Origin of the sequence: Streptomyces sp. NPDC091287 (assembly GCF_044768525.1) — a bacterium.
In the GTDB taxonomy this organism is placed as follows: Bacteria; Actinomycetota; Actinomycetes; order Streptomycetales; family Streptomycetaceae; genus Streptomyces.
Genome location: NZ_JBIVUV010000014.1, coordinates 1 through 115,343, shown reverse-complemented (window position 1 = coordinate 115,343; position 115,343 = coordinate 1). Strand labels below are relative to the sequence as shown.

Sequence of the window (115,343 nt, the reverse complement as noted above, 5' to 3'; positions counted from 1 at the left end):
GAAGTCGAAGGGCTTCTCGGACCACACCATGGGGGCCGCCCCGTCCTCGAACACCCGCCGGAACCAGGCGCGTTCCACTTCGGTCAGGTGGCGCACCAGAGCCAGCAGGGACAAGGTGGACGGCGGCATCGACCGCTCGCGCAACGCGTCGTCGCCCAGCCCCGCGCACTTCATGGCGAGGGTCTCCCGCTGGTAGTCGAGAAAGGCCCTCAGCGTCTCGCGCTCGCTCCCCAGCAGCGGAGGCGCGATCCGGTCGTCGTCCGTCATGATGATGTTCCCCTGTCCGTGTTCCGGCCGACAGTATGACCGGCCGACGTCCCGGCCTGATCCGAACGGCAGGCCGTGGGGGAGTGTCCGCAAAGCCCCCCGCCGACGCGGTTCAGGACAGCCGTACCTTGACCGTCTGCGTCGCCCCGCGCGTCCCGGAGAGGTCGCCGAAGACGAGGCGCAGCGACGCCCCCGCGGTCGCCGATGTCACCGTCGCCGGCTTCGATACGACCGAGGCGACGGCCCGGTTCCACGTGAGCGTCAGGCTCGTCCGCATCCGCATGGGGTCACTCACGCAGACCGTCGCCGTTCCGTCGGCGTGCTCGGTGACCATCACCGAGCACGGGGCGTCCGCCACCAGCGGCCCGACGCTCCCGCCGAACCAGAAGTTGACGGCGGTCAGCCCGAGCCGGTCAACCGCCACCCCCTGCTGATCGTCCGTGTTGGCGAGCACCCGCAGCCAGCCGCTGTCCGCCGCCCGTGCCGCCGTGCGCTGTTCGGACGCGCCGGGCAGGAGCTGGTACGCGTACGTGGCGTCCGACGGGTCCTGGCCGTGGTCGAACCAGAGGGTGAGGTATTTCCGGGAGACCGGATCCGTGGAGCCCGCCGTGTTGATGTCGCGCCAGCGGCCCGTCCGGTCCTCCCGCAGCGCCTTCACGGTGCCCCCGCCCGGGAAGACGTAGCCGCCATGCCCGGCGAGATGCGCCCAGGACGCCCCGGTCAGGGTCGCCGACCAGGGGAACGTGAGGGGTTTCACCGAGCCGTCGACGGTGAACGGGGCGTTGCCCGTCGGGCCGAGATTGCGGTTGTCGACGGTCGTCTCCACGGCCGCGCCATCGCGGCCGTGGATGCCCGCGCCCAGGCACACGACGGTGTCGTCGAGGAAGAACCACGACTTCTTCGCCATCAGCGTGCTGGAGAGTCCCTTGAGGTACTGGCCCACGGCAGCGCGCTTCCCGTCGGTGACCCCGCCGACCCAGTTCACATCGGGGAGCGAGGTGCCCCAGTCGCCGCCCGCCCCGTCGGCGAGCACCTTGCGCGAGGCCGTGGTGCCGGGCAGCCGGTACGGGTCGACGGTGGGCCAGAAGGCGTCGCTGTACTGGCCGTTGGCGAAGGTGTCGCCCCACCAGTAGAGCATCCCCGACCCGGTGTGCCAGCCGCGCAGGTTCTCGCCGTTGCCGGTCTCGTAATAGGTGATCCGCCGGTCGGCCATGCTCAGCGACGCTGCCCAGCCCGGACGGCGGTGGGTGGCCCGCGCCATGTCGGGGAAGAGCCGGTGGCCCTGCGGCTCGGGGACCGGAGTGAGCGAGGTGTCGTCCAGGACGTCCTTGATCCGGGCCAGCGCGGTGAGCCCGAGGGAGGGGCTGCTCAGCGGCGGGCTGTAGTAGTCGCGCTGCGCCCAGCCCTTGACGAGCCCCCGCCACCGGTTGTTCTCCGCGTCCGACGCGCCCCGGCCCAGCAGCACGACGGAGGCGAGGATCGGGTGTCCACGCCGGTGGTCGTCGACCTCGCCCCGGCTGATGGCACGCCCCGCGACGGCGTCCATGACGAGGCCGTTGAAGAGGAACGGGGCCCAGGCGTTCTCCACCGCGTCGAACACCACCTGCCGCTTCGGGTCGGTGACCTCCCAGGTGGTCCCCTTGAGCAGCGCGAACAGCAGGCCGAGTCCGCCGAGCATCACCGATCCGTAGCTGCCGGTGTACGGCACGGTGGTGTGCTGGATGAACGAGCCGTCCGCGTACAGGCCGTCGCCCCTGGTCACCAGGGGGAAGACGGGGGAGAGGGCGTCCCGGGCCAGTGCGATCTTCGCCGCGTTCCCTCCGACGACCCCGCGCAGGGCCAGGACCCGGCACAGGTCGACCCGGTTCGCCCCGGTGCTGGTCCCGGTGTACGAGGCGACCGCCGAGTCCGGTACGAAATGGTCGACGGCGGCGCAGTACCGCGTGAGCCGTTCCGGGGCGATGGCGTCGTACATCAGCACGCACACGTCCAGCAGGGCCTGCGGCGCGCCGATCTGCCAGCTGTACCAGTTTCCGTACCGGGCCCGGCCGTCGTTGTAGACCTGGGTGTTGAGGTGCTCCAGGCCGGTGAGCACCGCATCGCGCAGCCCGGTGTTCCCGGTCAGGCCGGTGCCCTGCTGGCGGTAGGCCTGCGCCAGGGTGTTCAGGCGGATGAAGCTGTCGGCCATCCGTCCCGAGAAGACGTACGACTCGGCGTCCGTGTCCGGGTCCGGATCCGCGAACACCGCGTCGGGCCAGAGCGAACCCTCCGCCGGCGCCATGGTCTCCAGCAGGCGCGAGGCCTTCGCGCCGAGATCGGCCAGCCGGCTCTTGAAGGGTTCGGCGGTCGGGCTGAACCCCTCGCCGAGGATCAGCGCGCTCCAGGTGGTGCGGAGCGCTGCGTACGGATCATCCTCAGGGGCGGCGGTGGCGGCGCCGGGCGTGGCGAGCATCAGCGCTCCGCCGCCCGCGGCGGTGAGCGCCGCTGAGGTGGCCAGGAAGGTACGGCGGGACCAGGCAGAAGTCATGGGGGAGCTCCGGGTCGGTGACGTGTCTCCGCCGGGAACCCGGCGCGCGGGGCGCTGAACTGTTCCCGGGATCCGACTGTTCTGAGCGGGCGGGCACTTTCTAGCAGCCGCCAGACGACTCGCTCAATGACTTTGGCCGAATTGATCGTATCGATCGTTTCTCGGGGAGTGTATGGCCGCTCCGGTCGTGAACCGGCGTGCGCCCGTCGCGCCGGGGCAAAACCCCGCTCGGATCGTTTCGAGCGGATGTGATCGATATGGTTGAGGCAATGCCGGACGGGTCCCGGGAGGCAGCCGTGCGGGAACAGGAGCCCGAGCGGTTCCCGTCGCCCGGGCGGCGGCCGATCGGCCGCCGGAACACCGTCAGGCCCGAGCCCAGCCGTCTCCGAGCCCAGGGGGATCCATGCGACTGCACGTCGACCAGCGCCACGAGCGGGTGCTGGAGCTCGTCCGCGAGCGCGGCAGCCTGCGCGTCGCCGAACTCGCCGAGGAACTCGGCATGTCCGCCGTCACCCTGCGCCGGGACGTCGAGGCGCTGGCCGCGCAGGGCCTGGTGGAGCGGCTGCACGGCGCGGTGGTGTGGCCCACCGGGCAGTCCCGGCCCGGCCCCGCCGCCGCGCCCCCCGCCGAAGGGCTGGTGGTGGGCATGGTGGTGCCGACCACCGAGTACTACTACGCGGACGTCGTGCGCGGCGCCCGGCAGACCGTCGAGGCCGCCGGCGCCCGCCTGACGATCGGGCTCTCCCGCTACCTCCCCGACGAGGACGCGGCCCAGGCCCGCCGACTGCTGTCCACCGGTGCCGACGGACTCCTGCTGACGCCCAGCTGGGAGCGCGGCTGTCCGGAGCAGGGCGAGGGGCTGTGGGCGGTGGAGCAGGAGGTCCCGGTCGTCCTGGTGGAACGCTCGGCACCCCTCGGTCATCCGGCGGCGGGCCTGGACCGGGTGCGCTCGGACCATGCGCACGGCGCCGCCGAAGCGGTGGCGCACCTGGCCGGGCTCGGGCACCGGGCGATCGCGCTCGCCGTGCAGGACAGCCCGACCGCTCCCCGGCTCCGGGTCGGATACCGGGCCGCCGTGGAGGCGCTGGGGCTGACCCCGGTGTCGACCGCTCCGCTGGACGATGCTCCGTCGCGGTCGGAGGCGAAGCGTTTCGAGCGGACCCTGGAGTACCTGTGCGAGGCCGTGGCGAGCGGCAACGTGACCGCCGCGATCGTGCACAGCGACGCGGACGCGATCGTCCTCATCCCGCGGCTCCAGGCCCGGGGCGTGCGGGTGCCCGAGGACCTCGCGGTGATCGCGTACGACGACGAGGTCGCCGGCCTCGCCGATCTGCCGCTCACCGCCGTGGCCCCGGACAAGCATGCCGTGGGGGCCGCCGCCGCCCGGCTCCTGCTGGACCGCCTGGGTGTGACGGAGCCCGGCGCGACGGACCCGAGGGCGGGGGAGGCGGGCCGGAGTTCCGCCGCCCGCAGGCACCTGGACATCCTGCCCAGCCTGCGGATCCGGGTCTCCTGCGGGGCGGTCGCCGCCGCCCCCTGACGGAAGAAGTGCCGCGCGAGGAGCCGTGCCCGGGCCAACAGGCCCTGCGGGTACGGCTCTTCGCGTGTCCAGGGGGCGATGGCTCGGAGCAGGGCCTCCGACTCGTAGATGATCGATTCGATTGAATTGGTCATTTGCTCTTGACGGCGATCACTTCCGCGCAAAATGATGTGTGCCGTTCACCTCATCTCCCGCAGTTCGAGGTCCCGTAGGAGTCGGCCCATGCCCTGTAACGCCCGCACGTCCCGCCTCGCCCTCGCGGCGTCCGCCGCCTCACTCGCCCTGCTCGTCACCGCCTGCGGCGGTGGATCGGGGTCGGACGCCTCGGGTTCCGGCGGCGGCAAGCCCGTCACCCTCACCTTCTGGTCGTCCGCCTTGGGCGCCAAGGAGACGGCCGAGGCGTTCAACAAGACGCAGGCCGGCATCAAGGTCAAGTTCTCCTTGGTGCCCGCGGGGCCCGAGGGCGTCACCAAGCTGTCCAACGCGGTCAAGGGCGGCAACGCCCCCGACGTGGCCACCATGGACTACTCCGCCCTGCCCGAGTACGCCAGCGAGGGCAACCTGGTGGACCTCACCCCCACCTCCGGAGAGCTGGTGAAGAAGGAGTTCCCCCAAGCGGTCCAGTCCCTGGTCAACCTCGGCGGCTCCACCTGGGCGGTCCCGTTCGACGTCACGCCCATCCAGCTCTTCTACCGCAAGGACCTGTTCAAGAAGCACGGCGTCGAGGTGCCGACGACCTGGGCCGCATACCGCACGGCCGCCGAGAAGATCCAGCGGGCCGACCCCGACGTCGCCATCACCAACTTCGGCGGCGGCGACCCCGCCCTGCTCTCCGGCCTCGCCTGGCAGGCCGGCGCCCAGTGGTACGGCACCAACGGCGACGCCTGGAAGGTGAACATCGACGACCCGGCCTCCCGCAAGGTCGCCGCCTACTGGGACGACCTCCTCGCGGACGGCCTCGCCTCCAAGACCCCCCTCTGGGGCGAGGGTGAGGCCAAGGAGCGCTCCACCGGCAAGGTCGCCACCGTGATCGGCGCCGCCTGGAGCGCCGGGACCTTCCCCGTCAGCTACCCCGACAACAAAGGCAAGTGGGGCATAGCCCCCCTGCCCACCTGGGACGGCAAGCCCAGCACCGGCATGTACGGCGGAACCTCCTACATCGTGCCCAAGGGCAGCGAACACACCGAGGCGGCCGCCGAGTTCATCAAGTGGGTCACCACCGACCCCGCGGCCATGACCGCCCGCCTCAGCTCCCTCAAGGCCCCCAGCAGCGCCCTGCCCGCCAACGAGGGCATGCGCGCCGCGGCGGCGAAGGAGTTCGACACCTCCTACTTCGCCGGCCAGGACGTCTACGCCGTGGCCGGCGAGGCCGCCGACACCATCGTGCCCGGCTGGACCTGGGGTCCGGTGCAGCAGCAGGTCGTCTCGGCGCAGATGGCCGCGGGCAGCGACCACACGAAGATGCTCAGCTCCGGTCAGGCCAAGGGTGAGACCGCGGTCACCGACCGCGGTCTGAAGCTCGACAAGTAGCCGCACGGCTGCCCGGACACACCGTGCCGGGCAGCCCGCCCCCCTCTCCCCGCCCACCCCCCATCCAGCCGAAGGAGCATCAGGTGGCAGCCCCACTCGCCCGGCCGGCCAAGACCCCGGCGCCCCAGGCCGCGCCGCCGCCCGCGGGGCCCGCGGTTCCCGCCGGCCCGGCCGGTTCCGCCGGACCGGGAAAGCCGGGCGGCCCCGGCACCCGACGCGGACAGCGCCGGGCGGTCGCCCTGTTCACGATCCCGTTCTTCGCACTGTTCACCGCCGTCACGGTCCTGCCGATGATCTACGCGGCCTGGATGAGCCTCTACCGCGAGGAGTCCTCCGGCCTGGGATTCGGCGGCACCGAGCGGGTATTCGCCGGATTCGGCAACTTCACCGAAGCCCTGGGCAACGAGGCGTTCCTCCGCTCGTTCGGGAACATCGCGCTCTACTGCGCGCTCTACATCCCCGCCATGGTCGGCGGAGCGCTCATCCTGGCCCTGCTCGTCGACTCGACCATGGCCCGGGCCCGGCGCTTCTTCCAGATCGCCTACTTCCTGCCGCACGCGGTACCCGGCCTGATCGCCTCGCTGATCTGGCTCTACCTCTACACACCGGGGCTCAGCCCGATCACCGACGCCCTCGACGCGCTCGGCGCCCAGTGGAACTTCTTCGGCCAGGACGAGGCGATCTTCTCGGTCGTCAACATCTCCGCCTGGCAGTGGACCGGCTACAACATGATCATCTTTTACGCGGGTCTCCAGGCCGTTCCCCGCGAGGTCCTGGAAGCGGCGACCGTCGACGGAGCCGGAGCCCTGCGCACCGCCCTCCAGGTCAAGATCCCCATGATCCGGCCCACCGTCGTCCTGACCCTGCTGTTCACGTGCGTCGGCGCCATCCAGCTCTTCGACGCCCCCAAACTCGTACAGCTGCGCGCCAACACCATGGGCGAGGACTGGTCGCCGACCATGTCCATCTACACCGCGGCCTTCAAGGGCCACGACTACGGCCTGGCCGCCGCGAGCTCCCTCCTGCTCGCCCTCGTCGCCGGCCTGCTGTCCTTCGTCGTCACCAAGCTCGGCAACCGGTGGAAGGCCTCATGAGCACCCAGACAGCCACCCCCGACGCACCGCCCGCGCCGACACCGCCCCGCCGCGCCGGACGCCGTTCCACCCCGCCGCCCGACCGCCGGGGGCGGGGGATCACCTCCCGCGTCATGGTCAACGGAGTCCTCGCCGTCGTCGCCGTCTACACCCTGATGCCGCTGACCTGGCTCCTCATCGCCTCCACCAAGAGCTACCGGGACCTGTTCGCCACCAACCCGTTCAGCCTCGGCGACTTCCAGTTCCTGGCCAATCTGAACGCCCTCCTCGACTACAACGACGGTGTCTTCGTCCGCTGGCTGCTCAACAGCCTCCTGTACACCGTCGTCGCCTCCGGACTCTCCACCCTCATCTCGGTGGCCTGCGGCTACGCCTTCGACAAGTACGCCTTCCGCGGCCGGGAGCGGTGGTTCGGAGTCGTCCTCGTCGGCGTCCTCATCCCCTCGACCGTCGTCCAGCTCCCGCTCTACCTGATGGCCTCCGAACTGGGCCTCGTCAACACCTACTGGGCCGTCCTGATCCCCAGCCTGGTGAACCCGTTCGGCGTCTACCTGGCCCGTGTCTTCTCCGAGGGGTACGTACCGGGCGAGGTCCTGGAAGCGGCCCGGATGGACGGCGCGGGAGAGGTGCGGACCTTCAGAGAGGTAGCCCTGCCGATGCTGGCGCCCGGCTTCGTGACCATCTTCCTGTTCTCCTTCACCGCGAACTGGAACAACTTCTACGGCGCGCTCATGATGCTCAACGACGACCGGCTCTACCCGGTCAACCTGGGCCTCTACATGTGGAACCAGAACGTCTACCAGCAGCCGGAGCTCTACCCGCTGGTCATCATCGGCTCGCTCGTCGCCGTCGTCCCCCTGATCGTCGCCTTCCTCTGCCTCCAGCGCTTCTGGCGCTCGGGCCTCACCGCAGGAGCCGTCAAGTGAGCCACTCCGCCGCGCCCCAGCGGACCCGCCCCCGCACCGTCCTGGCGATGAGCGGCGAGACCCGCGCGGCGATCCTGGCCCCGGAGGCCCTGGACCGGCTCACCCGCGTCGCCGACCTCGTCCCCGGCCTCCTCGTCACCGACTTCGGCGCCGACGACCCCGCCCAGCGCATCGGGCTCCACGAGGCCGAGGTCCTGTTCACCGGCTGGGGCTGCCCGCCGCTCGGCCCGGCGGCCCTGAGCGCCATGCCCCGGCTGCGCGCGGTCGTCCACGCCGCCGGCTCCGTCAAGCACCACATCACCCAGGACGTCTGGGACCGGGGCATCGCCGTCAGCACCGCCGCCACGGCCAACGCCTTCCCGGTCGCCGAATACACGGTCGCGGCGATCCTCTTCGCCAACAAGCGGATCCTGGAGAGCGCCCGGGTCTACCGCGAGGACCGCTCCCGGGTGAACCTCCTGAGGCGCTTCCCCGCCGTCGGCAACTACCGCCGCACCGTGGGCATCGTCGGCGCCTCCCGCATCGGACGCCGCGTCGTCGAACTGCTGCGCCCCTACGATCTGCGCGTCCTGGTCCACGATCCGTACCTGGACGAGGACGGGGCCCGGACCCTGGGCGTGGAGCGCGCCGCCCTCGACGCCCTGGCGGCACAGAGCGACGTCGTCAGCATCCACGCCCCCGAACTCCCGGCGACCCGGCATCTGTTCGACGCCGGGCGCCTCGCCCTCATGCGGGACGGGGCGACCCTCGTCAACACCGCACGCGGCTCCCTGGTGGACACCGACGCGCTCGTGAAGGAACTGGTCGCCGGGCGTCTGAACGCCGTGCTCGACCACACGGAGCCGGAAGTCCTGCCCGCCGACTCACCCCTCTACGACCTGCCGAACGTCCTTCTCACCCCGCACATCGCCGGGTCCCAGGGCGGCGAACTCCACCGACTCGCGGACGCCGCCGTCGACGAGCTCGAACGTTACGCGCGCGGTCTGCCGTTCGCCCACGCGGTGGACCCCCGCACCCTGCACCAGCAGGCCTGACCCGTACCCGTACCCGTACCCCATTCCTGCCCGCCGGGAGCACCCGCCGGGGGACGCCCCGTCGGGTGTGCCCCCGGCACAGCGTCACGCGGCGTACGCCCGCCCCGAAGGCAGCACCGCGATCATCCGGGCCACGGTGCGGGCCATCGCGTCCCGGCCGTCCGCCAGATAGCGGCGCGGGTCCACGACCCGGTCGTCCCGGGCCAGTCGCTCCCTTATCGCTCCGGTCATCGCGATGTTGAGCGCGGTACCGATGTTGACCTTGCGGATCCCGCCCGCCACGGCGCGGGCCAGTTCCTCGTCGGAGGCCCCGGACGAACCGTGCAGCACCAGGGGGACCGGCACGGCCTCCCGCAGTCTGTCCAGCAGACCGTGATCGATGACGGCGTCCCGCGAGGTCATGGCGTGCGAGGTGCCGACCGCCACGGCCAGCGCGTCGACCCCGGTGGCCACGACGAACGACCGTGCCTCGTCGGGATCCGTGCGGGCCCCGGGCGCATGGGCGTCGAGCGCCGGCTCCCCGTTCTTCCCGCCGACCTGCCCCAGCTCGGCCTCCAGCCACAGGTCCCGCTCGTGCGCCCACATGACGGCGGCGCGGGTGGCCGCCAGGTTCTCCGTGTACGGCAGCCGGGCGGCGTCGAACATCGCCGAACTGAAACCGCAGTCCGCCGCCCGGTGCAGCAGCTCGGTCGACTGCACGTGATCGAGGTGCAGGGAGACGGGTACGGCGGCCTGGTCGGCCACCTCCGCCGCGGCGCGCGCGAGCGGCCGCGGCCGGCCCCGGTGGTAGGCGACGGCGTTCTCGCTGATCTGCAGGATCACCGGCGATCCAGCGGCCTCCGCGCCCTCGGCGATGGCTTCCGCGTGTTCCAGGGTGATGACGTTGAACGCGGCGACCGCACGGTGCTGTGCGGCGGCCTCGGCGATCAGATCGCCGGTGGCGGCGATGGGCATGGCGACTCCGGGGTGAGGGACCGTCGGGCGGAGGGTGCGGCCGGGGCCGTCAGACCGTGCTGCTGAGGATGACCGAGCGGGTGAGGTGGCGCGGCCGGTCCGGGTCGAGACCGCGGGCGTTCGCGATGGCCAGGGCCAGACGCTGCACCCGGACCAGCTCCGCCAGCGGGTCGAGGCCGCCGGCCACCCAACGGGCACCGGTCGCGTGCACCTCGTCCATCAGCCCGGACGGCGCCTCGCCGAGCATCCAGGTCGCGGTGGAGCGGGTGGAGATGCTGATCGGGCCGTGCCGGTACTCCATCGCCGGGTACGCCTCGGTCCAGGCCAGCGCTGCCTCGCGCATCTTCAGCGCGGCCTCGTTGGCGAGCCCCACGCTCCACCCCTGCCCGAGGAAGGTGAACTGGCTGCACTCTACAAGACCGCTGGGCAGCGGCTCGGCGAGCGCGACCTGGGCGTCCTCGACGACCGCGTCGGTGTGCAGGCCCAGATGGGCGCGGAGCAGGGTCAGCGCCGAGGTGGCGAAGCGGGTCTGGACGACGGACTTCTCGTCGGCGAACTCGAGCACGATCGTGTCGTCGGCCATCGCAGCCATCGGGGTGTCGGGGTCGCCGATGACCACCGTGCGGCGGGTCGTGTCACCGATCTTCCCGAGAAGTCCGAGCACCTCGGTCGTGGTGCCGGAGCGGCTCAGCGCCACGACCCGGTCGTACGGGCGCCCGGTCGGGAACTCCGAAGCGGCGAAGGCGTCGGTCTCGCCCTGCCCGCTGCCCTCCCGGAGGGCCGCGTAGGCCTGGGCCATGAAGTACGACGTACCGCAGCCGACCACGGCGATGCGCTCGCCGGCCGCCGGAAGCCGGTGGGCGAGCCCGTCCGCCATGCCGGCGGCCACCTGCCAGCAGTCGGGCTGACTGGCCAGCTCCTGAGCCACGTGCGTCATCTGTGCTCCCTGTTCCCGGGCGGTCGATGCTCGAAGCTGCATATTAGGCAAGCATTTCAAGCAATATCAAGCAGACGGCTGTGCAAGCCGCCTGCGATGCCCGGCCGATGGAGCGGCCTGGGGTGCCGAGAGACCGAAGGGGCGCGGCGCCGGGGCGAGGTCGTCCTCCCCGGCGTCGCGCACAGCCCTCACGCGCCCGTGAGAAGCGACTCCCATGCGGTCGCGGTGTCCGGATGACGGGCTATCAGCGCGGTGCCGCCCGGACCCGCCGGACCCTCGCCGGGCGCGGCCCACGTGCCGTCGCAGCCGAGCAGCCCCGCGACCGCGTCAAGTGTCCCCGGGTGGGTGAAGAGCAGCGCGGCGCCACGACTCCCGCCGCCGGCCGCCTTCGCACCGCCGGCGGCCGGCGCACCGGCTTCCGGCACCTCGCGCCACGGCGGCACCCATGCGTCCAGCGCCGTGAGGCGGGCCGGGAAGATCCGCCCCGCCTCACGGATCAACAGCGGAGCCAGGTCCGCCGCTCCGGCGCGCAGCGTCGTGATCAGGGTCGGCAGCCACGGCAGCAGCACCGGATCCGGCAGCCGCGCGAACGCGTTCGACACGGCCTCCACCACCACGTCCGCAAGCCCCGGCACCGGCACCAGCGCGTGCACGAAGCCGCTGAGATAACGCGGGTAGGCGGGCACCACCATCGGGTTCGCCAGCAGCTCGCCGCAGCGCTCCCGCAGCTCGGCCCGGGACAGGGAGCCGAGCTGCACCTGCGCCGCCCACAGGAGCGCCGTCCGCTCCGGGTCCGTGGGACGCGACTGGGCGACGGCCAGCTCCAACTGGGCCCGGTCGCAGCCCAGGGACAGCGCAAGGCCCTCCATGCTGAACAGGAAGCCCAGCATCGCCGCCACCTGCCCGGCGGTGACGTCCTCGTCGGTGAACGCCGTCGGCAGCAAGGTGCAGTAGTGCGCGTAACCAGTCTTGACGAACGACTCCACCCACGGCGGCAGGACCGGCTCGCCGGTCCGGTAGTAGGCCAGCAGCCCCCGCACCCGGCGCAGCACCTCCGGGGCCCCGTCCACGGTGCGTTCGGCGCTGAGGACCTCCAGGGCGCGGATGCCCAGCTCGTCGGCGAGGCGGCGGCTGCGGAGATACAGGGTCGCGTCCTCGACGGCGGCGAGGAGAGCCGCCGTCGTCGCCCTCGGCCCGTACGCGTCGCGGCGCAGCCGCTGCTCCAGGACCTGCTCGATGCTCACGCCCTCGTAACCGAGCTCGATCAGCGCGCGCTGGTGGGTGCCCAGCGCCAGGTCCCACGACTCCTGGATCGAACGCTCGCCGAGCTTCCGCTCACCCATGATCGGCCGGGCCGCGCCGTGCGGCATCAGACGGCGGAGCATCCACAGCACGTCGGAGCACGCCCCGAGCTCCGGGTGGGAGCCCATGTCCAGCAGGGCACGCTGCACACCACGCTGCTGGAGCTTCAGCTCCAGCGGCGCGAGCCGGTCGTGCACATCGCGGGCCAGCGGCGGCAGCGCGTCGTAGCCCACCCGCCCGATCCGGTCGCCGCCCATCATGATCTCGACGAGCCGGCGCACGTCCCGCCGACCGGGCACCGAGTCCTTCTCGATGCAGGTGATCGCCGCGTCCTGGAAGTCGTACGGAGTGGGCTTGGCCCGATCCCGCATACCGGCGAGCAGGATCGACGTCTCGAACACCGCGATGGCGTCGGCGGTGGACGCCAGATAGCCGCTGCGCCGCGCCGCGCGCACGATGTCCACCGACCAGCCGAGCAGCTCGGCCTCGTCCAGGGTGTCGAGGACCGGCGGCCGACGCAGGAACCCGGAGAGCCGGTCCGTGGCGGCCGGCTCCGGGGGTGCGGGGACGGCCGCCACGGCCTTCTTCGACGCCCGGGGCTTCTTCGCACCGTCCTGACCGGCCAGCCGGTACGGCTGCACCCGAGTGCGCTTGAGGTTCTTCGCCCACTGGGTCGCGGCGATCGACACCGACCCGGAGGCCAGCCCGAACTGCGCCTCGATCGCCGCATGGCTGGACGGGATCAGCCCGTGCTGCCAAGTGGTGGCGGAGCGCGGGGAGATCAGAAACGACCCGCCGCCCGCCACCCCGAACTCCTCGACCCGGCTGGCCGCGTGGAAGGCGCCGCACACATACAGGCAGTCCTCCGGGTCCACCCCGCTCGACGCCAGGTGCTCGCGCATCCGGGTCCACATGTACCGCTCGCGGTCCTCGTCCACCCGGAGCCGTTCCCCGTCGCCGGGGGCGAGTCGCCGGAACAGGCTGCCGACGAGGAACATGACCTGGCGGTAGGCGGCGTGGTCGCTGTCGCCGAGCGGGATCTCGACGTACTGGTGCCACCACTCCGACCAGTGCCGGACCTTGCCGTGGCGCAGCAGATGCTCCTCCAGCTCCGCGAAGCGGGGCCGCAGGTCACCGATCTCCACGCCGACCGCCTCACCGTGCAGCGCCGCTTCGGGCTCCGGAGACCCGTCCGCAGGACCGGTCGCCCCCTCGGGGGCGCGCTCGCCGTGCCGGCTGTCCCACTGGAAGACGTGGTCGGAGGACCGGTCGACGAGGACCAGCTCGACGCCCGGGGTGTCGAGGGCGTACGCGATGGCCTGGTACTCGGCGGAGGCCTCGGTGATCGGGGCGACGACCGACAGCGGGGCCCACTCGGCGGGGAACCCGTCGATATCGCTCGCGAACGCCTGGACCGCCACCGGCAGGCGGCAGTTGCGCAGCTCGTCGAGGAGCGGCGCCATGTCCTCGCACAGCTCCAGATAGACGACCTTGGGCTGTTTCTCGCGCAGCCGGCGGGCCATGGCGAGGGCGGAGGCGGGCGAGTGGTGGCAGACCGGGAAGATCTCCAGCGGCTCGCGCACCGCCCGGTCGACGTCGTCGACCATGCCGAGGAGGATGCCCTCCAGCGCGTCCGGCCCGTCCGCGAAGGCGGTGGCGGCCTCGTGCAACTGCCCGCGCAACGCGGTAAACGACGTCTCCCCGGGGCCGTTCTCCCCGGGGCCGTTCGTGGGGGACCCGCTCATGACAGCGTGGCGATCGTGTCACGGCCGCCGTCCAGGAACTCCGGCCACGAGCCGCCCTCCTCCTTGCTGCGCGGTTCGACGACGCCGTGCAGATACTTGTTGAAGATGGCCAGGTCCTCCGGGTCCCGCCGGGCGAGCGAGCCGACCAGCGAGGAGGCGAGGGTCCGGGCGGTCAGTGTGCTCTCGCCGAAGAAGTTGCTGTGCAGGACGGCGTCCTCCAGGACGCCGATCTGCTCCGCCGTCGACAGCGCGGACTCCAGCTTCTCGTCGTCGCTGCCCGCCGCGGCGGCCGAGGCCCGCAGATCGGCGAAGCTCTGGAGGAGGATGTCGAGCAGCGTCGGCGGCACGTCCAGGTCGATCGCGTGGCGGCGCAGCAGCTCCTCCGTGCGGAAGCGGACGATCTCCGCCTCGCTCTTCCTGTTCGTCACGACCGGAATGCGGACGAAGTTGAAGCGGCGCTTCAACGCGGACGACAAGTCGTTGACGCCCCGGTCGCGGCTGTTGGCGGTCGCGATGATCGAGAAGCCCGGCTTGGCGAAGACGATGTTGTCGCCCGCGTCCGTGCCGTCACTCTGCAGCTCGGGAACGGAGATGTACTTCTCCGAGAGAATCGAGATCAGCGCGTCCTGCACGTCGCTGGTGGAACGGGTCAGTTCCTCGAAGCGGCCGATGGCGCCCGTCTCCATCGCGGTCATGATCGGCGACGGGATCATCGACTCACGCGACTGCCCCTTGGCGATGACCATGGAAACGTTCCACGAGTACTTGATGTGGTCCTCGGTCGTGCCGGCCGTACCCTGCACCACCAACGTGGAGTTGCGGGAGATCGCGGCGGAGAGCAGCTCCGCCAGCCAGCTCTTGCCGGTGCCGGGGTCACCTATCAGCAGCAGACCGCGGTCCGAGGCGAGAGTGACGATCGAGCGCTCGACGAAGCTCCGGTCGCCGAACCACTTCTGTGAGATCTCGCGGTCCAGGCCGTCGGCGCGCTCGGACCCGAGGACGAACAGCCGGACCATCTTCGGGGACAGCCGCCAGGAGAACGGCTTGGGACTGTCGTCGATCGACTCCAGCCAGTCGAGCTCCTCCGCGTACCTGGTCTCGGCGGGGGCGCGCAACACGTCGGACATCAGAAGGCCTTTCTGAACAGGCGGGAAAGTGCGGAAGGAGAAGGGGGGCGAGGAGAGGCGGCGTGCGGCGGGCGGGAGGGCTGCCCCGCCCCGCAGGGCCTCAGGTCAGGAACGTCTTCAGTTCGTGCACGAGCTTGTTCACATGCCCGGAGACCACGGGCGTGCCCAGGGCCTTGAACCGCTCCCGGAACCAGGAATTGACCTCCTGCCGTCCGGAGCTGGTCACCGAGCCGACGGGGATGAACTTCACCCCGGAACGGTGAACGGCCTCGATGCCTTCGAACAGCGGCTGGGAGCGGTCGAACTCGTAGAAGTCCGAGATCCACACCATGACGGTGTTCTTCGGCTCGGCAATCTTCGGGCGGGCCATCGCCATCGCGACGGGGCCGTCGTTCCCACCGCCGAGATTCGTGCGCAGCAGTACGTCGAACGGGTCGTGCACCCACGGCGTGAGGTCGATCGAGCGGGTGTCGTAGGCGATGAGATGGACGTCCACCTTCGGCAGCCCGGCGAAGATGGAGGCCAGGACGGTGCAGTTCACCATCGAGTCGACCATGGAGCCGGACTGGTCCACCACGACGATCAGCCGCTGCGGCGTCGTCCTGCGGACGGTGTGCCGGTAGTAGAGGCGATCGACGTAGAGCCGCTCCTCCTCCGGGCTCCAGTTGGTGAGGTTCTTCCAGATCGTGCGGTCCAGGTCGAGATTGCGGAAGACGCGCTTGGGCGGCACCGAACGGTCCAGCTCGCCGACAGTGGCCTTCTCCACCTGCGTACGCAGTACCTCGGCCACCTCGTCGACATACCGGCGGATGAGCGACTTGGCGTTGGTGAGGGCCACACCCGACAGATTGCCCTTGTCCCGCAGCAACTGCTCGATCAGCGACATGCTGGGCGTCAGCCGCGCGGCCAGCGCCGGGTCGGCCAGCACCTCCCGCAGCCGCATGCGCCCCACGAGATCCGCCTCGATCGCCGCCAGTTCGGGCCCGAGGCCGCCGGCGTCCAGGCCCGTGCCCGCCGCCCGCCCGCCGCGAAGCCCGCCGGGCGGGCCGCCCAGCGCCCGCTCCAGCCAGCCCGCGTCGGACTGCCAGCGCGCCAGCTGCTCGGCGGTCACCGTGCTCGAACCGGTCGCGAAGACATTGAGCAGCACCTTCGAAACCAGTGCGGCACGCCGTACCTCCGCCGCCCGGTCGCGGTCGCCGGCCGCGTCGTCGTCCGGTGTCATCAGACCGTCGAACTCGGCGGCCAGCTCCGGATGGCGCTGCACGACCGAGTCGAGCGACGTCCCGGGATCCAGCAGCGCGGACGGCAGCCCGATGTCCTCGACCACCCCCAGGCTCGCCGACTCCAGCGCGGGCTGCTCCTCCCCGTCGAAAAGACGGGCCAGGAGCCGCCAGTACAGCACCTGACGGCGGTTGTCGTACGGGTCGGGTCCGGCCGGGGACGGGCCGGATCCGGCGGGACCGGGCGGCTGCCCGGTGAGCTCCTCGGTCATTTCCGCAACAGCCTTCCGGCGCGCTCGCGCAGCACGGCGACGGCGTCGGTGGCGGCCTTCTCCGCCCGGACACCGGCCTTGTCGGTGGTACCGCCCGCCCACGCCCCGGCGTGGGCGCCGACGGCCTTCTTCCGCACGGTCGCCTCGACCGCGAGCGGCTGGAGCAGGAACTCCCCGGCGTCCCAGCGCAGCAGTCCGACACAGGAGTGGGAGGCCGCGACCGCCTCGGGTGTCAGCGGACCGGCGGCGGGCGCCCGGTCGGTGTCGACGGCCAGAAGCCGCCCCGCCAGATCGAACACGAGCCGGTCCTCCTCGCTCCGGGCGGTATACCCCTCCAGCAGCACCGGCACGGCGATCCGGACAGGATGCCGGTCCAGCGGTGCGACGCGGGCGGCGATCGCGGTGGACAGCATCACGCGCGCGGTGGCGAAGGCGTCGGCGGGCTCACCCGGGCGGGCGCGCTCGTCGTCCCAGAGCAGATCCCCCTCGGCGGTCACCTGCATGGCGTCCAGCTCCATCGAGCGGCCCTCGCTCACGGCGCCGAGCAAGGACATGCGGGGACGCAGCAGCTGCCACAGACCCGCCCCGACGACCGTGTCGGGCTTGGGCGCCGAAACCGCGGCGCGCACCAGACGGGCCGCGCCTCCGTCCGCCGGTTCGAACACGGCGTGGATCTGGGCCTGTACGGCCGTCGCGTGCTCCTGCACATCGACGCCGAGCGGCAACAGGCGGCCGGTCACCGGCGTGACGGAACGTTCCCCGGCGGAGCCGGGCACCGTCAACAGCAGGGCGCGTGACCACAGGTCGGCCCAGCGGCGCACCGGCACGCGCTCCAGGGTCGCCCCCGGGCAGGACGCCGCGAGCTCGGCGGCGAACCCGTCGAGCAGCGTCGCCCGACGACGCAGGCCCGGATCGGGCAGCATCGCGGAGACCACCGGCGCGGCCCCGGCGACCAGCTCGTGGTCGATGCCCCGCCAGCCGCCGCGCGCGAGGTCGCACAGCCAACTACGGGCCGCCGCGAGGAGGTTCGTCCCGGGGTCCGCCACGGCGGACCCCGGTCCGGACCCCTCCGCCTCGTCCTCGGCGGTGGGCCGGCCGACGGCCTCGTCGATCCGCTGCGTCAGGGCGTCGTGCACGGAGCCGAGCAGCGCGCAGCGGGCGGCGGCGAGCGCCACGAAGTGTTCCTCACCGGCGGCGCCGGCCGTCGCCCGGTCGGCCGCCTCCGCGACCCGCGCCGCCAGCGGGGTCCCGGCGACGGCGTCGGCGAGCCCGACAACCGCTGCGGCCTGGGCGGGCCCCGGCCGCAGCAGACCGGCCACCAGCGCCTCGTCGAAGGCGTCCACGGCGGCGAGCGCCTCGTCGAGCCCCTCGACCGGATCGGACAACAGGTCGCCACGCATCAGGCCACCGCCCGCGTCGGCGGGAACCACTGCATCTCGGGCAACGGCGCGGTGACCGCGTCCAGTTCGAGATAGGACAGCTGCCGCAGGAACCGGCTGAACACCTGGGCGGCCGCCGAGGAGTCGCCCTGCACCGGCCGCGCCGCGGTCATGGCGGCGGTGAGGGACCGCGCGTCGGGCTCCCCGTCCGGGGTCTCCACCGATAGGTAGCGGGCGACGCGCTCCGCTCCGTACTGCAGCACCGCCTCGCCGACGAGCGCCTGGATGTGCTTGCAGAACATGCCGCGCGCGCCGCCGCAGGGCCGGTTGTTGTTGGTGCTGCAGGCGAACGCGTACGTCCGGGCCGCCACGGACGACACGTACACCCGACCGATGTCCGATCCGCTGGAGACGACTCCCTGCAACCGCCCGTCGGCCAGTTCGACGAACGGCACCCTGGCCAGCTTCCGCGGGCGCGCGGGCGGCATCACCCGCGCCGTACTCGACTTCTCCCAGACCGACAACGCGCCAACTCCCATGCATGCGAAAGGGGACGTCCACACCATCGCGGCGGGACATGAACGAACTTAATCCCGACCACTGACAACGCGGCCGACGGCCCGCGACGCCCCTACGCCCGACATCCGGCACGGGAAAGGGTCATGAACTCCAAGGGCGCCGCGTGAACATGCCCGGGTCGATGGTGCGGGTGAGCAGGTGAAGGGGTGCGGCGTGGATGCCGGTCGCCTCCGCCGCTTCCCAGAAGGCCAGTCCGGTGGCCGCGTCGACCGGACCGCGGACGAGCGGCACTTCGGCACCCGAGGCGTGGAGCAAGGACTCCAGTCGGCAGGACGCGATGGTGTCCGGCACCATCGGCTGCGCGAGGTATCCGGCCACCGCGGCGGCCGGGAGGCCCTCGGCCACCTGCCGTTCCGCGGGGCCGGCGCTCAGCAGCCCGCCGCCCACGACCAGGACGTCCTTCGCCCGTTCCATCCGGCCGATGGCACGGGACGTGTCGAAGCAGTGCGGGAACGAGTCGTCGACCACGGTCGTACCCGGTGCCAGACGGTCGATGTCCAGGAGTGCGCCGCCCCCGCTGACCGCCGCGACGATCAGGCGGGCGTCGTACACGGCGTCGGGCAGACCGCGATCCGACTCGACCACCTCGACGATCTCGACGAGACGGCGTTCCAGGAGGCTCTCGGCCAGCTCCTTCAGCCGTGGCCCGCTGCCCGGTACGTCACAGAGCAGCAGCCGGGCGGGCGGCTGCTGGGCCCGGGTGAGCAGCAACTCCAGCGAGGAGGAGCCGATCGAGCCGAGCCCCACGAACGCGACGGTGAGAGAGCCCAGTCGCTGCCCCGTCGCGTCGAGAGCCGCGTGTACGGTCCGGACGACGGACACGACGGTCGCCGCGTGACCGGTGGTGACGGCGGGGCCGGCGGCGGTCGTGGTGACGGCTCCGGTCGTGCCGGCGCCGGTAGTGGTGACAGCGCCGGTCGTGCCGACGGCCCGCAGGACGTCGAAGCCGTAGCCCGTGAGCGAGGGGATCATGCCCGCGAGGGACACGGCCCGCGCACCGAGCGACGAGGCGAGCTCCACCCCCCGCGTGGTGTGCCCGAGCAGGTCGTCGCCGGGGGCGAGTTCGTCCGCGAACAGGGGGACGCACACGAAGCCCGAACGGCCCAGCGGCGTATTCAGCGTCTCCAGAAGCCGTGGCAGCCCGTCCGGAAACAGCAGGGTCCGCAGTTGCTCGCGCGGCAGCGCCGCCGCTGGCAGACCCGCCAGCCGGGCGAGGTCGGCAGGGGACGGCAGATAGCCGATGAGTGCGGCATCCATCCGCGCGTCCCGGCCGGGACCGCCCGGGTCGTCGAGGCGACCGGCGTCGCGCACGGTCGAGGCCGCCGCATGCGCCAGACCGTCGCGCACCGAGTCCGTGAACGCGGCCAGCGCCTCCGGGGTGAACGCCGTCGCCGCCGCCCGGACGGTGATCCGCAGCCGCCCACCGTCCGGACCGGCCGCCAGGAACACATCCGTACCGGCCGGCGGCGGCGTGTACACGCTGTCGCCGCCCTCCCGGGTGACCGTCAGCGTCCTGCCGCTCTCCGGACCCAGGGCGGAGAAGTCCAGATAGGTGAAGAAGAACTGCGAGGCCATGGGCAGGCCGTTGGACAGCGGCGGCACGGCCCTCTCGTACGTTCGCGCCTCGGCGGCCTCGGCGGCGACCCGCCGCAGATCGTCCTCGAAATCCGCGCTGTCGGACCGCCCCGGCCCCGACGCCGGACCCGCCGGCCGCAGGGGAACAGCCGTGGCGAAGGGCCCGAACACCCGGTGTGCGTCGGGCAGGGAGTGGTCCCGGCCGCTCACCGCCATACCGAGCACCAGATCCGCCCGGCCCGTGACGGACACGAGGGCCCGGTAGTAGGCGGTGAGCACCGTGGCGTGGAGGGTCGACCCGGTGCGCGCGGCGAGCCCGCGCAGCGCCTCCACCCGGCCGGCGTCGACCGTGAACCCGCAGGTGTGGAAGAGCGGGCCGGCGGCGTTGCCCGGGGGCGGGCCGGTGGTGGTCGCACCGGCGGCGAGCAGGGGCGGCCGGTAGGGCGCGCTCAGCCGCTCCCACCGGTCCTCGCCGGTCGGGACGCCCGGCCGCAGTGACGCGGCCGGGGTGACGGAGTCTCTCCCGACGGTGGTACCGGGGGCCGTTGCCGGGGGTGTTGCGGCGTCCGTGCGCGACGCGAGCTGGAGGGCGTGGTCGCGGAAGGTGCTGCGCGGCGGGACCGGCGCCGCTTCTTCGCCGCTGGACAGGGCGTCGTACACCGCCGTCAGCTCCCGTACCAGGAGTGCGGCGCTGTAGCCGTCGCCGATGATGTGGTGGGCGTGGGCGACCAGGACGTGCTCGTCGGGAGCGACGGTGAGCACCCGCAGGCGCAACAGGGGCCAGGCCCAGGGTTCGAAACGGCGCGCCCGTTCGGCGGTGACCCGCTCCTCCACCTGACCCGGGTCGGTGAGGACCGCGAAGTCGACCGGCAGTCGCAGTGAGGACGGAAGCTCCTGCTGGACGGCCGGGCGCGCCCCGGCGGGGAAGACGGTACGGAGCATCGGGTGGCGCCCGACGAGCGTGTCCACCGCGCTCTGGAAGCGAGCGGTGTCGAGGCGGCCGTGCAGACGCAACCGTGTGAGCCACGCCGATGTGGTGCCCGGCGCGAGGGCTTCGGCCAGCAGGAAGCCCCGCTGGGTGGGTGTCAGCGGGAAGGGCGGGGGAGCGACGGCCGGATCGGGCGCCCCCGGGCGGTCGCCCCGTGCACGGCGTTCCCGGAGCGACGGGTCCGCCGCGGTGCGGACGGCCTTGACGGTGACGTCGGCAGGGGCGGTTCCGGCGCCCGCCGCGGCATCGACGGGGAGGTCGATGGCGATGTCCGCTGCGGCGTCCACTCCCGGGGCGGCGGCGGTGTCCGCTGCGGCGTCCACTCCCGGGGCGGCGGCGGTGTCCGCTGCGGCGTCCACCGCGGAGGCGAGGGCCGCGAGTGTGCGGTTGCGGTAGATGACGGTCGGCCGGGGGAGCGGACCGCCCTGCTTCTCCAGCCTGGCGAACACTTCCAGCACGAGCAGGGAGTCGCCGCCCAGGACGAAGAAGTCGTCCTCACGGGACACGTCCTCGGCCTGGAGCAGAGCGGTCCAGATGGCGGCCAGCCGGACTTCGGTGGGAGTGCGGGGCGGCGTACGGACGTCGCCCGTAAGCGCGCCGATGCCGGTGTCCGTGTCCGCCCCGAGCCGTTCGGTCGCTTCCTGGAGTGCCGGAAGCCCACGCCGGTCGATCTTGCCCGTGCTGGTGAGCGGCATCCTGCCGACGCGGGTGATCCGGGAGGGAAGCATGTACGCGGGCAGTGACTCCGCGAGATGGAGCCGGAGCGCCACGGCATCCGCTCCGGCAGATCCGGGCCCCGGTGTCACGAAGGCGGTAAGGCGTCCGTCCTCGGCGAGGACGACGGCGTGGGTGACGTCCGGGTGGGCCTGGAGCACCGCCTCGATCTCGCCCGGCTCGACCCGGTTGCCACGGATCTTCACCTGGTCGTCCAGCCGCCCGAGGAATTCCAGGACGCCGTCCTCGGTCCACCGCACCCGGTCGCCACTGCGGTACCAGCGGCGACCGCGCCGGGCCGTGAACGCGGCCTCGGTGAGGGCCGGTTCGCCGAGGTAGCCCGGGGTGAGGCCGACTCCGGAGATGAGGAGCTCACCGGCCTCGCCGGGCCGCACGGGCTCCCCGTCGGGGCCGACGACCTCCACCTCCGTGCCCGAAACGGGGCGGCCGATGGGAAGCCGCCGCACCTGGTCGCCGGGCCGGGCCCGGATGATGTGGCAGCTCGTGTTGATCGTGGCCTCGGTCGGGCCGTACAGGTTGGCGATGTGCTGGCCGTCGCCGAAGAGGTCGAACCAGCGGCGTACATGGGCGGGCGACAGGGCCTCGCCGCCGACATGGATCCACCGGAGCGCGGACAGGTCCGGCGGCGCGCCGTTGCGTACGCGTTCCTCGGACGCGCTGAGGAGCTGTTCCCAGAGCGTGGGAACGGAGCTCCATACGGTGATGCGACTGCGTACGACGTGGGTCAGCAGCCGGTCGGGATCGCGCAGCAGGTCCCAGGCCACCGTGACCACGGTGGCGCCGACGAGCAGCGGGGCGAGGAGTTGGCGGACGGACGCGTCGAAGCAGGGCGACGCGGTCTGGGCGAGCCGGTCGTGCTCGTCGTATCCGAAGGCGCCGATCGCCCAGTCGAGGTAGTTCTCCATCGACCGGTGGGTGATGGGCACGGCCTTGGGCCGGGCGGTGGAGCCGGAAGTGAAGATCACGTAGGCGATGTCGTCGGCGTCGACCGGGCCGTCGGGTGCGGGGAGTCCGTCCGGTGACAGGAAGGGGCCTGCGACACGGTCCGGGCTTGCTGCGGGTCCGGGCACCGCCGCACCCCGGTACGGCGGTGCCGAAGCGTCGACGTGCACCAGGGCGACGTCGCCGAGCGCTTCCCCCACCGCCCGGGTGGCGGTGTGGCAGAGCACGGTACGGGCGCCCGAGCGCGTGAGCTGATCCGTCAGCCGCGCGGTCGGGTGGCCGGCGTCCAGCGGAACCCAGCCCGCCCCGGCGCGCAGGGCCGCGACGACCGAGACGACGGTGTCGGCGCCGGGTTCGGTGAGGAGCCCGACGAGGCTTCCGGGGGTGACGCCGCGGGCCAGGAGAGAGGTCGCGAGGGCGTGGGAGGCACGGTCGAGTTCGGCGTACGTCAGGGTGGCGCCGCCGGTGTCGACGGCGATCGCGTCCGGGGCGGCCCGGAACCGCTCGACCAGCCGACGCACGAGCGTGGCGGATCCGGATCCGGTGCCGGTGCTGTGGACTGGCAGGGGCTCCCTGACCGCCGGGAGGTCGGGCCGAGGCTCGACGAGGGCGGCCAACTCGTCGTGGAAGTCCCGGTCCAGGCGTGCCACCGTCGCCGGGTGGAAGAGCCGGACGGGGAAGTTCCACGAGAAGCGCAGGACCGCCTCGTCCTGCCAGCACAGCAGGCTCAGGCGGGTCGCGGCGGTGGCGGTGCCGGCCGCCGTCGGCCGCACGCTCACCGGACAGCGCCCGTCGAGAGCGGCGGGGAAGCGCGAGAAGCTGAAACCGGCCGGGCTCACCGTCCGGAGCCCGGCCCCGGACGGGTCCGCCGGCAGCAGCCGAGCCAGGTCCAGGCCGGTGAGGCTCGCGTGCTGCTCGCTCTCCAGCCAGATCCCCGCCAGCCGCTCGGCCAGGGCCCCCACCGACTCGTCCGGGTCCGTCACGCACAGCAGGGGCAGGGTGTCGGCGAGAGGCCCCACGAGCCGGTCCAGGCCCGCCATGCGGTCGTCCCGCCGGGCGCGGGCGACGTTCACCGCGATCTCCCGCTGCCCGCTCCACCGGGCCAGACAGCGCACGTGCACGGCGAGCAGCAGATGGAAGAGGCTCACCCCATGAGCGGCGGCCCGCTGCTCCAACGCGGCGGTCGGCACCGGGGCGAGGGCGCTCTGGTGCGTGGTCATCGGCGCCGTGGGCAGGGCGCACGGATCACCGTCGTACGGCAGTCGCAGCGGTTCGCCCCGGGAGGCAAGCCGCCCCGACCAGTACAGCCGGTCGGCGGTGAGGGCCCTCATGCCGTCCGTGGAGGACCGCCCATCGGTGGTGGCGGCCGCATACCGCGCGAAGTCGGTGCCGAGTGCGGGCAGTGTCGGTACGTGCCCGTCGGCGAGGACGGTGTAGAGCGACCAGAGTTCTCCGGCGAGGACGTTGAGGCTGTACCCGTCACCGGCCGCGTGGTGGATCACCAGCACCAGATGGGAGAGCTCAGGGCTTTCCCGGGCGAGGAGCGCGCGCACGGGAGGCTCGGCAGAGAGGTCGAACGGCCGGTTGCACAAAGCCGTTTCGAGCTCTTCGATTCGGCCGGTCAGCTCGCGGACCTCGTACCAGGCGGACAGCGCGGCGGGCGGCGCGACGTACTGCCCCGGTGTCGCCGAGCCGATCCCGCCGCCGATCCCGTCGTCGGTGCTTCCGGTGCTTTCGATGCGGATCCGGAGCATGGTGTGCCGGTCGGCGAGCGCGGCGAGCGCCCGGCCCAGGAGCCTGGTGTCCAGGGGCCCCCGGACGGTCTGGCGGACGTAACCGTGAGCCGGGACGTCCGGGTGGAGCCGACTGCTGGTGTGCAGGGCCAGTTGGACGGGGGTGAGCGGGAAGGCGACCCCGTCCGGCACGGGAGCCGGGGTCGGCGAGGGGGAGACGGAGCGGGAGGAGTCGGTCGGCGGTTCGGGGGAGGGCGTGGTGTCGAGGTGGGCGGCCAGTTCGGCGACCGTGCGGTACTCGAAGAAGAGCGTGGCGGGCAGCGGCCTGCCCAGCTCCCGTTCGAGCTGCCTGACGAGGTCGACGGCGGCGAGCGAGTCGAGGCCGAGAGCGAGAAACGGCTCGTCGTCAGGAACCCCGGCGGCAGGCAGACGCAGAGCCGAGGCCAACAGCCGCCGGAGCAACGCCGCGGTGCCGCTGCCGGTGTCGGTACGGGGCCCGGTTCCCGCCCGCGTACTGCTGTTCACACGGGAGCTGGGTGCCCGGCCCGAGGTGGGCGGTTCCGTGCCGGAGGCCGTGGAGGGGCCTGTTCCGGTGGCTGCCGCCGCAGCGGTCGGGTCCGCCATGACCGTGGGCCCCGGGGGCGGCGTCAGGTCGGCGAGCAGCAGCTGTGCCGCGTCGACGCCGCATGCCGTACGGAGCGCCGCCAGCGCGCGATGGAGGGCGACGGGCCGGCCCCCGGCGCTCGGTACGGGGGCGGAGCCACCTCCTGGCGCGGTTCCGAGGGCCGCCGCCATGCCCGTACCGGTGAGTGCCGCGAGGTTCACCGACTGCCAGGGCCTGCCCGCGTGCCGTTCCGACGCGGCGAACGCGTCGAGGAAGGCGTTGGCGCCGGCGTAGTCGCCCAGCGCTCCCGCGAGGCCGGGCAGCACGGCGCTGACGGAGGAGAACGCGACCCGGACCGCCGGGTCGAGCCCGTGCCGGCGCAGGGCCAGCGAGAGCAGCAGACTGCCCCGGGTCTTGGCGGCCAGGGCCTCCGCCGTCTCCTCCGCACGGCGGTCGCGCAGGGTGCCGGGTCGCACAGTCCCCGCGGCGTGGAAGAGGCCGTCGAGGTGGGGGAGTCCGGCGAGGAGCGCGTCGACGTCCTGCTCCACCGAGACGTCGGCCACGCGGTAGTGGACGGTGGCGCCCAGCGAGCGGAGTTCCTCGGCCAACCCCACGGGCGGACGGGGGGAGCGCCCGGCGAGCACGAGGGTCGGGCGCCCCCGGCCGGCGAGGTCCCGGGCGAGCGCGGCGCCGATCCCGCCGCCGCCCCCGGTGATGAGGTAGGTGCCGTCGGGCGGCAGCGGTGACCGCGTCGCCCCGGCCGGTGCGGCGGCGCCTCTCGGCAGCGGTGCGAAACGGCGGGTGAGCCTGCGCCCGGCGCGCCAGGCGACGGTGGCGACCCTGCCCGGGGCGCTGCCGCCCGCCGACTTCAGTTCGGCGAGTTCGGCCAGCACGGCGGTCAGCCGCTGGGACGCGGTGTCCAGCGAGCAGAGGTCGAGGGCGGTGGCCGAAGCGCCCGGAGTCTCCTGCGGCAGCGCCAGCAGCAGCCCGCCGAGGACGGCATGGGCAGGCCGCGGCCTTTCCCGTACGGCCCCCGTGGCGTGGACGTCCTCGGTCAGCACCAGCAGCCGGTCCGCGCCTGCCTCGTCGAACCGGGCGAGGGCCTCACCGAAGGCGGCCAGCGCGGCGTCCTGGGCCCGGCCGAGCGCGTCGGCGGTGTCCTGGCCGGGAGCGGGACCCGCCACCAGGACCACGGCGTCCGGCGGCCCGTCGCCCGTTTCGTAAATCCGGACGCCCTCGGCTGAGAGCTGCGAGGCGAGCCCGGCGACGTACGCGGAGTCGGGACCTGTCAGCAGCACCGAAGGCACGGCTGCCGCCGCCTGCCCAAGCAGCGCGGAGTCCTCCCACAGGACTCGGTGCAGCAGCGGGTTCGCGGGCGGATCGGCCCAGTACCGGCGGCGCTGGAAGGGATAGGTGGGCAGGGGAATCCCTTGGTGCTCCGCGTCGAGCGCCGTACGATCCAGCGGCACGCCGTGCGACCACAGGCGGCCGATGGTTCCCAGCAGGGCCCTGCGCCCGCCGTGCCTGTCATCGGGGAGCTGTTGGTCCGTATCTGTGCGGCCGTCGGAACGTCCCGGCAGGGCGCACATCACCGTCGTCGTGCCACCGGAAGCGCCGGGGGCGTCAGTGGTTCCGGACGTTCCGGACGGTCCGGAAGCCCCGGGTCCTCCCGCGCGTGCCGCCGGTCCGTCGGCCGCGTACACCTCCGTCGCCGCGCGGACCGCACCCGACAGCGTCGCGCCGTGGCCGACCTCCACGAACGTGTCGTACCCCTCCCGGGCCAGGCGTTCCACGGCCGCCCCGAACAGCACGGGACGCTCGGCGTGCTCACGCAGGTACTCGGGGCCGAGGACCGGCTGCCACTCGGCGGTGACGGTGCTCATGAGGGGGACGGACGGGACCTGCGGGGTCAACGCACGGGCCGCGTCGGCGATCCGGTCCGCCACCGGCCGCATCAGCGGCGAGTGGAAGGCACGGGAGACCCGCAGGCGACGGGTGGGGACGCCCAGGGCTTCGAGGCCGGCTGCGGCGCGCTCCACGGTACGGACGTCCCCGGAGAGGACCTGGAGCCCGGGACCGTTGTACGCGGCCACGGCGAGCGCCCCGTCGGACTCCGCCACCGTCGCGGCGACGGCCTCCGCACCCCCGCGGACGGCGATCATGGCCCCGGGCTCGGTGAACGCGCCCATGAGACGGCCGCGTTCGGCCGCGAACCGCACCGCCTCCCGGAGGGTCAGCATCCCGCTGACGCAGGCGGCGGTGATCTCCCCGACGCTGTGTCCGGCGACCGCGTCGGGCTCCACGCCCCAGGCCCGCAACTGGCGGGCGAGCGCCACCCCGGAGGCGACGAGGAGCGGCTGCGCCTGCTCCGTCGCGGCCTGGGCGGCGGGCTCCACCTCCGGATCGAGTGCCCAGTCCAGCAGTGGCCGCCCGCCCACGGGCCCCAGGAGAGCGGACGCCTCGTCGAACGTGTCCCGGAACACCTGCGCCGTCCGGTACAGCCCCCGGTCCTGGCCGGGGAACGGCGAGCCCTGCCCGGGGAAGAGGAAGACCACACGCGGCCGGGAACGGACGAGGCTCCCGACCTGCCCGCCCGCTTCTCCCGTCGCGGCGGCGGCGATGGCGGCGAGCCGCTCCCGCAGATCACCGTCGGCGACGACGGCGAGCCGGTGGGGCCCCTCGTCCCGGGATGTGCTCGCGGTGCGGCAGACATCGCCCTCGCGCAGCCGCGGACGGCTTTCCAGATGCGTGGCGAGCCGGGTCACCGCGTCCCGCAGCGCGCCCGGACTGCGCGCCGACAGGGTCAGCAAGTGAGGCCCCTCGACCGCGACTTCACGCGCGACACCCGGAAGAGGCGAGCCCGGGGCAGTGGGGGACGGCGGGGGCGGGGCCTGTTCGAGAACGGCATGGGCGTTGGTGCCGCCGAAACCGAACGCGTTGATCCCCGCGACGAGGGGCCCGGCGGACGTCCAGTCCCGGGCCTCGGTCACCACGGAGAAGCCCGCGGGGGCGAGGCCCGGCGAGGCCGGGGCGTGGTGCAGCGACGGAGGGAGCCTGCGGTGGCCCAGGGCCAGTACGACCTTCACCAGCGCGGGAAGTGCGGCGGCGTTCAGCAGATGCCCGATGTTGGTCTTCACCGAGCCGACCAACCGCGGTTCGCCGTCGGCGCGTTCGGGGAACGCGTGGGCCAGCGAACGCAGCTCGATCGGATCCCCCACGGCCGTGCCGGTGCCGTGGGCCTCCACGTAGGTCACCGAGGCGGGATCGACCCCTGCCGCCTCGTACGCCCGGGTGATGACCTCGCGCTGCCGCAGCGGGTTGGGTGCCATGAGGCTCATCGACCGGCCGTCGTTGTTGACGGCCGTGCCCCGGACCACCGCGAGCACCTGATCGTCCGCGAGGCGGGCGGCGTCGAGCCGCGTCAGGACGATGGCCGCGCCGCCCTCGCCCGGCACGAAGCCGTCGGCGTCGGCGCTGAAGGCGCGGCTGCGTCCGGTGGGGGACAGGGCCCCCGCCTCTTCCAGCAGCCGGTGCGGGGTCGAGGTCAGGTGGAGGTTGACCCCGCCGACGACGGCGAGGTCGCACTCGCCGTCCAGGAGGCTGCGCCGGGCCAGGTGCAGGGCCACCAGCCCCGACGAGCAGGCGGTGTCCACGGCGAGTGCGGGACCGTCGAGGTCGAGGCTCTGCGAGAACCGGGCGGCGATGAGGGCGGGCAGGTTCCCGGTGAGCGCGGCGGGCAGCGGGGAGCCGTTGGCCGTGGCCCGCTCCAGGACCTCCCGGTAGCCGCTGTCCCCGACCGCCGTGAACACACCGATCCTGCGACCGCGCCGACGGGGCCCCGCGTATCCGGCACGTTCGAGTGCCTCGTGCGCGAGTTCAAGGAAGAGCCGGGCCTGCGGGTCGAGTGTCCTCGCCTCGTCCTCGCCGATGCCGAAGTAGCCGGCGTCGAACGCGGCCGGGTCCTCCAGCAGCGCGGCCCACCGCTTCCGGGGAGCTGTCGGAGCTGCGGGACCTGCTGGAGCCGCCGACGTCGTCGGCCGAGGCCCCGGACGGTCCTCCTCGCCGTCGTCCCATCGTCCACGCGGTACGGGGGCGACGGCGTCGTGCCCCTCGACGAGCAGGTCCCAGAAGGCCTCGGGGGTGTCGGCGCCGGGGAACCGGCACGCCAACCCGATGACCGCCGCAGCGGTGGCGGCAGCGTCGGTGGGGAGGGGGAGCGCCGGGGCCGGCCCGGCGGCAGTTCCTCCGGTCCGCTGTGTGGCGCTCCCCGCGGCGTCCGCGTCGGACGGCCCCGGACGGGGCGCCACCGTCAGAAGGTGACCGGCCAGCGCGGCCACCGTGCCGTGGTCACGGATGACCGCCGGCGGCAGCGTCACACCGAAGGCGTCCTCCAGCGCCACCAGCACCTCCATGGCCTTGAGCGATGTCCCTCCGAGGCTCCCGAACGGCTCGTGCGCCCCGATCGAATCGGCGGGCCGGCCCAGTACCCGCGCCCACGCCTCCCGCACGACCTCGACGGTCTCCGCACGGGCGCGGGGCGCCTTCGTGAGAGGGCGCGCGGCGTCCGCCGGCCCGCGTACTCCGGACGCAACACCACCACCGTCACCGGTCCCGAACGCGCCCTCCTCGAAACGCTCCCGCAGCCGCCGACGTTGCAGCTTGCCGCTCGTCGTACGGGGAAACGCCCCCGGCGGCAGGGCCAGCACCCGCACATCGTCATGGAGCAGGGCCTCCCGCACCCGGGCCGCGACGCGTTCGAGTACGTCCGCCGCCTCGCGCGCGGGCCGTGCCCAGGGGACGAACACCACGACGCGCTCCGCACCGGTGACCGGGTCGGTCGACCCGACCACCGCCGGGGCGCCCGGAGGCAGCCCGGGTGTCGCGGCCGCGACCTCCTCCAGGTCCGTCGCGTGGAAGGTGCGGCCGTTGAGGAACAGCACGTCCTTGTGCCGGCCCGTGACGCACAGCCGGCCGTCCCGCAGGAACCCGAGATCACCGGTGCGGAGCCATCCCCCGGCGAACACCTCCGCGCTCACGTCGGGAAGGCCGTGGTAGCCACGGGCGAGCTGGGGGCCGCTCACCATGATGTGCCCGGCCCGCCGCTCCCCGAGGACGGTGCCCGCGTCGTCGACGATGCGCACGGCGCACCCCGCCACCGGCAGCCCGACGTCCATCAACTCGACGGCCCCTTCGCCCGGTTCGGCGTCCACCGCCACTCCACGGCTCAACGACGCCCGGTCCAGGACCAGTGGCCCGGCCACTTCCCCCGGCGGCGGGAAGGTCACCGCCAGCGTCGCCTCCGCCAGGCCGTAGACGGGCTGGGCCGCCGCCGGATCCAGCCCCGACGGCCGGGTCCTGTCGGCGAAGGCACGCCACACCGCGGGCGCGATCGGCTCCGCCCCGACCAGGATCAGCCGCACGGCCGAGAGGTCCAGCCGGGCCAGGACCTCCTCGGGAACACGGCGTACGGCCAGCGCCAGGGCGAAGTTGGCCGCGGACAGCACCGTGGCCCGGTGCCGGGCCGCCACCTCGAACCACAGGCGGGGCCGCTTGGCGAACGACAGCGGACCGATCTTGACCTGCCTGGCCCGGGCGGCCAGCGGAGCGAGGTGGGTGCCGATGAGCCCCATGTCGTGGAAGTACGGCATCCAGCTGACCACCACGTCGTCGGGGCCCAGCGCCGAGGCGGCCCGTATCTGCTCCAGATTGGCCAGCACCGCGCCATGCGTCACCTCCACCCCCTTGGGGGCACCGGTGCTTCCCGAGGAGAACTGCACGAACGCGACGTCGTCGCGCCCTGCGGTGGAGGTCTCCCGCAGTACCGGTCCTTTCCGGAGCACATCGAGGGTCAGGGCGCGAACGGTGTCGGGGAGTTCACCGGACAGCGACGCGGTCGAGGCGTCCACGACGACGGGCGGCCGCCCCAGGTGCTCCCAGACCGGGAGCACCCGACGGGCGTCCGGCGCCAGCGGAACCGGAACGAGACCGGCTGCCACCGCACCCCAGAACATCGGCTGGAAGTCCTCGCTGCGGTCGGCGAGCAACGGCACACAGGTCCCTGGCGCCACCCCCGCCTCCCGGAAGCCCCCCGCCACCCGGAGGGATTCGTCCAGGAGCTCGCGCAGGCTGACCGTCAGCTCGCCGCCGTCGCCGCGGACATGCACGACGACCTGCCCGGGAGCCTCACGCACCGCGTCCAGTAGTACATCCAGCAGTGTCATGTCGTGCCCCACCGGTCCGTCGGTCCGTTACCTCAGAGAATGATCTTAAAAACGCGCGGGTCGCGGGGAATCAGCCGCCGGGAGGAGAGCGCATGCACCCTGGGAGTGACCTGACGGGAAGGGCCTCGGCTGAGGACCGGGGCCGGGCCCGGCAGCGGCTAGCCTGTCCACCGTGAACGTGGGGACCGAGGAGACCCGGCTGATCGTCCTGCGCGGCAACAGCGCGTCGGGGAAGTCGAGTGTGGCGGCCGGTCTCCGCGACAGCTTCGGCCGCGGACTGGCCGTGGTCGGCCAGGACAACCTCCGCCGCACCGTGCTGCGCGAACGCGACCGGCCCGGGGCGGCGAACATCGGTCTGATCGACCTGACCGCACGCTACGCGCTGGACGCCGGCTACCACGTGGTGGTCGAGGGCATTCTCTACGCCGACCACTACGGCGACATGCTCGCCAGGCTGCGCACCGACCACCGGGGCCCGACCCACGGGTACTACCTGGACGTCCCCTTCGCCGAGACCGTGGCCCGGCACGCCACCAAGCCGATCGCCGACGAGGTCGACGAGAACCGACTGCGGGACTGGTACCGCCCCCGCGATGTGCTGCCCGACGGTGTCGAGACCGTGATCGGTCCCGACAGCGTTCTGGCCGGGACCGTCGACCGCATCATGCGTGACACCGGCCTGGCCCGACTGCCGGCGGTCGACCGCTGACCTGCCCGGGCCCGGCAGCCGGCAGTGACCTGCCCGGCCGGTCATGGGCCGGACCGGGCAGGCCACACAGCTGCGCCCGCTCGGCTACGCGCCGGTCGGGGCGGCCTGCTGCACGACCTCGAAGGACCACACCGTGGACCCGCTGGCCGCCGGCTTGGGGCGCTCACCACTCCCGGCGCCGCCGCCCTGATGGGCCGCCTTCATCGGTCCTTCCATCCACGCCTGGAAGGAGGCCTCGTCACGCCAGCGGGTGTAGACGAGGTAGTCGTCCGTGCCCTCGACGGGCCGGAGCAGCTCGAACCACTCGAATCCGTCGGAGCCCTCCACGGCATGGGCCCGGGAAGCGAAGCGCTTCTCCAGCGTCTCGCGTTGTTCCTGGGGGACGGTCAGCACATTGATCTTGACTACGCTCATGGCTCCATCCTGCCGTACGGCATCCGGACTCCGTCGGCGGGCGGGGCTGTCGCGGGGAGTTCCACCGTGACCGCGGGGAGTTCCACCGTGATGCGCAGCCCGCCGTCCGGGCGCGGGGTGAGGGTGAGCGTTCCGTCGTGCGCGCGGGTGATGGTCTTGACGATGGCCAGGCCGAGCCCGACACCCGCGTGGTGGGTGTGCAACCGTTCGGCGCCGCGCCGGAAAGGTTCGGTGAGCGTCGCGGCCAGCTGGGGGGTGACCTTCGCACCGGTGTTCTCGACCGTGAGCACCACGGTCTCGCGGCGTGCGCCGGTAGTGACCCGGACGGTGCCCCGGTCGGGCAGATTGTGGACGATCGCGTTGTGCACGAGGTTCGTGGTCAGTTGCAGCAGGAGCGCCGGCGATCCGATCGCGGGGGCGATCTCGCCGCGTGTCTCGACCGTGACGCCATGCTCTTCGGCGAGGGGGAGGAGGGTCTCGGTGGCCTCCTCCGCCAGCAGGGACAGGTCGACGGATTCCCGGGCGAAGGAACGCCGGTCGGCGCGGCTGAGCACGAGCAGCGCCTCGGTGAGGTCGATCGCCCTGCCGTTGACGGCGTACAGGCGGTCGATGATCTCGTCGGTGTCGCGGTTCGGATCGGTGCGGGCCACATCGAGAAGCGTCTTCGAGATCGCCAGCGGGGTGCGCAGCTCATGGGAGGCGTTGGCCGCGAACCTCTCCTGTTCGGCGACGTGTGCTTCGAGCCGGGCGAGCATCGTGTCGAAGGCGTCGGCGAGTTCCCGGAACTCGTCCCTGCGGCCCGGCAGCCGGATCCGGTGGGAGAGCGAGCCGTGCGTGACCGCGCGGGTGGCTTCGGTGATCCGGGTCAAAGGGGCGAGCATGCGGCCGGCGAGGACCCAGCCTCCCAGGAGGCCGAAGACGAGGAGGACCGCCAGTACGGTGGCCGCAGCCGGGGCGAAGGTGTACGCGAGGAGCTGACGGTTGGGATTCTCGTGAAGCATGCGCTTGTCCCAGTCGTCGGGAACGTACTCCAGGAGGAACACCCACACCGCTGTGAGCAGCAGGACGCCGGCGACCATGAGGAATCCGGCGTAGCTGAGGGTGAGCTTGAGGCGGACGCTCAACCCGGGCCGCCTAGCCACGGTCTCCTCCGTCGCCGCGACCGGTGCCGGACGCCGCGTCGATGCGGTAGCCGACGCCCGGCACGGTGGCGATGATCCACGGTTCGCCGAGGCGCTTGCGCAGGGCCGAGACGGTGATGCGTACGGCGTTGGTGAACGGGTCGGCGTTCTCGTCCCACGCCCGTTCCAGGAGCTCTTCGGCGCTGACGACACCGCCGTCGGCGGCGACGAGGACGTCGAGTACCGCGAACTGTTTCCTGGTCAGCGCGACGTAGCGGCCGTCCCGGTAGACCTCTCTGCGGAACGTGTCCAGCCGCAGGCCCGCGATCTCCCGCACGGGCGGTCTGCTGTGGGCGCGTCTGCGGTCGAGCGCTCTGAGCCTGAGCACGAGCTCCCGGAGATCGAAGGGTTTCGTGAGGTAGTCGTCGGCGCCGAGCCCGAACCCGGAGGCCTTGTCGTCGAGGCGGTCGGCCGCCGTGAGCATGAGGATCGGCATGCCACTGCCGGAGGCGACGATGTGTTCGGCGATCTCGTCGCCGGACGGCCCGGGGACGTCGCGGTCCAGGACGGCGATGTCGTAGGTGTTGACGCTCAGCAGCTCCAGAGCGGTGTCCCCGTCACCCGCGATGTCCGCCGCGATCGCTTCGAGACGCAGGCCGTCGCGGACGGCCTCCGCCAGATAGGGTTCGTCCTCGACGATCAGCACGCGCATGGGCCGATGCTACGAGTCGGCACTTATCGTCGGCGTATCGAAAACCGCATACGGGTCGGCAACACCTCGCTGCCTTGAATCGCGGTATGACTCGACCACCGCCGTCAGTGCGAACAACATCCCGCCGGACACGCGGGCCCCTTGTCGTCGGCGCGGTAGCCGTCGTGGCAGCGATCGCGGCAGCCCTCGGCCACGCCCTGCTGAACCCGACGCACGCCCCGTCGACCCCGGCCTCACCGCGCTCCCCGTCCGCCGCCGCCTCCTCGGCGCCGGCAGCCCTGCCTCCTCCACCGCACCGCGAGCTCCGTGGAGCGCTGGGAGCGGCCGACGGGGCCGTCCCCGACGGCGTGACGGTGCTCGACGACGGGGTCCCGGCCGTCGCCAACCTCGACACGGATCTGCTCGCGGCCCTCCGCCGGGCGGCACGGGAGGCGGCGCGTGACGGCGTCGAGTTCGCCGTCAACAGCGGCTGGCGATCACCGGAGTATCAGGATCAGCTGCTCCGCAAGGCGATCGCGCGGTACGGGTCCGAGGCCGAGGCCGCCCGATGGGTGGCCACCGCGAAGACGTCGCCGCACGTGTCGGGGGACGCGGTCGACATCGGACCGGCCGACGCGTCGGAGTGGCTGTCCGAGCACGGCGCCGCGTACGGACTGTGCCAGACCTACCGGAACGAACCCTGGCACTACGAGCTGCGCACCGAAGCGATCGACCGGGGTTGCCCGCGCATGTACGCCGACCCCACCCAGGACCCGAGGATGCGACAGTGACCGGCAGCGAGCGAGGACAGACGATGACGCAGGTGGACGCGGCCGGTGCCGCACAGGGCGACGTGGACACGGCCGGGACGGCGCAGAGAGACGTGGCCCCCTCCGGTTCCGGGCGCGGCGATGCCGATCTCGGGGACGCGGGCCCCCGGGACACCGACCCCCGGCACACCGGCGCGAGGACAGGTCCCCGGAAGCGCGGCCGGGTGCTCGCGGCGGCGGCTCTGCTGCTGGGCCTGTTCCTGCTGCTGCACGCGAGCATCCCGAACCGGGTCGGAAACCTCGGCAGCCTGGTGGAGACCTTCCTCCCGTGGTTCGGCCTGTTCATCCCGGTGCTGCTGGCCGGGGCACTGCTGCGCCGCTCCGTCCCCGCACTCGTCGCGCTGCTGCTGCCGGCCGTCGTGTGGCTGAACCTCTTCGGCGGGCTGCTCACCGACAAGTCTCGCCCGGGCGGCGACCTCACCGTGGTCAGCCACAACGTCGGCGCCGACAACCCCGACACGGCGGGCACCGCCCGCGCCCTGGCCGCCTCAGGTGCGGACGTGCTGGCACTGGAAGAGCTGGACCCGGCGGCCCGGAGGACGCACGAGATGGAGCTGGCGACGACGTACCCCCACCACACGGTGCTGGGCACGGTCGGCGTGTGGAGCAGGCTGCCGCTGTCGGACACCCGGCCGGTCGACGTCGCGATGGACGCGGGGCCGCTGGGGGACGCGAAGCCCGCCGACGTCAAGCTGGAGTACAACCGGGGACTGCGCACCACGGTGGCCACGGACCACGGGCCCCTGGCGGTGTACGTGGCGCACCTCGGATCCGTACGCGTGAATCCCCGGGCGGGCCTCTCGTCGGGCCAACGGGACGCCGGCGCGCAGTCGCTCGGCCGGGCGGTCGCCGCCGAGCGGAACGAGCGGGTGGTGCTGCTCGGCGATCTGAACGGAACCCTGGACGACCGGGCGTACGCGGGCATCACCTCGCGGATGCGATCGGCGCAGGAGACGGCGGGTGACGGGTTCGGCTTCAGCTGGCCCGCCGCCTTCCCGGTGGTGCGGATCGACCAGATCCTGGTCCGGGGCGTGGAGCCGGAAAGCTCGTGGCTGCTGCCCGCGACCGGCAGCGACCACCTCCCGGTGGCCGCCCGCATCAGTTGGTGAACACCGCGGAGGCCTCCGGACACGTCGGGGCCTCCCTCCCACCTCGGGGCGGGTGACCGGACCTTCCGCGTGCCGCTGCCGTTCACCCTCCACCGGGGGAGGGCGAACGCACGCGCTAGGCTGCGTTCCGCCACGGGGGAAGTCCGGTCGAAATCCGGCGCTGACCCGCAACGGTAGACGGAGCCCCCGGTTCCGTGAGCCCGATCACCCGCGGCGGAGAAGGCTCCTGACGATTCGCCGTGGACTGCGAATGGGCGCTGCGCGGGGCGGCCGCCGTCCGGGGCCGCTCCTCATCGCGCGACGCACGGCCCGAGGCGAAAGCGACCGGCCTGTGGCCACGTCTTCCGACCGCATACCCTCCAAGCCGTCGCGCCCCGCGCCCGTCGGCAACGGACCGGCGCCACCCCGGCGCGTGCCCCTGCCGTTCCTCCTGGCCGGCCTGTGCGCGGCCCTGCCCCTCTCCCTCGTCTGCGGGGCGGCGCTCGGGGCGTCGGGGCTCTCCTGGGCGGAGGTGACGCGCTACCTGTGGGCAGGGCTGACCGGCGGGGCCATCGGCCCCGACGAGGTCCCGGCCTACACCATCGTCTGGGAACTGCGCCTGCCACGAGCCGTGCTGGCGGCCGTCGTCGGGGCCGGCCTGTCCGCCATCGGCGTCGCCGTCCAGGCCATGGTGCGCAACGCGCTGGCCGACCCGTTCGTCCTCGGCATCTCCTCGGGCGCGGCGGTCGGCGCCAACGCCGTACTCATCTTCGGGGCCCTGGGAGCGCTGGGCATCTGGGCCCTGTCCACGGCGGCGTTCCTCTCCGCGCTCCTCGCCATGCTGCTCGTGTACGCGGTCGCCCGCACCGAACGCGGACTGACCCCGCTCCGGCTGGTCCTGACGGGAACCGCGATGTACTACGGGTTCTCCGCCGTCACCACGTTCATGGTGTTCGCGGCCGAGCGCGGGGAAGCGGCCCGCTCCGCGATGATGTGGCTGCTCGGCAGCCTGAGCGGGGCCAACTGGGCCGCTGTGCCGATCGCCGCCGGCGCGGTGCTCGCCGGCCTCGCGCACCTCGGCTGGTCGGCACGGCGCCTGAACGCACTCGCCATGGGGGACGAGACCGCCGCCGCACTCGGGGTCGATCCCGGGAGACTGCGCAAGGAGCTCTTCCTCGTCTCCGCGGCCGTCACCGGGGCGGTCGTCGCGGTGAGCGGAGCGATCGGCTTCGTCGGCCTGATGGTCCCGCACGCCGCACGGATGCTGGTCGGCGCGGACCACCGCCGGCTCCTGGCCGTCGCCCCCCTGGCGGGAGCCGTCCTGCTGATCTGGGTGGACATCCTCTCGCGCGTGGTGCTGGCGCCGGCCGAGCTGCCGGTGGGCGTCCTCACCGCGGTCATCGGCGTTCCCTGCTTCATCCTCCTCATGCGCCGGCGCTCCTACTCCTTCGGAGGCATCTGATGCGGATCGACATCGACGCGCTGACCGTCGAGATCGCCGGTGCACGGCTGGTGGACCAGGTCAACCTGGGCGCGGCCGAGGGGCAGCTCGTCGGCCTGGTCGGTCCCAACGGCAGCGGGAAGTCGACCCTGTTGCGCTGTGTCTACCGGGCCCTGCGCCCCACGGCCGGCGCCGTGAGGATCGGCGGTGAGGACCTTCACGCCCTGAGCGCGCGGGAAGGCGCCCGACGACTGGCGGCCCTTCCCCAGGACGCGGCCGCCGACTTCGACTTCACCGTCGCCGAGATCGTCGCCATGGGGCGGCTGCCGCACCAGGGGCCGGTGGCCCGGGCATCCGACGAGGACCGCCGCCTCTGCGAAGAGGCGCTGGCGGGGGTCGGCGCGGGACACCTGGCCGAACGCGGCTTCCTCACCCTCTCCGGCGGCGAGCGGCAGCGTGTCCTGATCGCCCGCGCCCTCGCCCAGCAGCCGCGGGTCCTGGTGCTCGACGAACCCACCAACCACCTGGACATCGCCCACCAGTTGGAAGTCCTCGCCCTGGTCCGCGGCAGCGGCCTGACCGTGCTCACCGCCCTGCACGACCTGAATCTGGCGGCCCTGCACTGCGACCTGGTCCATGTCATCGACAGCGGCCGGATCGTCGCCTCCGGGGCCCCGCACGCGGTCCTGACCACCGAGCTGCTGGCCGACGTCTTCGGCGTACGGGCGCACCGTGTCGCACATCCGGAGACCGGCGCGCTCCAACTGCTCTTCGACCTTCCCCCTGCCGACCCCACCTCCTGAAGGAGCCTCGACCACCATGCCTAACCTTCTGCGTCCCGCGGCCCTCGTGCTCGCGGCCGCCCTGGCCCTCACCGGCTGCGGAGCGGACGTCACCTCACAGGCCGACGGGAAGACCGGCGAGTCCGGGGCCGGCCGCCACTACCCGGTGACCGTCGAGAACTGCGGGGAGAAGAAGACGTACGACAAGGCCCCGCAACGCGTCGTCACCAACGACACCGGCATCACCGAGATCATGTTCTCGCTCGGACTCGAGGACCACATGGCCGGGTACGTGATGCCCGACGACAAGGGCGACATGACGTCCGTCCCCTGGAAGGACGGCTACAAGAAGACCAAGTGGCTCTCCAAGGAGCGGATCAACAAGGAACTGGTCCTCGACGCCCGCGCCGACCTGGTCTTCGCCGGCTGGAACTACGGATTCAACGAGGGTGAGGGTTTCACCCCCGCCGAACTGGAGCGGGTGGGCATCGACTCGTACCTGCTCAGCGAGTCGTGCCGCAACGGGCAGGGCAAGGCCCGCGGAGTCATGCCCCCGCTCGAAGCGCTCTACACCGACCTGCGGAACCTCGGAAAGATCTTCGACGTGGAGGACCGGGCGGACACCCTCATCACGTCGTTCCGCGAGGAGGTCGCCGGGGCACGGGCGAAGGCGGCCGAGGGCGGCGACCGCCTCCGCGTCTTCCTGTACGACGACGGGAAGGACAAGCCGCTGACCTCGGGCGCGTACGCCGGACCGCACGACATCATCACCAAGGCCGGCGGCGACCACATCATGAAGGACCTCAAGGACAGCTGGACGACGGTGGGCTGGGAGACCGTGGTCGACCGCGACCCCGAGGTCATCGTCATCAACGACTACGGCGACACCGGAGCGGACGAGAAGCGGAGGTTCCTGAAGTCCTACAAGCCGCTCGCCGGCGTATCCGCGATTCTGAACGACCGGATCGTCGTGCTCGACTACGTGGACCTGGTCGAGAGCCCTCGTAATCCCGCGGCCATCAGCTCGCTGGCGGAGGACCTGAGGGAGTTCGCCCGGTAGGGCCCAAAGACGCCCCGTCACCTCGTCCGGTCCCCGTCGTCCCGTCGTCGACGGGAACGCCCAGCCGGCCGGCCGCGGTGGTGAGGGCGTCGCCCAGCGGGAGTGCGATACGGGTCGGGGCGTGCCGGTCACCCCGGGTCGGGTCCCTGTTGACGATCAGTACCGGTACCCCCGCCCGTTCGGCCTGGCGGACGAACCGGAGCCCGGACATCACCGTCAGCGAGGAGCCCAGGACCAGCAGGGCGCTCGCCCCGCGGACCAGCGCGCGGCAGCGCTCGACCCGCTGCGGGGGCACGGACTCGCCGAAGAACACCACGTCCGGTTTGAGTACGCCGCCGCAGACCGAACATGGCACCACCCGGAAGTCCCCGACCTGCTCGTCCGTGAGATCGGCGTCCCCGTCCGGGTTCATCGAGGCGGCCACCGGGGCGAAGCCCTCGTTGGCCTCCTCCAGCCGGCGCGCCAGCTCGGTGCGCGGGCTGGAGGCGCCGCAGGACAGACAGACGACCCGGTCCAGACGGCCATGGAGGTCCACGACGTCCGCGCTGCCGGCGGCCTGGTGCAGGCCGTCGACGTTCTGGGTGATCACACCCGAGAGCAGCCCCTGCCGCCCGAACGCGGCCACGGCCCGGTGCCCGGCGTTGGGCCGGGCGCGACCGAACGTACGCCAGCCGAGATGGCTGCGCGCCCAGTACCGGCGACGGGCCCCGGCGTCGGCGGTGAAGTCCTGGTAGGTCATCGGGGTGTGGCGGCTCAGGCTCCCGCCCTCGCCCCGGTAGTCGGGGATGCCCGACTCCGTGGAGATGCCCGCGCCGCTCAGGACCAGCACACCGCCCCCGCGCAGCGCCTCGACGACCGGCTCCAGGTCCGTGCTGCCCGGCAGCGGCTCCTCGGCGGAGGTCCAGCTCAGGGTGGGTCGCATGCGCATGCCCTCAGGGTACGGAACATGCCCCCGGGGGGCGACGATGCCGGGCGACGGGGCCGCCGCGGCGACCCGATGGGACGAAGGGCCCGGAACCCAGATCCCGGCAGGGTGCGTTTCCGGCCTCATTTCGTGACAGGTGCATGATCAAGGCGCGATCGCGGCATAGGTCCTGCGGCCCCGGGAGGATCGGCAACCGGCCCCTGTGTTCCTACGGTTCGCGGGGACCGTCCTCCCACTCCCTCGGCTCCACGCGGAGCCGAGCCCCCCATGAGAGTGAAGGGACAGCAATGCTGGAATCCAGATGGTTCAAGGCAGTCGGTGTCGCCGCGGCGATCACCCTGGCCACAGCCACGGCGGCGCAGGCCGCTCCCGCGTCGGCCCCGGCGGCGGAGAACGCGTCCGCCGTGGTGACGCTCCGGTACGACGACAGCCGGGCAGGCGGCTGGGAGGCGGCGATCGCGGCAGGGGTCGCCTCGTGGAACTCCAACGTCGACAACGTCAAGCTGGTCGAGGCCGCACCCGGCACGCGTGCCGAGATACAGATCGTGGCCACCAGCGGCTGGCCGCAGGCCACGCTCGGCCCGGTCCGGCCCGGCGGCCAGGTCAGGGTGGAGCTGGGCAGTCAGGCAGTCGCCCAGGGTCACGACAAGACCCGCATCGCCGCTCACGAGATCGGCCACAGCCTGGGGCTGCCGGACACCAAGCCCGGCCCCTGCTCCCAGCTGATGTCGGGATCCAGCGCCGGCGTCAGCTGCAAGAACGCCGTACCGAACGCGGCCGAGCAGTCCCGCGTCGAGTCCGCCTACGCGGGCGGCCTCGCCCCGCGCGTGCCGGCTGACGGACGCGTCCTGGTGGACGCCTCGTAACCGGTCGTACGAGGACACACGAGGCGCCGGCTCGGTCTGAACCGGCGCCCGCTCACCCCGTTCCCGGCCGCGGGCCGCCGCCGGAACCCGGGAACGGGGTGACACGCAGGATCCGCACCGGCGTCAGCGGTTCTTCGGCGTGAACGGACCGTCGTGGCCGAAGGCGAGGCGGGCGAAGCGTTCGGCGATGCGCCGGTGGGCGGCCGGGTCCGGGTGCAGGTCGTCGGGGAGCGGGAGTTCGGCGTGGTCGCTCTCGCCGTAGAGGTCGAGGCCGTCGAGGTAGTGCAGATGGGGGTCGGTGGCGGCGCGTTCGGCGGCGATCCGGGCGAGCTCGTCGCGGATGACGGTGAGGGTCAGCTTCCCGGCGGCGCTCTCCGCGGGGTCGCCGATGGCCACGAACCGGAGCCGTCCCTCGCTCATCGCGCTGTAGTCCGGGGCGCAGGGGCCCGGAGTGGTCTCGTGGATGGGGCAGCAGATCGGCGAGACCACCAGGAGCGGTGCGGTGGGGTGGCCTTCGCGGATGGTGTCGAGGAAGCCGTGGACCGCCGGGCCGAACGCGCGCAACCGCATCAGGTCGGCGTTGACGAGGTTGATGCCGATCTTGACGCTGATCAGGTCGGCGGGGGTGTCGCGCATGGCGCGGGCGGTGAACGGGTCGAGCAGGGCGCTGCCGCTGAACCCCAGGTTGATCAGCTCGGCTCCGCCGAGGCTCGCGGCCAGAGCGGGCCAGGTGCCGGTCGGGGTGGTGGCGTTGGACCCGTGGCTGATGGAACTGCCGTGGTGCAGCCAGACCGGCCGGCCGGTCGGTCCGGGGCTCCTGAGTGGCGCGTCGGTGCGCAGGGCGACCAGGAGCGTGGTCTCGTCGTGGGGCAGCCAGATCTCGACGTCCTTCTCCTGGTCCGGCAGTCCGGTGAACCGGAGCGTTTCCACGGGGCCCGGCCGGGTCCGCGAGGTCATCGAAGCCAGATCGACGGTGAGCGTGTCGCCGTCGGGGGCACTGGCCCGGGCGGCGGGGCGGCCGTCCACGAGGAGCTCGTACACGCCGTCGGGGCGCGGCGGCGCACCGGGATAGACCCGCTTGGTGGCCACCACGTCCAGCTCGACGGCGGTGGCCCGGGTGCGGAACGCCAGCCGGACCCCGGAGGGCTGTGATTCGGCCATGGCCAGCTGGCCGTCGGGAATCTGCCGCCGTGCCCGCGCGGGCAGCCGGTGCGGCAGCATGCCGCGCCCGGTCCGCTCCAGGTCGAGCGCGCCCCGCAGGATGTCGGTGCTGATGGGGGTCGTCGTCCAGTCGTGCCGGGTGGTCATGTTCTCGGTCTCTTCGTCCGTCGAGGGGTGGGAGGCGGGGTCACGAGGGGCGGGGTCAGAAGGGGGCGGGGTCAGGAGGGGGCGGGGTCAGGAGGGGCGGGCCAGCTGCGCAGCAGGGAGTCGAGCGCGTCGAGGATCTCCGTCCAGCTCTCCTGGGAGTCGGGGGAGCTGTGGCGGAAACCGCCGGCCGTCTCCAGTCCCACGTAGCCGCTGAAGACGCTGCCCAGGAGCCGCACCGCGTGGGTCTGCTGGAGCTCGGTCAGGTCGTAGCCGCGCAGGATCGCCCGCATCATCCGGGAGTGCCGGACGCCGGCGCTCGCGGCCGCCGCGTCCGCGTCGAGCCGGAACCCGGCCGCGGCGAAGCGCCCCGGGTGCTGGAGGGCGTAGTCGCGGTAGGCGTTGGCGAAGGCGCCGAGCGCGTCCCGGCCCGCCCGCCCGGCGAGTGCCGCCGACGCCTGGTCGGCGAGTTCTTCCAGGGCCAGCAGGGCGATCTTCGTCTTGAGGTCATGGGCGTTCTTGACGTGCGAGTACAGGCTCGCGGTCCTGATGCCCAGCTTCCGGGCGAGCTCCGACGGGGTCACCTGCTCGAAGCCGATCTCGTCCGCCAGCTCGGCCCCCGCCCGTACGACGCGTTCCGCGGCCAGTCCTGCTCGTGCCATGCGACCCTCCGAGCGCTCACCTGCGATTGCCTACGAAAATATATGTTTGCCTAATGAGATTAGGCAAATTAGCGTGAGTTCCATGAAGCCCCTGACCGAGCAAGAGATCCGTGCCGCCTTCGTGAACTGCACCAAAGGCGAGGCCAAGCGCCTGTCCGTTCCCCGCGACCTCGCCGACCGGCCCTGGGGCGACCTGGACTTCCTGGGCTGGCGCGACCCGCAGGCCCCCGACCGGGCCTACCTCGTGCTCGCATCGGGCGAGGGGTCCGTCGGCATCCAACTGCGCTCCTCGGACGCCGGGTCCTGGCAGACCCGCCGCAGTATGTGTTCGCTGTGCGTGACCGTCCACACTGGAGGCGTCTCCCTGCTCGTGGCCCCCAGGGCCGGGAAGGCGGGCCAGCAGGGCAACTCGGTCGGCGCCTACATGTGCAGCGATCTCGCCTGCTCGCTCTACGTACGCGGGAAGAAGGACGCGGGCGTCGGGTCACGGCTCCGCGAGTCCCTCACCCTGGAGCAGCAGATCGAGCGAACCGTGGTGAACGTCGAGGCGTTCATCGCCAGAGTGACGGGGTGACCCGACACGTCCGGCGGAGGCATCGCCGTCCGGCACGGAAAGCACGCGCGGGCCTCCGCCCATCGTGGACGACATGGCCGACGGCAAGGTTCCGGACGCCGCGGTGAACGGTTCCGGCCGCGGAAGGGGCGGTGCTCGCTCCGATGCCGCTCCGCCGCACCCGCTGGACCTGAGCGGATGCGAAACCGTTCGACCGTGTGCGAAAGGCACCGGCCAGATTCGCCATCCCGCGATCTGGCCGGTCCGAACGTCGACCCAATAGGTGCCTGGGGCATCCAATTGGAGGGGAGGAGCGGAGCGACCCGCTCCGCACCTATTCACCGAGCACTGCGAGGGGACCGCTCCCATGACGGAATCCACGACGGAACCGGCCCGCCAGGACCCCGCTCTCACCGGCCCTTCGACGCAACCGACCTCCGCGACACCGTTCCCGCAGGACCGCGAGTGCCCCTACCACCCGCCCACCGGGTACGAACCGCTGCGCGCGGGCCGGCCGTTGAGCCGGGTCACCCTCTTCGACGGACGTCCGGTCTGGGCGGTCACCGGCCACGCCCTGGCCCGTCGGCTGCTCGCGGATCCGCGACTGTCCACCGATCGCACCCGTCCCGACTTCCCCGTTCCGGCCGAGCGGTTCGCGATGGTGCAGCGGCGGCGCGTGGCTCTGCTCGGCGTCGACGACCCCGAGCACAACGCCCAGCGCAGGATGCTCATCCCGAGCTTCTCGGTGAAGCGGATCGCCGCGCTGCGCCCTCGCATCCAGGAAACGGTGGACAGACTGCTGGACGCGATGGAGCGGCAGGGGCCGCCGTCCGAGCTGGTCGCCGACTTCGCACTGCCGGTGCCGTCGATGGTGATCTGCGCGCTCCTCGGTGTGCCGTACGCCGACCACGAGTTCTTCGAGGGCTGCTCGCGGCGGCTGCTGCGGGGGCCCGGCGCGGCCGATGTGGACAAGGCCCGGATCGAGCTGGAGGGGTATCTGGGCGCCCTGATCGACCGCAAACGGGTGGAGCCGGGGGAGGGGCTCCTGGACGAGCTGATCCACCGGGACCATCCCGACGGGCCCGTCGACCGCGACGACCTCGTCTCGTTCGCGGTGATCCTGCTCGTCGCGGGGCACGAGACGACGGCGAACATGATCTCGCTCGGCACGTTCACGCTGCTGAGGCACCCGGGACAACTGGCGGCGCTGCGGTCCGGAGAGACGACGACGGCCGCGGTGGTCGAGGAGCTGCTGCGGTTCCTGTCCATCGCCGAGGGTCTGCAGCGGCTGGCCACCGAGGACATCGAGGTGGCCGGGACGACGATCCGCGAGGGAGAGGGCGTGTTCTTCTCGACCTCGCTCATCAACCGCGACACCGAGGTGTACGAGAATCCGGAGACGCTCGACTGGGACCGGACTTCCCGCCACCACCTCGCCTTCGGCTTCGGCGTCCACCAGTGCCTGGGCCAGAACCTGGCCCGCACCGAGCTCGACATCGCTCTGCGTACGCTGTTCGAGCGGCTGCCGGCACTCAGGCTGGCCGTGCCCGCGCACGAGATCCAGCACAAACCCGGGGACACGATCCAGGGTCTTCTGGAACTGCCCGTGGCCTGGTGAGCGGCATGGGCGTCCAGGTCGACAAGGAACGCTGCGTGGGGGCCGGCATGTGCGCGCTGACCGCGCCGGGTGTGTTCACGCAGGACGACGACGGGTTCAGCGAGATGCTTCCCGGCCGCACGGCGGGGGCGGGGGACCACCCGCTGGTGCGGGAGGCCGTACGGGCCTGCCCGGTCGGGGCGGTGTCCCTGACCGACGACTGACGGGCCGGCCCGGGCCCGGCGGGACGCGACACGGTCGCGCCCGCCGGGTTCCCGCCGCTACGGAGAACGCACCGGCCGGATCAGAGGCCGAACTCCTGCGGGGACACCCCGAGCGCCATGCACGCTTCCCGCAGAACCTGCGCCTCCGCCGGGGCGATGTACCCGTCCGCACCGGCGATCACGAAGCCGGTCTGGACGACCGCCTTGGCCTCCACAGGCTTCTTCGCGGCCTTGGCGATCTCCTGCATGGCCTCGGTCTTGCCCTGCTGGAAGTTGAACATCATCTGATCGACATGCTTGTTGAACCTCTGCCGCAACTGCTCCGGAGGGAAGTTCTGCAGGACGTCGTTCTGCAGGATCAGCGTCTCCACGTGGTGCCGCTCGGCGGGGTCGACAGACCCGTCGGCGGCCGCGACCAGAGCACACATCGCCATACTGGCGTCCCGGTATGCCCCGCTCTTGAGCTCCGTCTTGAGGGAGCCGAGCTGCGACTTGAGCAGCCCCACCAACTTCTCCTTCGAGCCGCCCGCGGCCCCCGTACCCGCCTGCCGCTGGCCGGCAGGGCCCCTCGTGCCCTGCGACTGCTGCTGCTGCTGCAGCCCCTTGGCCTGGTCCTTGATGCGGTCCCACATAGCCATGCGTGCCACCTTGTCGATCGGATCTATGGTCCGCGCGATGTGCGCGGCCGCTTGCAACCATTCTTCGTGGACCACTCGTCGGCGGCCCTCGCCCGGTGACCGGTGAGCCTCCCGGAGCAGGCGGCACCGGGTGGTTCGGCGAACCGGTCACACGTGGTCCTTCTGCCGATCACGTCGACGGGAACGCAGCCTGCGACCGACCGCCACGGCCAGCGCCACGACCACCAGTACCAGAACAACCTTCGAGAGCACCCCGACGTAACTCTCCACGAGCTCCCACTGATCACCCAGCAGATATCCGGCCATGACGAGGATGAAGTTCCATATGAAGCTGCCCAGAGCGGTGAGGAGTACGAAGATCGGCAGAGGCATCCGCTCAAGGCCTGCCGGGACGCTGATCAGGCTGCGAAAGATCGGAATCATCCGGCCGAAGAAGATGGCCTTCATGCCGTGCTTGACGAACCAATCTTCGGTCTTCTTGAGGTCGGAGACCTTCACCAGGGGAAGCCGCTCCCACAGGGCGTACATGCGGTCCCGGCCGAAGAGGGCGCCGATCTGATAGAGGGCGACAGCCCCCACCACCGACCCCAGCGTCGTCCAGAACAGGGCGGAGAACAGGCTGATCACTCCCTGCCCCGCGGCAAAACCCGTCAGCGGCAGAATGATTTCGCTCGGCAACGGCGGAAAGAGATTCTCCAAGGCGATCGCCAGCCCGGCCCCGGGGCCGCCCATGGTTTCGACAAGGCTGGTCGCCCACCCTGCGATGCCACTCGCCGGCTCCGAGGCGAGAGGGAAATGCTGCATGTGCGTCTGCTCCAGGACTGAGTAGGGGGCCGAGGTCGGAGTGCTGACCAACTCGGCGTCATATCTTTTCGGGGCCGGAAATTCCACAGGATCCGGACGAATTCCGAGAGAGGTATCCGAGCCCCATCACGAGCGAATCGGGGCGGAATTCCGCATGGCGCGGGACGTGATGGCACGTATCCGCGAGCGGAAGATTCACTGCCCGGGGGCCACCGGGGGCCTGCTCACCGAAGGGGGCGAGCATGGTGCAAGTCACCGGGGCGAACGCCGAGCCACCGCAGGGCGTCGGGCTGCGCGGGACCCGGAGGGTGCCGCAGGGTGATCGGAGGCTCCGCTCAGCAGCGAAGGATCTGGATACGGACAGGGCTTCGCGATCCTGAGTGCGAAGAATGCTGCCGGGCGACATCCGTCGCGCAGTCGTGGAGATCCGGTGATGAGGAGGGAATGCCTGCCTGCACGGGGGGTGAGGCCGTCGTGCTTCCCGCTTTGTGGCGGTGCTGGAGCGTGACGTCACCGTCGACGCCGTCCAGCGGAGCGCTCGGCCCTGACCCGTCGAATACGGACACGGAGGGAGAATGAGCTGCCGTGTCGATGGTCTGCAGGGTCTGGGCGGAGGCGCCGAGAGCGAACGCGGAAATCATCAGGAGCACGGCGATACCGGCGTAGAAGGCCAGCATCTCCCTGCAGCGCATTCCTACGCTCCCTGTCCCGGTCGATTCGGCTCGTAGGGCGAAGTGCCAAAGCCGCTCGGCGAATTGCCGCCGCAGGACTGCACTCTAACAGCCCGAACTGAAGCGAACCTGAAGCTCATTTCGCCGTACGGCTCACGCGCTGCGACGGCCGTACGTCCACCGGTCCGGCCGGGCGGCGGGGTCGCTCGGCCGCAGCGGCAGGACGGGCCCGGCGTGCGCCCCGCGCCGGCCGTGGACGGTGGCCGGCGCCGGGCGCACGCCGCCTTAAGGCTTCCCGCCGAAGGGGCCCTGGCGTGGTCAGGCCGCGCCCTGAACGCGGCCCAGGAAACCGAGGATGAGCGCGGCAACCGTGTCGCCGGCGCTTTCCAGCAGGAAGTGCCCGCCGTCGAGGAGGTGGATCTCGGCGTCCGGAACGTCATCGGCGAAGGCGCGGGCGCCGTCGGGGCCGAAGATCGGGTCGTTCCTGCCCCATACCGCGAGAACCGGCGGCCGGTGCGCGCGAAGGTACGTGTGCAGCGCCGGGTACAGCGGCGAGTTGCTGGCGTAGTCACGGAACAGCGACAGCTGGACCTCGTCGTTGCCGGGGCGGGAGACGAGGGCGAAATCGTGGTGCCAGGTGTCGGGGCTGACGACGCTCTCGTCCGGAGCGCCGGTGACGTACTGCCACTTGATGCCGTCCAGGGTCAGCGCGCCGCGCGCGTGCGCCTCGTTCTCGGGTGTCTGCTCGCGCTGGTAGTCCCGGATCGGCTTCCAGAAGCTCTCGACGAAGCCCGCGTCGTAGCCGTTGCCGTTCTGCGTGATGATCGCCGTGATGGCCCCGGGGTCGGCAAGCGCGAGCCGCCAGCCGATCGGCGCTCCGTAGTCCTGGACATAGATGGCGTAGTGGCGCACCCCCAGCTGTTCGAGCAGTCGCGCGGTCAGCTCGGCCAGTGCGTCGAAGGTGTAGGTGAACGCGTCGACCGAGGGGGCGGCGGAAAGGCCGAAACCCAGGTGGTCGGGCGCGATCACGTGGAAGCGCTCGGCCAGCGCGGGAATCAGCTCGCGGAACATGAACGAACTGGTGGGGAAGCCGTGCAGCAGCACGACGGCGGGTGCGTCGGCGTCGCCGGCCTCCCGGTAGAAGATCCGCTGTCCCTGTACGTCCGCGTAGCGGTGGTGGACCGCAGTCATGGCTAACCCTTCTGGATTGATTTACTGGTTAGGTCCATCATGCCGCTCCGATATGACCTGTCAACAGGATTTGAGGGGTTAGATCGAAAGCCGTGCCCCTCCTCACCGACCAGGGCGATGCGATCGGCCGGCTGACGGACCGGCTCGCCGGGAAACCGTCCACCTCCAACTGCTGGTCCATGCCGGTCCAGCCCTGACCTCAGGACCCGCGCGCACCCACCCGGTTCGCACCGATCGGCCCCGGGCGCGGCGAGCCTCGGCCGAGCGGACGACCGCAGATGGAGGATGGCCGGGGGCGGCCCCGGCCGGGACCGCCCCCGCACCGCCCCGTCGCGTGGAGAGGCCCGGCCATGAAACCGCTCGACGATCCGCTGATCCCCCCTACCGACGGCCGAGGGCCGCGGCGGAACACGGACGCCCGATTCGACGTCGTACCGGTGACGGCGTGAACGCCCCTCCGCCCGGGAGCGCGCCGGGAGACGGCCGTTACGGCGAGACCTTCTTCCGCCCCGACAGGGCGGGGGAGGAGGAACGCGTCGACTTCGGTGCCGTCGCCTACGACGACTTCACGATGGCCCGGCTGAGGGCTCTCGGAGCCGGCCCGGGATGGCGCTGCCTAGACATCGGCGCCGGAACCGGCACGGTCTCCCGCCGGCTGCTGGGAGAGGCCGGGGTGGCGAGCGTGCTTGCCGTGGACCGCGACGTACGGTTCCTGAACGCACGCCCCGTCCCCGGCCTTCAGGTGCTGCAGGCCGACATCACCCGACCCGGCTTCGCGCCCGGCGGCTTCCAGCTCGTTCACGCGCGCTTCGTGCTGATGCACCTGCCCGAGCGGAACCGCCTGATCGGACACCTGGCCGAACTCCTCACGCCCGGCGGCGTCCTGGTGCTCAGCGACGCGATCGACCTGACGAGCGACCGGACGCCGCCCACCCCGTACACCACGGCGATGCGGGCGATGTGGCAGGGGCTGCGGACCACCATCGGCACCGATGTCTCCTGGGTTCCGTCGTACCCGAACCTCCTGCGCGGGGCGGGGTTCGAGCACGTGGCGGCGGAGATCCACGTGCCGCCGCTGGGACCCGGCAGCGCCATCAGCCGCTTCTGGGCCGACACATGGCAGCGCAGCAGGGAGGCGATGCTCTCCACCGGCCTGGTCGACGACGCGGCCGTCGACGCGGCGGTGCGGTACCTGGAGAGCGACGAGTGCGCCGCGCTGTCGGCCGGCATGCTCACGGCCTGGGGGCGGAAGCCCGAGGGACCCACGGGCTGACCGGCACGGGCCGTCGGCCGGAACCCCCGCGGGCGCGTCGCCGTACCGGACGAGTCCGCCACCGTGGGTTCCGCCCCCCACGGAATCCAGTCCTCGGCGGAACGGAGGCCACCGTCACCTCGTGCAGCCGGCGGACCGCCTCCGCGATGTGCCGGGTGGCGTCCGCGGCGCGGAAGACTGAGGCCCCCGATGCGCCCGCGGTGACAACATCCAGTCGCCCCCCACGTCGAACAGCACCGGCGAGACGGCCCCGGGCTCGCAGTGATCCTCATGGCGGAAACTCCAGCCGGCCCGGCCTACCGGGCCGACCCGGAGCCACCCGAACCGGACTCCGTGTGACAGGCTCGCTTATGCTCCCGCTGGGGGCTGACCGGAAGGCAAGCTGAACATGACTGGGCAACGCGACCGTTGGGCGGAACTGACCGGTGGACAGGCTGGGGAGGAATACGCCCAGCGGTTCGCACGGCTCGCCGAGTCGGGCCACGACATCCACGGCGAGGCCTCCTTCTGCGCCGCGTTGCTGCGACCGGCCGCCCGAGTACTCGACGCGGGCTGCGGCACCGGCCGGATCGCGATCCGCCTCGCCGAACTGGGCCACCATTGCACCGGCGTGGACGTCGACTCCTCGATGCTCGCCGTCGCGCGCCGCGAAGCACCCACACAGGACTGGCTCCTCGGCGACCTGGCCCGGCTGGACGCCCTCGGCCTCGATCCCGGCTTCGACCTGGTGCTCGCCGCCGGAAACGTCATCCCCCTGCTGGCCCCCGGCACCGGAGCGAGCGTCGTCGGGCACCTGGCCGCCGCCCTGCGCCCCGGCGGTCTGCTGGTCACCGGCATGGGACTGGACGCGGCCCACCTGCCGCTCGACGAAGCTCCGGTGACCATCACCGAGTTCGACCGGTGGTGCGCCCGGGCCGGACTGACCCTGCGGCAGCGCTACGCGACCTGGAGCGGCGACCCGTACGACGACGGCGGCGGCTACGCGGTCAGCGTGCACACCCGACCCGCCACGTGAACCCGCGGCCTCTCCGGGAGCCCGCTCCCAGCCGCTCGCTCACCGACAGCCCCCTTTCGCGATCCTTCCTGTCCCAGGACCTGGAGATACCGGCATGCCACGCGTCGTCCTCGTCGAAGATGATCCGTCCGTACGCGACGGCGTCGAGATGGGGCTGCGCCGCCGCGGGCACGAGGTCCTCGCCACCGCGACCGGAGAGGCCGGCCTGGAGGCGCTGGAGGCGTTCCGCCCCGACCTCCTGCTGCTCGATCTGATGCTGCCCGTGATGGACGGTGTCGAGGTGTGCCGCCGCGTACGCGCGAACAGCCAGCTGCCGATCATCATGCTCACCGCGCGCGGCGATGACGTGGACATCATCGTCGGCCTGGAGGCCGGTGCGGACGACTACGTCGTCAAGCCCGCCCGTACCGAGGTCATCGAAGCCCGTATCCGCGCTGTGCTGCGCCGTATCGAAGCCCCGGCCGGTGCCCGGCCCGCCGTCGAACACCACGGCGACCTGGACATCGACCGTGCCGGTCACACCGTCCTGAAGTCGGGCCGGCCGGTCCCTCTCGCACCTTCCGAGCTGAAGCTGTTGCTGTTGCTGTCCGCGGCGCCGGGAAAGGTCTTCAGCAGGCAGCGGCTCCTGGAAGAAGTCTGGGACCACAGTTACCACAGCGATGTGCGCCTGGTGGACGCCTGCGTGCGCCGCCTCCGCGTCAAGGTCGAAGACCTGTCCGAGAGCCCTCGGTACATTCAGACCCTGCGGGGATTCGGCTACCGCTTCGGCCCGCTGTGAAGATACCCGGAGCGGCCGCCGCGTTCGGGGTGCGCACCCGGCTGGTGCTCGCGTTCCTTCTGGTGGCCGCGGTCAGCGCGGTCACGACGGCCGCGTTGACCTACCGGGAGGCGCGCAGCGCGGTCCTCGAACGCGCACAGGACACGGCCGTCGCCTCCTTCCGCGAGGAGGTCGAGCGGTTCGTCCCCGGCCTGCCCCTGGACCTGGAATCGGTCCGGTGGGAGCTGTACGACATCGCGGCCCGCTCCAAACCCCATCCGTGGATCGTGTTCGCCGAGTACGGCTCGGTGCGTGTCTCCTCGGGCGACCGGCCCGTCTCCGGTGTGCTGACCGGGGAGCTGCGCCGTGCCGCGCGGACCGCGCCGCACGGCAGCTTCCAGCGGGTCGTCAAGGACGGGAACGCGTATCTGACGATCGGGATGCCGGTGATGACACGGGTCGTCGCGGGCGGCGGCGCGGTGCCCAGCGGTCTGGTCCTCTTCGCCGTGATGCCCATGGCGAACGAGGAGACGGACATCGACGCACTGGTGACCGCCGCCCGCGACGGTGCGCTTCCGGGGCTGGTCGTGGCGCTGGTGCCCGCCCTGTTCGCGGCGCGCAGCGTACTGCGCCCCGTGCGTGAACTGCGGCGTGCCGCGGACTCCATGGGCGGCGGGCGGCTCGACGCGCGGATCACCGTACGCGGCAGGGACGAAATGGCCGACCTCGCCCGGACGTTCAACAGTTCGGCGGCCCGCCTCGAACACTCCGTACAGGAACTCCGGGACGCCGGGGCGCGGGCCCGGCGTTTCGCCTCGGACGTCTCGCACGAACTGCGCACCCCCCTCGCGGGGATGCTCGCCGTCACGGACGTGCTGGACGAGGAGGCCGGGACGCTCGACCCGGACACCGCCCGGGCGGTGCGCCTGATCAGCGCCGAGACCGGCAAACTGGCCGTGCTGGTGGAGGACCTGATGGAGATGTCCCGCTTCGACGCCCGCGCGGCCGGACTCAACACCGACGAGGTGGACGCGGCGGAGGCCGTACGGAGAACCCTGTCCGGCAGGCAGTGGCAGGACCGGGTCCGTGCGGAGCTGCCCGAGGGCGTCCGCATCCGCCTCGACCCGCGCCGCTTCGACGTCATCGTGGCCAACCTCGTCGGCAACGCCCTGCACCACGGGGCCGAACCCGTCACCGTCCGGCTGTCGGCCCGCCCGGGTGCGCTGATCACCGAGGTGCACGACAGCGGCCCCGGGATCGCCCCCGAAGCGCTGCCGAACATCTTCGACCGCTTCTACAAGGCGGACGCCGCACGTTCCCGCTCGCCGGGCAGCGGCCTCGGACTAGCGATCACCCAGGAGAACGTGCGCCTCCACGGCGGCACGATCCGGGCGGAGAACACGCCCGGCGGCGGCGCGCTGTTCACGGTGCAACTGCCCTTCGACGGGCCCGCCTCGGGCCACGGAGCGCCGGACGGTCAGGCTGCCGCACACGGCGAAGGGCCGGGGACCGGCCCTGGCAACAGCACGGAGGCCCACGAGTGAGGAAGCGGGCGTTCCGCGCGGTCGGGCTGACCACGCTGCTGGTGCTCGCCGGGGCGCCGCTCTCCGGCTGCGGTATCCAGGAGACGGGCGTGGTCGGGGCCGGGAGGCCGCCGGTCGGCGACCTGCTGCCCCCGCGTGACTCACGGGTGCTGCTGTTCTTCTTCTCTCCCGACGACGAACTGCTGCCCGTTCCACGGATCGTCGACGTCCCCTGGCAGGGCGGCCCCGGGAGTTCGCCCTCGGAGGGCGAGGAGGCGAGCGGGGCACTGTCGCCGCTGACGGCCGTCACCGCCCTGCTCGACGGCCCGAACAAGGCCGAACGGCGGGCCGGGCTCCGCAACGCCCCCTCGCTGCCCCGTGAGGCGTCCGCCGCGGACCGGGTCGTGACGGGTGATTCCACCGTCGAGGTCAGGCTGGACCTGCGGGTGAGGCGGCTGTCCGCCCCCGCCCGTGACCAACTCGTCTGCACGGCCGCCTTCGCCGCACACACGCAGGGGGCCCTGCCCGTCACCCTGGTCGGACGGGACGGTCGCCTCGCTCCGGCCGACTGCTCCCTCCGCCCGGTCCCCGCCCCGGCACGCTGAGCGTGCGGAGGGGGAAGCGGGAACGGCAGACGGCCCCCGGCCACCACATCGACGGCATGACAGCGGCCCGCCGGAACGTCCGTTCCGGCGGGCCGCTTCGCCCGGGATCACCCCGGGCGGTGTTCCGCCCGGGGGCGCCTCACCTTCCGAAGAAGGCGTTGTGGATCGTGACCGTCGACTCGTTGCCGCTCTTGTCGGTGACGACGGCCTTCAACGAGATCGCCTTGCCCTTCGCCGGGGCGCTCACGGTGACCTTGCCCGCGGTGACCTTGGCGGGCAGCCACTTCTCGTTGTCGTACGACACCGTCACCCGCAGCGACTTCAGACCGGCTCCGGCCGCCGCGCCCTGCACCACGACGGGGAACGTCTGCTGGGAGCCTGCCGGAACGGTGGAGTCCAGTGCGAGCTGTGGCTGGAAACGGACCGTGGAGACCGGCAGCGTCGCGGGAGCCTCGGTGCGGGCAGAGGTGAAGGTCCACGAGGCGTCGATCCGGTTCCCGGCGCGGTAGACCGCCGGGTTCCGGTTGATCGTGGTCGCCACTTTGTACGTGGCGGACTCCGGAGGCAGTGCGAAGAACCGCTCGTCGATGGCCGCGTCCTCCTTCGCGTACAGCACGCCGTCGCGGTGGATGGTGGTGGTCGCACCGGCGTAGCGGGCGAACCCGGGATGTCCCGGCCCGTCACTGACCAGTGCCAGCGAGCCGTAGAGGTTGTCGCCGTCGCGCACGAGACCGTCGCCGTCCTTGATCTGCGGCCCCATCACACCGGTGTGGAAGGTCTCGGTGTGCGTCGTCCCCGGTTCGAACCTCCGGGAGGCGTCCAAGGAGTAGGCCGCTTCGATCTGCCGGTCGCCCGCCGGGTCCTTCTTCCCCAGGACGCCCGCCGAGATGTTCCAGACGGCGTCGTCGTCCGTGGACAGGTACACCTTCCGGGTCCCCGTCAGGGGGTGCACGGTGAAGGCCGGGTCGACACCCCCGTTGCCCAGTTCGCCGTAGGCCTTGACGACGCCGTCGAGGCCGGGCACCGACGCCCCGATCCGCACCTTCACCAGAGCCATGTTCTTGGTCGTGTACGTCTTGCTGTAACCGGTGGCCAGCTCCGGGACCAGACTGCCGGCGAGCGCGTTGTACTCGGTGGCCCCCTGCTTCCAGTGGGCGGACCACTGCTGGTAGAGGGAGGAGTCGCCGGTCACCGGGGAGCCCTGGAACGCGGTGCGGACGTTGTCGAAACTCGTGAAGTCGCTCCACAGCGTGATGCCCGCCTCGGGCGTGCTGAGGGAGTACATCATTCCCGCGCGCGTCGGAGTGGCCGCCGGGTCAGGCACCTTGAACGTCACCGGCCGGGTGGACCGGGCGTCGAGTTCGACCGTGGTCGGGCCGGTCACCGAGAACCGGGGGTTGTTGATCAGATCGGCGCCCTTGCCCGGAACCGCGGGGTCGACGAGCATGTCGGCCGACAGGTTGTAGGTGCCGCGAGGCAGCCGGACAGTGACCGAACCGGACGACAGGTCAGGGAAGAACCGCCGACCCGAGGCATGGCCGTCGTAACCCTTGAGGTCGGCCTGCCAGCCGGTGCTTCGTGCACCGTCCCGTCCGGTGGCGTTGAAGGTGACCTCGTACGACTCGGCCTCACGCTCCACCGCTGCCGCCGTGCGCACGCTCTGGCCGCCCCCGGACGCCACGACCGTGGCCGAGTAGGAGCCGTCGACCGTACCGCCCAGGCGGGTGTCGGCCGTCAGGTCCACGGAGGCGGTGCCGCCCGCCGGGACCGTGACCCGCTGGGCCCCCAGGGTGAAGAAGCCGGCCGGGGCGGGCTGCCCGTCCCCGCCGGTCGGCGCGGACAGCGACAGGTCCAGCGTCACGTCGGCGCTGCCGTTGTTGCGGTACGTCACCTGCTTGGTGACGGGGGTGTCGTCGGTGTGGGGCCAGGTCTGGGTGCCCAGGTTCACGGAGACCGGCTCGGCGACGACCGTCTGGTCGATCGCCTTGTCGACGGTGAGCCGGCCCGCGCCCTGCTGGAAGACCGAGTGGGCGCCGTCCTTGGCAGAGCCCGTCAGGGCGGCCTTGATCTGTGCGCCCGTCCAGGTGGGGTTCTTCTGCTTGAGGATCGCCGCGGCCCCCGCGACGTGCGGAGTCGCCATCGACGTGCCGTTCAGGCTGTGGTAGCCGGGCGGGTTCTGCCCCGCCACGCCCTCCGCCGCGGCCGCCGTGATCGACACGCCCGGTGCGGTGATGTCGGGCTTGACGGCCTTGTCACCGGTACGGGGACCGACGCTGGAGAAGTCGGCGATCATGTCGTTGTCGTCGACGGCGCCGACGGTCAGGGCCGCGTCGGCGCTGCCCGGCGATGCGACCGTGCCCTGGTCCGGTCCGTTGTTGCCCGCGGCTATCGCGAACAGGACGCCCTTCTCCGCGGAGACCTTGTTGACCTGGGCCTCCAGCGGGTCGATTCCGGGGGTGTCCAGGCCGCCCAGGCTCATGTTGATGACGTCGGCGCCCTGGGCGACGGCCCAGTCGACCCCCGCGATGATGCTGGAGTCGTCACCGAAGCCCTGGTCGTCCAGCACCTTCGCGTTGATCAGCCGGGCTCCGGGAGCCACGCCCTTGAACCGGGCGTCCTTCGCTCCGGTGCCGGCCGCCGTCGAGGCCACATGCGTGCCGTGCCCGTCACGGTCCTTGGCGTCCGGGGAGCCGCTGAAGTTGCGCTCCGCGGCCACCCGGCCCGCCAGGTCCGGATGGGTGGCGTCGATGCCGGTGTCCACGACGGCGATCTTCACCCCGGTGCCGTCGAACGACCGGGCCCAGGCCGCCGGGGCGCCGATCTGACCGGTGCTGCGGTCGAGCGAGGCCTTGCGCACACCGTCGAGCCAGATCCGGGCGATGCCGGACGCGGTGGCCGCCGAACCGTCCGCCCGCTGACGCGTCAGGGCATCCCACAGCGCGCCCTCGCTGTCGGTGGCCGCGGCACTGGTGACGGCATCGGCGTCGAGGGCCGACAGGGTCCGGCGAACGGTGGTGCCGTCGGCGGACCGCACCTCGGCACGGGCGGACCCGGCCGACGCGCCCCGGTAACCGACGATCACCTTGAGCCCGGCCCGGTGGGCCTCGATGCTTTCCGGCCGGGCCAGTGCGGTGACGTCGAACAGCCGCCGGTCCAGCCTGCCGTCGGCGATCAGCGGCCGGGCGTCACGCGGTACCACATGGGTGCGGCCGTCGTGGATCTCGGTGAAGAACGGGATGTCCTCCCGGCCCTTGGCCCGCTCGATGCCACCGACCCGGCCCTTGGCGTCCACGAGGACCCGGTCGCCGGTGATCAGGGTGACGGTGTCGACGGTCCGGCCGTCCGGCTCTAAGGCCTTGACGATGGACGGGGATGCCGGATCCGGGCCGCCGGTCTTCCCCGACGCCGGACCGGTCATGCCCGCGGTCAGGGCGACCGAGGCCGCGGCGACGAGCGCGTACGCCCTCGTTGATCTTTTTCGCAAGATTGTCCCTGCTCAGGAGTGGTTCGGGCGGGCGAAGGCCCGGCCGCACGGGGCGCGTTCGGATACGCGTTCGGCCCCGGATTCCTGAAGTATGCCGAGGCCGTTCGGACGCACTCAATGATCGTTGTGTAACAGCCGAGCACCCTGATCCGGCCCACGCGCGAGGTTGTACGGGCCCTGGATCAACCGGCCGGTGCGACCGGACTCCACACGCCCGACCACTGCTCGGCGCCGTACTCCTCGAACCGTGTCACCTCGGTGAACCCCAGCTTCCGGGCGAGGCGCAGGGAGGGGCTGTTGGCGGTTCGGGTGCAGAGCACCACCGGTTCGCCGGGACACGAGGCGGCGAACCAGCCGAGCACGGCGGCGCACGCCTCGGCGGCGTACCCGGAGCCCCACGCCCGGGGCAGGAACATGTAGCCGAGCTCGGCGCGGTCGCCGTCCGGACGGAGGCCGCCCGGACGCTCGGCGGCCCGGCGTTCGAGCGTGACCGTGCCGACCATCGCCCCGCCGAGTTCCACGACGAAGAGGCCTCGGCGCCGTCCCGGCACCGCGGGAACGGCCCGCTCCAGCTCATCACGCGGACGGGCGCCACCGAGGTGGGCGCCCACCTCCGGCGACGCGAACAACTCGATGAACGCCGCACGGTCCCGGGCCTCGGACGCGCGGAGCACGAGCCGCGCCGTGTCGATCGGGTCAGGTGGCCAGGCGACGCATCCGAGTTCAGTCATGGCGGGCAACCTATCGCGGCTGTGCCCAAGGGCCGGTCAGGCGTCCGGGCAGTCCAACAGGGCCCGGTGTCACGCCGGTTGAGCGGGTGCGGTTGACACCGCGCCAGATCGCCCGGCTGTTCGCGGGAACGATGGGGCCCCTACCGGTCCTACGATCTTCACGAGAGCGTGGGGTTCCAGCGGTGGAAAAGGAGTACGTCCGCCGACGCGAGCCGCTCGCACGACCGGCGCCGTCGGCCGACCATCCACAGCTCTCGGCCCCGCCGACCGCGCGACGACCTCCTGGAGTGACCGGCATGCCCACCCGTGTCCACGCTCTCGCCCGTCGGCCGCTGACGCCCGCGGCGGTCGCGGAGTTCGTCGCGCTGCCGACGGGCCCGCCGGTGGGCGACGACTTCGAAGCTCTCGACGCGGAACTGGCGCGCCGCGGATGGGACTGGGAACACGAACTGGTCCCTGACTCCTTCCGCACGGGGCACGGGCACGTGCTCTGCTCCGACGGCAGGAACCCCTTCGGGCAGCCCGACGTCCGCAGCTTTCTCGTGTTCGGAGAGCTGTACCCCTTCGACGAGCACGACGAGGGCATGACCAACGAGCCCTGGCTGAGCGAACACATGGACCTCTGGGGGCAGGCGGCGGGCTGGGAGAGCGACGAGCCGTCCACCGAGCAGGACTGCGAAGCAACCCTCGCGCAAGCCGCCCGGGCCGTGACCGAACACCTGGGCGCGGCACCCGAGCGGACCTGCCTGTCGGACGCCGCGGTGGTCACCGGGCCGGCGATGACGCACCGCGTCTGGCGGACCTCCACCCACGCCTTGGTCCTCGGCCCAGCCGCCGACAACGGCCCCTACGGCCTTCTCACCCACCTCCAGCTGTCCCTCACTCCTCTCACCTGTGCGCCCGAACTGCCGCCCGCGGCCGACGAGAACGCGCTCGACGCGTGGATCAGCGCGCACATCGACTGGTGACCGTCACCACGGGCCGGTCACCACGGGGTCACCACGCGTCGATGACCGGTACGCCGGGTTCGTGGTGCTGCCACGCCTCGTCGAGGCGCGCGAGCCGGTCCGTGGCGGCGATGCCGTACAGGGACGCGACCTTGCCGTCGCTGACCTCGAACGCCACGGCGCCCACGACCCGGCCCCCGACCACGGCGACGACGGCCAGGGTGCCGTTGACCCGCGCGAGATGCATCGCGAGCGAGCCGCCGGCCAGCCGCCGCTTCGCCGGCGTCGGCTTGAAACCCGCCCGTACGAAGGAGGCGACCCGTTCGCGCGACCTGTACCGCAACAGCCGCCTGGCCAGACCGGCGCCGTCCGATACCGCCGTCACGTCGTCGGTGAGCAGCGCCACCAGCCGATCGGTGCGCCCCGACGTGGCGGCGGCGAGGAACTCCTCGACGACCCGGCGCGCGGACGCGGGGTCGGCCGCGCCGCCGCGGCGGCGCTCGGCGGCGACCCGGGTACGGGCCCGATGGGCATGCTGCTGGCTCGCCGACTCGGTGATGTCGAGAATCGCGGCGATCTCGGCGTGGCTGTACGAGAAGGCCTCACGCAGGACGTAGACGGCGCGCTCGGCCGGCGAGAGGCGCTCCAGGAGGGTCAGTACCGCCAGGGTCACCGATTCACGCTGCTCGAAGGTGTCGGCGGGGCCGAGCATCGGGTCGCCGTCGAGGAGCGGTTCGGGCAGCCACGCGCCGGCCGTTCGCTCGTGGCGCGCCTGTGCCGAGCGGAGCCGGTCGAGGCAGAGGTTGGTGGCGACCTTGGTCAGCCACGCCTGCGGTACCTCGATCCGCTCACGGTCCGCGGCCTGCCAGCGCAGGAACGTGTCCTGCACGGCATCCTCGGCGTCGGCCGCCGAGCCGAGCAGACGGTACGCGAGCGAGGCCAGCCTGTTCCGGCCGGCCTCGAACTGATCGACGGCTGCGCTGTCCATGCGCAACAGCCTAGGCGGCGACCCGCGCACCGGCCCGGCCGGGCGCGGGGGCCAGCCGGTGCCTGCGCTTCGGCAGGCCGAAGGTCGGATGGGCGATGCCCCACCCGGCCCCCTTGAGCACACCCGACTTGAGCCGTGCGGCGGTTCGGCCGCCCAGGTACCAGGCCTTCGACCGGACATCCGCGTCCACCATCTGGAAGATGGCGTCCCGCCGTCCGAGGCTGATGTGGTTGCCGAAGTACTTCAGCCCGGTGGCCGGCACCTCGCGGCCCGTCAGACGCGCGATGATCGCGGCGGTCGCCCGCATGTTGGTGAGACCGGCCGAGGCACAGGACATCGGCAGCGGCCGGCCGTTCTCGCCGATCGCGTAGGCGCAGTCGCCCGCGGCGTAGACGTCCGGGTGAGAGACCGAACGCATGGTGCGGTCGACGACGATCTGGCCCGTCCCGGCGACCTCCAGGCCGGCGGCGGCCGCCATGGGGTGCACGGCGAACCCGGCCGACCAGACGGTCACATCGGCCGCGATGGACCTGCCGTCGGCGGTGAGCACCCGTGTCGGCTCGACGGCGTCGACGACGGTGTGTTCGTGCACGGTGACGCCGAGCCGGTCGAAGGCGCCGCGCAGATGACGACGCGCCTTCGGGGAGAGCCAGGCGCCCAGCTCGCCGCGGGCCGCGAGCGCGACCGAGAGCCCGGGACGCGACTCGGCGAGCTCGGTCGCGGTCTCGATGCCGGTCAGCCCCTCGCCGACGACCACGACGGCGCCGCCCCCGCCCAGGCCGGCCAGGCGCTCGCGCAGACGCAGCGCCGAGGACCGGCCGGCCACATCGAAGGCGTACTCGGCCGCGCCGGGGACGTCATGGTGGGCGACGGAGCTGCCGAGCGCGTAGAGAAGGGTGTCGTAGGCGAGTTCACCGGCGCCGTCCTCGCCGGCCACGGCGACGGTCCTGTGCTCGGGGTCGATACCGGTGACACGCGCCAGACGCAGCCGCACCCCGGTGCCCGCGAATACGTCGGTGAGCTTGCGGGACGCGAGATCCTGGCCACTGGCGAGCTGGTGGAGACGCATCCGCTCGACGAAGTCGGGCGCGGCGTTGACGACGGTGATCTCGGTGTCGGCGGGGGAGAGCCTGCGGGCCAGGTTGCCGGCGGCGAAAGCCCCGGCGTAGCCGGCGCCGAGTACGACGATGCGGTGCTTCATGACATGGCTCCTGTCTCGTTCGTGTGCCCTCTGAACGAGATGGCGCCCCGATTGCTGACAGGGGCCATGTGTGAGGCGGGTCACCCAGCGGTCCAATCCCTTCGGCGCCCGGCTCCGAATCACTGGTGAGGGCGGGCCCGGACTTCTTCCGAAGGAGCAGGTGGGATCGATGACCCCGACACGATCACTCCTCACCCCTGATCTTCCGCCCCGTTTCGAGACGCCGGACCTTCCGGGGGCGCGGACCGGCGACGTCGGCCGGTCACAACCGAGCCCCGCGCGGCACCAGGGTGGACCGGGCGAGACAGCACCACCGGAACCTTCCGGTCGGCCCGCTCCGACGCGCTGATTCCCGTAGTCGCCCGACCGAATTTTGTACGTTTTGCCCGTATGTAGTGGGTCGTAACCACAAAAAGGGACTTTTTGCCGTGCGCAGGAATTTGCCACGCCGCGAAGAGAAGAGCTATAAGAGGCATGTGGTTCAGGCGCCGCCGGGAATTCCGGGGAGGCCGCCATGGAGGTTTCCCATGTTTCTGACTCCGTCCGACACGGAGAAATTGCTACTGAGTGTTGCCGGAATGATCGCCCGTGATCGGCGGGCCCGCGGCGTCCGCCTCAACTACCCGGAGACCGTCGCCCTGCTCGCGTGCTGGGCGATGGAGCGGGCCCGTGAGGGAGTCCCGGTCAGCGAGCTGATGACAGCGGGGAGGGCCGTGCTCACCCGTGCTGAAGTGCTGGAAGGCGTCCCCGAGATGCTGCACGACGTCCAGGTCGAGGCGACCTTCCCGGATGGGCGCAAGCTCGTCACGATCACCTCGCCGATCCCGTGATCCCGGGCGAGATCCGGACCGGCTCCGGAGTACTGCACATCAATGCCAAAAGCGCGGTATTGCCTCTCACCGTGGTGAACGACGGTGACCGGCCCATTCAGGTCGGATCGCATCTGCATTTCTCCGACGCAAATCCGGCGCTTTCTTTTGACCGGGCCGCGGCCCGGGGATTTCGGCTCGATATTCCCTCGGGCACGTCGCTGCGCTTCGAACCGGGGGTCGGGGTCGACGTCAGCCTCGTCGAACTCCGCGGCCGCCGCCGCGTTCTCGGCATCGTGCTGCCCGAGGCCCGGACGCCCGCCCCCGCCCCCGCACCTCGAACGGAGGACCTGGTGACATGGCCCAGCTGACCCGCGCCGCCTACGCCTCGCTCTACGGCCCCACCACCGGGGACCGGATCCGCCTCGCCGACACCGATCTCTGGATCGAGGTCGAGGAGGACCGGTGCTTCGGCGGCGACGAAGCCGTCTTCGGGGGCGGCAAGTCCATCCGCGAGTCGATGGCCCAGGCCACCGCGTCCCGCGCCGAGGGCGCACCCGACCTGGTCATCACCAACGCGGTCGTCCTGGACCACTGGGGCGTCGTCAAGACCGACATCGGTGTCCGCGACGGGCGGATCGTCGCCCTCGGCCGCTCCGGCAACCCCGACATCAGCGACGGCGTGCACCCGGATCTGGTGATCGGCCCGGGCACCGACGTGATCTCCGGCGAGGGGCGCGTCCTCACGGCCGGAGCCGTCGACACCCATGTCCACTTCCTGATGCCGGAGACCCTCCACGAGGCGCTCGCCACCGGCACCACCACCGTCATCGGGGGCGGCACCGGCGCCACCGAGGGCTCCAAGGCCACCACCGTCACCCCCGGCGCCTGGAACCTCGCCATGATGCACCGGTCCCTGGACCGCGTCCCGCTCAACGTCATGCTGTTCGGCAAGGGCTCCACCGTCGGCGAGGAAGCCCTGCGCGAGGCGGCCCTCAGCGGCGCCGGCGGCTACAAGGTCCACGAGGACTGGGGCGCCACCCCGGCCGCGATCGACGCCGCGCTGCGGGCGGCCGACGCGTACGGCCTCCAGGTGGCGCTGCACGCGGACAGCCTCAACGAGGTCGGCTACGTCGAAGGCACCCTCGACGCCATCGCCGGACGCGGTATCCATGTCTTCCACGCGGAGGGCGCGGGCGGCGGCCACGCTCCCGACATCATCACCGTGGCCTCCCACCCGAACATCCTCCCGGCGTCCACCAATCCGACGCTCCCGCACACCGTCAACACCGTCGCCGAGCATCTCGACATGCTGATGGTGTGCCACCACCTCAACCCCCGGGTGCCCGAGGACCTCGCGTTCGCCGAGTCCCGGATCCGGGCCACCACCATCGCCGCCGAGGACGTGCTGCACGACATCGGCGCTCTCTCCATCACCTCCTCCGACGCCCAGGCGATGGGCCGCATCGGAGAGGTCGTCTGCCGCACCTGGCAGGTCGCCCACGTCATGAAGCAGCGCTTCGGTGACCGCGGCAGCGAACTGCCCGCCGACAACGAGCGGGCACGCCGCTACGTCGCCAAGTACACGATCTGCCCGGCCGTCGCCCACGGCATCGACCACGTCGTCGGCTCCGTGGAGCCCGGAAAGCTCGCCGACCTCGTGCTCTGGGACCCCGCCTTCTTCGGGATCCGGCCCGCCGCCGTCATCAAGGGAGGCATGGCCGTGTACGCGCCCCTGGGCGACGCGGGCGCGGCGATCCCCACCACCCAGCCGGTCCTCCTGCGCGCCACCTCCGCCGCCGAGGCCGCGCCGCACCTCTCGGTCAGCTTCGTCTCCCCGCTGGCACTGGCCGACGGACTGGCCGAACGGCTGGGTCTCGTACGGGAGTTGGTCGCCGTACGACCCACCAGACACCTCACCAAGGCGGACCTGCCGAACAACACGGCGCTCCCGGCCATCGACGTGGACCCGGAGACCTTCGCCATCCGCATCGACGGGGAGCTCGTCGAGCCCGCCCCCGCCGCCGAACTGCCGCTGGCCCAGCGGTACAGCATGTTCTGATGGCGCTGCTCGCCCCCTACCTCCTCGCCGACGGGCGGCTCCCGGTCGGCGCCCACACCTACAGCGCGGGCCTCGAACCGGCCGTCGCGGCGGGCCTCACACGCGCGCAGATCCCCGCCCTGCTGAGGGCCCGACTGCACACCACCGTCGTCACCGAAGCGGCCGCCGCCGTACTCGCCCTGCGCGCTGCCCTGCGCGATCCGGTGGACAACACGCCCGTACAGGAGGCGCTCGCCGCCCGGACGCCGACGGCGCCACTGCGCGAGGCGTCCGCCGCACTGGGCCGAGGCGTGCACCGCCTCGCCCGCCGGCTGGCCCCCGACCATCCCGCGGTCACCGCCCTGACACGGCTCCACCCGCGCCCCCTGCGGCCGGTGACCCTCGGGGCGCTCGGGGCCGTCCTGGGGGTGGGGGAGGAGGCGCTGGCTCACGGCGTCGTCTACGACGAACTGCAGACCATCGTCTCCGCCGCGCTCAAGCTGCTGCCCGGCGATCCCCTCGACTCGGTCGTGTGGATCATCGCCGCCGAGGCGGACGCCGCGAGAACCGTCACCGAAGCACTGGCCGTGCGCACCCCCGCCGAACTCCCCGCCCGTACACCACCGCTCACCGAGCAGTGGGCACTCGAACACGACCGACGCGAACGGAGACTCTTCCTTGCCTGACAACGCATCCGCCCAGCAGCCCGGACAGCCCGCCCAGGGCCCCAACGAGCACTACCACCAGCCGCTCAACCAGCCGCGAGCCCTGCGCATCGGCGTCGCCGGCCCCGTCGGCACCGGCAAGAGCTCCATCCTCGCCACCCTCTGCCGCGAACTGGCCGGCGAGCTCTCCATGGCCGTCGTCACCAACGACATCTACACCGACGAGGACGCCCGCTTCCTCCGCTCGGCAGGCGTCCTGCCCACCGAACGCATCCGCGCCGTCGAGACCGGCGCCTGCCCGCACACCGCGATCCGCGACGACGTGAGCGCCAACCTCGACGCGGTCGAGGACCTGGAGGAGGCCTACGGGCCGCTGGACCTGGTGCTCATCGAAAGCGGGGGCGACAACCTCACCGCCACGTTCAGCCCCGCCCTCGCCGACGCCCAGCTCTTCAGCATCGACGTCGCGGGCGGCGGGGACGTCGCCCGCAAGGGCGGCCCGGGCATCACCGGCGCGGACCTCCTGGTCATCAACAAGACCGACCTGGCCCCCCACGTGGAGGTCGACGTGGCCGCGATGGTCGCCGACGCCGAACGGGCCCGCGACGGTCTGCCCGTCCTCGCGCTGTCCAAGCACGATCCGGAGTCGATCGCCCAACTGGCCGACTGGGTGCGGGCCGTGCTGGTACGCCACCGCTCCGGCACCCATGTGCCGACCGACCCCGGCCCGATGGCGCCCCACAGCCACAGCCACGACGGCTCGTGACCGGCCCGCCCGCGCCCGCCGACCGCCCGGCCGAGCCCGACGACCCCACGGTCGTCGCCGTCGAGCGTGACGCCTCCGGCCGGCACCTCGCCCGCGAGCTGTCTCCCGGGGCGTTCCTCGCCCCCCGCCCCCTGCTGCCGTGCGCGGACCGCCTGCGGATCGCCCTCGTCGGCACCCGGGCGGGTCTGCTGGCCGGCGACGATCTCCGGCTGCACGTCTCGGTCGGCCCGGGAGCCCGCCTGGAACTGGTCGAACCCTCCGGTCTGGTGGCGTACGACCACCGGGGAGGCAGATCGGCGTGGCGGGCCAGGATCGACATCGCGGCAGGAGGCCGACTGGACTGGGACGGGAAGCCGTTCGTGGTCGCGCACGGGGCGTGGGTCGACCGCACGATGGAGGTGACGCTCGCGCCCGGCGCCCGGATGCTGTGGCGCGACACCCTCGTCCTGGGCCGCTCCGGTGAACGCGGCGGCCGCGTCCGGGCCAGGACCCGGGCCGTGTACGACGGCCGGGAACTGCTGGTCGAGGACCTCGACCTGACCGACCCGGAGATACGGGAACTTCCCGGCGTCCTCGGCCCGAACCGGATCATCGGCTCCGTCACCGCCCTCGGCGCCCACCCGCCCGGGCCGCCCCACCCGTACCGGACGGACCTAGCGGGCCCTGGGGCCCAGGTCCGGCTGCTGGACACCGAGGCACCGGCGATGGAAGCGGAGCTGACGGCACTGTGCGAGCACTGGCGGAACGAGATCGAACGCGAATGACGCTCGTCAAGGGCGTCCCAGCACCGTGAAGGGGTTGGGTACCGCCCCCGTCCAGCGGTGCAGCACCGCGCGGCCGGTCTGCAGCGTGGTTCCTCCGGAGTCGACCGTCCCCGCCTCGGCCACGTAGTAGCGGCCGTCGTCGAGCGAGACCAGACCGTACTGGCCGCCCGACTCGTACCCGTACACACCGGACGGCTCGTGGTGCAGCCCGCGCGGGAGGAGGGAGAGGATACGGCCGGACTCGGGGCGCGGCTGCCCCTTCACCTCTCCCCGGCGGGCCGGCTCCGACCCGTCCACCACGTAGAGCGAGTAGTTGGGGAAGGCCGTCTTCCTGCCCTTGTACACGGCCATCAGCCAGTTCCCCCTGTGCCGGTCGTACTCCAGGTTTTGGACGCCGTACGTGGTGTTGCCGGTGTAGGCGAAGAACTTGCCGTCGGGGGAAGCGGGGCCGCTCGTGTGATGAGCGCCTTCGACGAGCGGCCTCTCGTACCTTCGCCAGTCGCGCACGTCGTACTGGAGCAGCACCTGGTGGTCGTTGTCGGTGCGGGCGGTGTTGGAGTAGACGCCGTACGCGACAGTGAGCCGGCCGCCGCCGCCCATGCGGTTCAGGTCGGGTCCGAACGCGACGCCGTCGATGCCGCTGCAGCCGTAGCGGTGGTCGGGGGTATCGCCGGTGTTGCCGTCGAAGACCCCGTCGCCGTTCATATCGGCGGTGTAGTCCCGCACGACCTCGCGGAGATGGACGGTGGAGACCACATCGGTGGTTCGGGCGTCCATGTTCATCCGGGTGATGCGGGCCCCGTCGAAGATCGCGACGTAGAACGCTTCGGCGGCCTTGTACTCCAAGGAGCCGTAGACCCGGCCGTCACCGGTGTTGAAGTCCAGATCACCCAGGTGCCCGGTGAAGCCGGTGACCGAGCCGATCGGTCTGCCCGACAGGTCGGTCTTCACCAGCAGATCGGTGAAGGAGAAGTACATGTGGCCCTTGCGGCGGTCGATGGCCGTGCCCTGGAGGTGCCCGGACGACCAGGCCCCGCCGTCGACGGAAGCGGGCAGCGGGGGAGACGGGGACGGCGACGGTGTGCCGGCGTGGGCCGCGCCCCCGCCCACCGCCAGGAGGGCCGACGCGAGAACGGCGGACAGGAAGAGGGCGGCAAGGTGCGTGGGTGCCCGGCTTGGCATGGTTCCTCCGAGATCGTGGTCCTCAAGGTGTGCGGTGCCGACGGATCCGGGGCGGTGCTGCCTCAGGCCCTGCCGTGGGAGACCCGCGAACGCCGGGCCACGGCATCCAACGACACCGCCAGCAGCAGTACCCCGCCGGTCACCATGAAGCGGTACGCGGAGTCGAGATTCAGCAGCGTGAGCCCACTGGAGATGGACTGGATCACGAGAACGCCGAGCAGCGCGGCGAACGCGGTGCCCCGGCCGCCGAACAGACTGGTGCCGCCGATGACGGCCGCCGCGATGGCGTTGAGGTTGACGTCGCCGCCGCCGCTGCTCTGGTTGGCCGCCGCGAGCCGTGAGGCGGAGAGGACGCCGCCGACGCACGCGAGTGTCGCGCACAGCACGAACGCGGTGGTGAGGACGGCCTTCACGTTCACGCCCGCACGCCGGGCGGCCTCCATGTTGCCGCCGACCGCGTACATCGACTTGCCGAACGAGGTGCGGGACAGGACGTAGTGCAGCGCCAGCACCAGGGCGAGGAAGAACACGAACATCCAGCCCACCCCCCGGTCCCGGTTGAGATACCAGACCGCCGCGCCGAGGCCGGCCAGCAGCGCCAGACTCCGTCCGGCGAGCAGGCGCCGGGAGGCGGCGGTGAGCCCCGCCCGGCGGCGCTCCGACGCACGGGCGGCACCGGTCGCGTACAGCACCGCCGCGCCCGCGACGACCAGCGCGTACGCCAACCAGGGCGGCAGGAACTGGAGTTGGGCGAAGGCCACCAGGCCCGAGTCGAAGGGCAGGTTGATCGATCCCTTGGGCCCGAGTATCCACAGCTGCACGCCGAGGAAGCCGAGGAGGCCGCCGAGGGTGATGACGAAGCTGGGTACCCCGATCCGGTTGTGGACCTGGGCGTAGAACCAGCCGATCAGACCCGCGAGGGCCAGCGAGACGACGACGGCGAGCCAGGCAGGCAGCCCCCGGTCCACGAAGAGGACCGCCAGTACGGCAGCGCCGAGGCCGCTGACCGAGCCGACCGACAGATCGATCTGGCCGACGAGGAGGACACAGACGACTCCCAGGGCGATGATGCCGACCGGCACGCTTTCGAGGGCGAGGTTCGTGAGATTCGCGCTCGACAGGAAGATGGGGTTGAGGATCTGCATCACGACCCAGATCACGACCAGCCCGGCTAGGACGGGCAGGAGGCCGAGGTCGCCGCCGCGCAGCCGGACGCAAACCGCTCGCAGGCGGTCGCGCGCACCGGCGGACCGGGGCGTCGGTTCGAGGGGCTCGCCGGGGGAGAGCTCCGGGCTCGTGACAGCGGCCGGTTCCGTCATGATGCTTCCCCCTGGTGCGCCGCTCCGGTCCGATACGCCGGCTCCGTGCCGTCGCCCGTGGCCCGGTCGCGGCCGGCGCGGCGGCTGACCACGTTGTCGGTGGCTCCGGTGATGGCCGCCACCAGCTCCGACGCCGTCGTCCCGGCCGCGTCGAAGACTCCGTTGTTGCGGCCGAGCCGCAGGACGGCCACGGTGTCGGCGACGGCCCGCACGTCGGCCATGTTGTGGCTGACCATGAGGACGCCCAGGCCACGCTCCCTCAGACGCTCGATCAGATTGAGGACTTCCGCCGTCTGCGCCACGCCCAGGGCGGCCGTCGGCTCGTCCAGGATGATCACCTTGGGGTCGCCCAGGAGCGTCCGCGCGATGGCCACCGTCTGCCGCTGGCCGCCGGACAGGGCCGCGACCGGGACGCGTACCGAGGGGACCTTCGCCGACAGCTCCCCGAGCAGAGCACGGGAGCGGACCTCCATGCCCACCTCGTCCAGGCGCAGCCCACGCCACTCGCGCCCGAGGAAGAGGTTCTCCACCACGTTCAGGTTCTCGCACAGGGCGAGGTCCTGGAACACGGTCGCGATGCCGAGGCGCTGTGCGGTGGCCGGGGAGGTGATCGCCACGGTCCCGGTGCCGAAGCCGACGGTTCCGGCGTCCGGCTGATGCACCCCGGAGAGGACCTTGACCAGGGTGGACTTCCCCGCGCCGTTGTCGCCCACCAGAGCCACGACCTCCCCGGCGGCAACATCGAGGTCGACATCGGTGAGTGCGGCGACGGCGCCGAAGGATTTGCTGATTCCGCGCAGGGAGAGCAGCGAGCCGCCCGGCGCCTCGTGAGGGGAGGGTAAGGAGTCAGCGGACATGGACCGACCTTCCGGGGCGGGCGGGCGGGGGAGTGGTGGCCCTGGCGGGCCGGGTGGGCGTCCCACCCGCCGCGGACGGTCGTGGGCACCGCGGGCGGGCCGGCGGGACTACGTGAGGCCCACCTCGGCACAGGCGGCGGCGTACGTCGTCGTGCACACATCGGCGGTCTTCAGCGGTTTGCCGTCGCCCACCAGAACCTCCGCGATGTTCTCCCGGGTGACCACGGTGGGGGTGAAGAGTTCCGAAGGGGTGCCGAAGAGCGTGGTGTCACCCCGTGGCTTCTCTCCCCGGGCGAAGGCGAACGCCGCGGTGGCGGCGGCTTCCGCGACGGTCTTGATGGGCTTGGAGATGGTGTTGTACTGGTCGCCCTTGACGATCCGCTGGGCGGCGGCGAGTTCGGCGTCGTTCCCGGTCACCGGTGGCACGGCCGCTCCGGCCGCTTTGAACGCGGCGATGGAACCGCCGCCCGTGCCGTCGTTGGCGGCGACCACTCCGGCGATCCTTCCCGGGAACTTGGCTATCTGGCCGCTGACCCAGCTCTGCGCCTTACCCGGTTCCCAGGCAGGGGTGTCGTACTCGGCGAGGAGATCGAATCCGCTGGAGTCGACCGCGCTGTGTATGCCCTTCTTGATCAGGCCCGCCGCCGCGTCGGTCGGTGAACCGTTGACCTGGAGGAGGCCGCCCTCGGCCGAGGTGGCCTTGAGGTGCTCCACCAGGGACGCGCCGATCATGGAGCCGATCTTCTCGTTGTCGAAGGAGACGTAGTAGTCGGCCTTGACCGCCGGGATCGGCCGGTCGTACGCGATCACCGGGACCCCTCGTCCCTGGGCCGTACGGACGGTGCTGGCCGCCGCGGCGGAGTCGACCGGATCGATGACGATGACGTCGGCGCCCTGCGCGAGAGCGGAGTCGGCCTGCTGCTGTTGCTTCGCGGCGTCGCCGCCCGCGTTCTGGTACAGGACCTCGCAACCACCGCAGAGATCCTTCACCTTGGCCCTGAAGAGGGGGGCGTCGTACAGCTCGTACCGGGTGGAGGCGATGTCGGGCATCAGGAACGCGATCTTCGCGTCCTCCGGTGACCTGCCGTCCGTACCGCTCGGCGCTTTCGTCGTACAGGCGGCGGCGGAGACGATCACCGCCAACGCGGACAGGACAGCGGCGAACGATCTGACAGAGCGTTGCTTCACTGGAATCTCCTGGGTCTTCAGGCGGAGAGCCCTCCTTCGCGTCAAATTAACAGCGCACGTGTTAGTAGTGTCAATGGGCATGTCATAAATAACAGGGCGGTGGGCTCGTTCAGAGACGTCGGGGTACCCGTGCGCGAGCCCCCCATTCGGCCCGGGCCGTCGCCAACTCCGCCCGGTACCGCTCGTATCCGTCCTCGTGCAGCGCCCGTACGTCCGCACGCGGCTCGACGACCTGGTGGCGTCCCGGCGGTGCCTCGTACCCGGGGGACAGGGAGGCCCGGGCGACGGACACCACGCCGAGCGCCCCGACCTGCTCCTCCAGCGGAACGCGGACGGGCCGGCCGAGGACGTCGGCGATCAGCCGGGCCCACATCACGGACCGGGTGCCGCCGCCGCACAGGGCGAGAGTGCCGCTCAGCCCCGCCGTGTCCAGGCAGTGCCGGGCGGCGTAGCCGATTGCCTCGCAGACGGCCCGCACGGCGTCCTCCCGGCCCGTCGCCAGGCTGAGCCCGTCGAGTCTGCCCTGGGCCGACGGCTCGACGAACGGGGCCCGTTCGCCCGCTTCGGACAGGAAGGGGAAAGCATGGACGCCCCGTGCGCCGGGCGGGCTGTCGGTGAGCAGGGCGTCCACGTCGGCCGTGGTCGCGCCGACGAGGGCGAGCACCCACTCCAGCGCCGCCGTTCCCACCATGGCGGGCATGGCGCGCAGCCATCGGCCGGGGGTGGGCGTGCACAGCCACATGCCGGCGGGTTCGGCGAGCGGATCGAGATCGACGCGGTCGGTCAGCACCTGGCTCGCGAGGGTCGTGCCGAGGATGAGAACGCCGTCCCCCACCTCGCGCACCCCGCTGCCGATCGCGCAGGCCGGCAGGTCGTACGGCCCCGCCACGACCGGCAGCCCCTCGGGCAGCCCCAGGAGTCCGGCGCCGCGACCGTCCAGCCCGAGCACCGTGCCCGGAGCGGCGGGAGGAGGCAGCAGCCCGGATCGCTCCCCGACACCGCAGGCGGCCAGCGCCTGGGGCGCGTAGCGGCGGGTACGCGGGTCGAGGAACGGCAGCGTCGCGTCGGACGCGTCGAGGCACACCCGGCCGGTGAGGCGCTGGGCGACCGCGTCGACGCAGTACCCCGCGACGGCTGCCCGGTCCAGCGAGTCCGGTTCGTGCTCCTGGAGCCAGTTCAACAGCGGGCCGTGGCACCCCGGGAACATGCCGGAGCCGGTGTGCGCGAAAGCGGTGCTGATCGTGCCGTCCACCAGCCAGCGGGTCACCAGCTCCGAGGCCCGCGCGTCCATCCAGGAGATGGCGGGCCGCACCGGGCGGCCCTCGGAGTCCCGCAGCCACAGACCGTCCCCCTGCCCGGTGAGCGCCACGGCGTTCGGCGGCCGGCCGACGGCGGCGGCGACCTCGCGCACGACGTCGCCGACACCGGCCACGACGTCGTCGAGATCCTGCTCGACCCGTCCGCCCGGCAGCATGTCCAGACGCGAGCGCCGGCTCGCGGAGGCCAGGGCACCGCCCGTCTGGTCGAACGCCACGGCCTTGGTGACCGACGTCCCGATGTCCACACCGATGATGGTGCTCACGCCTGGTGCCTCCTGTGCGAGCCGATAGCGGCCGATACGAGCCGATGGGTTCCTGGGCGACGGGTCACGGCGACGGCGACGGCGGCCGTCAGGGCCGACCGGCCGTCAGGACGTCGGGGTTCGCGAGATGGGACAGCTTCTCCCCGCGCAGGAAACGGCCGACCTCGGCGGCGGTGATGGCCGCCGCCCGGTGCGCCGTCTGCCGGGTCGCGCCCGCGAGATGGGGTGTGGTGATCACGTTCGGCACGTCGCGCAGCGCCCAGTCGGCGGGGATCGGCTCGATGTCGTACACGTCGAGGGCCAGCGCCCCGAGAGCGCCGCCCCGCAGCAGCTCGGGCAGCGGCGCGTGGTCGAGCAGTCCGCCGCGGGCGGAGTTCACCAGGACCGCGCCGTGCGGCAGCAGCCCGAGGCGGCGGGCGTCGATCAGGTGGCGGGTCTCCTCCGTCAGGCGGGCATGCAGGCTCACCACCGAACTCCGGCTCAGCAGGGCGTCCAGCTCGACCGGTTCGACCCCGTCCGCCTCGGCCGCCGCACGGTCGGCGTACGGGTCGGCCGCCAGCACATGGGCCCCGAAGGCGCGCAGCACCCGTGCCACGATCCGGCCGATGGCGCCGTAGCCCACGAGTCCGACCGTGGCACCGCCGAGCTCACCGCCGCTCTCCTCGTACGCGTACAGATCGCCCCGCCAGACGCCCCGCTTGAGCTCCGCGTCGGCGGCGGTGACGCGGCGCATCGCGGCGAGCATCAGCCCCACGGCGAACTCCGCGGCGGCCTGGGCGTTGCGGCCGGGGGCGAAGCTGATCCTCACTCCGTGGCGGGTGGCCGCGGCCAGGTCCACATTGACCGGCCCGCCCCGGGAGACGGCGACGAGACGCAGCGCGGGCGACGCGGCGAACACCCGCTCGGTGAACGGGGCCATCTGCGTCACACAGACCGAGGCCCCGGCCAGCGCCTCGACGAGCTCGTCCTCCGTACCGCTCGCCTCGCGGACCTCCGCGACCGGACCGAAGGGCTCGTGGGGCCAGGGGAGGGTCAGCTCCGTGAACTCCGGGAGCTCCCGGCCCGTGCGGGACAGCTCCTGGCTCACCGCCGTGCGGATCAACGAGGGACGGACGAAGTGGTCGCCTGCGGCGAGGATGCGCATGACGTCGGATTCCTTCTGCGAGGAGAGCCGGTGGGGTGGCGGGGCGAGCAGGCCGGAGCGTGATCCGGGCCGCGACAGGCCGGTCCTGGGCTGTGGAATTTCTGTTAAATTTAACAGCGCTCACGTGAACCGGCAATGCGCCCGGCGCGTACGGCCTGTTACTGATCCTTCGATGCGCCTCGACCTCGAAAGGGCCTCTCCATGACCTCTCGTCTCCTGCTGGTACGCCACGGCGAGACCGAGTGGCACGCGGAGAACCGGTATGCCGGTGTCACCGACGTCGCCCTGACGCCCAAGGGCGTGACCCAGGGAGCCGACCTCGGATCCTGGGCCGCCCGCGGCGGCGTGGACGCGGTCGCCTGCTCCCCGCTCGGCCGCGCCCGCCTGACCGCGGCGCCCGCGGCGGCGGCGCTGGGCTTGGCGGCGGACGTCCAGGAGGGGCTGCGGGAAGTGGACTTCGGATGGGGCGAGGGCAGGACCATCGAGGAGATGGCCGAGGAGGACCCCGAAGCCGTACGGCGGTTCCGCGAGGACGCCGACTCCGGCGCCTTCCCCGGCTCCGAACCCGTCGCCCTGGCCGCGGCGCGGGCGACCGGCTCCCTGCGCGACCTCGCACACCGTCACCCTGGGGGAAAGGTGCTCGTCGTCGCTCACAACACCCTGCTGCGCATCGCCCTGTGCGAGCTCCTCGGACTTCCCCTCGGGCGCTACCGGCGGATCTTCCCGCGACTCGACAACGGGGCCGTCACGGAGATCGAGATCCGCGGCACGGAGACAGCGCTGCGCTCGCTCAACGTACCCACCGCCGCTCCCCCCGCCCCCGCGCCCGGCCCGAGCCCTGCGGGAGACTGACCCCCATGACCAAGAGATCCGCCGAAGAACGGCGACGGCTCATCGCCGACCATGTCGTGGAGCAGGGCACCGCCACGGGCGCCGCCCTCGCCCAGCTCACGGGCGTGAGCCTGATGACCGTCCACCGCGACCTCGACGACCTCGCGCGGCAAGGGGTGCTGCGCCGTTTCCGCGGCGGTGCGTCCGCCCTGCCGTCCACCGTGTTCGAGTCGAGCCTCGACTACCGGCTCGGCGTCAACACGGCGGAGAAGAGGGCCGTCGCGCGCGCCGCCGCCGCGTTGGTGGAGCCCGGAATGTCGGTGATGCTCGACGATTCCACCACGGTCCTGGTCATGGCCGGCCTGCTGGTCGACCTCGCCCCCCTCACCGTCGTCACCAACGCCCGCCGGGTGCTCGACGTCTTCGCCGGGTGCGAGGGCATCCGCCTGATCGCCCTGGGCGGCGAGTACTCGCGCACCCATGACTCCTTCCTCGGGATGCCCTGCGTCGAGGCGGTGGAGGCGCTCTCCGTCGACCTGGTAGCGGTCTCCACCTCGGCCCTCGACGCCAGGACGGCCTACCACCAGGAACAGGACGTGGTGCTGGTGAAACGGGCGATGCTCACGTCTGCGGCCACGAAGGTGATGCTCATGGACCACACCAAGCTCGCCCGGACCGCGCTGCACCGGGTGGGGCCCGTCGGCGACCTGGACCATCTCGTCGTGGACGACGGGGCGGACGCCGAACTGCTCGGCAAACTCCGCGAGCGGACCCGGGTGACGGTGGCGGCCGTCGCACCATGAAACCGTTCCTCCCGCCATGATGGAACGCCTGTTAACTGCACACGCACGTAGCCACCGCGAAGGACCGCCCACCCAACAGGTGGACATCTGAGGCCCGTTCCGCCGGGGAAGGACGCTTTTCACCATGAGCAGTGCAACCCGTCGCCCAACTCCCCACGCTCCGGCCGTGATCGGCATCGACGTGGCGACCGCGTCCGTCCGCGTGGTGTGCGTGGACGGGCAGGGGCGCGTACTCGCCGAGGCGCGGGGCGAACTGCCGCCGCCCGTACGGACCGCCGCGGGGACGAGCGAGCAGGACGCCCGGTCGTGGTGGCCCGCCGTACGCTCGGCGCTGCGCCGCACCACCGGCGCGCTGCCCCGGGGCGGCCGTGAGGTGATCGCGGTGGCCGTGTCCGCCACGTCCGGAACCATCGTGCCCACCGGGGCCGACGGCGTCCCGCTCGGCCCGGCCCTCATGTACGACGACCGGCGGGCCGCCGACGTCAATGCCGAGGCGCAGCGGGTGGGCAGCACCCGGTGGGACGCGCTCGGCCTGTCGGTGGGGCCCACCGCGGCGCTGGGCCGGGCCGTCTGGTGCCTGCGGACGTACGGCTCGGGCCTGCGCCATGTCCTGCACGCACCGGAAATCGTCGGGCGCGAGCTGACGGGTCATCCCGTCGCCACGGACTGGAGCCACGCGCTCAAGTCCGGTTACGACGCCCGCGCTTCGGAGTGGGCGCACGAGGTCTTCGACGCCTTCGCCTTCCCGCTCGCGCTGCTCCCCTCCGTACGCGCCCCCGCCACGGAGGCCGGAGTCGTCGGCCCGGAGGCGGCCGAGGCCACGGGCTTGCCCGAAGGGTGCTCCGTACGCCTCGGGATGACGGACGGCTGCGCGGGCCAGATCGCCACGGGGGCGGTCGAGCCGGGCCGCTTCGTGGGCGTGCTGGGCACCACGTACGTCCTCAAGGGAGTCTCCGCCGACCTCGTTCGCGACGCGACCGGAGCGTTCTACAGCCACCGCCACCCCGACGGCTGGTGGCTCCCCGGCGGGGCGTCCAACACCGGAGGGGAGTGCCTGGCCGACGTCGACCCGGCCCACCTGCCCGCGCTGGACGCCGCCGCGGCGGCCCGGGGCCCCGCTTCGTACGTGCGCTACCCGCTGCGCCGCGACGGCGAACGGTTCCCGTTCGTCGCCGGCGTGGCGCGCGGATTCGAGCTGGGACGCCCCCGCGACGAGGCGGACGCCCACCGGGCCGCACTCGAAGGAGTCGCCTTCGTCGAACGCCTGGCCCTGGACCGGGTCGAGCGTCTCGGCGTTCCGGTGCTCGGCCCCCTGCATGCGGCCGGCGGGGGCAGCCGCAGCACTGTGTGGACGACGATCAGGGCCACCGTCCTGGACCGCCCGGTCCGGGTGGTCGAGCGCGCGGAGACGGCATTCGGTGCCGCACTCCTCGCCGCGACCGGCACGCTCCACGAGGACCTCGCGGCGAGCGCGGCGGCCATGGTGCGCGGCGGCGCCCTCGTCGAGCCGGTGCCGGAGGAACGCCCCGCCCTGGACGACGCGCACGGCCGCTTCGTCGCGGCGCTGCGCGAGCGGGGCTGGCTCCCCGACGAGTGACGCGTCGTGCCTCGCGCGTACGCGACGGCTCACCGACGCCCCGAGCCGCACCACCGGCGGCGCCATCGGTGCGCGCTGAGCCGGGTGTTGGCCCCGGGGGCGGCCCGCACGGGCCCGGGAGTCAGGGCACTTCGACGCGAGAGCGGTCTCGGGGAAAGCCGCTGCCGCATGCACCTTGCCATGCTGGTCGGACCCCTCTACGTTCACTGTAGAAAGCGCTTGCTGTCCTGTCGCTCCCGGCATGGAGCCCGGGACGCGGGGGCGCTGCCGCATGTCCCCCTGGTGGATCGAGCCGCTTCTGTGCGGCTGCGTGCGGGAGCGCTCCCATATGTCATGAGCACGTCACCGTTGTGTTCTGGCATCCATCACCGACCAACCGAAGACACCTGGGAGACGAACATGGGACGACCAGTCGCACGGCGGCTGCAGGCCGCCGTGGCAGCCCTGGCCCTCGCGGCCGCGACCGGAGCGGTGCTGTCGGCGCCCGAGGCGGCGGCGGCAACCGGGAGCGCCACCGGCTACGCCACCCAGAACGGCGGGACCACCGGCGGTGCGGGCGGGCAGACCGTCCGCGCCACCACCGGGACCCAGATCCACGAGGCACTGTGCGGGCGGGCCGACAGCGGCACCCCGATCGTGATCGAGGTCGAAGGCACGATCAACCACGGCAACACGACCAAGGTGTCCGGCGACAGTTGCAGCACCGCCGCCGGCGTGATCGAGCTCAAGCAGATCAGCAACGTCACGATCGTCGGCGTCGGCAGCGGGGCCGTCTTCGACCAGCTGGGCATCCACCTGCGCGAGGCCAGCAACATCATCATCCAGAACGTGACCGTCCGGAACGTCAAGAAGTCCGGCTCGCCCACCTCCAACGGCGGCGACGCCATCGGCATGGAGTCCGGCGTCCGCAACGTCTGGGTCGATCACACGACCCTGGAGGCGTCGGGCGGGGAGTCGGAGGGGTACGACGGCCTCTTCGACATGAAGGCCAACACGCAGTACGTGACCCTCTCGTACAGCATCCTGCGCAACTCCGGCCGCGGCGGCCTGGTGGGGTCCAGCGAGAGCGACCGCTCCAACGGCTTCGTCACCTACCACCACAACCTGTACGAGAACATCGACTCCCGCGCGCCCCTGCTGCGCGGCGGCATCGCCCACATCTACAACAACCACTACGTGAAGCTCAACGAGTCCGGCATCAACTCCCGGGCCGGGGCCCGCGCCAAGGTGGAGAACAACTACTTCGAGGACTCCAAGGACGTCCTCGGCACCTTCTACACCGACGAGGCCGGCTACTGGCAGGTCAGCGGCAACACCCTCGACAACGTCACCTGGTCCAGCCCCGGCGGCACGACCAACCCCGCCGGGCCCGACATGAAGTCCACCACCACGGTCGACATCCCCTACACCTACCGTGCTGACACGGCCAGTTGCGTGCCGGACGTCGTGAGCCGCACGGCGGGCGCCGACAAGGGTCTGAAGGTATCGGACGGCAACTGCACACCGCAGACGCCCACGCCGACCGACCCGACGCCCACGCCGACCGACCCGACGCCGGGACCGACGGACCCGACTCCCGGACCGACCGACCCCACTCCGCCCACCGGGACCAACCTCAGCATCGGAGCGGGCTCCGACGGATCCAGCAAGGCCGCCGGAACAAGCTACGGTGATCTGCGCGACGGCGACCCGAGCACCTACTGGTCGCCCGCCGGCCCCACCGGCTCCGCCTCGATCAAGTGGGCCTCCGCCACCTCCGTCTCCTCGGTCGTCATCCACGAGGCGGCGGGTTCCACCGGCGCCATCAAGGCCTGGCGACTCCTCGACGGCGACACCGGCGCCGTCCTGACCTCCGGAGAAGGAGCAGGGGCCATCAGCTTCCCCCGCACCTCCCTGCGCAAGATCACCTTCGAGATCACCGGCTCGACCGGCACCCCGAGGATCGCCGAGTTCGAGACCTACGCGGGCTGACCACGCAGTCCGCGCGCATCGTCCGCGACCCGCATCTCCCACGTATCCGGGAGGTGCGGGTTCCGGGCGTCCAGCCAGCGGGCCGGCGTGTGGGCGCGGGCCTCGGCCGCGCTGAGCCGCGGCCGGTTCGCGGGGACGGTGACGCGGGCCCCGGGGCCGGTGTTGCGGTACTCGGCGAAGCGCTGGTCCTGCCACGGGAAACCCGCGGACATGGTGGCGTACGGCGTCCTCGCGTCGATCCCCGGGCCGAGCCGGCTGTCGCGGACGGTCAGCATGGGGTGCGCGGTGAGGTCCGAGGAAGGCACCCAGGGGCGGGCGAGCTTGTAGTACGCGTCGGGGGCGGTGCTCGTGACCCGGGAGCGCAGGACCAGGAAGCCGTACGGATTGGCTCCGGCGGTGCTCGGCGCGAAGACATAGCCGTACGGGGCCGAGGCCAGGTCGGTGCGGGTGAGTGCGCGGAAGTGGCAGTGGTCGAAGACGGCGGTGGCGCGGCCGAAGACGAAGTCGACGTCCCCCTCCGCGTAGCAGTCGCGGTAGTACTGGCGGGCGAACGCGTTGACGGCGAGGGAGTCGGCGTACAGGGTGTCCTGGTGGCCGAGGAACCGGCAGCCGTAGAACGCCGACCGGTCCCCCTGGACCTTGATGGCGACGGCCTGTGTGCCGGTGTACTCGGGGTTGTCGGAGCGCAGCCAGTCGTTGGCGAAGGTCAGGTCGCGGGCGGTGAATCCGGCCGCCCGGACGGTGACCGTGGCCGATCCGCTGGTGCCCAGGGTTCCGGAGCCGTCGGGCTTGGGTGTGCCCGCCGCGTTGGCGTACACGAGCACGGTGTCCCGGGCGTCGCCGTTCGCGCCGATCAGGGTGAGCCCTTCGTGGGCGGGGCCGATGAGCACCGTCGCGCGGTACACACCGGGGGCGATCACGAGCGTGCGTCCGGTGCCGGTCGCCGCGTCGACGGCGGACTGTACGTCGGTGTGGTCGCCGCGGCCGTACGCGTCGACGTACAGCGTGCGGGGGTCCAGGCGCCGTGCCGGTGAGCCGTAGCGGCCGAAGGGGCGGGGGAACGCGGTCCCGGCGTGGGCGGCGGTCGCGCCGAGTGCGAGGGCGGCACCCGTTCCGGCGAGCAGGGACAGGGCGGTGCGTCTGCCGGCCAGGGAAGGTCCGCTGGGCAGAGTAGGTCCACTGGGCATGGTGGGGCTCCTCGGGGTGAGCGGCGAGAGGCCGGAGCGGCGCTCTCCGGGGTGGTGGAAAGCATGCGGTGCCGCTCCGGCCGGTTCGGGGTGGTCGGGTCGAGGGGTGATGAGGCGCGGGGACGTTCGCGCCCGCGGTGGCGAGGCCGGGGCGGTTACGGCCGTGCGATGCGGTCCGGGGGCGGTTGCCTCCGGGCGCGTGCGGTCGGGGACGAGCTCTCAGCGACCGCTCGCGCTCGCCCTGCCCGCTCCCGCCTTGAGCGCCACGAGCACCGGCACGACGAGTGGGTGGTGGACCGCGGTCCGCAGGCGGGGCGTCCAGCCGGCGCCCTCGGTGAGGTGCTCGCCCGGCACCCCCGCGTTGTGCACGGCGACCAGGTCGGTCTTCCGCCCGTCGACGTAGTTGTTCCCCGCCGTGAGGGACGACTCCGACCACTTCTTCAGGATCGTCGCCCGGTCCACGTCCCGCGTGAGGGTGAACGCGTTGTGTTCGGCGACCAGTCGGGACTCCGCGCCGATACCGAACGTGTATCCGTAGGCGCTGCCCTTCGTCGCCACGAAGTGGTTGTTGTACGCGTCGACCTGGCCGAACCGCACGCGCGGGGCCCGCTCCTTGACGTCCTTGAAGAGGTTGTGATGGAGCGTGACACGGAGCTTGCCCCGGTCGGTGGCGCCGGCGCCGTCACTGTTGCCGATGAGCATGGTCTTGTCGTGGTCCTTGAGGACGTTCCACGATACGGTGACCAGGTCGGCGCCGCGCACGATGTCGAAGAGGCCGTCGTGCTGCTGGTAGACCTGGCCGAAGTAGTGGGGCTGGTCCGCGTCGGGCCGGTCGCCGTCGCTGAAGGTGTTGTGGTCGACCCAGACATGGCGGGATCCGTACACGACGAGGTTGTCGTACTCGGAGTTCCAGGCGCCTTCGGCCCCGTCCGTGGGGTCCCACTGGGGGAAGCAGTCGTAGGTGTCCTCGAAGCCGATGTTGCGGATGATGACGTTGGAGACGTCCCGCACCTGGAGCGAGGCCCCGATGACCTTCGGGTTCTTCCCCACCCCGACCAGGGTGGTGTTGGAGGGGACCTTGATATTGACGGAGGCTGCCTGGAGCTTCGCGGAGGCGACGCGGGCCTCCTCCAGCGGACCCGAGGGGACCGCGTCCCGGCCCCAGACCTCGGGATCGTAGGCGGCGAGGTACTTCTCCAGCGTGTAACCGCCGGTCTGATACTGCTCGCAGCCGATCGGCGTGCCGTTGACGTCGGAGTTGCCGTGCAAGGTCCCGGAGATTCTGATGATCTTCGGTGCGTCGCCCGCCTCCGCGAAGGCGGCGATGAGCTCGGCCCGGTCGGTCACCGTGTAGACGTGGTCGGGGGCGGCGTTCGCACCACCCGTGGTGGAGCCCTCGGCGGCGGCCCAGCCGTCTCCGGCGGGCAGTACGGCGCGCTCGACGCCGGGGCCGGCGTGGCTCGGTTGCCCGGTGGCCAGGGCCGGGGTGCTGAGGGCGAGGGCCAGAGAGGTGCAGCCCAGGGTCACGGCGATGGCGCGGGTATGACGCTTGCGTGCGGGCATGGCGAATCCTTCTGTGTCGTCGGAAAGAGGAAGAAGGGATGAAGAGGAAGAGAGGGGAGAGGAGAGGAGGGGGAGTGCCTCAGACCTGCCCGGGCCAGGTGATCCACTCCGCCGGGACCCGGTCGTCCAGGCGGCGGAGATCGCGCGGGGCGAGCACGTCCTCGCCCAGCAGCGCCCGTGCGGTCAGCCGGGCCACCTCGATGGCGCCCGCCGGCCTGAAGTGGGTGTTGTCGCGGGCGCCGTCGGGATGGTTGGGCGAGTCGCCGGGGTCCAGCCACAGGAAGCAGGCCTCGGTGCCGTCCGGACCCAGCTCCTGCCAGCGGGCGAGGGAGAGCGCCTGGACGTCGACCAGGGGGACCCCCTCCTCGGCCGCCAGGGCGCGCATCGCCGCCGGATACTCGCCGAGCGTGGGCCGGGCGGTGCCGTCTGCGGTGAACCGGCGGCGCTCGACCGACGTGACCAGTACCGGCCGCGCCCGTCGTGCGCGGGCGCCCTTCACGTACTGGCGCAGATACTCCTGGTAGGTGGTGTACGGGTCCGTGCCGCGGGCCGGGTCCTCGGTCTTCTGGTCGTTGTGGCCGAACTGGACGAGGACGAGATCGCCGGGGCGGACACCGGCCAGGAGCTCGGTGAGGCGGCCCTCGTCGAGGAAGCTCTTCGAGCTGCGGCCGTTCACCGCGTGGTTGGCGACCCGGAGCCGACCGGCGAGGAAGAAGGGGAGCGCCGTACCCCAACCCGTCTCGGGCGCGGCGTCGGCGTGTTTCACGGCGGCCGTGGAGTCCCCGGCGATGTGGATCGTACGGGGCCGGGGTCTGCCGCCCTCGCCCCCGCCCCCGCCGCCGTGTGCGAGCGCGGGGGTGGCGGTGAGGGCGAGGACCGGGCCGAGGGGCACGGTGAGCAGTGCGGCGGCGGTCTGTCTGCGGGTGAGTGACACGGAGGGCTGCCTCTCTTGTGTGCGCGCTTGCACGGCAGAGGGACCGGCGGCGGAGCGCGACCCGGACCGCCGCCGGCCCCCGTCATCGGGGGAGGGACAGAAGAGGAGGCCGGATCAGCCGTTTCCGATCTCCTTCCACTCCTTGTTGGCGGCGTTCAACTGCTCGGCCATGTCGTCCAGGAACGCCTTGGCCGTGATCTTGCCGAGCAACACCTTCTGGAACTCCGGCTCGTTGTCCGCCTTGCTGATGTTGTTCCAGTCGGGCAGGTAGTAGGGCAGGTCGACGACCTTCGTGGAGCCGTCGGTCAGGGTTTTCGCGGCCAGCGCGGTCGACTCGGTCTCCTTGATCCAGGGGTCCTTCGCCGCTTCGGTGTTGGCCGGGATGGCGCCCGCCGACTCGTTCCACTTGCTGTTGGACGCGTGGGAGGCCGCGAACTCGATGAACTTCCACGCCGCGGTCTTGTTCTGGCTCGACCGGAAGAGGCCGAGGCCGTCGACGGGGTTGGAGACCTGCACCCGGGTGCCGCCGTCCCCGATGGGCGCGGGTATGCCCGCGAACTTGTCCTCCCCGAGGGCCTTGAGGTGGTCCTGGTAGGAGCCCAGATTGTGGCTCAGCATGCCGATCGTGCCGGTGTCCCACTGGGCCACCATCTTGGTGAAGTCGTTGTTGACGTCGGCCGCGGGCGTGGTCTTCTTGAAGAGCCCGGAGTACTTCTCCAGGGCGGCGACGTTCTTCGGGTCGTTGAGCGTCGTCTTGTCGCCGTCCCAGAACTCGGTGATGCCGGACTGGCCGTAGACGGCGTCCAGCGCCTGCGCGATGGAGCCGGCGCCGCCGCGGATCGTGTAGCCGAACTCGTTGTTCTTGGCGTCGGTCAGCTTCTCGGCCGCCGTGTAGAAATTCGCCCAGGTGTCGGGCGCCTTGAGACCGGCCTGCTCGAACAGGTCGGTGCGGTACCAGAGCACACCGTTGTTCGCGGAGGTCGGTACGGAGTAGACGTCGTCGCCCCGGCCGGCCGCCGCGCGGACGCTCTCGACCATGGACTCGACCAGTTTGCCTTTCAGCGCGGACTTCTCCAGCCGGTCGTTGACCGGCTCCAGGGCCTCCTGGGAGACCATGTTGGCCAGATAGGCGGTGCCGACGCCGCCGACGTCGGGCAGCCCGCCGCCCGCGATCGCGGTGTCGTACTTGGACTGGACGTCGGCGATCGGGATCGGGACGTACTTGACCTTGATGTCCGGGTACTGCTTCTCGAAGTCCTTGATGATCTCGGTCCAGACGGCGGTGCGCGGACCGCCGTTGTTGTCCCAGAAGGTGATCTCGCCCTTTCCGCTGCCCTCCGTGCCGGAGCCGCTGCCGTCGTCGCCGCACGCGGTGGCCGTCAGCGCGAGCACCGCCGTGATGGAGACCGCGGCCGCGGTACGTCCCCGCTGTGTCTTCGAAATGGTCATCGTCGGCTCTTCTCTGTCTGGTGATGCGGGTGTGATGGATCCGTACACGTGCACTTCTGCGGGGGGTTGGGGCCGGTGACGCGGAATGCGGTGAAGCGGGCCGTTCCGGCGGGGCCCGTCCCGGCCGGTGCGGTGGCGAAGAGCCCGAGGAGGGCCCCGACCCAGCGCCAGGGGGTGGCGGCGAAGACCTGGCCCGAGGGCCGGAACCCGTCGCCGGTGTCGGCGGAGAAGCGGCAGCGGGCCCCCGCCGTGACCTCGACGCGCAGGCTGGCCCGTCCCTCGGGGGACGCACGGGACCCGGCCGCGTCCCGTTCGTGTACGGCGACGCCCTCGGCGAATCGGTGGACGAGCCGCGGTATGCCGTCCGCGGTGACCGCGAGGCCGATCCAGCTGAAGGCGTCCCCCAACACGGCGAGTCCGGCCTTGGCGCCCGGTTCGCCGCCGTCCAGCGCGAGGTCCACTTCGACGGTGAACTCCTCCGCCGGCAGCCGCTGGACCAGGATGCTGGGCAGCAGCCGCAGGTCGTGCTCGTACCCGGTCCGTACGCAGGTGAGCCGCAGCCCGTCCCCGCCGTGCCGGGTGGTCCAGCCGGGTCGCGGGTTGGCCGTCCACTGCCACTGTGTGCCGGGCCGGCCGCCGGGGAAGTCGTCGTCCACGGCGGGCGCTGTCACCGGCTGGGCGGGAGCGACGGGTTTGGTGTGCCGGGGGACGGGTTCGCCCTCGTCGCCGATGACGGGCCAGCCCTCGGCGTCCCAGCGCATCGGCTGGAGGTGGACGACCCGCCCGTACGCTCCCCGGGCCTGGAAGTGGAGGAACCAGTCCTCGCCCGCGGAGGTGTGCACCCAGCCGCCCTGATGGGGGCCGTTGACGTCGGTGCGGCCCTGGGCGAGGACGACGCGTTCCTCGTACGGGCCGAAGAATTCCCGGGAACGGAAGGCGCCCTGCCAGCCGGTCTCCACGCCGCCGGCCGGCGCGAAGATCCAGAAATAGCCGTCGCGCCGGTAGAGCTTGGGGCCTTCGAGGGTGAACCAGCCCGGAATCCGGTCGGCGTCCACCAACGTCGATCCCTCGTCGAGGAGTTCGCGGCCGTCGGGGCTCATCCGGTGGCCGGTAAGGCGGTTCTTGACACCGGAGCGGGACTTGGCCCACGCGTGGACGAGATAGGCCTCGCCGGTCTCCTCGTCCCACAGCGGGCAGGCGTCGATGAACCCCTTGCCCGCCTTGAGTAGATGCGGGGCGCTCCAAGGGCCCTCGACGCGGGGCGAATTGATTTGCTGGATTCCGTGGTCGGGGTCGCCCCAGAAGATCCAGAAGCGTCCGCCGTGGTGGCGCAGCGAGGGGGCCCAGACCCCGCGGTCGTGGCGGGGAGCGGCGAACTCGGCGGCGGGTTCGAGGCGGCCCAGCGCGTGCCCGACGGCGGTCCAGTTGACCAGGTCGCGGGAGTGCAGGAGCGGCAGCCCGGGGGACCGGCCGAAGCTGGACGCGGTGAGGTAGTAGTCGTCACCGACGCGGACGACGTCGGGGTCGGACCAGTCGGCGTTGAGGACCGGGTTGCGGTACGTCCCGTCACCGAGATCGGAGCTCCAGGGCCGGCTCACCTGGCCACCGCCTCGCGCGCGTACCGGGCGGCGGCCTCCCGGTCCGGCCTGCCGTCCACGACGACGGTGATGATCCGGCGCACGACCGACGCCCCGGCGGGTACGGGCAGCCGCTCGTGCGCCGCGAGGCTGGAGCCGACGCCCGGGTACTCGGAGGTCCTCACGAACCACGGGTCGCGCCGGGTCTCCTCGGTCGCCCCCACGAACACGAGCGTCCAGCCGTCCCCGGCGAGGGCCAGCCAGTCGGCGGTGCGGCCGTGGACCTCGCTCTCGCCCTCGTGCGTGGCGCTGAAAACGGTGGGCGGTGCGGCCTCCTTGGGGGCCCGCCAGAAGAAGCCGCCGTACCCGGCTCCCGGGCGGCCGTTGGTCGCGGGGCTGCCGATGGAGAGGTCCGTGCCGCCGGGGTTGGTGAGCACGAAGGAGAAGTCCAGCTCCCAGGTGGTGCCGGAGGTCCGGGTGGCCGACAGGGTGCGGTGCTCACGCAGGAGCTCGACGCCGGCCGCTTCCCAGCCCAGCTCCTGGGTGAAGCCGTTCGGGCTGCGGTGCGGCCGGGCCAGGTGGCGCTGGACGCCGTGGTTGTCGAGTGCGGTGGGCCCCCGGCCCCGTACGAAGGTGCGCCCGCCCCAGAAGTTGTACCCGGCGACGTCGGGGACGGCGACGGAGACGCCCAGGTGGTGGCGGTGGTCGGCGGGGCGCTCCTCGGTGACGGCGATCCCGCCGAGCGTGGTGACGGGGTGGAGGCGGGGGCGGCCGTCCGCCCCCGGCGCGTAGCCGTAGTGGGCGACGGTGTCGTCGCCGCAGGCAAGGGTGGCCGGGAGGTCGGGGAACGGGTCCGTGGCGTGCTGGGTCATGAGGCGGCCGCCTCGCCCACCCGGGCCCAGGGGGCGCCCAGTTCGGAGAAGAGGCTGAGGGACTCGGCCCCGGCGGCGACCAGCGAGTCGATGCCCGGCACGACCCGCCGAGCCCCGCCGTCCGGCCCGTCGTACCGGGTCTCCCAGGCACGGTCGGGCAGCGGGGCGGGCTCGGGGGCGCTGCGTACGGCCTCGACGACGCGCATGAACGCCCCCGTGGACGCGGGCGGAACCAGCAGCGGTGTGCCGTGCTCCAGGTGGTCGAGGAGGTTCTCCAGGAGATCGGTCCGCCCGTGGACGGTCTCCTCGGGGCCCCGTCCGGCGCGCTGCACCAGGACGCGGTCCTGCTTGTACCAGAAGGTGATCCGGCCCTTCTCGCCGTGCACGATGACGTACGGCTCCCCGGGGCGTTCGGCGCACAGCGTGACGGCGACGGTGACACACGGCCCGCCGGCGGTGGTGACGCGGAGGCTGCTGGTGTCGTCCGCCTCGATGGCGTGCGCCCGGTACAGCTCCGTCTCGATGGCGGTGACCTCCTCGGACCGGCCCCGGCAGGCCAGTTCGAGCGCGGTGGCCACGGCGTGCGCCAGGGGATTGGTGAGGACACCGTCGACCACATCGGTGGTCCCGATCCTCCGCCGCCCGGCCCAGGGCGCCCGCCGGAAGTAGGCGTCGTCCCGGACCCACGCCCCGGCGGCCCCGAAGCCGGTGACGGTCCCGATGGCTCCGGCGGCCACCAGCTCGCGGATGGCGGGCAGGGCGTGCGACCCGAAGGACTGGAACCCCACCTGGCAGGCGATGCCCGCTCGTTCGACGCCTTCGGCCATCCGCGCGTAGTCGTCCCAGCCGGCGGCGGGCGGCTTCTCTAGCAGCAGGTGGACGCCCCGGGCGGCGGCGGCGAGGGCCAGCTCGGTGTGGGTCTGGATGGGGGTACAGATGACGGCCGCTCGCGCTCCGGTGACGTCCAGGAGCGCCCCGAAGTCGTCGGACTGCTCGGGCGACTCGCCGGGGCCGAAGCCGGAGGCGGCGAGTTCACCGGCGGTCAGCGGCTCCAGCTCGCAGATGCCGGCCAGCCTGACCCGGCCCTGGTGCTGGAGCCGGCGCACATTGGCGAGATGCCACCGGCCGTGGCCCCGGGCGCCGGCCAGGACGACGGGCACGGGGGAGGTCGGGACGACGGGCACGCGGGCGGCCGGGGCGGTTACTTTCCTCATCCCTTCACCGCGCCGGCGCTGAAGCCCGTGATGAGCCACTTCTGGATGAAGGCGAAGACGATCACCACGGGGACGGCCGCGATGACTCCGCCCGCCGCGAGCGCGCCCAGGTCGACGCTGTCCGCGCCGATCAGCGTGTTGAGTCCGACCGGGATCGTCTGCTTGTCCTGCTCGCTCAGGAACATCAGGGCGAAGAGGAAGTGGTTCCAGCTGTGCACGAACGCGAAGGAGCCGACGGCGATCAGCCCGGGGCGCAGGAGCGGCAGGACGACGGTGCGGAAGGCGGTGAAGCGCGAGCAGCCGTCGACCCAGGCGGCCTCCTCCAGGGAGACGGGGACGTTCTTGATGAAGCCGCTGATCAGGATGATCGACAGCGGGAGCTGGAACACCGTCTCCGCGATGACGACGCTCCCCAGCGAGTTGATCATCTGGAGGTTCCGGAAGATCTCGAAGAGCGGTACGAGCATCAGGGCGCCCGGGATGAACTGCGAGCAGAGCAGCGCGAGCATGAACGCGCCCTTGATCCTGAAGTCGAACCTGGCCAGGGCGTAGCCGCCGGCCAGGGCGACCAGGGTCGTGGCGACGAGCGTCGCGACACCGACGATCATGCTGTTCTGGAAGAAGACGGCGAAGCTCCGCTCGTTCCAGACCTTGGAGAAGTGCGCTCCGGTCATCGGCCAGGGCACCAGCGATGTGGAACCGGCGGGCCGTACGGCGAAGAGCAGCATCCAGTAGAACGGGATGAGCGTGAAGAGCAGGTAGAGGCCGAGCGGCAGATAGATCTGCCAGCGCGGCACGTCGTCGAAGGCGCGCTCCCGCCCGGGGCGGCGGCGCGGGGAGGACGGTGGGGAGCCGGGAGCGGAGGACCGCCGAGCGGTTCCGTTCTTCTCGGTGAGCAGGGCGGTCACGTGCGGTCGCCTCCGAACTTGCTCAGGCGCAGATAGACGATCGAGCAGAAGAGGAGGATCACGAAGGCGACGGTGGTGAGCGCGGAGGCGTACCCGAAGTCGTGGCCCTCGATGCCGGTGTTGGCCACGTAGAGCGGCAGGGTGGTGGTCTCACCCGCGGGCCCGCCGCCGGTGAGGGTGTAGAGCAGGTCGACGTTGTTGAACTCCCAGACCCCGCGCAGCAGGGTGGCGAGGATGATCGCGTCCCGCAGGTGGGGCAGCGTGATGTGGAAGAACTGCCGCAGTCGGCCCGCGCCGTCGACCGACGCCGCCTCGTACAACTCCTTCGAGACGGACTGGAGGTCGGCGAGGATGAGAATCGCGAAGAAGGGGACCCCGCGCCAGAGTTCGGTGACGGTGGCCGCCCAGAAGACGGTTCCGGTGTCCGACAGCACCGACGTGCCGTACTCGCCGATCCCGGCGTCCGCGAGGTAGCGGCTGAACCCCGTCGAGGAGTTGTAGAGCAGGATCCAGATCGTGCTGGTCAGCACACCGGAGACGGCCCAGGGGGAGAAGACCATGGCCCGGGAGATGCCGCGCCCGATGAACGTCTGGTTGACGATCAGGGCGAGCGCCAGGCCGAGGAGCAGCTGGAGCGTGACCTGGGTGAAGACCCACTGGGCGCTGAACCCGAGCGTCGGCCAGAACTGGTCGTCCTCGGTGAAGACGCGCCGGAAGTTGTCGAGCCCGGCGAAGCCGTTCCGCCACGGCTTGGTGACGTTGTAGTTCCGCAGGCTGTAGTAGAAGACGCTGAGCACCGGGTAGGCGATGAAGCCCAGCATCAGGAGGCCTGCCGGCGCGATCAGCAGATACGGCAGGCGGCGGGGGCTCGCCCGGCGGCGCCGGGACTCTTTGGGCGGCGGTGTGGCCACGGCTGCGGTTGGGGCCATGACGCGTCTCCGATCTCTGGGAGGTGCTGGATGCGCTGGACGTTCGGGCCTGTCGGCCACTGACTGTGAAAGCGCTTGCTACGAAGAGCTGGAGCGACCCGGGGGGAGCGAGGTGCAGAGGGGGCCCCGGCTCCGCCCGCGTACGGTCACGGGACCCGCGTCCGGTCATGGGACCCGCGTACGGTCACGGGGCCCGGTTCATCCCGCGTACGGGTCGGGCACCTCTCCCTGCCGGGCCAGGAACGCGAAGTCGCATCCGGTGTCGGCCTGGGTGATCTGGTCCTGGTACAGCGCCCCGTAGCCCCGTCCGTAGCGGGCGGGCGGCGGGGACCAGGCGGCCCTGCGCCGCTCCAGCTCCTCGTCGTCGACATCGAGCCGCAGGAGCCGGGCCTCGACGTCCAAGGTGATGAGGTCGCCGGTGTGGACCAGGGCGAGCGGCCCGCCGACGAAGGACTCGGGTGCGATGTGCAGGACACACGCCCCGTAACTGGTGCCGCTCATCCGCGCGTCGGAGATCCGCACCATGTCCCGCACACCTTGCTTCAGCAGGTAGTCGGGGATCGGCAGCATGCCGTACTCGGGCATGCCGGGGCCGCCCTGGGGCCCGGCGTTGCGCAGCACGAGCACATGGTCCGGAGTGAGGGCCAGGGCCGGGTCGTTGATCGTGCGCTGGAGCTCCCGGTAGTCGTCGAAGACGACGGCGGGCCCGGTGTGGCGCAGCAGGCGCGGCTCGGCGGCGATGTGCTTGATGACGGCCCCGTCGGGGCAGAGGTTGCCGCGCAGCACCGCCACCCCGCCTTCCCCGGCCAGCGGGTCGGAGCGTTCGCGGATGACGTCGCTGTTGTGGACGGGGGCCCCGTCGAGCTGCTCGCGCAGGGTGGTGTGCGCGACCGTGGGCCGGTCCAGATGCAGTACGTCGGTGAGCCGCCCCAGAAAGCCGGGCAGGCCGCCGGCGAAGTGGAAGTCCTCCATCAGGTACCGCCCGCCGGGACGGAGGTCGGCGAGGACGGGCACCGTACGGGCGATCCGGTCGAAGTCGTCCAGGGTGAGCTTCACGCCGGACCGGCCGGCCATCGCGATCAGATGGATCACGGCGTTGGTGGAGCCGCCGAGCGCGAGAACCGTGGCGACGGCGTCCTCGTACGCCTCCGGCGTCAGGATCTGTGACAACGTCACCTGCCGCATGACGAGGTCGACGATCCGCAGCCCCGAAGCCGCGGCCATCCGCTCGTGCCCCGAGTCGACGGCCGGTATGGACGAGGCACCCGGCAGGGTGACCCCCAGTACCTCGGCGGCGGCCGTCAGGGTGGAGGCGGTGCCCATCGTCATGCAGTGGCCGGGGGAGCGGGCCAGACCGTTCTCCAGCTCGGCCATCTCGCAGTCGCCGATGGTCCCGGCCCGCCGCTCGTCCCAGTACTTCCACATGTCCGTGCCGGAGCCGAGGACCTCGTTGCGCCAGTGCCCGGGCAGCATCGGCCCGGCGGGCACGAAGACGGTCGGCAGGTTCACGGACGCGGCGCCCATCAGCAGTGCGGGCGTCGACTTGTCGCAGCCGCCCAGCAGCACCGCCCCGTCGACGGGGTAGGAGCGCAGCAGCTCCTCGGTCTCCATCGCCAGCAGGTTGCGATAGAGCATCGGGGTCGGCTTCTGGAAGGTCTCCGAGAGGGTGGAGACGGGGAACTCCAGCGGGAACCCGCCCGCCTGCCAGACCCCCCGCTTGACCGCCTGCGCCCGGTCGCGCAGGTGGGTGTGGCACGGGTTGATGTCGGACCAGGTGTTGAGCACCGCGATGACCGGCTTGCCGAGGTGTTCCTCGGGGAGGTAGCCGAGTTGACGAGTACGGGCCCGGTGGCTGAAGGACCGCAGTCCGTCGGTGCCGAACCACCGGTGGCTGCGCAGCTCCTCGGGCGCGATACGGCCGGTTCCCGGGCCCCGGGTGGACGTGTCGGTCACAGGGACCACTCGGCTGTCAGCCCGGCGACCTCGGCACGCCGGGCCTCGGGCAGGACCCGGCTCGGAGCGCGTACATCGCGGCGGCAGAGCCCCAGCGCGGACAGGGCTTCCTTCACGACGGTGACGTTGTCGGCGGACTGCTCCGCGGCGCGGAGCTCCTCGAAGCGGCGGATACGCTCCCAGACCTTCATCGCCGCCACGTAGTCCCCGGCCCGCAGCGCCTCCAGCATCTCGAGGGAGACGGCCGGGGCGACGTTGACGAGACCGGAGGTGAAACCGGTGGCGCCGGAGGCGAAGTAGGAGGGGGCGTACAGCTCCGCGAGGCCGGCGATCCAGACGAACCGTTCCAGGCCGGCGTCCCGGGCGAAGGCGCCGAAGCGGGCCGCGTCGGGGACCGCGTACTTCACGCCGACGATGTTGGGGCAGGCGTCGGCGAGTTCGGCGAGCCGCTCGCCGGCCAGCCGCGGGCTGCGGATGTAGGGGACGACACCGAGCTGCGGCACGGCCTCGGCGATCGACCGGTGGTAGTCGACCCACCCCTCCTGCGCGATGTACGGGTGCACCGGCTGGTGCACCATCACCATCGCCGCACCGGCCTCGGCGGCGTGCTCGGCGGCGGCCACCGCGGTCGGCACGTCGTGACCGACGCCCACCAGGACGGTGGCGCGCCCCGCGGCCTCCTCGACGGTCAGCTCGGTGACGAGGCGCCGCTCGTCGGGGGTGAGGGCGTAGAACTCCCCGGTGTTGCCGTTCGGGGTGACGGTGCGGACGCCCCCGTCGAGCAGCCTGCGCATCAGGACGCGGTGGGTCGCGGTGTCGATGCTCCCGTCCTCGGCGAACGGCGTCACCGGGATCGCGACAACGTCTGCGAGGGCCGCCTTCAGCGGTGAGTGGTCCATGCGGACTGGCCTTTCGTCGAGGTGCTGGTGGAGCGTGTCCAGCGGGCGGTTCACGCGGCGCCGCCCCCGTCTTCGTCGTCGGGGAAGGCGCGGCGTACGAACGAGGCGATGTGGTGGTGCAGAGCGCCGGCGGCGGCCTCCGCGTCATCGGCGAGGGCGAGCCGCAGGATCTCGCGGTGCTCGGCCGCCTCGCGCTCCCAGGACGGGACGGCCGACCAGGCCACGGTCGACACGAGCGCCGCCTGGTCGCGGACCTCGTCGAGCATCCGGGAGAGCAGCGGGTTGCCGCAGGGCAGGTACAGGGCCCGGTGGAAGTCCCGGTTGGCCAGTGACCTGTCCGCCGTGTCGGCCGCCGAGTCGGCCCGTTCCAGGGCCTCTTGGGCCGCCTCCAGCGAGGCGCCCCGGGTGATGGAGCGGCGCAGCGCCTCCGGTTCCAGCAGAAGGCGCACGTCGTACACCTCCCTGGCCATGGTCGCGTCGACGAGCCGCACGGTGACGCCCTTGTACTGGCTCATCACCACGAGTCCGGTGCCCGCGAGCGTCTTGAGCGCCTCGCGGACGGGAGTCTTCGACACCCCGAACTGCGCGGCGAGTTCGGTCTCCACCAGGGCCTGTCCCGGTCTCAACTGCGCGGTGAGGATGGCGTGCTTGATGGCCTCCAGCACGTACTGGGTCCGGGAGGGGATCGGGGCAGGGGCGAAGGTCATGGGTGACGGGCTCTCACATCTCGCGTATCGCGTCTCATATATGACGTACGAAGTACGACGCGATGAAGCTAGGGCCACGTGGAATGTTTCGTCAACGCTTCCGACCGAAGAACTTCTCGGGCCCGGGCGCCACTTGACGATGCCGGTGGGCGTGCTGCCCGTCCGGGTGGGCCCCGTCGGCGGAGCAGGGCTCTGCCGTGCGGCGCCGACCCGGCCCGCCCGGCCTCCGCCGCCCGGACGCGCGCGGCCTCCCATTTGTCGAACTGTGCCGTAACGTCACGGGTTTCGCCTGGAATCGACGAGGTAAACGCCCTTTGATACCCAAGCCCTGGCGTCGGTCGACGGAAACGAGATGACGTGGGGAAAAGAGATTGCATTCGATTTCAGGGCGGTCCTGGAACCGACTACCCAGGAGAACTCCATGACTTTTCTGGACAGTGACCGCAGCACTCCTCAGGAGCCCGCCGCACCCTTGGCATCCGCGCCGAGTCCTGATCCGAAACCGACCATGCTCGAATCGATGGGAGGCCCGGCGGGATTCGTCTACTCCACCATTCCGGTCGTCGTCTTCGTGGTGGGGAATTCCCTGGGGACCACAGCGGTGGCCATCTCCGTTGCGATGGCCACCGGCGTGGTGCTCACCGTGGTGCGCCTGCTGCGCGGCGAGCGCTTCGCCTCGGCGGTCGGCGGGCTCGTCGGCGTGGCGTTCGCCGCGGGCATCGTCGCGCTGACCGGGTCGGCCAAGGACTTCTTCCTGCTCGGGATCTGGGCGGCCCTCGCCGGATTCATCGCCGCTCTCGGCTCGCTCCTGGTCCGTCGGCCGCTGACCGGCGCCGCCTGGAACCTCCTCCACGGCGGCAAGCACGCCTGGCGGGAGGACCCGGTGGTGCTGCGGGCGCACGACATCGCCACCCTGGCCGCGGCGATCGTTTTCGGCGGCCGATTCGTCGTCAAGCAGTGGCTCTACGTCCACGACTTCACCGGCTGGCTGGCGTTCGCGAAGATCGCCATGGGCACCCCACTGACGATTGCGGCCGCGCTTGTCGCCGCCTGGGCTTTCCGGCGGAGCAGTAAACGGCTGATCCGTGAACCCTGACCAGCCCAAGCACACACGGCGCCCAAGCACACACGGCGACATCATTCGAAAAGGGCGGGAAAGTGACGATCAGCATCAGCCGGGGAACCGCATTGCGCGCGCTCGGCGCATTCGAGAAAACCATCGATCTCTATATGCACAGAAACCCTGTCCAGTTCTCTCTGGTGGCCCGCATCGACCGGCAGGTATCGGCGGTGACGCTGGCACGGGCGCTGGCGCGCCTCCAGGAGCGGCATCCCCTGCTCGCGGCCTCGGTCGACCGTAATGCGGTGGAAGCCCTGTACCGCTCGGCGGAGGACGCCGTCGACGTCGCGACACGTCCCGCGGGCACCCCGTGGCAGGCGGTCGTGGCCACCGAACAGACCCGCCCCATTCCGCCGGAGCCGGGCCCCCTGCTGCGAGCCGTCCTGATCCCCGGAGACACGGACTGCTCCGTCGTGCTGACCTTCGCCCACCAGATCACCGACGGAGTCGGCGGCCTAAGGGTGCTGCTGGAGCTGATCGAGGCTCTCGACGGCGGCGAACGCGAAGGGGCCGACGGCGTACCGCGGGCCCAGGAGGACCTCCTCGCCGGCCTCGACGTACGGGCGGACACCGGCGACGCCGCGGCTCCCGTGGTCTCACCGGCGGAGGACGAGCGTATGAGCGCACCCGGAGAGCTGGTCCCGTTCTCCGCGCTGTTGCCGCACGTGTCCGCCCTTGCCCTGGACCGTGAGTTGACCACGAGGCTCGTCGGCCGCTGCCGTGCGGAGGGCATGTCGGTGCACGCGGCCCTCTGCTCGGCCGCCTCCACGGTGCTCCACCGGCGGGGCCGCGACTTCGTGCGGGTGTTGAGCCCGGTGGATCTGCGCCGCGCGGCCGGCCTGCCCGACGATGTCGCCAACCGCTTCGCCGGGGCTCGGACGGCGAGTGAGGCGACGCAGCCGGACGACTTCTGGGCCCTCGCCCTGCGGCACCATGAGTCGCTCGCGCGGCAACGCGCACCGCACGCGCTCCGGGCCGGTTCCGCGGCTCTCTCCGAGAGCCCACCGCAGACCCCCGAGGACGCCGAGGCGATGATGGCCGCCGTCACAGCGGCTGACATCCAGATCACCAATCTCGGTGCGGCGGAAGGCTATGGATCGATCCCGCCCTCCGTCACGGCTCTCTGGGGCCCCGCGCAGATCACCCAGGTGCGAGGGGAGCACGTCCTCGGTGTCGTCACCGTCGGCGGGCGCCTGCGGATGACCGAACTCACCCACGACCCCGTGGCCGGCCTGCTTCCGGAGATGGCCGCTGTTCTCGCCCAGGCCTGTGCGGCCTCGGACCGGGACGCCGGCCCCGCGTGACGGTTCCCCCGCGCCGCGGGCCCGCCGGGAGCAGGTCCGCCGCGCACGACCGTACGCCCTTCCCTCTGTCACCACAGCCCCCACGAGGAGCGACGTTGTCCTACCTGCCGACCCGACTCCGCCCGACGATGATCGCGGCGGCCGTGCCGCTGCTGCTCCTGGCCGGAGCTTGCAGCCCGAGCACGTCCGACGCTTCGCAGTCGGCGAAAGCGTCGACGAAACCACCCGCTGAGCTGGACCGCTTCTACGACCAGGACCTCGCGTTCGGCTCGTGCGAGGGGTACGGCACCACTCCGGCGGACGAAAAGGCCTTCGCCGCCCCCCGTCTTCAGTGCGCCCGGCTGGATGTGCCGCTGGACTACAGCGAACCCGACGGCAGGACGGGGCAGATCGCGGTGCTCCGGGTTCCCGCACGAGGCAAGTCGAAGGGGCCCTTGCTCCTCAACTCGGGCGGCCCCGGCGGCACCGGCCAGAACTTCGCGGCGCAGACCGGCACGGCGCTGGCGAAGAGCCCCGTGACCGAGAGCTTCGACCTCGTGGGATTCGACCCTCGTGGCGTCGGAGCGTCCAAACCGGCGATCAGCTGCTTCAGCGAGGAGGACTACCTCGCCGGTGACGTTCGGACCGAACTCGTACTGACGGCCGGTCGCTTCACCGAGGAAGACACCGAGCGACTCGTCGCCAAGTGCGCGCGGGGCTCCGGCGGTGAACAGAACCTGGGCAGCGTCAGCACCCGCGACACGGTCCGCGACATGGACCTCCTGCGATCCGCCCTCGGCGGGAAGAAGCTGAACTTCCTGGGCCAGAGCTACGGGACCCGTATCGGAGCGCTGTACGCCGAGCAGTACCCCGGCAACGTACGCAGCATGGTCCTCGACGGCGCCGTCGACCCCCACCTCGGCAGCGAACGGCGACTGTCCCAGTACAGCGGCTTCCAACGCTCCTTCGACAAGATGGCCGAGGCCTGCGCCGCCGGCCAGGACTGCCCCCTGGGCACCGATCCGAAGCAAGCGACCGAGGAGTTCCAGAAGATCGCCCGCCCGCTGCTCGACAAGCCCCTCACCTACGGGCAGGGGATGCGGTTCACGTACAACGACCTCATGGACGCCGTGATCTCCGGCCTCTACTACCAAGCGGTCTGGCCGAAGATCATCAAGGGCATCGCCGAGGTGCGATCGGGCAACCCCGAACAACTCCTGGCCATCTCCGCGGCCTTCAGCGGGCGCGGCCCGGACGGGAGCGGCAGCAACTTCGACGTGGCCAACTACGCCATCACCTGCATGGACGAAGCGCGTATGACCCCCGCGCAGGCAGTCGAGATGCGCGGCAGGACCTACAGGGCGGCACCGTTCGTCGACCCGGGCACCGGCACCGAAGGGGCCAGGGACACCTGCGAGTTCTGGCCGGCCGCGCCGAAGACCACGTACCCCTTCCCCGACCGCGTCGACGGGCTGCCCGCCACCTTGACGATCTCGATCACCGGTGACCCGAGTACCCCGCATCAGGCGGGTGTCAACTTGGCCGAGACCCTCGACGGCAGCCTGCTCACCGTGAAGGGGGAGCAGCACACCATCGCCGCATCAGGGGGCAATGCCTGTGTCAACAAGGCCGTGGCCGACTATCTGATCCACCTGCGAACCCCGTCCGAAAGCACCACCTGCACCCTCTGACACACCCCGCCGAGGCCCGCCGACGAGCGTCTGCGCCCGCTCCGTGTCCTTCTCCCCCGCCGAACAGAGGGGAGAAGGACACCGCGGTTCCGTCGGGAGGGACACCTGCGCTTCCCGGCGCGACCTGCCCGTACGCTGCCGGGGCCAGGTGCGCCCATCCCGCACCCCCGCGCTTGACCATGCCGCTGCGGCATGGTTTCCACTGGACCCCTTCGGCGCGACCGCGCCGACATCACCGGCTGCCGAGGGAGAAACCCATCATGGCGTGGAGCACCCGCGAGATCGCGGAGCTCGCCGGCACCAGCCTGAGGACGGTGCGGCACTACCACGACATCGGGCTGCTCGACGAGCCGGAGCGGCGCTCCAACGGCTACAAGCAGTACGGCGTCACCCACCTCGTCCGGCTGCTGCGGGTCAAGCGCCTCACGGCCCTCGGATTCTCCCTGGCCCAGATCGCCGCCCTGCGCGACCACGAACACCCCCGGGACGCTCTGCAAGCCCTCGACGCCGAACTGGCCGCCACCATCGAACGCCTCCAACATGCCCGGGTCGAGGTCGCGGCACTGCTGAAGAAGACCGCCGCGACCGATCTGCCACTCCGGTTCGCCGAGGCGGACGGCCCCGCCGAACTGCCCGACCCGGACCGCTCGTTCGTCACCGTACTGGGCACGATCCTCGGACCGAGCGGCATGGACGCCTACGCGGACATGCTGCGCCAGGACCCCGAAGCGGTCGCCCTGGAACTCGACGACCTCCCCGCCGACGCCGACGAACCGACGCGCCGGGACCTCGCGGAACGCCTCGTGCCCTACGTCCGGGCACTGCATGTGAAGCACCCCGGACTGGACGACCTCTCCTCGGACGCCCCACGCGGGCCGGAGCACACCGCGCAGACCATCGGCAGGGCGATCACCGACCTCTACAACCCCGCCCAGATCGACGTGATGCGCCGCCTCAGGACCCTTCTCGCGCGGCCGGAGGGAAACACGGCCGTCTGAACCGGTGACCCCGGCGGGTCCCTTGTCCACCGGTCGGTGGACAACAGGTTCAGTCGGCAGGACGTGTCGGGCGCCGCACCTCTGCGGCCAGGATTTCCGGCATGAGACACCTACCTGTACGTATGGCCCGATGGAGCGCCCGGCACGCCGGGCGGGCGATCGCCGGCTGGTTCGCGTTCGTCGTCCTGTGCCTCGTGGCCGGCATCGCGCTGGGCACCAACGAGGCCACCACCAAGGACTTCTGGGTCGGCGAGGCGGGACGCGCCGAGGCGACGGCGACCGAGGGCGGCCTGGAGCGTTCCCCCACCGAGCGGATCATGATCCGGGCCAGATCGGGGGAGCTGGACATGGCAGCGGCCGACGCGGCGGCCCGGGACGTGACCGTGCGGATGCGGGAGCTGCCCGAGGTGGAGAGCGTGGCCGCTCCCGTCCGCTCGAAGGACGGCGAGGTCCTGCTGGTCACGGTGGTCCTGAACGGCCCGGAGCTGGAAGGCAAGAAGAACGTCGTGCCGCTCCTGGAGCAGACGGCGGCGGTGGGCGCCGACCACCCGGACCTGGTGGTGGAGGAGACCGGATCCCCAGCCATCAGCAAGGGCGTCAACGACCAGCGCGATGAGGATCTCGCGCTCTCCGAACGCATCAGCCTGCCGGTCACCGTCATCACCCTGCTGGTCGTGTTCGGCTCGGTGATCATGGCGGGTGTGCCGCTGCTGCTGGCGCTCTCCTCGATCGCCGCGGCGATCGGACTGTCCATGGTCGCCTCGCACGTCATGCCCGACGCGGGGGTCGGTACGAACCTCATCCTGCTCATCGGTCTGGCGGTCGGCGTCGACTACACCCTCTTCTATCTGAAGCGCGAACGGGAGGAACGGGCGCGCGCCGACGGGCGGCTCGGCCCGGAAGCCCTCGTGGAGCTGGCGGCGGCGACAGCGGGCCGGGCCATCGTGGTCTCCGGTCTGGCCGTGATCGTCTCCACCGCCACCCTGTATCTGGCCACGGACGTCATCTTCTCCTCACTGGCGACCGGGACCATTCTCGTCGTGGCCGTCGCCGTGGCCAGTTCGCTCACCGTGCTCCCCGCGCTGCTGGTCGTCATCGGCCGCCGAGCCGACCGCCTCGCTCCCCGCAGGGCCGCCCGTCGGGCGAAGCGCGGCAAGCCGGCCCGGGCCGGGAAGCCGGAGACGGGACGGGTGTTCGCCGCTCTGCTGCGCCCGGCCCGGACCCGCCCCGCCCTCACCCTGTGCCTGTCGGTCCTCGTCATGCTCGGTCTGGCCGTGCCCGCGCTCGGCCTGAAACTGATCGACCCGGGAAGGGACACCTTCTCCCGCGACATCCCGGCCATGCGGGTCTACGACCGACTGACCGAGAGCTTCCCCGAACTCCTCGTCACCCACGAGGTCGTCACCCGCTCCACGCCGGAACAGGCGGCACAGGTGAAGCAGGCCCTGGAGGATCTCGGCCGACGGGCCCAGGGGGACCCCCTGTTCGCGCAGACCCCGGAGGGCGCGGAGAGCCCCACGGACCCGAAGACCCCGGCGAGATCCGAGGCGGCGGTCCGCACGTCGGCCGACGGCCGGATCAGCGTGCTGGAACTCTCGGTCCCCCATCCGGCGCCCTCCGCAGAGGCGATCGCGTCGCTCACCCGCCTCCGTCAGGACCACATCCCCGCGACCGTCGGCCGACTGTCCGGCGTGGAGACGGCGGTGAGCGGCGACGTCGCACGGGGCCGCGACTACGTGAGTCACGAGAGCGACAAGCTGCCGCTGGTCCTGGGCTTCCTGCTGCTGATGACCTTCCTGATGACCGTGTGGGCGTTCCGCTCCGTGGCGATCGGCGTGATCGGCGTCGTACTGAATCTGCTCTCCGCCGGGGCCTCGCTCGGCATGCTGGTCCTGGTCTTCCAGGGGACGTGGGCGGAAGGACTGCTGGACTTCGACTCCCTCGGGGCGATCGCGTCCAGGGTTCCGTTGTTCCTCGTGGTGATCCTCTTCGGCCTGTCGATGGACTACCAGGTGTTCGTGGTCAGCCGGATCCAGGAGGCCAGGCAGAACGGCATGTCCGCCCGTGAGGCGGTCCTGGAGGGCATCAACCGGTCGGCCAAGGTGGTGACCAGCGCGGCGATCGTCATGGTGACGGTGTTCGGCGCGTTTGTGGCCCTGCACCTCACCGAGATGAAGCAGATGGGATTCTGCCTGGCCGTGGCCGTCCTCCTGGACGCCGTGGTCATCCGGCTCATGGTCCTGCCGTCGGTGCTGTTGCTCCTCGGTGAGCGTGCCTGGTGGCCGGCCCGGCGCCCCGGCCGGGGTGGGCGGGCGCAGGAACCCGCCGCCGGACCCCTGGCGGAAGTAGGCTGACGCGGTGAATCAACGGCCGCAGCCCGACACCGCGTTGACCGTACCGTCGCTGCACCGGTGGAACGCCGTCCTCTGGGTGCTGCTGGGCGTGGTCCCGCCGGCCCTCGCGGTCGCCGACGCACCCGGGACGACGCGCTTCCCGGTGCTGGGGCTGCTGGCCGTGCTCGCCCTGTCGTACGGCGCGGTGGGGCTGTTCCCCGGCAACCCCGCCCTGCGCCCCCGCCCCTACCTGTACGTGCTCGGCGTGGGCCTCGGAGCCATGTCGTACCTGCTCGACGGCAGCGCGGCGCTCTTCGTGGTGACACTGCCGCACTTCTGGATCTACACCGCGAGCGCGCGTGCCGCGATCGCCCTGAGCGGTCTCGCCGCGGCGGGCGTCGTGGCCGGCAACGTCGTACGGCAGGGCTGGAGCGGGGAGTTCTTCACCGGCAACGTGATCTTCACGATCATCGGGTACGCGGCAGGGGTGCTCATCGGGTTGGGGGTGCGCCACATCACCGAGGACGCCGATGAGCGGGCCCGTCGGCTGAGCGCCGAACTGGAGGAGGCACGGCTCCGGCTGATCGAGGCACACCACCGTCAGGGGGCGGCGGACGAGCGCGAACGGCTCGCACGGGAGATCCACGACACGCTCGCCCAGGGATTCGCGTCCATCATCGTGCTCGCGGAAGCGGCCAGATCCGGTCTGGCGACCGACCCGGGCAGGAGTGGGAGACACCTGCTCGCGATCGAGAACACCGCGCGCGAGAACCTCGCCGAGGCGCGCGTCCTCGTCGGCTCGGCCCCGGAGAGCGGCGTCGCCGCCGGCTCGGTGGCGGACACCCTGCGACGGACCCTGCGGCGGTTCACCGAGGACACCGGGACCTGCGTCACCTCCGAACTGCCGGACGTCACCTGCGACCAGCAGACCCGTATCGCTCTCCTGCGCTGCACCCAGGAGTCCCTCGCCAACATCCGCAAGCACGCGGCGGCCTCCACCGTGGAGGTGGTCCTCACCGCGCAGCCGTACGGCATCGAACTGGAGATCACCGACGACGGCGCGGGCTTCGTGACGGAGGACTCCCACGGCTTCGGGCTGCACGGAATGCGCAAGCGCCTGGCCGAGTTGGGCGGCGAGCTCACCGTCACCAGCTCGGTCGGCGACGGTACCCGCGTCCTGGCCATGATTCCCACCGACGGACAGGGCTGAGATGACACACGGGCCGACAGCGGAGAAGAAGCTCCGGATCCTTGTGGCGGACGACCACACGGTGATGCGTGCCGGGGTCGTCGCCCTGCTGGCGAACGAACCCACCATCGAGATCGTCGGCGAGGCCGAGGACGGCCGGGCGGCCGTCGGTCTCGTCGAACGGCTGGAGCCCGACGTGGTGCTGATGGACCTGCGGATGCCCGTCCTCGACGGGACGAGCGCCACTACGGAGATCGTCGCCGGGCCCGCCCGGACCCGCGTGCTGATCCTGACCACGTACGAGACCGACGCGGAGATCGAGCGCGCCGTCGAGGCAGGCGCCATCGGCTACCTGCTGAAGGACGCCACCCGCGAGCAACTGGTGGAGGCCGTCCACTCCGCGTCCCGGGGCGAGACCGTGCTGGCTCCGCGCGTCGCGGCGCGGCTGGTGGCCCGGCTGCGACGGCCGACGCCGGTGACGCTGACGCCGCGGGAGGTGGATGTGCTGGGGGCGGTGGCGGACGGGCTGTCCAACGTGGAGATAGGCCGCCGGCTGGTCATCGCGGAAGCGACCGTGAAGACGCACCTGCTGAGGGTCTTCGCCAAACTCGACGTCGCCGACCGTACGCACGCGGTGGTCAAGGCACTGGAGCTCGGTCTGCTGGAAGGACCCCGGGGGAGAGCGGAAGGCGCCTGACTTCTTTCCCGGTCGGTGCGTACACCTGCTCGTAGCGCGTCATCCGCGCGGGCCCGCGACGGGGCGGTCCTCGTGGTAGAGGCCGGCGGCGAGGGCGATCGCGGTGTGCGTGGCGGGGTGGGTGGTGTGGGCGCGCCAGATGAGGTGGACGGTGACCGGGTCGGCACCCCGGAGAGGGCGGTAGGTGATGCCGTCACGGCGGTACTGGGCTGCGGTGGCCCGAGGCGTGAGCCCGACGCAGCGGCCGGTGGCGATGGCGGCCAGCCAGTCGTCGATGTCCCGGGTGAACTCGACCCTCGGCCGGTCCTGCTCCGGCCACAGATCCAGGGCGGTGGTGCCCGTGCGGCGGTCGATGGCCAGGACACGGGTCGGGATCTCGTCCAGGCGGATACCGCGGCGGCGGGCCCAGGGGTCGTCGGACGCCATGGCCACGTAGCGCTCCTCGGTGCCGATCCGGGCGTGGGACCACGGCTTGAGGTCGATCGGAGCACGGATGACGGCGAGGTCGCACAGCCCTTCGGCGAGGCCGCCGGTGGGGGTGTTGTGACGGATGAGGCGCAGGTCGGTGCCGGGGTGCTGTTCGTGCCAGCGGCGCTGGAACTCGGTGGTGTGCCGGCCGAACGCGGACCAGGCGTGACCGATGTGCAGACGGGTGTGCCCGGTGGTGGCCTCGCGGACGAACTCTTCGGTGCCGGCGAGCACGATGCGGGCGCGGGCCAGCGCCCGAACTCCCGCGGCGGTGGGGGCGACGCTGCGACTGGTGCGGATCAGCAGCCGTACCCCGAGGAGGCTTTCGAGGCCGGCGAGGGTCCGGGAGACGGCGGCCTGCGACATACCCAGTGCGTGGCCGGCGTCGGTGAAACTGCCGGTGTCCACGATGGCGACCAGACACCGGAGCTGCTTCAGCTCCAGCGCACGCGCCGTGGTCCCCGACTCATCCATACGCCCATCGTATAGATGCGTGCGCGGATGCATTTTGCGCAGGGACGATGCCTCTCCCATCGTCGGTGGCATGAAGACCGATACTTCTCCGCCCTCGACGCCCCGCCCGACCGGAACCGACGGGGCGACGCCGCCACGGGGTACGGGGCGTGGAGCCGGTGTGGCCCTGATGCTGGGCAGTGGCCTGTCCAACCAGACGGGTGCCTCCGTCGCGGCGCTGGCCTTCCCGGTGATCGGGCCCGCAGGAGTGGTGGCGGTACGCCAGTGGGTGGCCGCCGTGATCCTCGGCGCCGTCGGCCGGCCACGGCTGCGGCACTTCACCGCCGCTCAGTGGCGTCCCGTCCTGGGCCTCGCCCTGGTGTTCGCCGGGATGAACCTCTCCCTGTACCTGGCGATCGACAGGATCGGCCTCGGACTGGCCGTCACGCTGGAGTTCCTCGGCCCGCTGACCGTCGCCCTGGCCGGCTCCCGCCGCCGGATCGACCTGGCCGCCGCCGGGGCAGCCGCGGGCGCGGTGGCCGTCCTCATGCGCCCCACGCCCTCCACCGACTACCTGGGCATCGGCCTGGCCCTCCTGGCGGCGGCCTGCTGGGCCGGCTACATCCTGCTCAACCGGACGGTCGGAACCCGCCTGCCCGGCCTGGAGGGCTCGGCCGCCGCGGCGATTCTCTCCGCCGTGCTCTACCTGCCCATCGGCGCCTGGGTGCTGTGGCATCACCCGCCCACGCCCACCGCGCTGGGCTGCGCCCTCGTCGCCGGGGTGCTCTCCTCGGCGGTGCCGTTCCTGGCCGACCTGCTGGCGCTGCGCCGTGTCCCGGCGCACTTCTTCGGCGTGTTCATGAGCGTCAACCCGGTCTTCGCCGCCTTGGTCGGCCTCGCCGTTCTCGGGCAGCGGCTCGATGTCCTCGCCTGGCTGGCCATCGCGGTGATCGTCGCCGCGAACACCGCTGCCGTATCCACCGCACGCCGGAAAACCCCATGAAGATCACGTCAACGCCCACCGCGCGCCCGGCCCGTTCCTACCGCTGCGTGACGGTGGTGAGGAAGTCCAGGACGAGCGGACTCGCGACGGCGCGGAACTCCTCGAAGTAGGCGTGCCGCGCTCCGGGGATCATGTGCAGGCGGGCGCCGGGGATACGGTCCGCGAGCAGGGGAGCGTTGGCGGCGGGGTTGAGCAGGTCGTCGCTGCCGTGCACGACCAGCGTGGGTGCGCCGATGCCCGGCAGGAGCTGCCACGCGTCGTGCTCATTGCTCGCCACCAGGTGGCGGCGCTGGGCGTGGACGGGCATGCCCGGGTCGCCGAGCGTCCGGTACGGGCCGGGGTTCGCCGCCAGCCAGGCCGGGGTGTACATCAGCTCCAGCAGGGCCTGCCGCGCCGCACCCGGTCGCGTCTGCACCAGGGACCTGCGCACGTCGTTGGTGCGTTCGACGGCGTGCGGGCCGCCGGGCGATGTGCACCCGAGCACCAGGGCGCGTACGCGATCGGGATGGCGCGCCGCGAGCTGCTGGGCGACCCGTCCGCCCATGGACGTCCCGTAGACATCGGCCCGCTCGATACCGAGGTCGTCGAGCACCGCGATCACGTCCAGGGCGAACAGCTCGGTGCTGTAGGGCAGATCGGGTTTGTCGCTCTGCCCCGTACCGCGGTAGTCGAGCGTGATGGTGCTGCGGGCGCCGTGGGAGTCATCGCGCACCGCGTCCCACCAGTGGTGGTTGTTGGCCTGCCCGGCCAGGAGGAGCAGGGGAGCAGCCCCGTCGCCCTGGACCTGATGGGCGATATCGACCCCGTCGGGCGTCGTCGTGTGCGGCATGCGCATCCTCACTCCTCCTAGGCCGGTGGCCGGGGGAGCACCGACCTGTTCGAGCGCGCCGGCCAGGTTGTAGTTGAACCAGCTCTCGGCGATCCGGCCGCGCTGCGCCTGCTTGCTTCAGTGGCCTCTCCGACGCGGCGCTCCAGCACCGGAGGGCGCGTCGCACCGATCAGCGCACCGACGGCGCACGCTGCGGAACCGGGGCCCACGACTATCGACTCCGCTCCCGGTCCTCCTCCGGCAGCAGCGCGAGCACCGCGACGACGGCTCGGTGATCGGTTCCCGGCACGGTTCGCTCGCCCACCGAGACCCCGGCCAGACCGGGACCGTGCAGGACGTGATCCAACTGGACCACGGGTGGGACGAGGGCACGGCCGACGGGCCACGTGGGAGCCCACCCGTGGCCGAGCTCGGCGTGCGTGTCCGTGAGGCCGGCCGCGAGCAGGTCCCGCATCGGGGCGTGGTCGAGGGAAGCGTTGAAGTCACCCAGGAACACGGTGTCCGGGCCCGCGCGCCGTGCCAGGGAGGTGAGCGCGGCCATGTCCCGGGTCCACCGCTCCGGGCTCCCGAGGGGGTAGTAGGTGTGAACCGCCACGAACTGCACGCTACGTCCGCCGACCGCGACCTCGGCGACGGTCTGGGGCCAGGCGGTGTCGGCATGAGTCGTACCGGCTTCGCCGAGCGGGAGCCGTGAGTAGACCGAGGAGTCGTACTCGGGGTGGAGTTCCTGGTGCGGCAGCAACGCGCCCAGGCCCGCCCTGTCGAGGGCTTCCACGCCGCCCGTCGGCATCTGCTGCACCGCCAGAACATCGATCCGCTCCGTACGGACCAGCCGCACCACTGCTTGGGCGTCGGCGGAGCCTCCGTTGGTGTTGATGGTGGCCACACGCAGCTCAACCGCGCCTTCTGGCACCCGCGGGCCATCGGATACGAACCGCGGGGCCAGCAACACCGCGTGAGCGGTCACCAGGGCTGCGGTGCCGGCCAGGGCCCATCGGGACCGCAGCGCAGGAACAGCGGCGATCAGCAACAACACCAGTACACCGATGACGGTCGTCCAGGGAAAGAGCACCATCGGCATCGCCAGCGGTGTTCCGGCGTCGAGTCCTGTCAGCCGGACGACGAGCAGAGCGGCGGGCGCGACGAGCGCGACCCCGCAGCCCAGCAGCCCCCATCGCCCTCCGCGACCACGGGCCCGCCGCCGTCTCTCGGCGGGCGGGGCTTCTGTAGCCGTGTGTGTCACGTGTTCCCATCCTGGAGTTGTGCCCGGCGGACCGAAGGCGATGGCCGGATCCCGGACGGAGACGTCTGTGCATGCTGCATGGTTCCGCCGCGGCTCCGTCGGTTCCGTTGTGGTGCCGGGGAGGCCGATAGTCGGTACGAGTTGGTATCGCTGGAGGAGAAGCCGGCCAGGGCCAGGATGTTCGGTCGATTTGGGCCGCAGGTCTGCGGGGCTCGATACCGAAGCACATGATTCTCCAGGCGATTCGATCAGCCGTCAGGTGCGCGGGACGAGATGGACAGGGAGAGCGGCACGACGGCATCACCCCACGGTGGTACGCCCGGTTTCAGGGCCGCGGTGGGCGCGAAGCGGTTTCTGCATTGCCGGTCGGGACCGCTGTCGTGAATGGCTGTGGCAAGGCCTGTGTTTGTGCAGGGGAATCTTTTTTGGTGGGAGGTCCCGGGCGTCAGCGTCCGGTGGCGGTGGCGGGTGCCAGCCAGGCGGCGATTTTATCGGTCACCGCTGGGGCGTGGGTGTTGAGGTAGAAGTGGCCGCCGGGGTAGACGGTCATCTCGAATGGTCCGGTGGTGTGGTCGGCCCATGTGCGTACCTCGTCGGTCGTGGCCTTGGGGTCGGTGTCTCCGGTCAGGGCGTAGACGGGTGCCGACAGGGGTGGGCCGGGCTCGTGGCGGTAGGTTTCAGCGGCTTTGTAGTCGGCGCGGATCGAGGGCATGACCATGAGCTTGATCTCGTCGTCCTCTAGGAGTTGGGACTGGGTGCCGTCCAGGCGCCTGATCTCTTTCAGCAGTCCGTCGTCGTCGAGCAGATGGAATCGTTCGTCCCGGGGCGCGCTCGGTGCACGCCGCCCGGACGCGATGAGCGCGACGGGCAGGGTGCCCCGTGCTTCCATGCGCAGAGCCACCTCGAAGGCGACCGAGGCGCCCAGACTGTGTCCGAACAGCGCCAGCGGTTTGTCCTGCCACGGGTCGATGACCTCGACGATCTGGTCGGCCAGTTCCTGCACCGTCTCCAGGCACGGTTCGTTCCTACGGTCCTGCCTGCCCGGGTACTGCACGGCCAGGGTCTCGACGCGCGGGGCGAGACGTTGGGAGACCGGGTGGAAGTAGCTCGCGGAGCCTCCCGCGTGCGGGAGGCAGAGCAGCCGGACCGGTGCCTGGGGTGCGGGGTGGAAGCGGCGCACCCACAGGTCGCCCGAGTTGCTCGTCGCCATCGCGTTCGTCGTCCTTTCCGACCGGTGTCGTTCGCCCCTCGGGGTGAGGGAACGCCCTCGGCGTCCGCCGCTCGCGCCGCCACCGACGCGCGGCCACATCGGCCCAGGCCCTAACGATCTCAGCGCCACCGGCTGCCGACAACCCCCAACGATCGCGGACGGCTGCTCCGGCCTAGCTGTACGCCGACTGCTATCCCCGCCCCGCCGACTGGCGCGCCCTGGCCGCGCGCCTCGGCCTGGAGAAGAAGCTCGACACCCGTTTCGCGCAGCTGTCCGGCGGTCAGAAGCAGCGGCTGGCCATCGCGCTCGCCCTGATCGGCAACCCCCGGGTCGTCGTCCTGGACGAGCTGACGACCGGCCTGGACCCGGCGGCGCGACGCGAGGTGTGGTCGCTGATCGAGGAAGTCCGGGCAAGCGGCGTCACCATCCTCCTCGTCACGCACTTCATGGAAGAAGCACAGCGGCTGTGCGACCGGGTCGCGATCTTCGACCGGGGGCGGGTCGCCGCACTGGACACCCCGTCCGGTCTGGTGGCGCAGACCGCGAGCGGCACCGTCATCTCCTTCACCCCCTCCAGCCCGCTGGAGGAAGACGTCCTCGCCGCCCTGCCCGGCCTCGCCGCCGTCACGACCCGTGAGGGAAGGGTCACCCTCGCCGGAACCGACGAGACCGTCAACGCGGTGATCACCCTCCTCGCCCGCAGCCGAGTGAGCGCCCACCAGTTGCGCGTCACGGACTCCACCCTCGATGACGCCTTCCTCAACCTGACGGGAGCCGACGCATGAGCGCCGCCACCGCACCCCCGACGCCTTCCACCACCACCGCACCCCGTCCCGGGCGGGCCGTGCTGCGCGCCGAACTGCTCCTGTTCTTCCGGGAGCCCGGCTCCGTGTTCTGGGTCATGGCCTTCCCCACGCTGCTGCTGGTGGTCCTCGGCTTCATCCCGTCCATGACCGAGCCCATGGACGAGCTCGGCGGCCTTTCCACCGTCGAGGCCTACGTGCCCGTCGCCGTGCTCCTCTCGATGATCATGGCTGGTCTGATGGCCATGCCTCCGGTGATCACCGGCTACCGCGAGCGCGGCATCCTGCGCCGGATGTCCACCACCCCCGTGCGCCCCACCGCCGTTCTCGGCGCCCAGGTGGGACTGCACGCCGTCGCTTCGCTGATCTCCGCTGTGGCCGCCCTGGCAGTGGGGCGCTTCGTATCGGATGTCGCCCTGCCGACGCAGCTCGCGGGCTACTCGGTGACCCTGCTGCTGGCGGTGGTGTGCCTGCTGGCGCTAGGCGCGTTGATCTCCGCGCTGTCCCCCGACGTGAAGATCGCCCAGGCGGTCAGCCTGTCGGTGTTCTTCCCCGCGATGCTCGCGGCCGGCGTCTACATGCCCATCCAGCAGATGCCCGAACTGATGGCCGACATCGTGGAGGCACTGCCTTTCGGCGCCGCTGCCCAGGCCCTCAACCAGGCCACCGCCGGCGACTGGCCGGACTGGATCCACCTCGGCGTACTGGCCGTCTGGACGCTGGTGCTGTCGGCGGCCGCCACGCGCTGGTTCCGCTGGGAGTGACGCACGTGTCACGCGGGCCGGGCGCCATGGCCGACACTGAGGGCGTGGCACCCGACGCATCCTCCCCGGTCACCGAGGCGCACGCCGCGCCCGACTCGCAGCCGCGCCTACTCCTCCGCTTCAGCCCTCCGGCCCTCCTGGGCATCGGACTGGCGCTTGCCGCGGCGACCTCCTCCCTGGTCGGCATGGACGGCGCCGAGTGGGTGGCGGCGGGGGTACTCGCCGCAGCGGCGCTCGTCCTGCAGTTGTGGTGGGACCGGGTGGCACGCAGTCGGCCCGGCCCCAGTGCGGCCGGCGCCGCGTACTACACGTTGCGCTCGGTCCTGGCGTTCGGCCTGGCTTGGATCAACCCGTTCTGCGCCTTCTACGCCCGGATGCTTCGACACCGAGCGTCTGCCCCGCCGCTGGGTTCCCCTCGGCCTGCTGGCCACCGCCGCGACGATCGCCGGCGCGCAGATCGGGGGTCTGCCGCCCGACGCCATGGCGAGCTGGGCGTTCTACGGCATGTTGGTCGCCGTCAATGTGGGCATCTTCCTGACCGTCCAGCAAGACGCGGGCAAGGAGGAGGACCGCGCCCGGAAGCGGGTGGCGACCATCCGCGAGCTGGAGCACGCCAACGTCGCGTTGGAGCGGGCCTTGGCGGAGAACGCCGCCCTGCACGACCAGCTCATGCTCCAGGCAAGGGAGGCCGGGATCGCCGACGAACGCCGACGGCTGGCGGCCGAGATCCACGACACCGTCGCCCAGGACCTGACCGGCGTCATCACTCAGCTCCAGATCGTCACCGACACCCAGGAACAGGACATGGCCCGCCTCCATGCCGAACGAGCCCTGCACCTGGCCCGCCACAGCCTCGGCGAAGCACGCCGGGCCGTCGCCAACCTCGCACCCGTCGCGCTGGCCGAGGACGACCTGCCCGAGGCATTGAAGAAGACCGTCATCCGCTGGTCCGAACGCACGGGTGTACACGCCGAGTTCATCCTCACCGGCTCCGACGAGCCGCTGCACGAGGAGGTGGGGGCGACGCTGCTGCGCATCGCGGCGGAAGCATTGTCCAACACGGCACGCCACGCGAAGGCCACCCGGGTCGGCGTCACCCCGTCCTACATGGGCGAGGAGGTCGTGCTCGACGTGCGCGACGACGGCCACGGCTTCAACCCCTCCGCGCTGCCCGAGCCCGACACCGCGTCCGGATTCGGCCTGAAAGGCATGCGCGCCCGCGCGGAGCGGCTGGCGGGGGAGCTGACCGTGGAGTCCGAACCGGGCCTGGGCACTGCCGTGTTCGCACGCGTACCGTTGGTGCCCCATGAACGCTGAGAACAACCCGGCGATCCCCCAGCTGACTGCTGATCATCGACGACCACCTGGGGTTGTGCACGACGGCCCGCGCGGTTGAGGTCCAAGGACCAGGGCAGGACGGGCGGCAGCGCCGGTCACACACATGGGGGGACCGGCACCGCGTTGGTCCGCGGCTACGGAGTGACGCAGCCAATCGAGCCGACCGGGAAGTTGTTGCCGGTCGATGTAGCGGTGAACCCGAAGGTGACGCTGCCTTCCGGTGCGATGGTGCGGTTGTAGTCGAGATTCCTGACCGTGAGTGTGCCATCGGGCCCCGTGGTCAGAGCACCGTTCCACGCGCCGCTGACCTTGGCGCCGACGCCGGGCTTCCACTGCACGGCCCAGCCCTCACGCGCTGTCGTGCCGTGGTTCATGACCTCGACGGAGCCCTGGAAGCCGCCGCTCCAGGAGTCGGTCACGCGGTACACAGCCATGCATCCCGTGTGCGGGTCGCCGGGTGTCGGACTCGATGTGGGGGTGGGTGTCGGAGAGGGCGTCGGATGCGGAGTGCCGCCCGAACCACGGATGCCGGTCACCTCGCCGTTGCCGCCGTCGAAGACGATGTCGGAGCAGGAGAAGAAGTTCTCCTGGCTGTCCGAACGCACCCACTGGATGAACATGACGGCGTCACCCGAGCGGCCCGAGGGCAGGTTCAGATCCCAGTAGTAGTGGCCCCCGTCGGTGCCGGGGCCGCCGGCCTGCGGCGGGTCGGAGACCGTCTCGATCAGTTCCAGATCGTCCCAGCCCAGCTCGGTGCTGGGCGAGTAGCCGGGCTTGGACAGGTACACCCGGAAGGAGCCCGGGTGCGCCGCCCAGTTGCTGTGCTTGACCTGGATCGTCTTCCCGGACGTCAGGTGCGTCCGGGGCCAGTCGGAGCGAGGGGCGTTGTAGCCCGTGAAGTTGTACGGCGACCGGTCACCGGCGCTGCACAGCTTTCCGTCGGGGACGTAACCCGCCCCTCGTCCGCCCGCGTTGGAGTCGAGGACGGCGAACCAGTTGTACAGCGCGTTCGCGCCGCTCTCGTCGAGCGCGGCCTTGCAGGCCGGGTTTGTCGGGTCCAGAGCGCCGGTGCCGGTCCTGGCGTCCAGCATGCAGAGGTAGGTGCGCGATCCCGGTGTCATCGTGACGCCGTGCGCCTGAGCGTTGTCCTGGCCCATTAAGGTCAGGCCGATTCCGCCGAGCAGTGTCGCGAGCACCGCCACCAACGAGGTGAACAGCTTCTTGCGTCGGGCCATGAGGTCTCCTGTGCCTGTGTCAGGGACGGACTTCCGGTCTGTGCTGTGCTTCCCTCGTGCGGCCACCGTTGGGCGAGGAGCCCGGGGGTGGTGGCCCCCGGAGCAGGGGGGATGCTGTCGAGGGTGGGCGCGGCGGCGAGGCGAGCGGGATCGCTCTGGCCGATGAGTGTCATGTCTGGTGTGAGGCCGTAGCCGTCGGTCCCACAGACGGTGGGTCGGCCGGAGCCGGCCCGCGGGTCGCGGCGGACGGACCAGTCCTCGCGCCGCGGGAGCCGGCGATGCGCGGACACGGATGCGGGGCGCGCAGCGCGGTCAACGTCACCGGGGTCCACGGCCTGTGCGGCGTCGGCAAAAATGACGAGCCGGGCTGCGCGCGAGGCAGGGGGAGTACGGTGACGCTCGCATGCGGGGCCTCTCTGTGGGGGAGATGACCGGATCAGGACGATCACAGGATGGAAAGCGCCTGATCGAAAAATTTGGGAGCGCTCCCATTCGCTGGTACTACGGACTGTAAGAGCACTGCCGTGCCCCTGACAACCCGTCGTGCAGAATGCGTCGAGTGGATCGATGAGGATGTGGGACAGGGCCGAGCGCCGGGCCGGCCGTTCTCCGGAGCTCTCCTCCAGCGCCTTCCCCTTACCTTCTACGGTGCGAGGGGCCGGTTGGGCCGACAGGCTGTAGGACCTGACGAGGCGGCAGGAAACGTACATCCGCCTACTCAGTTGGGAGCGCTCCCGCACGGGCGGGAGCGACCTGGCCGCGACCACCACCGGACGGTGGGGGCCGCGGTGGCGCTCGCCGGCGGCGCCTCTCGGAGCATCGTGCTGACCGACGCGATCTGCCTCGCGGCGCCGCCGCCGATCGCTCATGAGTACACCGTATGAGGTGAGCTGTTCGACGGCCTCACAGGCGGGGTCCACACTCAAGAAGCCCCGGAAAGCCGGGCGGAGGGGCTGCCCGCTCCACGACGGAGAGCCCGTCAGCGTACTGACGGGCTCCCGCGACATTACAGCTAACCTGCCATCAGGTCAGATCGTCGGCGTCTCGTCGATGATCTCCTTGTGCGGTTCGACGACGAACTTCCAGCCCTCGCTGGGCTCGAGGAACCGCACTCGAGTCGGGAAGATGTCCAGGGCGCGGCGGTCGCGGTTCTGGCTGTTCGCGTTCTTGCGTCCCCGGGCCGGCTCCTCGTACAGGTCGACCTTGACGTCCGGTACTTCGACGACTTCCTCGCTCCAGCGCTGGACGACCCCCGCGCCGAATGCTTCCCGGGCCGCGGAATAGAGAGACTCCAGGGACTCCTTGCTTCCGCCGGGAACGAAGAGGGCCAGGTTCAGGAGAACGCCGGCACTCTGGAGAACCTCGATTGCCTCCCCTGCCTTGTCCGCAATCCAGATCCCGCCCTCTTCGGCATTATCGGGGAGGACATGAATCTCCTCGCCGAATGCCGTCCGTACAGTGAAGGACCCACCCTCGAAACTCTTTCCCGATTTCGTAAGGAAAGCTGGTGCGTAGCAGTCGGGGGAGACGCCATCCATGCTTGCCGGGACGAAGATGCCGTCCTGGGGACCCAAACCTGAAGTCTCCTCAGCTGTAAGACGTCGAGCTGTAAGCTTCTCGGTATTCACGCCATTCCCCTTTTATCGCGTCGATCTGCTAAATCATCAAGACTCTATCATGGAAAGCGCCAAAGGCTGCCCTTAGGTGCCCGTGCCGGTAATGAAGCCAGTCGTAGAGAAATCGGTCGGCATATAGGACGTCTGCAGTTATATGTGTACGCCCGGACAAAATGGGGATCTACGTTGCTGGGTGACAACTCCAACCGGAAATGGCTCGCCTCTGAGGGTGTGGCGCTTTCCACTCTGAGAGCTCGTAACACGATCATGATCGTGCCTTCTTGAGGCGTCTGAAGCCGTCGTTGATGTTCGCCGCGGTCGTGATGACCTTCAGTGGGGTGCAGCGTCCGTCGCGGATCGGGTGGTGCTTGCTGCCTGTCTTCCGCCGGTCGACCGGCGACGGACCGGTGTCGGCGCCCCCCTTTTCGGGCGCATGTGAGAACCATCGACGCAGGCCCGCGACCAGTCGAGCTCGCCGGCCGCGTTCAGCTCGGCGAGCAGGACCCGGTGCAGCCGGTCGAAAGCTCCTGCCTTCTGCCACCGGTCCAGTCGGCGCCAGCACGTCTGCCCCGAGCCGAAGCCCCGTTCCAGCGGCAGAAGTTGCCACGCCATGTCGTTGTAGAGGATGAACAGGATGCCCTGCAGACAGAGCCTGTCCAACACCGGCCGAGACCCCGGAGACCGCTCCGGCCACGGCGGCAACAACGGCTCGATCAACGCCCACAACTCATCGTCCACGATCCACGGTCGAGTACCCACACCGTCACGAACGGCCGAATCATCACACGGGTAACGCCCAACCAGCCCACATCATCAAGATCGTGTTACGAGCTCTGAGCGTCGGTATCCCGCTCGAAGTCGCAGCCAACCGTCTCGGCGGGCCTCGCCCCCCACCCTCGACCACCCGGACCTGCCTGCTGGCCTCCGACCTTGACCAAATACATAGCCCCGCTTCCGGCGAGGTTCGGCGTGCCGTTCTTCCTGCACGGCCGCGAGGCGTTCTGGGACGCCGAGCGGGTCTCCGCGTTCGTCTCCTCCGTCCGCGGGGTCGCCCGGGACGGCGAGAGTGACGCCCCTCTTCACCCTGCCCGAAGGCAGCACAACGGCCTGATCGGGCCGACAGAAGAGCCGGAGCAGCCGGAATAAGCACGCACGGCCGCCTGATCGATGTGACGGAGCGGGGCGGGGCGCGCTACCGACTGCTCGACGACCGGGCCCAGCGCCGCATCGAGCACACCGGGCCTGCCCCGCGGCCACCCGCATGGGGGGAGGGAGGGGGGAGTTGGGCAGTGTCGGCTCGAGTATGTCCCGGTGGAAGTTGTCGGGCCGGTGGCCGGTGGTAGGGGTTGGCCAGGACGGCGGTGGGTACGCCGGGTGGGTGGTTTGCCGTGATCCTGTGGCCGGGCAGCTTCGGCGGGAGTACGGAGCTGTAGGAGTGGGTGACCGTCAGGTCGGCGTTGCCGGGTACCGTGTCCGGCGGCGGTTGTGCGTGGCGCGTCGAGTGCGTTTCGTGGCGGCTGGTGGTGGTGCCTCCGCTGTGCTGGGGCAGCCGGGACGTGTGGTTCTCCGGTTTTGGGGCCCACGGGGCGTGGAGAGGGGTTCAGATGGCTTCGTTGTTGCCGAGGCTGTGCGGGAGCGCCACTTTTTTCATCGGATGCGTTGCGGGGCGGTGAGGGTCAGTCCTGACGAGCATGTGTTCGGCGCGGCCCGAGCGCAGTAGGAGACAGGCCCAGCGGAGCGCGTCGAGGCCCGAGGCGGCGCCGTTGCACACTGTGCTCTGTGCGGCCGCGGTCTTCGCGGGTCACTACTGGCCGCGGGCGCTGGACGTGCGCCGGTTGCGCTGCGTCCAGAGGCCCGCAGTGCACGGCGCCTCCGGCGGGCCGCCGACTTCCATGACTGTGTGGCGCACGGTCAATGGGGCATTGTGGTTCCCGCCCGGGCGGGAAGGTCATCGACGTCGGGCAGTGGGAGCGGACGCCCGAACTGATGGGGCGGCTGGGGGCGGCCGGGTTCCGGGCGTTCGCCCCGTTCG

Annotated in this window: 89 protein-coding genes, 3 pseudogenes and 1 riboswitch (1 of these 93 running past the window's edge); of the genes and pseudogenes, 43 read left to right on the top strand and 49 right to left on the bottom strand. The window is 71.7% G+C overall.

Going from position 1 to position 115,343, the window contains the following annotated elements; all coding sequences use genetic code 11:
• Nucleotides 1-267: the 5' portion of a DinB family protein gene (locus ACIQRW_RS23955; protein ID WP_403763835.1), read on the bottom strand. Its footprint begins 246 nt before the window's first position; 267 of the gene's 513 nt are visible here — the first part of the coding sequence; its start codon is at nt 265-267; its stop codon lies beyond the left edge, outside the window.
• 112 nt (nt 268-379) lie between these two features.
• Complete coding sequence (locus ACIQRW_RS23950) at nt 380-2,794, bottom strand: polysaccharide lyase 8 family protein (protein WP_403763833.1); 2,415 nt, start codon at nt 2,792-2,794, stop codon at nt 380-382.
• Between the two features lie 403 nt (nt 2,795-3,197).
• Between ACIQRW_RS23950 and ACIQRW_RS23945 the strand changes: the two genes are divergently transcribed.
• From ACIQRW_RS23945 to ACIQRW_RS23925, 5 genes are all read left to right on the top strand, one after another.
• The gene (locus ACIQRW_RS23945) at nt 3,198-4,334 is read left to right on the top strand and encodes a substrate-binding domain-containing protein (RefSeq protein WP_403763831.1); all 1,137 of its coding nucleotides are present in this window, start codon (nt 3,198-3,200) and stop codon (nt 4,332-4,334) included.
• Between the two features lie 222 nt (nt 4,335-4,556).
• Nucleotides 4,557-5,864 (top strand): ABC transporter substrate-binding protein, encoded by a 1,308-nt coding sequence (locus tag ACIQRW_RS23940; protein WP_403763829.1) that lies wholly within the window; start codon nt 4,557-4,559, stop codon nt 5,862-5,864.
• A gap of 83 nt (nt 5,865-5,947) precedes the next feature.
• Entirely contained in the window at nt 5,948-6,958 is a 1,011-nt protein-coding gene (locus ACIQRW_RS23935) for a carbohydrate ABC transporter permease (protein WP_403763827.1), read from the top strand.
• A complete protein-coding gene (locus tag ACIQRW_RS23930; protein WP_403763825.1) occupies nt 6,955-7,884 on the top strand; it encodes a carbohydrate ABC transporter permease in 930 nt (309 codons plus the stop codon). Before ACIQRW_RS23935 ends, ACIQRW_RS23930 begins: the two co-directional genes overlap by 4 nt.
• Nucleotides 7,881-8,918: a hydroxyacid dehydrogenase gene (locus tag ACIQRW_RS23925; protein WP_403763823.1), complete on the top strand. Its 1,038-nt coding sequence runs from the start codon at nt 7,881-7,883 to the stop codon at nt 8,916-8,918. Before ACIQRW_RS23930 ends, ACIQRW_RS23925 begins: the two co-directional genes overlap by 4 nt.
• Nucleotides 8,919-9,002: 84 nt before the next feature.
• Here the strand turns inward: ACIQRW_RS23925 and ACIQRW_RS23920 are convergent, their stop codons facing one another.
• From ACIQRW_RS23920 to ACIQRW_RS23885, 8 genes are all read right to left on the bottom strand, one after another.
• A complete protein-coding gene (locus tag ACIQRW_RS23920; protein WP_403763821.1) occupies nt 9,003-9,872 on the bottom strand; it encodes a ketose-bisphosphate aldolase in 870 nt (289 codons plus the stop codon).
• Nucleotides 9,873-9,921: 49 nt separating this feature from the next.
• On the bottom strand, nt 9,922-10,809 hold the full coding sequence (locus tag ACIQRW_RS23915; protein ID WP_265597528.1) for an SIS domain-containing protein: 888 nt from the start codon (nt 10,807-10,809) through the stop codon (nt 9,922-9,924).
• Between the two features lie 188 nt (nt 10,810-10,997).
• Complete coding sequence (locus tag ACIQRW_RS23910; RefSeq protein ID WP_403763819.1) at nt 10,998-13,856, bottom strand: DUF5682 family protein; 2,859 nt, start codon at nt 13,854-13,856, stop codon at nt 10,998-11,000.
• Complete coding sequence (locus tag ACIQRW_RS23905) at nt 13,853-14,983, bottom strand: AAA family ATPase (protein WP_403763817.1); 1,131 nt, start codon at nt 14,981-14,983, stop codon at nt 13,853-13,855. Before ACIQRW_RS23905 ends, ACIQRW_RS23910 begins: the two co-directional genes overlap by 4 nt.
• A gap of 100 nt (nt 14,984-15,083) precedes the next feature.
• On the bottom strand, nt 15,084-16,475 hold the full coding sequence (locus tag ACIQRW_RS23900) for a VWA domain-containing protein (protein WP_403763815.1): 1,392 nt from the start codon (nt 16,473-16,475) through the stop codon (nt 15,084-15,086).
• Nucleotides 16,472-17,875, bottom strand: coding sequence for a hypothetical protein (locus tag ACIQRW_RS23895; RefSeq protein WP_403763813.1), 1,404 nt, complete (start codon nt 17,873-17,875; stop codon nt 16,472-16,474). Before ACIQRW_RS23895 ends, ACIQRW_RS23900 begins: the two co-directional genes overlap by 4 nt.
• A complete protein-coding gene (locus ACIQRW_RS23890) occupies nt 17,875-18,393 on the bottom strand; it encodes a hypothetical protein (RefSeq protein ID WP_403763811.1) in 519 nt (172 codons plus the stop codon). The genes ACIQRW_RS23895 and ACIQRW_RS23890 overlap by 1 nt, the downstream gene beginning before the upstream one ends.
• Nucleotides 18,394-18,514: 121 nt before the next feature.
• Nucleotides 18,515-31,243: an amino acid adenylation domain-containing protein gene (locus ACIQRW_RS23885; RefSeq protein WP_403763809.1), complete on the bottom strand. Its 12,729-nt coding sequence runs from the start codon at nt 31,241-31,243 to the stop codon at nt 18,515-18,517.
• Nucleotides 31,244-31,394: 151 nt separating this feature from the next.
• On the opposite strand from ACIQRW_RS23885, the gene ACIQRW_RS23880 reads away from it, so the two are divergent.
• A complete protein-coding gene (locus ACIQRW_RS23880; protein WP_403764079.1) occupies nt 31,395-31,940 on the top strand; it encodes an AAA family ATPase in 546 nt (181 codons plus the stop codon).
• A gap of 84 nt (nt 31,941-32,024) precedes the next feature.
• Here the strand turns inward: ACIQRW_RS23880 and ACIQRW_RS23875 are convergent, their stop codons facing one another.
• The 3 genes from ACIQRW_RS23875 to ACIQRW_RS23865 are packed head-to-tail and all read right to left on the bottom strand — an operon-like array spanning nt 32,025 to nt 34,187.
• Nucleotides 32,025-32,354, bottom strand: a complete 330-nt coding sequence (locus tag ACIQRW_RS23875) for an antibiotic biosynthesis monooxygenase family protein (RefSeq protein WP_403763807.1) — start codon at nt 32,352-32,354, stop codon at nt 32,025-32,027.
• Nucleotides 32,351-33,496, bottom strand: a complete 1,146-nt coding sequence (locus ACIQRW_RS23870) for a sensor histidine kinase (RefSeq protein WP_403763805.1) — start codon at nt 33,494-33,496, stop codon at nt 32,351-32,353. The genes ACIQRW_RS23875 and ACIQRW_RS23870 overlap by 4 nt, the downstream gene beginning before the upstream one ends.
• Nucleotides 33,489-34,187, bottom strand: coding sequence for a response regulator transcription factor (locus ACIQRW_RS23865; RefSeq protein ID WP_403763803.1), 699 nt, complete (start codon nt 34,185-34,187; stop codon nt 33,489-33,491). The genes ACIQRW_RS23870 and ACIQRW_RS23865 overlap by 8 nt, the downstream gene beginning before the upstream one ends.
• 164 nt (nt 34,188-34,351) lie before the next feature.
• Here ACIQRW_RS23865 and ACIQRW_RS23860 point away from each other — a divergent pair, with 164 nt between their 5' ends.
• The 5 genes from ACIQRW_RS23860 (at nt 34,352) to ACIQRW_RS23840 (ending at nt 39,367) form a co-directional block, all read left to right on the top strand.
• Entirely contained in the window at nt 34,352-34,957 is a 606-nt protein-coding gene (locus ACIQRW_RS23860) for a M15 family metallopeptidase (protein WP_403763801.1), read from the top strand.
• Between the two features lie 23 nt (nt 34,958-34,980).
• Nucleotides 34,981-36,105, top strand: a complete 1,125-nt coding sequence (locus ACIQRW_RS23855) for an endonuclease/exonuclease/phosphatase family protein (RefSeq protein WP_403763799.1) — start codon at nt 34,981-34,983, stop codon at nt 36,103-36,105.
• A 105-nt stretch (nt 36,106-36,210) separates the two neighbouring features.
• Nucleotides 36,211-36,336, top strand: a riboswitch (cobalamin riboswitch).
• A 100-nt stretch (nt 36,337-36,436) separates the two neighbouring features.
• On the top strand, nt 36,437-37,546 hold the full coding sequence (locus ACIQRW_RS23850) for a FecCD family ABC transporter permease (RefSeq protein ID WP_403763797.1): 1,110 nt from the start codon (nt 36,437-36,439) through the stop codon (nt 37,544-37,546).
• Nucleotides 37,546-38,328 (top strand): ABC transporter ATP-binding protein, encoded by a 783-nt coding sequence (locus ACIQRW_RS23845; protein WP_403763795.1) that lies wholly within the window; start codon nt 37,546-37,548, stop codon nt 38,326-38,328. Before ACIQRW_RS23850 ends, ACIQRW_RS23845 begins: the two co-directional genes overlap by 1 nt.
• Before the next feature lie 16 nt (nt 38,329-38,344).
• Nucleotides 38,345-39,367, top strand: a complete 1,023-nt coding sequence (locus ACIQRW_RS23840; RefSeq protein ID WP_403763793.1) for an ABC transporter substrate-binding protein — start codon at nt 38,345-38,347, stop codon at nt 39,365-39,367.
• Here the strand turns inward: ACIQRW_RS23840 and ACIQRW_RS23835 are convergent.
• On the bottom strand, nt 39,327-40,295 hold the full coding sequence (locus ACIQRW_RS23835) for an NAD-dependent protein deacetylase (RefSeq protein WP_403763791.1): 969 nt from the start codon (nt 40,293-40,295) through the stop codon (nt 39,327-39,329). The genes ACIQRW_RS23840 and ACIQRW_RS23835 overlap by 41 nt on opposite strands.
• Before the next feature lie 284 nt (nt 40,296-40,579).
• Here ACIQRW_RS23835 and ACIQRW_RS23830 point away from each other — a divergent pair, with 284 nt between their 5' ends.
• Nucleotides 40,580-41,158, top strand: a complete 579-nt coding sequence (locus tag ACIQRW_RS23830; RefSeq protein ID WP_403763789.1) for a snapalysin family zinc-dependent metalloprotease — start codon at nt 40,580-40,582, stop codon at nt 41,156-41,158.
• Nucleotides 41,159-41,281: 123 nt separating this feature from the next.
• Here the strand turns inward: ACIQRW_RS23830 and ACIQRW_RS23825 are convergent, their stop codons facing one another.
• Together ACIQRW_RS23825 and ACIQRW_RS23820 are read right to left on the bottom strand one after the other, a co-directional pair.
• Entirely contained in the window at nt 41,282-42,466 is a 1,185-nt protein-coding gene (locus ACIQRW_RS23825; RefSeq protein WP_403763787.1) for a GDSL-type esterase/lipase family protein, read from the bottom strand.
• 71 nt (nt 42,467-42,537) lie between these two features.
• Nucleotides 42,538-43,125: a TetR/AcrR family transcriptional regulator gene (locus tag ACIQRW_RS23820; protein ID WP_403763785.1), complete on the bottom strand. Its 588-nt coding sequence runs from the start codon at nt 43,123-43,125 to the stop codon at nt 42,538-42,540.
• 82 nt (nt 43,126-43,207) lie between these two features.
• Between ACIQRW_RS23820 and ACIQRW_RS23815 the strand changes: the two genes are divergently transcribed.
• The 3 genes from ACIQRW_RS23815 to ACIQRW_RS23805 all read left to right on the top strand — a co-directional run bounded on the left by ACIQRW_RS23815 (nt 43,208) and on the right by ACIQRW_RS23805 (nt 45,499).
• Entirely contained in the window at nt 43,208-43,699 is a 492-nt protein-coding gene (locus tag ACIQRW_RS23815) for an FBP domain-containing protein (protein ID WP_403763783.1), read from the top strand.
• A 346-nt stretch (nt 43,700-44,045) separates the two neighbouring features.
• Nucleotides 44,046-45,296, top strand: coding sequence for a cytochrome P450 (locus ACIQRW_RS23810; protein WP_403763781.1), 1,251 nt, complete (start codon nt 44,046-44,048; stop codon nt 45,294-45,296).
• Between the two features lie 5 nt (nt 45,297-45,301).
• Nucleotides 45,302-45,499: a ferredoxin gene (locus ACIQRW_RS23805; protein ID WP_403763778.1), complete on the top strand. Its 198-nt coding sequence runs from the start codon at nt 45,302-45,304 to the stop codon at nt 45,497-45,499.
• 80 nt (nt 45,500-45,579) lie between these two features.
• On the opposite strand, the gene ACIQRW_RS23800 is transcribed toward ACIQRW_RS23805, so the two are convergent.
• The 3 genes from ACIQRW_RS23800 to ACIQRW_RS23790 all read right to left on the bottom strand — a co-directional run bounded on the left by ACIQRW_RS23800 (nt 45,580) and on the right by ACIQRW_RS23790 (nt 48,803).
• A complete protein-coding gene (locus ACIQRW_RS23800; RefSeq protein ID WP_403763775.1) occupies nt 45,580-46,137 on the bottom strand; it encodes a tellurite resistance TerB family protein in 558 nt (185 codons plus the stop codon).
• Between the two features lie 147 nt (nt 46,138-46,284).
• Nucleotides 46,285-46,941: a DedA family protein gene (locus ACIQRW_RS23795; RefSeq protein ID WP_403763772.1), complete on the bottom strand. Its 657-nt coding sequence runs from the start codon at nt 46,939-46,941 to the stop codon at nt 46,285-46,287.
• Between the two features lie 989 nt (nt 46,942-47,930).
• The gene (locus tag ACIQRW_RS23790; protein ID WP_403763769.1) at nt 47,931-48,803 is read right to left on the bottom strand and encodes an alpha/beta fold hydrolase; all 873 of its coding nucleotides are present in this window, start codon (nt 48,801-48,803) and stop codon (nt 47,931-47,933) included.
• A 445-nt stretch (nt 48,804-49,248) separates the two neighbouring features.
• Between ACIQRW_RS23790 and ACIQRW_RS23785 the strand changes: the two genes are divergently transcribed.
• Nucleotides 49,249-50,076: a class I SAM-dependent methyltransferase gene (locus tag ACIQRW_RS23785; protein ID WP_403763766.1), complete on the top strand. Its 828-nt coding sequence runs from the start codon at nt 49,249-49,251 to the stop codon at nt 50,074-50,076.
• A 77-nt stretch (nt 50,077-50,153) separates the two neighbouring features.
• Here the strand turns inward: ACIQRW_RS23785 and ACIQRW_RS23780 are convergent.
• Nucleotides 50,154-50,313 (bottom strand): annotated as a pseudogene (locus ACIQRW_RS23780) (APH(3'') family aminoglycoside O-phosphotransferase); the annotation flags it as partial.
• A 151-nt stretch (nt 50,314-50,464) separates the two neighbouring features.
• On the opposite strand from ACIQRW_RS23780, the gene ACIQRW_RS23775 reads away from it, so the two are divergent.
• From ACIQRW_RS23775 to ACIQRW_RS23760, 4 genes are all read left to right on the top strand, one after another.
• Nucleotides 50,465-51,091: a class I SAM-dependent methyltransferase gene (locus tag ACIQRW_RS23775; RefSeq protein ID WP_403763763.1), complete on the top strand. Its 627-nt coding sequence runs from the start codon at nt 50,465-50,467 to the stop codon at nt 51,089-51,091.
• A gap of 94 nt (nt 51,092-51,185) precedes the next feature.
• Nucleotides 51,186-51,869 (top strand): response regulator, encoded by a 684-nt coding sequence (locus ACIQRW_RS23770; RefSeq protein ID WP_403763760.1) that lies wholly within the window; start codon nt 51,186-51,188, stop codon nt 51,867-51,869.
• Nucleotides 51,866-53,392 (top strand): ATP-binding protein, encoded by a 1,527-nt coding sequence (locus ACIQRW_RS23765; RefSeq protein WP_403763758.1) that lies wholly within the window; start codon nt 51,866-51,868, stop codon nt 53,390-53,392. The genes ACIQRW_RS23770 and ACIQRW_RS23765 overlap by 4 nt, the downstream gene beginning before the upstream one ends.
• A complete protein-coding gene (locus ACIQRW_RS23760) occupies nt 53,389-53,976 on the top strand; it encodes a hypothetical protein (protein ID WP_403763754.1) in 588 nt (195 codons plus the stop codon). The genes ACIQRW_RS23765 and ACIQRW_RS23760 overlap by 4 nt, the downstream gene beginning before the upstream one ends.
• Nucleotides 53,977-54,115: 139 nt before the next feature.
• Here the strand turns inward: ACIQRW_RS23760 and ACIQRW_RS23755 are convergent, their stop codons facing one another.
• Nucleotides 54,116-57,460, bottom strand: coding sequence for a S8 family peptidase (locus ACIQRW_RS23755; protein ID WP_403763751.1), 3,345 nt, complete (start codon nt 57,458-57,460; stop codon nt 54,116-54,118).
• Between the two features lie 182 nt (nt 57,461-57,642).
• Nucleotides 57,643-58,191, bottom strand: coding sequence for a GNAT family N-acetyltransferase (locus ACIQRW_RS23750; RefSeq protein WP_403763748.1), 549 nt, complete (start codon nt 58,189-58,191; stop codon nt 57,643-57,645).
• Nucleotides 58,192-58,487: 296 nt separating this feature from the next.
• Here ACIQRW_RS23750 and ACIQRW_RS23745 point away from each other — a divergent pair, with 296 nt between their 5' ends.
• Nucleotides 58,488-59,159, top strand: coding sequence for a hypothetical protein (locus ACIQRW_RS23745; RefSeq protein ID WP_403763745.1), 672 nt, complete (start codon nt 58,488-58,490; stop codon nt 59,157-59,159).
• Nucleotides 59,160-59,187: 28 nt separating this feature from the next.
• On the opposite strand, the gene ACIQRW_RS23740 is transcribed toward ACIQRW_RS23745, so the two are convergent.
• Together ACIQRW_RS23740 and ACIQRW_RS23735 are read right to left on the bottom strand one after the other, a co-directional pair.
• Nucleotides 59,188-60,126, bottom strand: coding sequence for a sigma-70 family RNA polymerase sigma factor (locus ACIQRW_RS23740; RefSeq protein ID WP_403763742.1), 939 nt, complete (start codon nt 60,124-60,126; stop codon nt 59,188-59,190).
• 10 nt (nt 60,127-60,136) lie between these two features.
• Nucleotides 60,137-61,327 (bottom strand): NAD(P)/FAD-dependent oxidoreductase, encoded by a 1,191-nt coding sequence (locus ACIQRW_RS23735; protein WP_403763739.1) that lies wholly within the window; start codon nt 61,325-61,327, stop codon nt 60,137-60,139.
• Between the two features lie 527 nt (nt 61,328-61,854).
• Here ACIQRW_RS23735 and ACIQRW_RS23730 point away from each other — a divergent pair.
• From ACIQRW_RS23730 to ACIQRW_RS23705, 6 genes are read left to right on the top strand one after another with little or no spacing between them, the layout of a single operon-like run.
• A complete protein-coding gene (locus ACIQRW_RS23730) occupies nt 61,855-62,157 on the top strand; it encodes an urease subunit gamma (protein WP_403763736.1) in 303 nt (100 codons plus the stop codon).
• Nucleotides 62,154-62,507 (top strand): urease subunit beta, encoded by a 354-nt coding sequence (ureB, locus tag ACIQRW_RS23725; RefSeq protein WP_403763733.1) that lies wholly within the window; start codon nt 62,154-62,156, stop codon nt 62,505-62,507. The genes ACIQRW_RS23730 and ureB overlap by 4 nt, the downstream gene beginning before the upstream one ends.
• A complete protein-coding gene (locus tag ACIQRW_RS23720; RefSeq protein WP_403763730.1) occupies nt 62,495-64,198 on the top strand; it encodes an urease subunit alpha in 1,704 nt (567 codons plus the stop codon). The genes ureB and ACIQRW_RS23720 overlap by 13 nt, the downstream gene beginning before the upstream one ends.
• Nucleotides 64,198-64,863 (top strand): urease accessory protein UreF, encoded by a 666-nt coding sequence (locus tag ACIQRW_RS23715; RefSeq protein ID WP_403763727.1) that lies wholly within the window; start codon nt 64,198-64,200, stop codon nt 64,861-64,863. Before ACIQRW_RS23720 ends, ACIQRW_RS23715 begins: the two co-directional genes overlap by 1 nt.
• On the top strand, nt 64,856-65,608 hold the full coding sequence (gene ureG / locus ACIQRW_RS23710) for an urease accessory protein UreG (protein ID WP_018960958.1): 753 nt from the start codon (nt 64,856-64,858) through the stop codon (nt 65,606-65,608). Before ACIQRW_RS23715 ends, ureG begins: the two co-directional genes overlap by 8 nt.
• Complete coding sequence (locus ACIQRW_RS23705; protein ID WP_403763724.1) at nt 65,605-66,372, top strand: urease accessory protein UreD; 768 nt, start codon at nt 65,605-65,607, stop codon at nt 66,370-66,372. Before ureG ends, ACIQRW_RS23705 begins: the two co-directional genes overlap by 4 nt.
• Before the next feature lie 6 nt (nt 66,373-66,378).
• On the opposite strand, the gene ACIQRW_RS23700 is transcribed toward ACIQRW_RS23705, so the two are convergent.
• The 6 genes from ACIQRW_RS23700 to ACIQRW_RS23675 all read right to left on the bottom strand — a co-directional run bounded on the left by ACIQRW_RS23700 (nt 66,379) and on the right by ACIQRW_RS23675 (nt 73,644).
• A complete protein-coding gene (locus ACIQRW_RS23700; protein ID WP_403763721.1) occupies nt 66,379-67,554 on the bottom strand; it encodes a hypothetical protein in 1,176 nt (391 codons plus the stop codon).
• Nucleotides 67,555-67,616: 62 nt separating this feature from the next.
• Entirely contained in the window at nt 67,617-68,873 is a 1,257-nt protein-coding gene (locus tag ACIQRW_RS23695) for a sugar ABC transporter permease (protein WP_403763718.1), read from the bottom strand.
• The gene (locus tag ACIQRW_RS23690; RefSeq protein ID WP_403763715.1) at nt 68,870-69,730 is read right to left on the bottom strand and encodes an ATP-binding cassette domain-containing protein; all 861 of its coding nucleotides are present in this window, start codon (nt 69,728-69,730) and stop codon (nt 68,870-68,872) included. Before ACIQRW_RS23690 ends, ACIQRW_RS23695 begins: the two co-directional genes overlap by 4 nt.
• A gap of 108 nt (nt 69,731-69,838) precedes the next feature.
• The gene (locus ACIQRW_RS23685; protein WP_403763712.1) at nt 69,839-70,918 is read right to left on the bottom strand and encodes a substrate-binding domain-containing protein; all 1,080 of its coding nucleotides are present in this window, start codon (nt 70,916-70,918) and stop codon (nt 69,839-69,841) included.
• A gap of 109 nt (nt 70,919-71,027) precedes the next feature.
• Nucleotides 71,028-72,500: an FGGY family carbohydrate kinase gene (locus tag ACIQRW_RS23680; RefSeq protein WP_403763709.1), complete on the bottom strand. Its 1,473-nt coding sequence runs from the start codon at nt 72,498-72,500 to the stop codon at nt 71,028-71,030.
• Nucleotides 72,501-72,588: 88 nt separating this feature from the next.
• A complete protein-coding gene (locus tag ACIQRW_RS23675; RefSeq protein WP_403763706.1) occupies nt 72,589-73,644 on the bottom strand; it encodes a 2-hydroxyacid dehydrogenase in 1,056 nt (351 codons plus the stop codon).
• Nucleotides 73,645-73,845: 201 nt separating this feature from the next.
• Here ACIQRW_RS23675 and ACIQRW_RS23670 point away from each other — a divergent pair, with 201 nt between their 5' ends.
• The 4 genes from ACIQRW_RS23670 to ACIQRW_RS23655 all read left to right on the top strand — a co-directional run bounded on the left by ACIQRW_RS23670 (nt 73,846) and on the right by ACIQRW_RS23655 (nt 78,846).
• Nucleotides 73,846-74,496, top strand: coding sequence for a histidine phosphatase family protein (locus ACIQRW_RS23670; RefSeq protein WP_403763703.1), 651 nt, complete (start codon nt 73,846-73,848; stop codon nt 74,494-74,496).
• A 5-nt stretch (nt 74,497-74,501) separates the two neighbouring features.
• The gene (locus ACIQRW_RS23665; protein ID WP_403763700.1) at nt 74,502-75,278 is read left to right on the top strand and encodes a DeoR/GlpR family DNA-binding transcription regulator; all 777 of its coding nucleotides are present in this window, start codon (nt 74,502-74,504) and stop codon (nt 75,276-75,278) included.
• 124 nt (nt 75,279-75,402) lie between these two features.
• Nucleotides 75,403-76,875, top strand: coding sequence for an FGGY-family carbohydrate kinase (locus tag ACIQRW_RS23660; protein ID WP_403763697.1), 1,473 nt, complete (start codon nt 75,403-75,405; stop codon nt 76,873-76,875).
• 399 nt (nt 76,876-77,274) lie between these two features.
• Nucleotides 77,275-78,846, top strand: coding sequence for a polysaccharide lyase family 1 protein (locus tag ACIQRW_RS23655; protein ID WP_403763695.1), 1,572 nt, complete (start codon nt 77,275-77,277; stop codon nt 78,844-78,846).
• On the opposite strand, the gene ACIQRW_RS23650 is transcribed toward ACIQRW_RS23655, so the two are convergent.
• From ACIQRW_RS23650 to ACIQRW_RS23595, 12 genes are all read right to left on the bottom strand, one after another.
• Nucleotides 78,834-79,997, bottom strand: a complete 1,164-nt coding sequence (locus tag ACIQRW_RS23650; RefSeq protein WP_403764077.1) for a pectinesterase family protein — start codon at nt 79,995-79,997, stop codon at nt 78,834-78,836. The genes ACIQRW_RS23655 and ACIQRW_RS23650 overlap by 13 nt on opposite strands.
• A gap of 255 nt (nt 79,998-80,252) precedes the next feature.
• Nucleotides 80,253-81,596 carry a polysaccharide lyase family 1 protein gene (locus ACIQRW_RS23645; RefSeq protein WP_403763692.1) on the bottom strand — a complete coding sequence of 448 codons (1,344 nt, stop codon included), beginning with the start codon at nt 81,594-81,596 and terminating at the stop codon, nt 80,253-80,255.
• 79 nt (nt 81,597-81,675) lie between these two features.
• On the bottom strand, nt 81,676-82,530 hold the full coding sequence (locus tag ACIQRW_RS23640) for a rhamnogalacturonan acetylesterase (RefSeq protein WP_403763689.1): 855 nt from the start codon (nt 82,528-82,530) through the stop codon (nt 81,676-81,678).
• A 114-nt stretch (nt 82,531-82,644) separates the two neighbouring features.
• On the bottom strand, nt 82,645-83,979 hold the full coding sequence (locus ACIQRW_RS23635) for an ABC transporter substrate-binding protein (RefSeq protein ID WP_403763686.1): 1,335 nt from the start codon (nt 83,977-83,979) through the stop codon (nt 82,645-82,647).
• Nucleotides 83,976-85,577 (bottom strand): glycoside hydrolase 43 family protein, encoded by a 1,602-nt coding sequence (locus ACIQRW_RS23630; protein ID WP_403763683.1) that lies wholly within the window; start codon nt 85,575-85,577, stop codon nt 83,976-83,978. The genes ACIQRW_RS23635 and ACIQRW_RS23630 overlap by 4 nt, the downstream gene beginning before the upstream one ends.
• The gene (locus tag ACIQRW_RS23625) at nt 85,574-86,428 is read right to left on the bottom strand and encodes a PmoA family protein (protein ID WP_403763680.1); all 855 of its coding nucleotides are present in this window, start codon (nt 86,426-86,428) and stop codon (nt 85,574-85,576) included. Before ACIQRW_RS23625 ends, ACIQRW_RS23630 begins: the two co-directional genes overlap by 4 nt.
• Entirely contained in the window at nt 86,425-87,642 is a 1,218-nt protein-coding gene (locus ACIQRW_RS23620; RefSeq protein ID WP_403763677.1) for a Gfo/Idh/MocA family protein, read from the bottom strand. Before ACIQRW_RS23620 ends, ACIQRW_RS23625 begins: the two co-directional genes overlap by 4 nt.
• A complete protein-coding gene (locus ACIQRW_RS23615; RefSeq protein WP_403763674.1) occupies nt 87,639-88,550 on the bottom strand; it encodes a carbohydrate ABC transporter permease in 912 nt (303 codons plus the stop codon). Before ACIQRW_RS23615 ends, ACIQRW_RS23620 begins: the two co-directional genes overlap by 4 nt.
• Complete coding sequence (locus ACIQRW_RS23610; protein WP_403763671.1) at nt 88,547-89,479, bottom strand: carbohydrate ABC transporter permease; 933 nt, start codon at nt 89,477-89,479, stop codon at nt 88,547-88,549. The genes ACIQRW_RS23615 and ACIQRW_RS23610 overlap by 4 nt, the downstream gene beginning before the upstream one ends.
• A gap of 198 nt (nt 89,480-89,677) precedes the next feature.
• Entirely contained in the window at nt 89,678-91,432 is a 1,755-nt protein-coding gene (gene araD / locus ACIQRW_RS23605; protein ID WP_403763668.1) for an L-arabinonate dehydratase, read from the bottom strand.
• The gene (locus ACIQRW_RS23600; protein ID WP_403764075.1) at nt 91,429-92,331 is read right to left on the bottom strand and encodes a dihydrodipicolinate synthase family protein; all 903 of its coding nucleotides are present in this window, start codon (nt 92,329-92,331) and stop codon (nt 91,429-91,431) included. The genes araD and ACIQRW_RS23600 overlap by 4 nt, the downstream gene beginning before the upstream one ends.
• A 50-nt stretch (nt 92,332-92,381) precedes the next feature.
• Nucleotides 92,382-93,038: a GntR family transcriptional regulator gene (locus ACIQRW_RS23595; protein ID WP_228180084.1), complete on the bottom strand. Its 657-nt coding sequence runs from the start codon at nt 93,036-93,038 to the stop codon at nt 92,382-92,384.
• Between the two features lie 508 nt (nt 93,039-93,546).
• Between ACIQRW_RS23595 and ACIQRW_RS23590 the strand changes: the two genes are divergently transcribed.
• The 7 genes from ACIQRW_RS23590 (at nt 93,547) to ACIQRW_RS23560 (ending at nt 102,349) form a co-directional block, all read left to right on the top strand.
• Nucleotides 93,547-94,134: a DUF3159 domain-containing protein gene (locus ACIQRW_RS23590; protein WP_403763664.1), complete on the top strand. Its 588-nt coding sequence runs from the start codon at nt 93,547-93,549 to the stop codon at nt 94,132-94,134.
• A 134-nt stretch (nt 94,135-94,268) separates the two neighbouring features.
• Complete coding sequence (locus ACIQRW_RS23585; RefSeq protein WP_403763661.1) at nt 94,269-95,462, top strand: peptide synthetase; 1,194 nt, start codon at nt 94,269-94,271, stop codon at nt 95,460-95,462.
• A 95-nt stretch (nt 95,463-95,557) separates the two neighbouring features.
• Nucleotides 95,558-97,132 carry an alpha/beta fold hydrolase gene (locus ACIQRW_RS23580; protein ID WP_403763658.1) on the top strand — a complete coding sequence of 525 codons (1,575 nt, stop codon included), beginning with the start codon at nt 95,558-95,560 and terminating at the stop codon, nt 97,130-97,132.
• A 260-nt stretch (nt 97,133-97,392) separates the two neighbouring features.
• Nucleotides 97,393-98,130, top strand: a complete 738-nt coding sequence (locus ACIQRW_RS23575) for a MerR family transcriptional regulator (protein ID WP_403763655.1) — start codon at nt 97,393-97,395, stop codon at nt 98,128-98,130.
• Between the two features lie 101 nt (nt 98,131-98,231).
• Nucleotides 98,232-100,484, top strand: coding sequence for an MMPL family transporter (locus ACIQRW_RS23570; RefSeq protein ID WP_403763652.1), 2,253 nt, complete (start codon nt 98,232-98,234; stop codon nt 100,482-100,484).
• Between the two features lie 4 nt (nt 100,485-100,488).
• The gene (locus tag ACIQRW_RS23565) at nt 100,489-101,673 is read left to right on the top strand and encodes a sensor histidine kinase (RefSeq protein WP_403763649.1); all 1,185 of its coding nucleotides are present in this window, start codon (nt 100,489-100,491) and stop codon (nt 101,671-101,673) included.
• Nucleotide 101,674: 1 nt separating this feature from the next.
• Nucleotides 101,675-102,349, top strand: a complete 675-nt coding sequence (locus ACIQRW_RS23560) for a response regulator (RefSeq protein WP_403763646.1) — start codon at nt 101,675-101,677, stop codon at nt 102,347-102,349.
• Nucleotides 102,350-102,388: 39 nt separating this feature from the next.
• Here ACIQRW_RS23560 and ACIQRW_RS23555 read toward each other — a convergent pair whose 3' ends face one another.
• Complete coding sequence (locus ACIQRW_RS23555) at nt 102,389-103,291, bottom strand: LysR family transcriptional regulator (protein WP_403763643.1); 903 nt, start codon at nt 103,289-103,291, stop codon at nt 102,389-102,391.
• A gap of 169 nt (nt 103,292-103,460) precedes the next feature.
• On the opposite strand from ACIQRW_RS23555, the gene ACIQRW_RS23550 reads away from it, so the two are divergent.
• Nucleotides 103,461-104,273 (top strand): EamA family transporter, encoded by an 813-nt coding sequence (locus ACIQRW_RS23550; protein ID WP_403764073.1) that lies wholly within the window; start codon nt 103,461-103,463, stop codon nt 104,271-104,273.
• A gap of 37 nt (nt 104,274-104,310) precedes the next feature.
• Here ACIQRW_RS23550 and ACIQRW_RS23545 read toward each other — a convergent pair whose 3' ends face one another.
• The 3 genes from ACIQRW_RS23545 to ACIQRW_RS23535 form a co-directional block, all read right to left on the bottom strand.
• Nucleotides 104,311-105,102: an alpha/beta fold hydrolase gene (locus ACIQRW_RS23545; RefSeq protein WP_403764071.1), complete on the bottom strand. Its 792-nt coding sequence runs from the start codon at nt 105,100-105,102 to the stop codon at nt 104,311-104,313.
• 211 nt (nt 105,103-105,313) lie between these two features.
• On the bottom strand, nt 105,314-106,345 hold the full coding sequence (locus ACIQRW_RS23540; protein WP_403763640.1) for an endonuclease/exonuclease/phosphatase family protein: 1,032 nt from the start codon (nt 106,343-106,345) through the stop codon (nt 105,314-105,316).
• Nucleotides 106,346-106,790: 445 nt separating this feature from the next.
• Nucleotides 106,791-107,555, bottom strand: coding sequence for a thioesterase II family protein (locus tag ACIQRW_RS23535; RefSeq protein ID WP_403763637.1), 765 nt, complete (start codon nt 107,553-107,555; stop codon nt 106,791-106,793).
• Nucleotides 107,556-107,731: 176 nt separating this feature from the next.
• On the opposite strand from ACIQRW_RS23535, the pseudogene ACIQRW_RS23530 reads away from it, so the two are divergent.
• The 3 genes and pseudogenes from ACIQRW_RS23530 to ACIQRW_RS23520 form a co-directional block, all read left to right on the top strand.
• Nucleotides 107,732-108,340, top strand: a pseudogene (locus ACIQRW_RS23530) (ATP-binding cassette domain-containing protein); the annotation flags it as partial.
• Nucleotides 108,337-109,122, top strand: a complete 786-nt coding sequence (locus ACIQRW_RS23525; RefSeq protein WP_403763634.1) for an ABC transporter permease — start codon at nt 108,337-108,339, stop codon at nt 109,120-109,122. The pseudogene ACIQRW_RS23530 and the gene ACIQRW_RS23525, both read left to right, overlap by 4 nt.
• Nucleotides 109,123-109,148: 26 nt before the next feature.
• Nucleotides 109,149-110,439 (top strand): annotated as a pseudogene (locus ACIQRW_RS23520) (sensor histidine kinase).
• Between the two features lie 155 nt (nt 110,440-110,594).
• Here ACIQRW_RS23520 and ACIQRW_RS23515 read toward each other — a convergent pair.
• From ACIQRW_RS23515 to ACIQRW_RS23505, 3 genes are all read right to left on the bottom strand, one after another.
• Nucleotides 110,595-111,695: a lytic polysaccharide monooxygenase gene (locus ACIQRW_RS23515; RefSeq protein ID WP_403763631.1), complete on the bottom strand. Its 1,101-nt coding sequence runs from the start codon at nt 111,693-111,695 to the stop codon at nt 110,595-110,597.
• 1,028 nt (nt 111,696-112,723) lie between these two features.
• A complete protein-coding gene (locus ACIQRW_RS23510) occupies nt 112,724-113,323 on the bottom strand; it encodes a hypothetical protein (protein ID WP_403763628.1) in 600 nt (199 codons plus the stop codon).
• Between the two features lie 318 nt (nt 113,324-113,641).
• Nucleotides 113,642-114,049, bottom strand: a complete 408-nt coding sequence (locus ACIQRW_RS23505; RefSeq protein ID WP_403763625.1) for a transposase — start codon at nt 114,047-114,049, stop codon at nt 113,642-113,644.
• Between the two features lie 192 nt (nt 114,050-114,241).
• Here ACIQRW_RS23505 and ACIQRW_RS23500 point away from each other — a divergent pair, with 192 nt between their 5' ends.
• On the top strand, nt 114,242-114,457 hold the full coding sequence (locus ACIQRW_RS23500; RefSeq protein WP_403763622.1) for a hypothetical protein: 216 nt from the start codon (nt 114,242-114,244) through the stop codon (nt 114,455-114,457).
• The last annotated feature ends 886 nt before the right edge of the window (nt 114,458-115,343 follow it).

Excerpts from the sequence above, each read along its gene's own strand:
- ACIQRW_RS23950 (WP_403763833.1), bottom strand. The coding sequence starts at position 2,794 with ATGACTTCTGCCTGGTCCCGCCGTACCTTCCTGGCCACCTCAGCGGCG.
- ACIQRW_RS23945 (WP_403763831.1), top strand. The coding sequence starts at position 3,198 with ATGCGACTGCACGTCGACCAGCGCCACGAGCGGGTGCTGGAGCTCGTC.
- ACIQRW_RS23940 (WP_403763829.1), top strand. The coding sequence starts at position 4,557 with ATGCCCTGTAACGCCCGCACGTCCCGCCTCGCCCTCGCGGCGTCCGCC.
- ACIQRW_RS23930 (WP_403763825.1), top strand. The coding sequence starts at position 6,955 with ATGAGCACCCAGACAGCCACCCCCGACGCACCGCCCGCGCCGACACCG.
- ACIQRW_RS23920 (WP_403763821.1), bottom strand. The coding sequence starts at position 9,872 with ATGCCCATCGCCGCCACCGGCGATCTGATCGCCGAGGCCGCCGCACAG.
- ACIQRW_RS23915 (WP_265597528.1), bottom strand. The coding sequence starts at position 10,809 with ATGACGCACGTGGCTCAGGAGCTGGCCAGTCAGCCCGACTGCTGGCAG.
- ACIQRW_RS23910 (WP_403763819.1), bottom strand. The coding sequence starts at position 13,856 with ATGAGCGGGTCCCCCACGAACGGCCCCGGGGAGAACGGCCCCGGGGAG.
- ACIQRW_RS23905 (WP_403763817.1), bottom strand. The coding sequence starts at position 14,983 with ATGTCCGACGTGTTGCGCGCCCCCGCCGAGACCAGGTACGCGGAGGAG.
- ACIQRW_RS23900 (WP_403763815.1), bottom strand. The coding sequence starts at position 16,475 with ATGACCGAGGAGCTCACCGGGCAGCCGCCCGGTCCCGCCGGATCCGGC.
- ACIQRW_RS23895 (WP_403763813.1), bottom strand. The coding sequence starts at position 17,875 with ATGCGTGGCGACCTGTTGTCCGATCCGGTCGAGGGGCTCGACGAGGCG.
- ACIQRW_RS23890 (WP_403763811.1), bottom strand. The coding sequence starts at position 18,393 with ATGGGAGTTGGCGCGTTGTCGGTCTGGGAGAAGTCGAGTACGGCGCGG.
- ACIQRW_RS23875 (WP_403763807.1), bottom strand. The coding sequence starts at position 32,354 with ATGAGCGTAGTCAAGATCAATGTGCTGACCGTCCCCCAGGAACAACGC.
- ACIQRW_RS23865 (WP_403763803.1), bottom strand. The coding sequence starts at position 34,187 with ATGCGCGTGCTGATCGTCGAGGACGAACCCTATCTGGCGGAGGCCGTC.
- ACIQRW_RS23855 (WP_403763799.1), top strand. The coding sequence starts at position 34,981 with ATGACGCAGGTGGACGCGGCCGGTGCCGCACAGGGCGACGTGGACACG.
- ACIQRW_RS23845 (WP_403763795.1), top strand. The coding sequence starts at position 37,546 with ATGCGGATCGACATCGACGCGCTGACCGTCGAGATCGCCGGTGCACGG.
- ACIQRW_RS23840 (WP_403763793.1), top strand. The coding sequence starts at position 38,345 with ATGCCTAACCTTCTGCGTCCCGCGGCCCTCGTGCTCGCGGCCGCCCTG.
- ACIQRW_RS23835 (WP_403763791.1), bottom strand. The coding sequence starts at position 40,295 with ATGCGCATGCGACCCACCCTGAGCTGGACCTCCGCCGAGGAGCCGCTG.
- ACIQRW_RS23830 (WP_403763789.1), top strand. The coding sequence starts at position 40,580 with ATGCTGGAATCCAGATGGTTCAAGGCAGTCGGTGTCGCCGCGGCGATC.
- ACIQRW_RS23825 (WP_403763787.1), bottom strand. The coding sequence starts at position 42,466 with ATGACCACCCGGCACGACTGGACGACGACCCCCATCAGCACCGACATC.
- ACIQRW_RS23820 (WP_403763785.1), bottom strand. The coding sequence starts at position 43,125 with ATGGCACGAGCAGGACTGGCCGCGGAACGCGTCGTACGGGCGGGGGCC.
- ACIQRW_RS23815 (WP_403763783.1), top strand. The coding sequence starts at position 43,208 with ATGAAGCCCCTGACCGAGCAAGAGATCCGTGCCGCCTTCGTGAACTGC.
- ACIQRW_RS23810 (WP_403763781.1), top strand. The coding sequence starts at position 44,046 with ATGACGGAATCCACGACGGAACCGGCCCGCCAGGACCCCGCTCTCACC.
- ACIQRW_RS23805 (WP_403763778.1), top strand. The coding sequence starts at position 45,302 with ATGGGCGTCCAGGTCGACAAGGAACGCTGCGTGGGGGCCGGCATGTGC.
- ACIQRW_RS23800 (WP_403763775.1), bottom strand. The coding sequence starts at position 46,137 with ATGGCTATGTGGGACCGCATCAAGGACCAGGCCAAGGGGCTGCAGCAG.
- ACIQRW_RS23795 (WP_403763772.1), bottom strand. The coding sequence starts at position 46,941 with ATGCAGCATTTCCCTCTCGCCTCGGAGCCGGCGAGTGGCATCGCAGGG.
- ACIQRW_RS23790 (WP_403763769.1), bottom strand. The coding sequence starts at position 48,803 with ATGACTGCGGTCCACCACCGCTACGCGGACGTACAGGGACAGCGGATC.
- ACIQRW_RS23775 (WP_403763763.1), top strand. The coding sequence starts at position 50,465 with ATGACTGGGCAACGCGACCGTTGGGCGGAACTGACCGGTGGACAGGCT.
- ACIQRW_RS23770 (WP_403763760.1), top strand. The coding sequence starts at position 51,186 with ATGCCACGCGTCGTCCTCGTCGAAGATGATCCGTCCGTACGCGACGGC.
- ACIQRW_RS23750 (WP_403763748.1), bottom strand. The coding sequence starts at position 58,191 with ATGACTGAACTCGGATGCGTCGCCTGGCCACCTGACCCGATCGACACG.
- ACIQRW_RS23745 (WP_403763745.1), top strand. The coding sequence starts at position 58,488 with ATGCCCACCCGTGTCCACGCTCTCGCCCGTCGGCCGCTGACGCCCGCG.
- ACIQRW_RS23740 (WP_403763742.1), bottom strand. The coding sequence starts at position 60,126 with ATGGACAGCGCAGCCGTCGATCAGTTCGAGGCCGGCCGGAACAGGCTG.
- ACIQRW_RS23735 (WP_403763739.1), bottom strand. The coding sequence starts at position 61,327 with ATGAAGCACCGCATCGTCGTACTCGGCGCCGGCTACGCCGGGGCTTTC.
- ACIQRW_RS23730 (WP_403763736.1), top strand. The coding sequence starts at position 61,855 with ATGTTTCTGACTCCGTCCGACACGGAGAAATTGCTACTGAGTGTTGCC.
- ACIQRW_RS23720 (WP_403763730.1), top strand. The coding sequence starts at position 62,495 with ATGGCCCAGCTGACCCGCGCCGCCTACGCCTCGCTCTACGGCCCCACC.
- ACIQRW_RS23715 (WP_403763727.1), top strand. The coding sequence starts at position 64,198 with ATGGCGCTGCTCGCCCCCTACCTCCTCGCCGACGGGCGGCTCCCGGTC.
- ACIQRW_RS23700 (WP_403763721.1), bottom strand. The coding sequence starts at position 67,554 with ATGCCAAGCCGGGCACCCACGCACCTTGCCGCCCTCTTCCTGTCCGCC.
- ACIQRW_RS23695 (WP_403763718.1), bottom strand. The coding sequence starts at position 68,873 with ATGACGGAACCGGCCGCTGTCACGAGCCCGGAGCTCTCCCCCGGCGAG.
- ACIQRW_RS23690 (WP_403763715.1), bottom strand. The coding sequence starts at position 69,730 with ATGTCCGCTGACTCCTTACCCTCCCCTCACGAGGCGCCGGGCGGCTCG.
- ACIQRW_RS23675 (WP_403763706.1), bottom strand. The coding sequence starts at position 73,644 with ATGCGCATCCTCGCCGCAGGCGACCACTTCGTCCGTCCCTCGTTGATC.
- ACIQRW_RS23670 (WP_403763703.1), top strand. The coding sequence starts at position 73,846 with ATGACCTCTCGTCTCCTGCTGGTACGCCACGGCGAGACCGAGTGGCAC.
- ACIQRW_RS23665 (WP_403763700.1), top strand. The coding sequence starts at position 74,502 with ATGACCAAGAGATCCGCCGAAGAACGGCGACGGCTCATCGCCGACCAT.
- ACIQRW_RS23660 (WP_403763697.1), top strand. The coding sequence starts at position 75,403 with ATGAGCAGTGCAACCCGTCGCCCAACTCCCCACGCTCCGGCCGTGATC.
- ACIQRW_RS23655 (WP_403763695.1), top strand. The coding sequence starts at position 77,275 with ATGGGACGACCAGTCGCACGGCGGCTGCAGGCCGCCGTGGCAGCCCTG.
- ACIQRW_RS23645 (WP_403763692.1), bottom strand. The coding sequence starts at position 81,596 with ATGCCCGCACGCAAGCGTCATACCCGCGCCATCGCCGTGACCCTGGGC.
- ACIQRW_RS23635 (WP_403763686.1), bottom strand. The coding sequence starts at position 83,979 with ATGACCATTTCGAAGACACAGCGGGGACGTACCGCGGCCGCGGTCTCC.
- ACIQRW_RS23625 (WP_403763680.1), bottom strand. The coding sequence starts at position 86,428 with ATGACCCAGCACGCCACGGACCCGTTCCCCGACCTCCCGGCCACCCTT.
- ACIQRW_RS23620 (WP_403763677.1), bottom strand. The coding sequence starts at position 87,642 with ATGAGGAAAGTAACCGCCCCGGCCGCCCGCGTGCCCGTCGTCCCGACC.
- ACIQRW_RS23610 (WP_403763671.1), bottom strand. The coding sequence starts at position 89,479 with ATGGCCCCAACCGCAGCCGTGGCCACACCGCCGCCCAAAGAGTCCCGG.
- ACIQRW_RS23600 (WP_403764075.1), bottom strand. The coding sequence starts at position 92,331 with ATGGACCACTCACCGCTGAAGGCGGCCCTCGCAGACGTTGTCGCGATC.
- ACIQRW_RS23595 (WP_228180084.1), bottom strand. The coding sequence starts at position 93,038 with ATGACCTTCGCCCCTGCCCCGATCCCCTCCCGGACCCAGTACGTGCTG.
- ACIQRW_RS23590 (WP_403763664.1), top strand. The coding sequence starts at position 93,547 with ATGCTCGAATCGATGGGAGGCCCGGCGGGATTCGTCTACTCCACCATT.
- ACIQRW_RS23585 (WP_403763661.1), top strand. The coding sequence starts at position 94,269 with ATGCACAGAAACCCTGTCCAGTTCTCTCTGGTGGCCCGCATCGACCGG.
- ACIQRW_RS23575 (WP_403763655.1), top strand. The coding sequence starts at position 97,393 with ATGGCGTGGAGCACCCGCGAGATCGCGGAGCTCGCCGGCACCAGCCTG.
- ACIQRW_RS23570 (WP_403763652.1), top strand. The coding sequence starts at position 98,232 with ATGAGACACCTACCTGTACGTATGGCCCGATGGAGCGCCCGGCACGCC.
- ACIQRW_RS23560 (WP_403763646.1), top strand. The coding sequence starts at position 101,675 with ATGACACACGGGCCGACAGCGGAGAAGAAGCTCCGGATCCTTGTGGCG.
- ACIQRW_RS23555 (WP_403763643.1), bottom strand. The coding sequence starts at position 103,291 with ATGGATGAGTCGGGGACCACGGCGCGTGCGCTGGAGCTGAAGCAGCTC.
- ACIQRW_RS23550 (WP_403764073.1), top strand. The coding sequence starts at position 103,461 with ATGCTGGGCAGTGGCCTGTCCAACCAGACGGGTGCCTCCGTCGCGGCG.
- ACIQRW_RS23545 (WP_403764071.1), bottom strand. The coding sequence starts at position 105,102 with ATGCCGCACACGACGACGCCCGACGGGGTCGATATCGCCCATCAGGTC.
- ACIQRW_RS23535 (WP_403763637.1), bottom strand. The coding sequence starts at position 107,555 with ATGGCGACGAGCAACTCGGGCGACCTGTGGGTGCGCCGCTTCCACCCC.
- ACIQRW_RS23525 (WP_403763634.1), top strand. The coding sequence starts at position 108,337 with ATGAGCGCCGCCACCGCACCCCCGACGCCTTCCACCACCACCGCACCC.
- ACIQRW_RS23515 (WP_403763631.1), bottom strand. The coding sequence starts at position 111,695 with ATGGCCCGACGCAAGAAGCTGTTCACCTCGTTGGTGGCGGTGCTCGCG.